Here is a 115,343-nt window from a genome sequence, read left to right on the forward strand (position 1 = left end):
AAGGTGGAAGGTTCGTGATTGATAAACAAGAGATTCTTAAGCAGGCTAAGCAATGGTTTCGAGATACTATTGCTGCAAACCATATAAAAAATACAGAGAAGCTGGTTTCTCCTAATGAGTTTAATATAAACCCATTCTTGGCGGTCTATTTAGCTAACTTTCTTACGGGTAACTCTTCCCCAGAGAGTATTGCTAGAGTTTTGTTGCTGCCAAGAGTTTTAGGTACGTCAATAACGACATCGTTTGGACAGAATATTCAGTCTTTTACCAATATATTGCTGGATGCTTTTGGTAGTACTACAAGCGGTATAGATATTGAGTTTATAGACCAGTTAGATGGCTATAAAAAGTATTGTCAGCTAAAACTTGGGCCAAATACCATCAATAAAGATGATGTTGAAACTATTGCAGGGCACTTTCAGGGAGTCATTAATCTGGCTAGAACAAATAACCTTAGGGTTGCCCATGATGACATGATCGTAGGTGTTATTTATGGAACTCAGTCTGATCTTAACTCCCATTACAAACGGATAGCGCGACAGTATCATTATCCCGTCTTTACTGGTAAAGATTTTTGGCATCGGTTGACAGGTGATATAGATTTTTATTCTGACCTATTGGAAGCTATTGGGTCTGTGGCTATCGAAGCAGACTTTAGTAGTGAATTCGAGAAGGTGGTTATGGAGCTTGCCTCTACGGAGGAGGTCAAAAGTATAAAATAATCTTACTAAGGATAATTATTAAAGGACATGGTTATAATTCCTTTAACTATAACCATGCCTAATGTTTGACTTAAAGACTGATGATATATACAGTTGTAACCATAACCAATGTTGCGAGTGTATATAGTGATACCAGACTATTATTCTATAGCCCAGGTAGCGGATATCTTGGGTGTTTCTAAAGAAACTCTTAGGCGTTGGGATAGCAATGGTACTCTTGTTCCCAAACGGTGCAAAGATAATAATTACCGCCAATACCACCGAGACCAGCTTGACAAGTTTGAGCAGGCCCAGTTGCTTTTTAATAGCAACTGGGAAGAAGAGCTTAATACTATTCCAAAAAGGAATTATGGGTTGGTGGAGTTGTTTGCAGGTGCTGGAGGTTTGGCGATTGGCCTAGAAAAGGCTGGCTTTAAGTCGGTTCTCCATAACGAAATTGATAAGCATGCCTGTAATACTTTAAGGAAAAATCGCCCTGATTGGAAAGTGATAGAAGGTGATATTACTAATTTGGATTTTAAACCCTATCGCTGCCAGATAGATATTGTTTCTGGGGGGTTCCCATGCCAGGCATTTTCTTATGCTGGGAAAAAGCTTGGGTTTGAAGATATCCGGGGAACTATGTTCTTCGAGTTTGCTCGAGCCGTGAAAGAAACGAATCCGAAGGTATTTGTGGCTGAAAATGTGCGGGGTCTCCTGAATCATGAGGGTGGGAAGACTCTACAATCCATTAAAGATATTATTGATGAATTAGGTTATAAGCTGGTTGAGCCGCGTGTCCTGAAAGCTATCTTCTACCAGGTGCCCCAAAAGCGAGAGCGGTTGATTCTTGTGGGTATACGGAAAGACCTGGCTGATCAGGTTGAGTTTCATTGGCCATCGCCTTACAAGCGCATCATGACTATGCGTGATGCACTTAAGAAAGGTGACCTATACGCAGTAGACGTCCCTGAGTCTGATGGGCAACAGTACCCTCCACGGAAAGCTGAAATCCTGTCCCTTGTTCCAGAAGGGGGATATTGGCGAGACTTGCCGGATGAACTTCAACGAGAATATATGAAGAAAAGTTATTTTTTAGGGGGGGGGAAAACAGGGATGGCTCGCCGTCTTGCTTGGGATGAGCCGAGTTTGACGTTGACCTGCTCTCCTGCACAGAAGCAAACGGAACGATGCCACCCAGATATCAACCAGACTCGTCCTCTCACTGTAAGGGAGTATGCACGGATTCAGACTTTTCCTGACGACTGGGAATTCACAGGCCCCCTGACTGCACAATATAAACAAATAGGAAACGCTGTGCCTGTGAATCTTGCTTATGCCATAGGCAGGGCATTGATTCGGTTGTTGAATGATATCGACGAAGTAATTAATAAAAAAACGGTTGTTGCCCGTAAGTTGACTAAAACTAAACAAATAGAAATGGCTGAAATCTGGGGTGCCCAATAGTTATGGATACCCTTCTTACCTTTTAGTAGTGCCCAGGCTACTAAAGGCTCAATTAAATAAGGCCCCCTTGGCAATAAAGAAAGGGCGCTTGAGACGTGTTCCCGTCAAACGGTTATATGCTAATTTCCGGGTGATGAGGACACTGCAAATTGGTTGGAGGTAATCATTGCTCGAAACTTCTCCGCAGGGATGTGGTCATAAACAAGCCTTAATGCCCCAACAATAAGGTCTGGCTTTAATGGTGACTTTCGTGATTTTAATCCGTTTGCCTGTTGCTCCCTTTCCATGAGCTTCCACAGTTCTCCTCCTACTGTGCCGTCAAAGGCAAAGGGGATAGAGCTGAAGGCGGGAGAAATATGCTTTGCCACTAACTCTTCCTTAAAATGCCCAAAGGCTTTATTAATGGCATAGCTGACACAATAGTCACCTTCTTTGAGGGGATGTTGTGGCGGAGTATTTCCAGAGTCCTCCGTTTGCAGGGACGTGGGTGTATTAACATCCGTGGCCTTTGGGGTTGGCTGTTGCTGGCGATAGTAATCAATAATATCTTTGGCCCGGCTGGCATAGGTGTCATTTTTTCCAGAGGTTAAGAGCTGTGAGCGATAGGCGAAAAAATTATCCGGGTCGCCGCCATGGTTCTTTATCCATTTTTCCATCAAAGGCAAGGGTTCAGAGTAATGCCAGTGTCCGTCACTCAGTGAGCTTATGGACTCGGAGCAGCGGTCATAGTCAAAAACCAGCGAGGTGGCACTGGGGTAGTCTGATATAGGCCCCCCATGACCTCCGCTTTGGTACTTATGCCCATCTTTTGTTGTCGCCAGGGTAACTCCTCCGGTACCAACAACCATAATCAGTCCTTCATTATCAAAGACGCTCAACCATGCTGTCTCTGCATCCGAGGTTAAAATGGCGTGGGTTATATTGGTGTTTTCCACAAGGCCGTTGAGAAACAAACCCCTGCCGCCGGCAAATTCAGTGCCAGCCATCCCCATAACGATGGTGATTGGTTCGTTGGGATACATTTTTGCAGTGCTGTTTATAAAGTTTCTGACGATGGCCAGTGCCTGTTCCGGGGCGTGATTCAGGCTGCTTCCCATATTTTTTTCTCGAAACAGCTCTGTAAACCTGGAGGTGGTTGGGTCATATTGAAATAAAGCGCCTGTTGTATTCGTTGATCCTCCTTGAACGGAGAGAATCAACGTGGGAGGTGACTTTGGGTCATATTGGTTTGACGTGTACTCCCATCTTGGCTTTATTTTCCCAAAATGCTCTTTTATTTCCCCTTTCGGCATAACAAAACTTGATGCTCCCAAATAGATAATCGGAAGCAGAGAAAACACTAAAAGATAGTACTTTAGTCTATTGGAAACCATTATAAAATCCTGTTTGGTTAGGGATCGTTAATGTTTTCGTTTGATAAAGAAAAACCGACGGTGCTAAATGATTGCAGTTGGCTGAAGTGAGCGAGACGTTTAAAGTATATGAAAATTGTGGTGAGGAATTAAAAAAGCAGTATTATATTTTTTGATAAAAAACTATCTAATATGAGGTTTTTTGTTTTGCAAAGTGTTGTTTTCTTTTCTGATACCCAGCTCATCCCGCAGGGGCGAGTGAACTTTGACCTGGATCCTGCGGTGAGACTCAGGGCATGTATTGATTCAATCAATAAAGAATGTCCTGAGAGTTCATTTTGTTTGATAGCCGGGGATCTTTCCCATTGGGGGGAGGCGTTAGCCTATGAGGTTTTGAAGAGAGAGCTGTCTCATTTGCAAATGCCCTGTTATCTATTAATGGGTAACCATGACCGGCGAGATAACTTCCTGAACGTGTTTCCCGAGCATCCTGTTCACCCGTCAGGATTTATCCAATATGCCCTGGATTTGGGGGATACCAGGATTATCTGCCTGGATACTCTGGAACCCGGCCACCGTGGTGGTTTTTTATGTCAGAACAGGCTTGAATGGCTGGAGTCCCAGCTTGCCAATAGTGAAAAAATCCTGTTATTTATGCACCACCCACCTTTTAAAGTGGGGTTGCCCAGTATGGATGAGGACTGTCTCGCCAATGGTGAGGAGTTATCTGATCTCCTTATTCCTTATAAGAAGAACATACAGCATCTTTTTTTTGGTCATATACATCGCTCTATTAGCGGAGTGTGGAAGGAGATTGGTTTTTCCTGCCCTTTATCACTTGTACATCAAACGCCTTTTGATTTTGCAGATCCCAAGCCAAATTATATTTCTATGGAAGCGCCTCAGTATTGTAAGGTCATGGTTTATGAAGACCGGGTAATTGTCCATCACCGGGAGTTCTTGCAAGAGAGCGGTATAGCTATGCCAAACAGGGGTAGAAAACGCTATCCTAATCCGAACCCTTAAATTGTATGTTGGTGCTATGAAGTACAGTGACCCTGAGCTGTTGCAGTATTGGGAGGCGCAATTTATTCAATTCCTGAGCCATCAGGAAAACGATGATGCATCCCATGATTTCTCCCATTTCCAGAGGGTTTGGAAAACAGCCCGGCAAATCATGGAGCGTGAATGCCAATCTGTTAATCCTCTGGTTGTATTGGCTGCCTGCTATTTTCATGACATCGTGGTGCTACCCAAAAACCACCCCGATCGTGCCCGGGCCTCTACCCTTGCCGCAGAAGAGGCGGGTAGATGTTTATCCATGCTGGATTTTCCAGAGAGTTTAAGGTCACAGGTTTGCCATGCCATTATGGCACATAGCTACTCTGCCGGTATTAATCCGGAAACCATTGAAGCTAAAGTTGTCCAGGATGCGGATCGTATGGAAGCGCTGGGTGCCATTGGTTTGGCCAGAGTGTTTTATACGGCAGGTATATTAAAGCAAAAGCTGTTTGATCCTGTTGATCCGCTGGCAGAAAACCGCTGCCCTGATGACCGTCTGTTTGCGCTGGATCATTTCCAGCTTAAACTGTTGAAAATTGCAGAGACCATGCAAACCGCAGAAGGGCGGCGACTGGCTCAAAGTAATACGGGTTATCTAACCGATTTTATTGATAAGCTCTGTAAAGAACTTAGGGGGGATTACTCTCCCACAGACTAAAATCAGCTACGGTTTCGTGATGGCTGCTATAGTCTGGTGGGTATGGCTCCTTTATTTGGACATTAATAAAGATGGATACCAGGCCAGTATTTTATGGTGCCAGTGTCACCAGCAGATCGGAAGCACAGGCGCTTGCTATTGTTGACAGAGCACGGGTGATATCAAAAATCCTGGAACGGCAGGGTTATCAATGCCAGCCTGAAGTGGTGTGTGATGCCCGTTTGCATTGCCAGTCGGATGCCAGGGTTAACAATATACCGACGCGTTTTCAGCGACAGGTTTCACCCGGTGATATCAATAGATTTCGCCCCTATCGCTTGCAGGGGAAAGACCCGTTGGAAAATGAGGTGGCCTGTCACCTTTGGGGGCTTGAAGCCATTCGCAACGCCTGTTTCTGTATCTGGGATCTGACCTGCCCTTCTTCCGGTTCAGGTTTTGAAATCGCCACGGCTTTATCCATGCAAAAAAAATGCTTTTGCTTTTCTGAAGGAGAGGCCGTTTCATCCACCCTCAATGGTTGTCCTTCGTCATTGTTGCATATTGTTACTTATGATCAGGCTATTGAGCGGCATTTATTAGACTTTCTTGCTAAGTGATAATTGAGAGCACCCCCTAATTGTATTGGCGGGGCTTCTGGGTATAAGTTTGGCACCGTGATTGAAAACATGCTTTGGGGCAGTGACAGTGGAAAATTTGCTTAAGCTTTTATCTGATAGAGAATTCCACTCTGGCGAAGAGATGGGAGAGGTTCTTGGAGTGAGCCGGGCTGCCATTTGGAAAAAAATCAAGGGGCTTGAGGGAAAGGGATTACTGCTTGAGTCTGTCAGGGGAAAAGGTTACAGGCTGGCAGAAGGCATTGAGTTGCTCAATGAACAGGCTATTTATCAGGCACTGGAAAAGGATATCCAGAAGAATATTGCCTTGCATTGCTGTCTGGAAACAAACTCCACCAATGACCTGGTAAGGGCTTTTGCAAAAGCCGCCCCGGGCAAAAAACTGCATTTTTGTGCGGCAGAGCATCAGACTGCCGGACGGGGCAGAAGGGGCCGGAAGTGGTCTACGCCCTTCGGCGGCAGTATCTGCCTTTCCCTTTTATGGCAGGTGGGTGATGGTATGGCATCGCTTGAAGGGCTTAGTCTTGCCGTTGGCCTGGCTGTGGTTAAGGCACTTGAGTCCTGTGGTGCTAAAGGGCTGGGACTGAAGTGGCCGAATGATGTGCTATGGCAGAGGAAAAAACTGTGTGGCATCTTGCTTGAGGTGCACGGTGATCCTACGGGTGACTGTGAAGTCACTATTGGCATTGGCGTTAACGTCAAGCTCAATGAGCAGCAACTGGCTTGCATTAGCCAGCCTGCCATAGACCTTAATACTATTTGTAAAGGTCATGTCAGTCGTAATCATGTGATGGCTCAGTTAATCAACACCCTTGGCCATATGCTTAAAGCCTATCAGGAAGGCGGCTTTTCCTTATTCCATGAGCAGTGGAATCATTACGACGTATTTATGGGGCAGCGGGTTACACTGGATGCCGCAGGGCGTCGTGTTGATGGGTGTTCGCTGGGGGTTAATGAGCAAGGAGGGCTGTTGCTGGACACCGATGCTGGTGTTGTTGTCTTTCATGGTGGCGAAGTTTCCCTGAGACCGGCGAGAGGTCGTGTCTGACTGCCATGAAATCCAGTAGAGAGCAAAAAACTAATGAAAGCATATTAGAACTTGATGCCGGTAATACCCGTCTGAAATGGCGCGTTTTGAGAGATGGCCGGGTGGCTGATGCCGGGTATTTGATCAATAGCGATTCCTGGCGTGTTCAGCTGCCGGTGTTGCTGGAGCGATTGGGTACAATAGACTTTGCCAGGGCGTCGGTGGTTTCCGGTTCGCGTCGAAAAGAGTTGCTGGCGTCAATTATATCCGAAGGATTGGGTGTTGATATAAAGTTTGCCAGTCCTGTTAAACGCTGGAAAACCTTGGAGGTTTCTTACCAGGAACCTGGAAAACTTGGGGTGGATCGCTGGTTAGCCATGTTGGCGGCTCATCATGAGGGAGGCGCCAGGGTCAAGCTTGTGGTGGACTGTGGTACAGCATTAACACTGGATGTTGTTGATGCCCGAGGGAGGCATTTAGGAGGCTACATTGTTCCCGGTTTGGATATGATGAAAAAATCCTTACAGCTGAATACTGCGCATTTAATGCTTTATGAGGACCCTGTTGCCACCATTGCGCCCGGGCGAGCAACCAGGGACTGTATTAATCAGGGCATACTATCCATGGCGGTATCATTGATTAATACTCAGGCGAAAATGTATCCGGGAGCATTGGTATTTCTTGCTGGTGGTGATGCAGGCCAGGTTGAGTCCTATATAGAAAGTGAGAAAATATTCTGCCCGGATCTGGTGATGGATGGATTAAAGCTGGCTTTTGATTAGCGCTGTTTATGCTGCACCCTGAATAGGGAATAGGGAATAGGGAATAGGGAATAGGGAATAGGGAATAGGGAATAGGGAATAGGGAGGTAGTTGGTGGTGCGATGGATCGTTATAGCATTGGTGGTGGTGAATATCGCTTATTTTGCCTGGGGAACATTTTCGCAATCTCGCCAGGGGTATCTTTCGCAAATCCCTGCTGACCATCCCGGGCATTATGGTAAACGGCTTCAGCTACTGTCAGAAAATGGCTTGGAATATAAAAAGCCTGATAGCTGGCAGGAGAATCCTGAGGGGGAGAAGGTCTGTCTCTTTATAGGTCCCTTTCACTCATCAGGGAGTGCTGATCAGATTCAACAACAGCTATTTTCTCTTGGTGTTCCCAGCAAAGAACGGTTTGCCCAGGGGCAAGATGCGGATTTCTGGGTTTATATTCCGCCTCTTTCCAGTCGTAATGAAGCCGTTCATTTACTACGGGCGCTTCAGGCTGAATCCATTGATAGCTCTATTATTATCCGGGGTGAGTTTATCAATGGGATTTCTGTTGGTGTATATGATGGGCGGGATCGGGCTGAAGAAGTCAGTCGGCGTTTAATTGTGTCTGGTTACAAGCCGGAGATAAAAAGAATGGAGCAGGAACCGGATACCTGGTGGCTTGAACTCAGAGGTGAGGATGCCGATGTTTTAGGTGAAAACTATTGGGATGAAGTCACTCGTCGTTTTAATGGTATTAAAAAAATAGAAAAACACTGTAAAGGCATTGCATCAGGCGGTACTTTTCTCTAATATACGCCTCGCGCTTCGGGAGCAAGCAGTCAAAACCTTCAGTGTCAACGAGATTGACGACCTTAAGTAAGGGGTTGACATTTTAACGCTCTCAAATACAATAGCGCAGCGTTCGGTGGGGTTCCCGAGCGGCCAAAGGGATCAGACTGTAAATCTGACGCGAAAGCTTCGCTGGTTCGAATCCAGCCCCCACCACCATATTCTTCTCCTTGTATGCGAGATTGCTTATTGAGTCTTTGGTTGGCTTGATAGCTGGTTTTGCGGGTATAGTTCAACGGTAGAACCTCAGCCTTCCAAGCTGATGATGCGGGTTCGATTCCCGCTACCCGCTCCATATCGAAATATTTGGCTCATATAGCTCAGTTGGTAGAGCGCATCCTTGGTAAGGATGAGGTCACCGGTTCAAATCCGGTTATGAGCTCCAGAATAAAAGGGGTGGTCGTAAGTCTGCCCCTAATTTTTAGCACTTTTCTAAGTGTTTTGAATAATAAGATTTTCAGATTGCCGTTGGTTGGTTATAATTGATCAACCTGGGTGTCAGGTAGAGTCAATAGATACAGGCCAGTAGTTCAATTGGTAGAGCACCGGTCTCCAAAACCGGGGGTTGGGGGTTCGATTCCCTCCTGGCCTGCCACTTCCTGTATCAGTCTTTTGTTTAGACAGAGATAGTCAAGCTGATGAGCGGAAAATCAGAAGTAGTGGCTGCGAGCCGTCTGGATGGTCTCAAGTGGGCCGTGGTAGCGGTTGTCGTAGCCGTTGGCGTATGTGGCAATTATTATTTTTCAGCCGAACCCCTGCTCTATCGAGTGGTGGGGTTGTTAGTGCTGGCTCTGGGGGCGGGTTTCCTGGCATTGCAGACCGCTAAGGGTGGCGCATTCTGGGGGCTTGTTAAAGAGGCTAAAGTAGAGATTCGCAAGGTGGTATGGCCGACCCGTCGGGAAACGGTGCAAACCACCCTGGTTGTCGTTGCGGTTGTTCTGATTATGGGGTTCATTTTATGGGCGCTCGATTCTCTGCTAGGCTGGATGATCAGCAGTCTTATAGGATAGGGACAGGACATGGCGAAGCGTTGGTATGTAGTTCATGCCTACTCCGGCTACGAAAAGCAGGTAATGCGATCACTTAAGGATCGTGTAACGCTGCATGGCATGGAAGAGCTTTTTGGCGAGATTCTTGTGCCCACCGAAGAGGTGGTTGAGATCAGGAACGGTCAAAAGCGTAAAAGTGAGCGTAAGTTCTTTCCTGGCTACGTGTTAGTTCAGATGGAAATGAACGACGATAGCTGGCATCTTATTAAAGATACGCCGAGGGTAATGGGCTTTATTGGTGGTACGGCAGATAAGCCGGCACCCATTACCGAGAAAGAGGCGGACGCTATTTTGCAGCGTGTTCATGAAGGGGTTGATAAGCCTCGTCCGAAGACGCTGTTTGAGCCAGGTGAAATGGTTCGTGTTATTGAAGGCCCCTTCGCTGACTTTAATGGAGTCGTTGAGGTGGTTAACTACGAAAAGAGCCGTTTGCATGTGGCTGTTATGATCTTTGGACGTTCTACTCCCGTTGAGCTGGACTTCAGCCAGGTTGAGAAGGCGTAAGGTCTAACGCATTTATGAAGCCCTGGGTTGCGAGAGCGACTCAGGGTTTTTATCTGAGAACGGGGAGCTGAAACAGCCTTGCTGTGACAGCGCTGACCCGACAGAGGTTTAAAATGGCTAAGAAAGTCGAAGCTTATATCAAGCTGCAAGTGCCTGCTGGCAAGGCAAACCCATCCCCACCTGTTGGTCCTGCACTGGGTCAGCACGGTGTGAACATCATGGAATTCTGTAAAGCGTTCAATGCCAAGACTCAGAGCATGGACGCAGGTATGCCGATTCCTGTTGTTATTACTGTATACAGTGATCGTAGTTTCACTTTCGAAACTAAGACACCACCTGCATCTGTTCTGCTGAAGAAAACTCTGAAGCTGAAAAAAGGTTCCGGCCGTCCTAACACTGAAAAGGTAGGCACCGTAACTCGCGAACAGCTGCTGGAAGTTGCCAAGGTCAAGGAACCTGACCTGACTGCCGCTGACGAAGATGCTGCTATTCGCACCATCGCCGGTTCTGCCCGGTCCATGGGTCTGAACGTGGAGGGTGTGTAAGATGGCTAAACTGTCCAAGCGCGCTAAGAAAATTGCTGAGAAAGTAGAAGCTAACAAGTCTTATGCTTTCGAAGACGCTGCTAACCTTCTGAAAGAAGTGTCCAGCGTTAAGTTCAAGGAATCTGTAGAAGTTTCCGTGAACCTGGGTGTGGATCCTCGTAAATCCGATCAGGTTGTTCGTGGCTCTACTGTGCTGCCTAACGGTACTGGTAAAGACGTTCGTGTTGCTGTGTTCACACAGGGTGCAAACGCTGAAGCCGCTAAAGAAGCTGGCGCTGACATTATTGGTATGGATGATCTGGCTGCCCAGGTTAAAGGTGGCGAGCTGAACTTTGACGTGGTTATCGCATCTCCAGATGCTATGCGCGTTGTTGGTCAGCTGGGTCAGATTCTGGGCCCACGTGGTCTGATGCCTAACCCTAAGGTTGGTACTGTAACCCCTAACGTTGCTGAAGCGGTTAAGAATGCCAAGGCTGGTCAGGTACGTTTCCGTACTGACAAGAACGGCATTATCCACGCTGGTGTTGGCAAGATCGACTTCGAAGCTGCTTCCCTGAAGCAGAATGTTGAAGCGCTGCTGGCTGACCTGAAGAAGCTGAAGCCTTCTTCCAGCAAGGGTGTTTACATGAAGAAAGTGACCCTGTCCTCCACTATGGGACCAGGTATCGCTATCGATATGTCCTCCCTGGACATCTAAAAGAATACAAACAGTATGCTGTATTGCAGCATACTGTTTTAAAGAACTTTGGGGTCCCTGTTATTTCAGGGGCCGTCAAAGATCGCAGGTGCTGACTGTGCATTTTGCCAGAAGGCTTAATTTCCTGCGTAGACGGTGAGCTGGTGTACTGTGAAATTTATTTCCGGGCGCTGACCCTTCACCGTATTGTGAGTGTTCAATACCTTGGTTCACCCTTGGTATTGAATGTAACTTCAGATATTTGGAGTAAAGCCAATGGCGTTAGGACTCGAAGACAAGAAGGCGATTGTCGCCGAGGTCAACGAGGCTGCCCAAAGCGCTCTGTCGGCTGTTATCGCGGATTACCGTGGTCTCTCTGTTGGTCAAATGACCGCACTGCGTAAGCAGGCTCGTGAAGGTGGCGTATACCTGAAGGTTGTACGTAACACACTGGCCAGGCGTGCAGTGGATGGCACTGATTTTGAGTGCCTGCAGGATTCCCTGGTAGGTCCTACTGTTCTTGCTTTCTCTCAGGAAGATCCAGGTGCCGCAGCGCGTCTGATGAAAGACTTCTCCAAAGAGAACAAGGAACTGGAAGTGAAGGCTCTGTCCATTAGTGGACAGATTCTGGCTGCTGAACAAATTGATGTTCTGGCCAAGATGCCAACACTGGACCAGGCTCGCGCAATGCTGATGAGCGTCATGATTGCACCGGTGACCAAGCTGGCAAGAACTCTGAACGAGTTCCCTGCTTCTATCACCCGCGTTATGGCAGCTGTTGCCGAAGAGAAGAAGAACGCAGCCTGATCGCTGTACTTCTCTTTATTAAAAGATTTTTGGTAAACCCAAACACGAATTTTCGGAGACTTAAAAATGGCTCTGTCTAAAGAAGATATCCTGAATGCAATCGCTGAAATGAGCGTCATGGACGTGGTTGAGCTGGTTGAAGCAATGGAAGAGAAGTTCGGCGTTTCCGCTGCTGCTGCCGTTGCTGCTGCTCCTGCTGCTGCCGGTGAAGCTGCTGCCGTTGAAGAGAAGACTGAATTCGACGTAATTCTGACTTCCGCTGGCGACAAGAAAGTAAACGTAATCAAGGTTGTACGTGCTGCTACTGGCCTGGGTCTGAAAGAAGCCAAGGCTGTTGTAGACGGCGCACCTGCTCCTCTGAAAGAAGCTGTGAGCAAGGACGAAGCTGAAGAGCTGAAGAAGCAACTGGAAGAAGCTGGCGCTTCCGTAGAAATTAAGTAATTTCTTCGAAGACGTTGCATATTCCCGAGCCTATTGCATAATAGACTCAGGTGGCTGGTGCCTGAAGGGTACCGGCCTTTTTCCGTTGTATGAGCTATAACGCTTTTTGATGTGATTTCAGGGCTATTACCTGTATACATTCAACAGGCGCTACAAATTTATGCTGTTGTTTAGGCGCTAAAGCCCATACAGCGGTATATGCTGTGTAGCCCGGGTCCTTTTTTAAGGGCTGTTTGGAAAGTAGTGACTGCTGCATGGCAGTCTGTTTTTAAATGGCCTTCGGGACTTGGGCGACAACTGCAATCTGATATGCGATGTACGGATTGCTTTCTGGCCTGAATTATTTTCAGGGCAGGAGGGTATCGCTGATACCGCATAGTCTGGCAGAGAACTGTTGTCTCTGCCAGGGAAAGCTCCCGAGGGATCTATCCGGGAATGGCGTCCGAATAGGAACGGCAGAAAATTGAGAATAAAAACCGGTTTGCGAGACGAATAGCGAGCTATTTACTGGGAAACAAGCGGTTTTTTAAGTCAGTTTACTGTCACCACAGCAGGATCGTCTATTTCTGGATGGATTCCAGAGGGAGCCTTTGAAGCATCGAAATATTTGGTTATTGATAGGGGGCCACCCGCCCTCAATACTTGATGGCCAGACCAGGGGGTCTGTTGCTCAATCAGGTGACCAAGCTGGGGAACGCTGATGGCATACTCGTATACAGAGAAAAAACGTATCAGGAAGGACTTCGGCAAACTGCCGCATGTCATGAACGTGCCGTACCTTCTCGCTATTCAGCTTGATTCGTACCACAAGCTGTTGCAATCAGGCAAAGAGCCCGCTGCACGGGAAGATATCGGGCTGCACGCCGCATTCAAGTCCGTATTTCCAATTGTCAGCTATTCTGGCAATGCTGCCCTGGAGTACGTAAGTTACAGGCTGGGCACTCCTGCCTTTGATGTCAAGGAATGTCAGCTTCGGGGCGTGACTTACGCAGTACCACTGCGGGTCAAAGTACGCCTCATTATCTACGACAAAGACTCCGCAAACAAGGCAATTAAGGATATTAAGGAACAGGAAGTTTACATGGGCGAAATTCCGCTCATGACTGAGAATGGTACTTTTGTAATCAATGGTACCGAGCGTGTCATCGTATCTCAGTTACACCGCTCTCCAGGTGTGTTCTTTGATAATGACCGAGGCAAGACACACTCCTCTGGTAAGCTGCTCTATTCTGCCCGGGTTATTCCTTACCGTGGCTCCTGGCTGGATTTCGAGTTCGATCCTAAAGACCTGCTTTACGTTCGTATTGACCGTCGTCGCAAGCTGCCGGCCACCATTTTGCTGCGTGCAATCGGGATGAGTAACGAAGAGATTCTGGATAATTTCTTCGATACCGTAGGCTTTGAGCTGGGTATCGAGAATGTTAGTACTGAACTGGTTCCAGAGCGCCTACGTGGTGAGGCGGCCAGCTTTGATATCAAGGATGGCGAAGGCAATATCATTGTTGAGCAAGGTCGTCGTGTTACCGCACGCCATATTCGCCAGCTGCAAAAAGCCAATATTGAACGGCTGGAAGCACCTGTTGAATATGTTTATGGCCGTGTTCTGGCAAAAACTGTTGTCCACAAGTCAACGGGCGAAATCGTCGCTGAGTGTAATACTGAAATTACGCCGGAACTGTACGAAAAGCTGCTGGCTTCCAGTATCAAGTCTGTTGAGACGCTCTACGTTAATGAGCTGGATTGCGGATCTTATATTTCTGACACCCTGCGTTCAGATACTACTACCAACAGGCTTGAAGCCCTGGTGGAAATCTACCGCATGATGCGTCCTGGTGAGCCACCTACCCAGGAAGCTGCAGAGACCCTGTTCCAGAACCTGTTCTTCTCCACTGAGCGCTATGACTTGTCTGGAGTGGGACGGATGAAGTTTAACCGTCGCCTGGGTCGTGAAGAAGATACCGGCTCCGGTGTACTGGATAATGCGGATATCGTTGATGTTCTGAGGACACTGGTTAGCATCCGTAACGGCATCGGTGTCTGTGATGATATCGACCACCTGGGTAACCGTCGTGTACGTTCTGTGGGCGAAATGGCTGAAAACCAGTTCCGGGTTGGTCTGGTACGTGTAGAGCGTGCGGTCAAAGAGCGTCTGAACCTGGCTGAATCCGAAGGCCTGATGCCTCAGGATCTGATCAATGCCAAGCCAGTGGCTGCGGCCATTAAAGAATTCTTTGGCTCCAGTCAGCTGTCCCAGTTCATGGATCAGAACAACCCATTGTCCGAGATTACACACAAGCGTCGTGTGTCTGCGCTTGGACCGGGTGGTTTGACCCGTGAACGTGCCGGCTTCGAAGTGCGAGACGTACACCCAACCCATTACGGTCGAGTGTGTCCAATCGAGACCCCTGAAGGTCCGAACATCGGTCTGATCAACTCCCTGGCGGCTTATGCCCGCACTAACGATTACGGCTTCCTTGAGTCCCCGTACCGTAAGGTGGTTGATGGCAAGGTAACAGATGAAATCAGCTATCTGTCTGCCATTGAGGAAGGTGAGTTTGTTATCGCCCAGGCCTCTGCTGCCATTGATAAAGATAACAACCTGACCGATGAGCTGGTTAACGTTCGTCACCGTAACGAATTTACCCTGATGGCTCCGGATAAAGTCCAGTACATGGACGTATCCACCAAGCAGGTTGTGTCTGTAGCGGCCTCCCTGATTCCATTCCTGGAGCACGATGATGCGAACCGGGCCTTGATGGGATCTAACATGCAGCGTCAGGCTGTGCCAACTCTCCGTGCGGAAAAACCTCTGGTGGGTACCGGTATGGAGCGTAATGTGGCATCGGACTCCGGTGTCTGTGTGGTGGCACGCCGTGGTGGTCTGGTGGATGCCGTAGACGCCAGCCGTGTGGTTATCCGTGTTAATGATGCGGAAGTTCAGCCAGGCGAAGCCGGTGTTGATATTTATAACCTGACCAAGTACACCCGCTCTAACCAAAACACCTGTATTAACCAGCGCTCCCTGGTGAAGCCGGGTGATATCGTTTCCAGTGGTGATATTCTGGCGGATGGTCCTTCTGTGGATCTGGGTGAACTGGCACTTGGCCAGAACATGCGTATAGCCTTCATGCCCTGGAATGGCTATAACTTTGAGGACTCCATGCTGGTTTCCGAGCGTGTGGTTCAGGAAGACCGCTTTACCTCCATCCATATTCAGGAACTGACCTGTGTTGCCCGTGATACCAAACTGGGGCCAGAGGAAATCAGTGGTGACATCCCCAATGTGGGTGAATCTGCCCTGAACAAGCTGGATGGTGCCGGTATCGTTTATGTGGGTGCGGAAGTGGTAGCCGGTGATATTCTGGTGGGCAAGGTGACACCTAAGGGTGAAACCCAGCTGACGCCGGAAGAAAAACTGCTGCGTGCCATCTTCGGTGAAAAAGCCTCTGACGTTAAGGACACCTCCCTGCGCGTGCCTACTGGTGTTAAGGGTACGGTTATTGATGTACAGGTCTTTACCCGCGATGGCGTTGAAAAAGACACCCGTGCCCAGTCCATTGAAAAGGCACAGCTGGATGAGTACCGCAAGGATCTGAACGAAGAGTTCCGTATCGTTGAGGGAGACACCTTTGCCCGTCTGCGCGGAGCGCTGCGTGGCCAGCCTGTGGATCGTGGTCCGGGCCTGAAGAAAGGGGACGTGATTTCTGACGAGTTCCTGGATGGCCTGGAGCATGAACAGTGGTTCAGGCTGGCTATGTCCGATGAATCACTGAACGAAATGCTGGACCTGTCCCGCGAGCAGCTGAAAGAACGCCGTGCCCAGTTGGATGAGCGCTTCGAAGACAAGAAGAAGAAGCTGCAGACTGGCGATGACATGGCACCTGGTGTCCTGAAAATTGTCAAGGTTTACCTGGCCATCAAGCGTCGTATCCAGCCTGGTGACAAGATGGCGGGTCGTCATGGTAACAAGGGTGTTATCTCCCGCATTATGCCGGTTGAAGATATGCCTCATGATGAATATGGCCGTCCGGTGGATATCGTACTGAACCCTCTGGGTGTACCGTCCCGGATGAACGTTGGACAGATTCTTGAGACTCACCTGGGTGCTGCGGCCAAGGGGCTGGGTATCAAGATTAATGCCATGCTGGAAGCCCAGAAAGGAATTACCGAAATGCGTAAGTTCCTTGATGAGGTTTACAACGGCATTCCGGGACACCGGCCTGTTGAGCTTGAGCGCTTCTCTGATGAGGAGGTGATGGAGCTTGTGGGCAACCTCAAGGGTGGTGTGCCTATGGCAACATCCGTCTTTGATGGTGCCAAGGAAGCTGAAATCAAGCGTCTGCTAAGACTGGCAGATCTGAGTGATAGCGGACAGGTTAACCTCTATGATGGCCGTACAGGTGATAAGTTTGATCGTCCGGTAACTGTTGGCTACATGTACATGCTGAAGTTGAACCACCTGGTTGACGACAAGATGCATGCCCGTTCCACCGGTTCTTACTCTCTGGTTACCCAGCAGCCTCTGGGTGGTAAGGCTCAATTCGGTGGTCAGCGTTTCGGTGAGATGGAGGTCTGGGCTCTGGAAGCTTATGGCGCTGCCTACACCCTGCAGGAAATGCTGACAGTGAAGTCCGATGATGTGGCAGGTCGTACCAAAATGTATAAAAACATTGTGGATGGCGATCACCGCATGGAAGCCGGGATGCCGGAATCCTTCAACGTACTGCTGAAGGAAATCCGTTCCCTGGGTATTGATATCGAACTGGACACCGAATAACGAAAGCGTGTAGCGGAGGCAGTCTCTAATATAGATTTTGGGGACTGCCTTGCACCGTGAGGAGATACGATCTTGAAAGACTTATTGAATCTGCTCAAGACACAGGGCCAGACGGACGATTTCGACGCTATTCGGATCGGTCTGGCGTCACCGGAAATGGTTCGTTCCTGGTCCTTTGGTGAAGTTAAAAAGCCAGAAACCATTAACTACCGTACCTTTAAGCCTGAGCGTGATGGCCTGTTCTGTGCCAAAATCTTCGGGCCGGTAAAAGACTATGAGTGCCTGTGCGGTAAGTACAAGCGCCTGAAGCATCGCGGTGTTATCTGCGAAAAATGTGGTGTTGAAGTGGCCCTGGCAAAAGTTCGCCGTGACCGTATGGGTCACATTGAACTGGCCAGCCCGGTTGCCCACATCTGGTTCCTGAAGTCCCTGCCTAGCCGTATTGGTCTGCTGCTGGACATGACCCTGCGCGACATTGAACGTGTACTCTATTTTGAGTCCTATGTGGTTATCGATCCGGGTATGACTACTCTGGATAAAGGTCAGCTGCTGTCTGATGAGCAGTACTACGAAGCTCTGGAAGAGTTTGGTGATGACTTTGATGCCCGTATGGGTGCGGAAGCGGTTAAGGCACTGCTGGCTGATATTGACCTGGAAGATGAGGTCAATCTGCTGCGGGAAGAGATTCCCCAGACCAACTCTGAAACCAAGCTGAAGAAACTGGCCAAGCGCCTGAAGCTGGTTGAGGCATTCTATAACTCAGGTAACAAGCCTGAGTGGATGGTCATGACCGTTCTGCCGGTTCTGCCACCGGATCTGCGTCCTCTGGTTCCCCTGGATGGTGGCCGTTTTGCTACCTCCGACCTGAACGACCTGTACCGCCGGGTTATTAACCGTAATAACCGTCTGAAGCGACTGCTGGATCTGAATGCGCCGGATATCATTGTCCGTAACGAAAAGCGGATGCTGCAGGAATCTGTGGATGCCCTGCTGGACAATGGTCGTCGTGGCCGTGCCATTACCGGTTCCAACAAGCGTCCCCTGAAGTCCCTGGCTGACATGATCAAGGGTAAGCAGGGTCGTTTCCGTCAGAACCTGCTGGGTAAGCGTGTAGACTACTCTGGTCGTTCTGTTATTACCGTAGGCCCTACCCTTCGTCTGCACCAGTGTGGTCTGCCGAAGAAGATGGCGCTGGAACTGTTTAAGCCGTTCATTTTCGGTAAGCTGGAAGCCAAAGGTCTGGCAACCACCATTAAAGCAGCCAAGAAGATGGTTGAGCGCGAAACACCGGAAGTGTGGGACGTTCTGGCGGATGTTATCCGTGAACATCCGGTTATGCTTAACCGTGCGCCAACCCTGCACCGTCTGGGTATCCAGGCCTTTGAGCCGGTTCTGATCGAAGGTAAGGCCATTCAGTTGCACCCACTGGTCTGTGCGGCTTATAACGCGGACTTTGACGGTGACCAGATGGCGGTTCACGTACCGTTGACCCTGGAAGCCCAGCTGGAAGCCCGTGCCCTGATGATGTCCACCAACAACATCCTAGCACCTGCTAACGGTGAACCTATTATCGTACCTTCCCAGGACGTGGTACTGGGTCTTTACTACATCACCCGTGACAAGATCAATGGCAAGGGTGAGGGTATGGTGTTTGCGGACATCAATGAAGCTATGCGCGCATACCGCACCAACACCGTTGAGCTGCATGCCCGGGTGAAAGTGCGTGTTGCCGAATCCTATACGGATGATAATGGTGAAAAGCACAGCCGCACCTTCCTGGCAGATACCACCGTTGGTCGTGTGATCCTGTGGGATATCGTGCCAAGCGGCCTGCCTTTTGACCTGGTTAACCAGGCCATGAAGAAGAAGGCGATTTCCCGACTGCTTAATGCCTGCTACCGGAATGTGGGTCTGAAGGAAACCGTTATCTTTGCTGACCAGATGATGTATCTGGGCTTCAATTATGCCACGCTTTCCGGTGCCTCCATCGGTGTTAATGACTTTGTTATCCCGGATGACAAGCCACGCATTATCGAAGATGCCAATGCCGAGGTTCGTGAAATCGAGAACCAGTATGCTTCTGGTCTGGTAACCCAGGGCGAGAAATACAACAAGGTTATCGATATCTGGTCCCGTGCCAACGAAATGCTGGCCAAGCGGATGATGGACAATCTGAAGACCGATACGGTTATTGACCGTGAAGGTAAAGAGGTTGAGCAGGAATCCTTCAACAGCGTTTACATCATGGCGGACTCCGGTGCGCGGGGTAGTGCTGCCCAGATTCGTCAGCTGGCCGGTATGCGTGGTCTGATGGCCAAGCCAGACGGCTCCATCATTGAAACACCTATTACCGCGAACTTCCGTGAAGGTCTGAACGTACTGCAGTACTTCATCTCCACCCACGGTGCTCGTAAGGGTCTGGCGGATACAGCGCTGAAAACCGCGAACTCCGGTTACCTGACCCGTCGTCTGGTGGATGTTGCCCAGGATCTGGTGGTTACAGAAGATGACTGTGGTACCAGTCGTGGCCTGATGATGGCACCACACATTGAAGGTGGTGACGTGGTTGAGCCTCTGGGTGAGCGTATTCTGGGTCGTGTGGTGGCAGAAGATGTCATTAAGCCCGGAACAACCGATGAGATCGCTGTTTCAGCCGGAACACTGATTGATGAGCACTGGGTCAAGCGACTGGAAACCATGAACGTTGATGAAATGCGCGTTCGTTCTCCAATCAGCTGTGAAACCCGCTATGGTATTTGTGCCAAGTGCTATGGCCGTGACCTGGGTCGTGGACACCTGGTGAACAAGGGTGAAGCGGTAGGGGTTATTGCTGCCCAGTCCATCGGTGAGCCGGGTACCCAGCTGACCATGCGTACCTTCCACATCGGTGGTGCGGCCTCCAGAGCCTCTGCTCAGGACAGCATCAGTGTTAAGAACAAAGGTGTGGTGAAGCTGCTGAACCTGAAGTTCGTTGAGCGTAATGATGGTAACCTGGTTGCTGTCAGTCGTTCCGGTCAGTTGGCTCTTGCTGATGAATTTGGCCGTGAGCGTGAGCGCTACAAGCTGCCTTATGGTGCAGTGCTGTCTGTTAAGGATGGTGATGAGACCCAGGCTGGCCAGATTGTTGCCAAGTGGGATCCACACACTCACCCAATCGTTACTGAAATGGCGGGTACTGCCAAGTTCATTGGCCTGGAAGAAGGCATTACTGTCAAAACCCAGACTGATGAGCTCACCGGCCTGTCCAACATTGAGGTAATGGATCCGAAGGATCGTCCATCCGCGGGTAAGGATGTTCGTCCAACCATTCAGCTGTTTGATGCCGCCGGTAAAGAACTGAAACTGCCTGGTACTGATGTATCTGCTCAGTACTTCCTGCCAGCCAACGCCATTGTTACGCTGACTGATGGCAAGGATGTAGAGGTGGGTGATGTTATCGCCCGTATTCCTCAGCAGTCCGGTGGTAACCGAGACATTACCGGTGGTCTGCCAAGGGTTGCTGACCTGTTCGAGGCCCGTAAGCCTAAGGATCACTCTATCCTGGCTGAGATTACCGGAACCATTGGTTTTGGTAAGGAAACCAAGGGTAAGAAACGTCTGGTGATTACACCGAATGACGGTGGCGATCCTTATGAGGAGCTGATTCCCAAGTGGCGTCACCTGAACGTGTTCGAGGGTGAACAGGTTACCAAGGGTGAAGTTATCTCTGACGGCCCAACCAACTCTCATGACATTCTGCGTCTGCTGGGTGTGGGTGAGCTGGCCCGTTACGTGGTGAACGAAATCCAGGACGTATACCGTCTGCAGGGCGTAAAAATCAATGATAAGCACATCGAGACCATTCTGCGTCAGATGCTGCGTAAGATTGAAATTACCGATACCGGTGACTCCACCTTCATTAAGGGTGAGCAGCTGGAGCTGAACAGGGTTCAGGAAGAAAATGATCGTCTGGTTGCAGATGACCGTATTCCTGCCAAGTTTGAGCGTGTGCTGCTGGGTATCACCAAAGCGTCCCTGGCCACTGAGTCCTTCATCTCTGCCGCGTCCTTCCAGGAAACTACCCGGGTTCTGACAGAAGCTGCGGTAACCGGTAAGCGTGATTACCTGCGTGGCCTGAAGGAAAACGTTGTGGTGGGTCGTCTGATTCCTGCGGGAACCGGTTTGACTTACCATAACGAGCGCCGCAAAGGCCGTGATGAGGTTGAGTTTGAGACTCCCACCAAGGTTTCTGCCTCTGAAGTGGAACAGGCTCTGTCCGAAGCGCTAAACTTTGGCGAAGTCTAAGAGATCTTTGCTGAAAAGCTGTTAACCTGAAAAGGCTGCCTTGGGCAGCCTTTTTTTGTTGTTGAGGAATAATGATGAAGTCAATGGTATCTCCCGCTCAGGGAGAAGTGATGGCGTTAATAATGGAAAGCTTACAGGATGAAGTGTGGCTTTCCACAGGCAGGCCAGCAGAATGCTGGAAAGTGCTCAATGACTTTGACACGCTGGATGCCTTGTTAAGTATAGTGCTGGTGTCTGGTTTACCCGATGAGCCAGAATTGGTGGAGCTGTTAGGGGATATGGTTGACTTTGGGTTCAATGGTCTAATGGTCAGGGTTCGCCAGAATGATGAAGATGCCATCGAGTATTTGAAAGACCTTGAGCAAAACATTATGGCTGCCGCTGATGCGGGAGCATTGCAGCCTGAAGGTCTGGCAATGATACAGAAGCGGCTGGGCGAATATCGTCGCCTGCTGTCTGAGGAATTTATTCACTGTATTCAGAGCTTGGAAACCGAGCAAGCTGCCAGAGACAGGGAGGACGAGGAAGAAATTATTTCCAGCCCAGAGCAAATGCAGGAATTCTTATCCGAGATGGTTGTGGGTTGTCCCAGTGAGTTTGAGTTTCAGGATGCCTTGCAATCTCAATTAGGGCTGATACCTGCTGAAGGACTGGGCGTGGTAGCGCAGATGCTTCTTACCTCCGATGAAGTCATGCTAAAAGACGTTGTTCCCCTGATGTTGCTCAACCAGGATGTGGTTTCAGCAAATCAGGTGGCTCGGGTACTGGCAGAATATCCACAAAGTGTCACAGGCAAGTCTCTCAGCAGAATGATTCGTATCAGAAACTGGTTGTCACCGGAAACCAGAACGTGGGTAGATCGAGCTATACAAAAGGCCAAAAAGAAGGGCGTTGTAATGGAGCAAGCTTCTCCCTGCCAGCTAATCAAACTGTTAGCCTGCCCACTGGACGGCTCTGGTGCCCAAGGGGTGATGGCATTATTTAAAAATGGCAGGGATTTCCACCTTGGCGGTTTTGTATTGAAAGAAAATGTAGGCATTGTCGATGCCTTCTGTTCCCCTCCTGCATCCAGGAAAGATCTTGAGGGTAATATGAAAATGGCGGCTGAGCAGGTGTTTTCAAAAACTGTTGATGCGCAATGGCTGGAACAACAGTTACCTCATTTTCTGGCGTTAAGTATGGAGTCTGGCCACTTGGCGGAACCTGCGGTTATCCAGGTGATGGAATGGCTGGGCATTGAGCAATGGAACCCTGAAAAGCTCTGTTTCAGGCAAGCCCTATTGCCGCTATTGACCATGGACACAGCCGATCAGGCGGTGATCAACAAGACCCTGAAAAACAGTGCCCGATTAGCTGACCGGAATTTTATGGGTTCATGGTTTGAATATGGCAGTGAGTTCAATAAGGCACTTGAAAATCTGCCATTAGAATCTCCCCGAAAAGCCCAGAGGCTGTTATGCCAACAGTATTTTGAACAGTATCGGGAACGCTGGTTTGAACGGATGGTAAGGCTGGCCCTGTGGGCAACCTATACGGGCAAACAAAATACCGTATTGGCTCATGATTGTGCGGTGATTGCCCATTTAATCAATACCGGTTCTGCCCTGGAAGATATTCCGTTGCTATTCAAACTGGCGGGCTATTCCATTGATCAATGTTTTGAGCCGCTTTAACTCCAATGCATGTGATAGCCGATGATCGGGAACGTGGCTCAGGTATCTCCACTTATTTGCAAGAAGCGGGTATTGAGGTCACTGAAAAACGCCTGTCTGTGGGGGACTATCTGGTCAATGACAGCTTGCTGGTTGAGAGGAAAACCCTGACGGATCTTGCAGCGTCTATCATCGACAGTCGGCTATTTTGCCAGTGCTCCCGTTTGGGAAAGTCTCGCTATAAACCGGCTTTGCTGCTGGAAGGCCGGAGTGGTGATTTTAAAAGACAGGGAGTCAGCAGGCGCTCGATACAAGGCGCACTGGTGACGGTAAGCCTGTTTATGAACATTCCCATAATCCGGTCTGCCAGCCCCCTGGAGTCGGCATTTTTGTTGAAAACCATAGCGGGGCAGCATGCCCAGTTGTTGCAGTTTGGCGGATCGATCAAGCACCATTATCCGGCTCGGCGACCCAAGGGAAAATACCGTACCCAGTTACAGTTGCTGCAAAGTTTGCCGGGTATTGGCGTTGAACGGGCACAGGCCCTGCTAAAACAGTTTGGCAATGTGGAGAAAGCATTGCTGGCGAACGAAGAAGAGCTGTCCGGTATTCATGGTATTGGTCGGAAAACGGCTAAAAAAATACGATGGGTACTTGAGGAGAGTAAAGGTAAATACCGTTTGTAATATGGAAAGAATTGATCGTTTACTGGTGGAGCAAGGACTGGTTCCCTCCAGGGCCCGAGCCCAGAAGTTAATTACTGAGGGCCGGGTAAAAGTTAAGGTGAAGGGTGAGTGGGAGGCGCCTAAAAAGACAGGGCAAAAATACCCCTATGCTGTTGATATTCATATTGAGTTCAATGATGACGACCGCTTTGCCTCGCGGGGTGGTGTAAAGCTCGCTGGTGCCTTGGCGTTTGCCGGGATAGATGTAAGCGGACTGAATGTACTGGATGTTGGTCAATCCACAGGAGGGTTTACTGATTGCGTACTGCAAGCGGGAGCAGGCAAAGTGGTTGGCGTTGAAGTGGGTCATGACCAGCTGGTGCCGTCTTTAAGGGAAGATAAGCGGGTGGTTTGTCTGGAGGGAATCAATGCCCGGGATTTGCCCCATGACCTGCTGTTGCAGCATATCGATGGTTATGGCTTTGACCTGGCAGTAATGGATGTGTCGTTTATCTCCCAGACCAAGATACTTCCCTCTCTGGCACCGGTTTTAAGAGAAGGCGGCCATCTGTTGAGCCTGGTGAAGCCCCAGTTTGAGGTGGGTCCTTCAGGACTTGGCAAAGGCGGCATTGTCAGAAATGAAAAGCTCTATCCAAAGGTTCAGAAGGATATTAGCGCGCTGTGCGAAAGCCTTGGCTTGAAGGTAAAGGCCTGGTTTGATAGCCCCATTAAAGGGGGGGATGGAAATAGGGAATTCTTTATCTGGGCTGTTAAAGCGTGAATGGTCGCGTCTGTTTATGGGGCGCCGAAGGCGTCCCAGGATGTTTTTTCGCCCAGCTAATCACCCTTATAATGCGCTTGGAAAGTGCGATTGGTATAAGTAGGTCATAGTTTGGTTTCAAATAAACTGGATGTTCGGCCAGTACGAGAAATCTACTTCTTGATCTAACGATCAGATAGCTATTGAATGATACATTTACTCTATTATAAAGAGAGTACTGGTCTTTAAATCCCTCTCCCTATGAAGTACGTCACTACAATCACTGATGAAGCTGTTTTATTAACTTTGAAATTCGCCAAACACTACGGACCTCTGAGATGTATAAGGGAAAGAGCCCATAGCCTTTTATTGAGCAATCGTGGCTTTACCCTTGAGCAAATTGCCGAAATACTTGAAATTAGATATCAAACTGCTTCTCAGTGGATTGATGATTGGGAAGAATATGGTATTCGTGCCTTGTACAAGGGGCATGGTGGCGGTAGGCCGTGCATATATGACGAATCCGAAGTGCAACGCATAAAAGAATTAGTGGCTGAAGAGCCTCGTCGCTTATCGTATGTCAAATCCAAGATCGAGGATGAAACCGGTAAATCTTCATCAAAAATTACTCTGGCAAACATTGTAAAAAAGCAGGGCTGGTTTACAAAAGACTCCGTAAATCATGCAAACATAAACGGGACGAAGAGCAATTCCATGACTGTAAAACTGCTCTGAAAGATGCCCAGGAAGCCGAGAGCAAAGGGTTAATCAATTTATTTTATTTTGATGAGTCCGGCTTTACCCAGGAACCTTGTGTGCCATACGGTTGGCAGGAAAAAGGAAAGCAGCTCAGAATACCATCAGTCAAAAGTAAACGCATCAACGTACTGGGGTTTATGAACCGAAGCTGTGAGCTATTTCATTATCCTGTTGTGGGTTCAGTGAATAGCGATACGGTGATTGCGGCCTTTGATGACTTTGCAGAGAAAATGGCAGATGAAAAATACAGCTCAAATGATCGTTACACGGTAGTTATGGTGGATAATGCCAGCATTCACACCAGCAAAAAGTTTTGTGCCAGAATTGATGACTGGATGATTGAAAAGAAATTGCTGGTCTGCTTTCTGCCAACATATTCACCTGAGCTCAACCTGATTGAAATCCTGTGGAGGAAAATAAAGTATGAATGGCTCAACCTCTTGTCAATCAAGAGCTTTGCGGAATTTGAAAAAGAAGTTGAACGGGTGCTTTTTTCATTTGGAGAGGAGTATATGATCTCATTTTCTAATACTGTCCGACTGGATGGTTAAATTATTCGAAAGCAATCTATACACTACTTAAAAAGGTTTGTCCCTTGAATTCTCTGCTATGGTTTATTGACTAATAATAATCCGGAGATTCATTATGTCGCTCGAGGCAAGGGTAGAGATACTGGAAGGTGGCGTGGAAGACCTGAAAAGTATTCAGGCTGGCTTAAAGGGAGCAATGGAGTTATTCATTAATAAGGTGGACAGGCTGGAGCTTGAGTTAAAAAAAGAAATGGCAGAGTTCAAGCTTGAGATACATGAGCGACTGGACAGAATGAATAGCCATCAGAACAAACGGCTGGATAAACTGGAAGTGTTACTGACGACTATTCTGACACAGACCAAGCCTTCCTGAGCGGAAGGCTTATTTTGTAGTGATCTCTGTCCGTATGCTTTGCCTCGTGGAATAAGGGTGCTGCGCAGCCCCCGGAGTGTGGGAATTAGGTAGACTTGTTTATTTAAGGCCCAAGCTTCCACAGGGTAATAGGTAGCTGATAATGGTCTTTCAGTTTTTGTATGCGATGCCAGTAAGTATGGTCGGAGTCACGCTGAAGGATTAACACAACGCCCGCTTTTTTGCCGGTAAGCATACTGTAGTCAAGTGACTGGCCAATGGCCTCAGACCACTTTCGTGCAAATTCCACTTCGATGGCATGTTCAGCAGTCAGGCAATCAACCCGACGACCGTCATTCAGTTTGAATTCTACCTGGCCGCCTTTGCCCTTGCACCAGACATCCTGATACCAGTGTTCTTTGGGTTTTGGGTAATAACTATTGGCAAGCAGGCAGGTTGAAAATAGACTGCTAAACATCGCAGTTATTACAGGAATGATCTGACCTGGAATGGTATGCATCCTTGCATGACTCCTGACCATAGGTATAAAGGGGCGTAATGGTCAGGCTATCCCTGATAGAAAGGCTTGGCAATTATTTAATACCGCGGGCCTTCAGGATGGCTGCCTTAAAATCAACTTCCACATCCTTGGCGATGCCGGGAATCATGGCATCCTTCTCTTCGCCCTTCATTTTCAGATGGTAAATCAGCATATCATCTGTGATCTTTGCCAGATCCCCGGTGTGGCCTGCTTCTTCAGCCAGCTGGCTGATGATTTCCATCAGGTTCAGGTGACCCTGCTTTTTCCATTCAGGGGTCAGCAGTTCTATCAGTTCATCAATTCGGTGGCAGCTCATAATGATCAATACCTAATATTAAGCCCACTATAGTCAGATAATCTGGCTTGTTTATGGAGTGAAGCGACTATCTAAAGTGCGCCTTTGTCACTTTTTTTAGCTAACGGCTTTCTCTCCGGGTGCAGTTTAGTTAAAGAATAATCTGCTTTATTTCATTATCCTTGCGATCCAGATAATGGCTGGACTGGATGCGGCGGATAGTGCGGGACTTACCGCGGATAACCAGGGTTTCGGTATGGGCGATATTGCCCTCCCGGCGAATGCCGCTGAGCAGGTCGCCCTTGGTGATTCCGGTGGCGGAGAAAACCACATTGTCAGAACTCACCAGGTCGTCAAGCTTTAGCAGTCGACCTGGTTCTATGCCCATTTCCTGGCAGCGCTCGGTTTCCCGTTTTCCGGCAGCCAGGTTTTCCGGGGTATCACCTTTTGCCCGATCCCGGGTGAGTAGCCGACCTTGCATATCGCCACCCAGTGCCCGAATCACGGCGGCAGAGATAACCCCTTCAGGGGCTCCACCCACGCAGTACATCATGTCCACTTCGCTATCAGGCATACAGGTAAGAATGGAGGCGGCAACATCACCATCCGGGATGGCAAAGACCTTGGCACCCATTTTTTGCATCATGGTAATTGCTGTGTCATGGCGAGGTTTTGCCAGAGTGATCACGGTGAGATTCTCGATGGGCTTATGAAGTGCCCTGGCCACATTTTGCAGATTCTCGGCCAGTCCCAGATGCAGATCAATGACGCCTTTTGCCCCGGGACCGCACACCAGTTTTTCCATATACATATCAGGTGCTTTGAGGAATGAACCTTTTTCTCCGGCAGCCAGCACGGCAATGGCATTATTTTGTCCCATGGCGGTCATGCGGGTTCCCTCAATGGGGTCTACCGCAATCTCAACAGGGTCACCCTGGCCATTACCTACTTTTTCACCAATATACAGCATCGGGGCTTCATCAATTTCGCCTTCACCGATGACGATTTCGCCCTGGATCTCAACCTTGTTCAGCATGGTGCGCATGGCTTCCACTGCCGCACCATCTGCGGTGTTTTTGTCACCTCGGCCAAGCCATTTGTAGCCTGCCAGGGCGGCAGCTTCGGTAACCCGTGAAAATTCAATAGCCAGTTCGCGTTTCATAAGCAGTGATCAGAGTTTGGATAAAAAGGAAGCTATTGTAACAGGGTTTGGGGGCAGGGCGACTGGCAGTTGTTTTTAGTAGGTCATTTCAATTCTTTCCGGGTGCGTGATTTCAATGGTATGGCTATCCCGGGAATCTGTTATTTTGATGTTGGGAAATATCTCTTGAAAAGGTGGGCCATCATAACCTGGAAAAATATCAGTTGAGTAGGCTATATCCTCCAAAGTTAAGCTTGCTATGGAGGTAAGAACTTTTCCATAGAAGCAATAGCGGCTGCTTCATCCGGAGTAATGATAAAACCAGTAAGCCTTTCGTAGGCGCAGGTAATGAGTTGCAAGGTAACTTGGACGTTGTTTTAAAGGTGTTAAAAGAACTTTTTGGGGATGGAGAAATGTAAACCTTTGTAGTCATCATGAAGTTTGCTCTATGAGAAATGAACGATAGTTTTGCTCTTCCCATAAAAAAGGCCAGCATATGATGCGGTTACCGACGGTTTTTATGTCGAGAGTGGAATGAAGCTTTACGGGTAGCCATAATGTACATGCAGTAATAATACACGCTAACCTATTGAGATAATGGGACATTTTGTATTCGTAATAAACTAAAGACAAAGCTTGGTCAGATATCAGTTTAGACGTACAGAAGTAAGTGCCAGCTGGGGCGTTGCAGCGTTTTTTCTGACTTATTTATTGACATCTTCGTAGCAGTGCGTCTTGACGCAAGACGGCGACATCCGTAAAATTTGGCCGCTTTATATTACCCTCGGTCTATCCCTTCCGCAGGGTGGCAGTGCTGGTATTTTAACCAGTGCATGCTTATTTGCGTGAAAATACGATTTTCATCATTCGGATCAATGCTGACATTTGAATAGCAAATGGGAGCGGGTATTTCCGATGGAAATCGTATTTTCAGGCGTTAGCCTGATTAGGTTCAGTGGCGCAAATCCTCTGACGCTAATGAGCCTGGCTATGCGGTATCAGGATTGTGCCGTCGGTGGCAATAAGCCCTAAGGGCTTGGTAATCCGGGTATCTCACCCCCAGTTACCGCTGCTGGAATAAGGAACAGGATCGTTCTGTTTTAGCTTATTATTTGGAAACGATTGGAGTTCGCTGAATGGCAACTATTAACCAGCTGGTGCGCAAGCCCCGCAAGCGCAAGGTCGCAAAAAGCGACGTACCCGCTCTGCAGGCTTGTCCTCAGCGTCGCGGTGTTTGCACCCGTGTTTACACCACTACCCCTAAGAAGCCTAACTCTGCGCTGCGTAAAGTTTGCCGTGTGCGTCTGACTAACGGTTTCGAAGTGACTTCCTACATCGGTGGTGAAGGTCACAACCTGCAAGAGCACAGTGTTGTTCTGATCCGTGGCGGTCGTGTAAAGGACTTGCCAGGTGTTCGTTACCACACTGTACGCGGTAGCCTGGACACCCAGGGTGTTAACGACCGTAAGCAGGGCCGTTCCAAGTACGGTACCAAGCGTCCTAAGAAGTAAAAAAGCCGGTTTTTGCCAACGCTTTTACGCTTTTTGTGTGAATAAACCGTTTTTATCACCGCTTATGGTGAGAACGGCTGGATTTTTAACAGCCTTGAGCAAGATGTTGTTTTTGTTCCGGGTTGTATTGCGAAAACGGTTGATAAGAGTAAGGCCGAGTCAATGTGATCTCGGACTGCCTGAAGACCGCAATCGAGGACTTATCAATGCCTAGAAGAAGAGTTGTCGCCAAGCGCGAAGTGCTGCCAGATCCTAAGTTTGGCAACAAAACCCTCACCAAGTTCATTAACCACGTGATGGTTAGCGGCAAGAAATCTGTCGCAGAAAAGATTGTTTACGGCGCACTGGACAAGGTTCAGGAGCGTTCCGGCAAGGACCCTCTGGAGCAGTTCGAAAAAGCTCTGGAATCCATTGCCCCCATGGTTGAGGTTAAGTCCCGTCGTGTTGGTGGTGCTACTTATCAGGTGCCCGTAGAGGTTCGCCCTTCCCGTCGTACAGCCCTGGCTATGCGCTGGCTGGTAGACGCTGCGCGTAAGCGTGGCGAAAAATCCATGCAGCTGCGCCTGGCGGGTGAGCTGATGGATGCTTCTGAAAATAAGGGTGCTGCTGTTAAGAAGCGTGAAGACGTGCATCGTATGGCTGAAGCCAACAAGGCGTTCTCTCACTACCGTTTCTAAGTATCAGAGGATTTGAGTCGTGGCCCGTAAAACCCCGATCAAACGCTACCGCAACATAGGGATCTGTGCCCATGTTGATGCGGGTAAGACAACCACAACAGAGCGTGTCCTGTTTTACACCGGTCTGAGCCACAAGATTGGTGAAGTTCATGATGGTGCTGCCACCATGGACTGGATGGAACAGGAGCAGGAGCGTGGTATTACTATCACCTCCGCGGCCACCACCTGTTTTTGGCGTGGTATGGATGCACAGTTTGATGAGCACCGTATCAACATCATCGACACTCCCGGACACGTTGACTTCACTATCGAAGTAGAGCGTTCCCTGCGTGTTCTGGATGGTGCCGTTGTTGTACTGTGTGGCTCCTCCGGTGTACAGCCTCAGACCGAGACTGTATGGCGTCAGGCTAACAAGTACGAAGTACCTCGTATGGTGTTCGTCAACAAGATGGACCGTACTGGTGCTGACTACCAGATGGTAATCGACCAGCTGCGTGAGCGCCTGGGTGCAAACGCTGTACCCATGCAGATGACCATTGGCTCCGAAGACGAGTTCAAGGGTGTTGTGGATCTGGTCAAGATGAAGGCTATCATCTGGAACGAAGCTGACCAGGGTATGACCTTTACTTACGAAGATATCCCGGCTGATCTGGAAGATCGCTGCCAGGAAATGCGTGAGTACATGGTTGAAGCTGCCGCTGAAGCCACTGAAGAGTTGATGGAAAAGTACCTTGAAGAAGGTGACCTGACCGAGGAAGAGATCAAGGCCGGTATCCGTATGCGTACCCTGGCTAATGAAATCATTCCTGTCTTCGGTGGTTCTGCATTCAAGAACAAGGGTGTTCAGGCAGTACTGGATGCGGTTATCGAACTGATGCCAAGTCCTATCGAAGTTAAGGCCATCGAAGGCGTTCTGGACGATGCTGACGAGACTGTTGCTACCCGTGAAGCGGATGATAGTGCACCATTTGCTGCACTGGCATTCAAGATTGCGACAGATCCATTCGTAGGAACGTTGACGTTCGTTCGGAACTACTCCGGCGTACTGAAATCCGGTGACTCTGTATACAACCCGGTTAAGCACAAGAAAGAACGTGTTGGCCGTATGGTACAGATGCACGCTAACAACCGTGAAGAACTGAAAGAGTGTCTGGCGGGTGATATCGTGGCCCTGATTGGTCTGAAGGATGTTAGTACTGGTGACACCCTGTGTGACCTGAACAACGTCATCACTCTGGAGCGTATGGAGTTCCCTGATCCGGTTATCTCCGTAGCGGTTGAGCCTAAGACCAAGGCAGACCAGGAAAAGATGGGTATCGCTCTGGGCAAACTGGCTCAGGAAGATCCTTCTTTCCGCGTTCACACCGATGAAGAGACTGGCCAGACCATTATCTCCGGTATGGGTGAGCTGCACCTGGACATCATCGTTGATCGTATGAAGCGTGAGTTCAAGGTTGAAGCTAACATTGGTAAGCCTCAGGTTGCTTACCGTGAGAAGCTCAGAAGCAGCGTTGAAGCAAACCACAAGTTTGCCCGCCAGTCCGGTGGTCGTGGTCAGTACGGTCATGTTGTTATCGAATTCTCCCCGGCCGAAGAAGAAGGTCTGGAATTCGTTAACGAGATTGTGGGTGGTGTTATTCCTAAGGAATACATTCCTGCAGTTGAAAAAGGTATCACTGAACAGATGCAGAACGGTGTTATCGCCGGTTATCCTCTGCTGGGTCTGAAAGCCCGTCTGTTCGATGGTTCCTATCATGATGTTGACTCCAGTGAAATGGCGTTTAAAATCGCTGCTTCACAGGCTCTGAAAAAATACGCGCCTCAGGCTAACCCAGCACTGATGGAGCCTATGATGAAAGTTGAGGTGGTAACACCTGAAGACTACATGGGCGACGTTATGGGTGACCTGAACCGTCGTCGCGGAATTGTTCAGGGCATGGAAGATAGCACTTCCGGCAAGATCATCCGTGCTCAGGTGCCGCTGGGTGAAATGTTCGGCTATGCCACTGACCTGCGTTCAGCAACTCAGGGACGTGCGACATACTCCATGGAATTCGACGAGTATGCCGAAGCACCTAACAGTGTTGCTGAAGCAGTGATCAAGAACCAGGGTTAATCACCCCCGATCCATTGATATCAAGGGTTAAGAGAAATGGCTAAGGAAAAATTTGAGCGTAGTAAGCCGCACGTAAACGTCGGCACCATTGGTCACGTTGACCACGGTAAAACAACTCTGACTGCTGCACTGACTCGCGTTTGTGCAGAAGTATGGGGTGGTGACGTTAAGGCATTCGATCAAATCGATAACGCCCCTGAAGAGCGTGAGCGTGGTATCACCATCTCTACTGCTCACGTAGAGTACGACTCCCCAAGCCGTCACTACGCTCACGTAGACTGCCCAGGACACGCTGACTACGTTAAGAACATGATCACTGGTGCTGCCCAGATGGACGGCGCTATCCTGGTATGTTCCGCTGCTGACGGCCCCATGCCTCAGACTCGTGAGCACATCCTGCTGTCCCGTCAGGTTGGCGTACCATACATCGTGGTATTCCTGAACAAAGCTGACATGGTAGACGACGAAGAGCTGCTGGAACTGGTTGAAATGGAAGTTCGTGAGCTGCTGGACACTTACGAGTTCCCAGGTGACGACACTCCAATCATCATCGGTTCCGCTCTGATGGCGCTGGAAGGTAAAGACGACAACGAAATGGGTACTACCGCTGTTCGTAAGCTGGTTGAAACCCTGGACGAGTACATCCCTGAGCCAGAGCGTGCTGTTGATCAGCCATTCCTGATGCCTATCGAGGACGTATTCTCCATCGCTGGCCGTGGTACTGTTGTAACTGGTCGTGTTGAGCGTGGTATCGTTAAAGTCGGCGAAGAAATCGAAATCGTTGGTATCAAAGACACCACCAAGACTACCGTTACTGGCGTAGAAATGTTCCGCAAGCTGCTGGACGAAGGCCGTGCTGGTGAAAACGTTGGCTGTCTGCTGCGTGGTACCAAGCGTGAAGACGTTGAGCGTGGTCAGGTTCTGGTTAAGCCAGGCACTGTGACTCCTCACACCAAGTTCGAAGCAGAAGTATACGTTCTGTCCAAGGACGAAGGTGGTCGTCACACTCCATTCTTCAAGGGCTACCGTCCTCAGTTCTACTTCCGTACCACTGACGTGACCGGTGCTGTAGAACTGCCAGAAGGCGTTGAAATGGTAATGCCTGGCGACAACATCAACATCAATGCTACTCTGATCGCTCCTATCGCGATGGAAGAAGGCCTGCGTTTCGCTATCCGTGAGGGTGGCCGTACTGTAGGTGCTGGCGTTGTTGCTAAAATCATCGAGTGATAGTTTTTCAGGCATTACTGTCTGACTAAATTAAAACTGATGTAAAAAGCCCGACCTTTATTGGTCGGGCTTTTTTTTGAGGGGAAGTTTGTGGTGTCCAACTAAAAAAATTTAGCTGCTTTGATTAAATTGATGACTGTCCTGCCTTTTTCCATGTTGACTCAAGTAAAATTTGGTGACTGTCCTAAGCTTTCCTTAAGATCAATAACCGATATTCGGTAAAAAGCCCCTCTGGTTGGGGGCTTAATTGTAAGGAAAATATTAGTTATCTTTATTAAATACTTTTTGCTCTAATAGCTTATATGCTGCATGCTTTAACTTGAATTCTTCCTCTGCTTCTGCTTTTTTACTTGGATCAACTTTATCGGGGTGGCATGAAAGAAATACTTTTTTTGCCTTTGATTTTGTTTTGTCTTCAGCATTGGTTATGCCAAGGTCTTTCCAGGCTTTTGATATATCATAGGTATAAGGGGACTCGCCGGCTTCATACTGAATGCCATCCTTCCATGATGGAAACATCCAGGGGTTTTTTAATTGTTGGACTGTGGTTTCTGGTCTTACATAAAAATCTCCCATCATTTCAACAACATATTTTACATCCATAAGAATAAAGCGTTCATCTGCCCGTTTTATAACCACTTTTTTTACATCACCTTGAGGATTTGTAAAGGTAACGCAGCGATCAGAAATTTGTTGGAATGATTCATCTGAATCTGCATTTGCCCTTAACCATCCGTTTATTTCATCAGGAAATTTTACATTGTAGTGTGGTTGATTAGTGGATTTAGGTGCTTTGGGGACTGACCCTTCAAATGAAGAATAAGAATACCCAGGGCAAGGCTCTTCTGTGGCCCTTCTGGATCTATAAGATTCATTACGTGGACCTTGAAAATCCCAGGGATTCGAGCGGTTATTATGATTTCTTTTTGGGGGGGTATCTGAAAATCTGGATCGATATTGGAACCCAAAAGGTCTTCTTCTTTGGTAACTACTGCTTCTGTCGCTGGCGTACGTATATCGATGAGAACTTCTTTTGCTTGATTTTTGAGAGGTTTCTTTTGCTGGATTTGATGGCTTAAAGATTGTTTGCCTTTCGTCCGGAGATAATGTTTCTCTAAAACTATTATATATGGTGTATTGTTGATCTATAACTTTTACATTATTAAAATATTTTGATCTTGTTCTTAACGCTTCTCGTTCTTCGATTTTGGTTTTGAATCGTTTTAAACTATCGCAAAGGCCGTTTTTTTCTAATATTTGTAGTACAGCTTTATTGAAGTCTTCAAGAGATAAATTTTCTTGTGTGACAATGACTCTGAGTTTTTCTTTTGGTTCAGTAAAGCTGGATGTGTCAATTTTCAAATGGGCAGATACTTCATCGATGAATAGTTCTGGGGTTAATGGTTGGTTTTTACTTTGTTGGTGCTTTTGCTCAACAGAAGCTGCTTCTTCGGTATCAGGGGATAGATTATCCAGGGCGTCCTCAAAAACAATGCCATTATAAGAAGCTATGGAGTCAGAGGCATCGTAATACGTTTCTGTTTCTTCGTTTTTTCTGGAATCTTGTTTTGTATTACCAAGATTTTGGTGAACTGGACTTGATACGGTTATATGAAAATCATCCTTTGTTTTTTTTGGTAAGTCTGATTCTGTGGCAGCTATTCCCGTGACATCAATTAAATCACTGCAACAGCAAGGCTTACAGTAAATTCCAAATGGAGTGATTTCGCACAAAATAACGTCTACTTTTGATAGGGATACTTTATCAATGGCTGTCTCTCATGGCTTATCCATTCCAAAAAAGTCGTAAGCATCTTTGTGCAAACAGTTTAATTACTACGATTTCTGAAAGTTATGAGCAAATTCCAGATGTCCGACCAAACAAGGATTCCAGAAAAATAACAATACATGATGCCTCCATGTCCGCTTTTGCCATGATGCATCTCAAGTACCCATCGCTCCTCTCGTTTGAGCGTGATAAAACAGAGCAAGAAGTAAGGCATAACCTTGAGCACCTGTATCAGATAAAAAAACGTGCTCCCTGTGATACCAGTATGCGGGAAATCCTGGATCCAATAGATCCCGTAGAGTTCAAAAAGCCTTTTAAGACATTGCTGTCTAACGTCCAAAGGGGCGGATTACTGAAGGCATTCGAATTTCACTGCGGGAACTTGAAAAATCACTACTTGCTCCCGATCGATGGAACTGGGCTATTTTACTCCTGCAATAATAAAAAACCTTGTCAGGAGTGCTGTACTAAAAATAAGGGAAAGGCCAACGAAGCTCACTACCACCAGTTAATGGCAGCATGCATTGCTCACCCGGATCAAAAAACAGTCTTGCCATTGGCACCGGAAGCCATAGTTTGCCAGGACGGTTCGACCAAAAATGACTGTGAAAAAAATGCCATTAAACGGTTGTTTGCCACCATACGAGAGCATCACCCACGTCTAAAGTTCGTTATTCTTCTGGACAGTCTTTATGCTGACAACCCCACTGTCCAACTGATTAAGAGTTATGGCTGGCATTACATCATTGTCGCGAAAGATGGCAACCATGCCTCGCTGGTTGAAGCGATGGATGAGCTGGATAAAGAAGGAAAAGTTCACCGTGCTGAAAAAGTTAATGAAGAGACTGGAATTAAGTGGTGGTTTCGCTATGCCAATGACGTCAGGCTGAACAAGGCAAAATATGCAGAACAGGTTAATGTGCTTGATTTTGTCGAAACCGATAAAAAAGGTAAACAGCATATCTGGTGCTGGGTGACTGATATTCCGCTTAACGAAGAAACCATAGAACCCGTCATGAAAGGAGGGCGCTGCCGATGGCATATTGAGAACCAGACGTTTAACACCCTGAAAAATCAAGGCTACGATCTCGAACATAACTACGGTCACGGTGAGAAGCACTTAGCCACAAATCTGGCCTATCTGACGATGCTTGCTTTTCTCGTAGATCAAATACAGGAACTGTGCTGTCCCCAGTTTCAGGAAGCTTTAAGAACCCGCTCAAAAGGAGTCCGTATAGCATTATGGAAATGGATACAGGGCTATTTTTTGCATTGGCTGATAAAAACGTGGGAGGGGCTTTTTTACACAGTAACTCATGGTATTGAAGAGAAAAGGGTGATTCCATTCGATACATCATAACCGGCCATATCGTAGCTACGTTCAGGGGTGACATTTTTTCTTTAAAGCTCCGCTTTGTTAATTGGCGGCTCAGTTTTGATCGGCTTCATTATTTTTGCTGCCTTATTGTCAATACCAACGATCATCGACGTTCATCATGCGGGAATAGCTGATTCTGTGGATGGTTTGAAAAAGCTTGTGCCATGAGTAGTTCTGGCAGTACCTTTAACAAGGTTTAATAGTTTTTTTGTATAAAATGCTGCTGGTGAAATCATTGAATTAATTGCGTTATACATAATTTACTCCATTTTTTGTATTTTTATACATAATAAAAAGTTGTATCGGTTAATTAATATGACTGATAGATTAACGATTTTGCTGATTTAATATATGGCTAAAGTGTTAGGGTGACTAACAAAAATGGTTTTTTTTGCCTATGAGAGTGTTAGGTTTTTAATTATGATGATTCTTGGCTTTTCAGCTTAAGATAAAGGGTTGCTTCTTTTTATGTTGGTTGGGTGTTTTGGGTTGTTTGTCAGGTGGGCTGTTATCATTTGGAGAAAGCATACTGGAATGAATATGGTAATTATTACTTTTTAGAATAAAAAAATTTATTTTAAAAATTAATAGTTACTTTTATGGTGGTGGGTTTTGTATTTGGGATGATGCTGTTTGGTGAAATAGCCTAAGAAAAAGGATATTCTCTTGGGTATTATTGCTCAACTGGATAATCTTATCTGTCCTGTGTAGACCTAAATATAAAATAGATAATAACAAAATACCTCTTGCCTGTAGACAGGTCAGGTTTTCGCTCATGCTAAGCTTGTATTAGCAATAAAAGAATTAAATGCATGGATTGATTTACTTGTTTTTTTAATATGGAGGTTGTATTGTGAAAGGTTATCTTTTGGTTAAGCAGAATTTAAACTTGGGTATTTATAAAGAAAATGAGACGGCGCGTGTTCTGGAGGATGAGAAGAGGCGGCCTATTTTTTTTAATGATAGAAGTATTAAGGTTTATCCAAGTGTTTTTTCTAAGCTAAGTTGCAAGCAAAAAATGCAGGCGCAAAAAAGTCTTAAGGAATATAAAGTTCGTAACAGTTGTGAAAATTTGATAAATAGAATAAAAGAAGTTGATGCAGAAAAAGGCGAGCGTTTGAATAAAAAATTTAATAGCATGAAAAGTTTAGAAAAACTGGAAGAGTTTGAAGGTGCTTTAAAATATACACTCTCGGAATTAGCAGGGGAACGCTTGACAAAAAATAATCCAGATATAACAGACTTATCTGACTCTGACAGGCCGATGAAACTGGGTGAAAGATTTTCAGAACTTTATGATAATGAGTGGACAGATGCATTTGAAGCTTTAGATCGTTCTGGCAAGGCTGAAAAGAGCATTATAAATAAACTAAGGGACTGTGTTTTTGAGGCGGAAAAAATTTCAGCTCAAATAGAAGACAAACCTGAAGTTATTGAAAAAGAGGGTATAAAACTAGTTTGTAGATTATTTGGTAAAAGTCATTCGAATGATGAAAAACTATGTGCCTATGCTAAAAAATCACTGTCTATACTCGTTAAAGCTAAAAATCAAAGCCCCCCTATTGTACTTATGCCAGTGGCAAAACCGGGCTCGCAGATGGATGCAGGATATTATAGGGACTATACACAGTCCGGAAAAATCACTGACTATGTTGTTTGGCCTGCAATGCAGCTTTATAAAGATGGACCTCTTCTATGCAAAGGTGTAGCCCAGCCTCTTAAACAAAAAGTACGTTCTAAACGCTCTTTGCTCCCTGAAAAACAATCAGCTAAAACTACTAATCCCGCTCAGTTGGTGAAAAATCAAAACCCTGAAATCTATCATGAGTTTGAAATAAACTTAAAACGATTGAAAAACCTGGATCCTCATTCTGTTGATTCCTTCAAGTCTATCGCTGATTTTGAACAGGAACTCTCAAATGTTAATAATAAAAATCAGTTGGTTTTTTTGTTGAATAGTTTAAAGGCGGCTTTAAAAGAAATCGATGTGAAAAGACAGCATGAAGTTACGTCTGGATTTAGTGAGCTGTATGATGATTTATGGACAGATACCCATGAAATGTTAGTTGGCTCTGGAAAAACTGAGAGAGAAGCTATTGCCTTATTAAGGGATCTGATGTTTTGTGCAGAAGAAAATATAGAGAATAATGCTGGAGTAACCTCGATTGAGGTTTTGAATGATTTTGCTAAAAAACAAAAGGATACTGTAGATAAGCAAATGTTATTACCTTATCTCAATAAAGCGATGCCGATTTTGAAAAAGGCAAAGACACTTACTCCTGTCATTAAACTTACACAGCTTCCTGAATCAAAATCTGAAATGGATAAGAGCATGTATAAGGGGTATACTCGCTCAGGAAATATAATTGATTTTGTAGTATGGCCATCGTTACATCGAGAAGATGAAATTATATCCAAAGGAGTGGCTGAAGCAGTGGCCGTTGATAATAAAAAGAAAGAAGTAAAAGTGACTGGTCTATATAAAGAATGTAAGGAAACTATTGATAGAATAATTGTTTTAGACCCTAAAAGAAAAGATGGGTTAAATGAGAGGTTGATAAAATCTAATGGTAAAGGCTATCTTGGCAACTTTAAAAAAGAGTTGTTAAATGAACTTTCCCAGCTGATGGGTGAACGGCTGAGAAAAGGTAATCCAAATATAACCGATTTGTCTGATCCTGATAGGCCGATGAAGCTGGGTGAAAGATTTTCAGAGCTTTATAATAATGAATGGTCAGATGCATTTGAAGCTTTAGAGCGTTCTGGCAAGGATGAAAAGAGTATTATAAATAAACTAAGGGACTTTGTTTTTGAGGCGGAAAAAATTTCAGGTCGAATAGAAGATAAGCCTGAAATTATTGGAAAAGAGGCCGTAAAACTAGCCCATACATTATTTGGTAAAAGTCATGCAGATGATGAAGATCTACGCACCTATATTAGGGAAGCTTTATCTATATTAGTCAAAGCTAAAAATCATAGTCCACCTGTTGTTCTCAAGCCCATGGCAAAGCCGGGTTCACAGATGGATCTAAACAGTTACAAGCCTTATACTCAAACTGGGACAACCGTTGAATATGATGTCTGGCCTGCTATGTTGCTTTATAAAGATGGGCCTCTTCTGTGTAAAGGTGTAGCTCAGCCAGTAAAAGCAGGAGTCGAAGAAGACATAAAAGAAAAGCTAAACTTATTTGTCAATAATAAACTTGATATTAGTGCTGCCTATCAATGGCTAAAGAATCAGGATTTGCTTGTATTGCGACTGATACAGAAAAATTTTGACCAATATACCCGTAACTCTGAAATAGACAATGCACCTGCGCTTAAACGGGCTGTAGATGAGGTGGTTGCACAAATGAATCGAGCCAAACCATTTGTTCACAGCACCCAGCGTAATCGAGTTGATCCTACATGGCTTTAAGGCCTGGTATCCAGTCATGATGTTGGCTTTACTGTTTTATGGTTGTATTACCGAAGCCTTTTCCAGCCTGATCCACCGCTTCCAGATACTGCTGCTAATGTGCCGGAATGAATGCGCTGGCGTTTGTTGTTGCCGTAGGGGGTAATATATAGCAGCAGAAAATGCACAATGGAATTAGTAGATCATTTCAATGCAATTGTTGGGTGGTCAGGGCTGATGTTTGGTTATGGAGGTGAATCCATTGGCGCTGTGCTTGAGCCTGACTGCTCTATATCAATAAACCATGCAGTCATGGATGATAAAGTCACCAAACAATAGATATAAGACAAATTGTTGTTTTTCCAGACTTAAGGCTCGTTGAATCAACGGCCTTTTGCAGGATTGGTAGTAAGACCAGTCACTTAACAGCATTCATTCAATAGCAATTATAACAACTGGCCCCGGTTCTCTTTTTGAAAATAACAAAGGGGCAGGAGGAAGTAATGGGACGAATGTTTTATCGTGTAGGAGAGTGGTTGTCAGGCGGTAGTCTTGTAATGAGAATACTGATAGCCATTATTGCCGGTATCTTGCTGGCTGGTCTGATGCCCTCGGCAGCTGTTCCTGTTGGGTTTCTTGGTATGTTATTTGTGAATGCCCTGAAGGCCGTTGCACCTGTTTTAGTGCTGGTTCTGGTGGCATCATCCATTGCAAATCAAAAAAGCAGTTCTCAAACCAGTATGAAACCTATTGTTGTTTTGTATCTGGTGGGTACGTTTCTGGCTGCATTAATTGCAGTCATTATGAGTTTTCTTTTCCCCACTACCCTGACATTAATGACTGCGAACCACAGTACGGTACCCCCTTCCGGTATTGTTGAAGTCTTTAATGTCCTCCTGTTAAAGATGGTGGATAATCCGATAAGTGCGCTGATGAATGCTAATTTTATCGGTATTTTGGTATGGGGTGTGGCCTTGGGTTTCTTTTTGCGTCATGCATCAGAAAGTACCAAAACCATGCTGTCTGACTTGGCTCACGGCATTTCATCCATTGTCCGCTTTGTGATTCAGCTGGCACCTTTTGGTATTTTTGGCTTGGTATCCAGCACTATTGCCAAAACAGGATTTGGTGCCTTGATTGGTTATTCCCAGTTATTGGTAGTGCTTATTGGCACAATGCTGATCCTGGCGTTGATCATCAATCCGCTGATTGTTTATCTGAAAATCAAAAAAAATCCATACCCGCTGGTATTCCGTTGTCTCCGTGAAAGTGGCGTAACGGCTTTCTTCACCCGTAGCTCAGCAGCTAATATTCCCGTGAATATGCAACTGTGCAAAAATCTGAATTTGCATGAAGATACCTATTCTGTGTCTATTCCCCTGGGGGCAACCATTAATATGGGCGGTGCTGCCATCACCATTACTGTACTGACCCTGGCGGCAGTGCATACATTGGGGATTCAGGTGGATATAGCAACAGCGCTGTTGTTAAGCCTTATTGCCGCTATTTCAGCTTGTGGTGCCTCTGGCGTCGCCGGTGGTTCCTTATTACTCATTCCATTGGCCTGTAGCCTGTTTGGTATTGACAGTGATATTGCCATGCAGGTGGTTGCTGTCGGCTTTATTATCGGTGTGTTACAGGATTCCTGTGAGACCGGTCTGAACAGTTCTACCGATGCCCTGTTCACAGCGGCAGCCTGCATGGCTGATGAGGCAAAGCAGGAACAAACTGAAGGTAAGGTAGTGCACAATCACTAGTTCGTTATGACAGAGGGGAATACAGCCTTATGCCTATTCCCCTCTAACCTCTAACCATTCTGCCTGCTTTCCCAGGCATCCATCCTCTTTTTTATCGCATTGTAACGCTCCAGGGGCATTCCATTTTTTGCCAGTTCGCGCTCTTTTACCAGAGAATTGTCTTTAGTGACAATAGTGAGTTTGTAGCCGTTATCCGTAGGTATAACTTCGCCTACTTTAAGATTGGGGTTACCCTTGCGGAGCAGGCGGGCTTCCGCCAGAGTCCTGGTTTCATCGGCGGTATAGCTGCGGTTCATCTGTTCTTTCATTCCTGGGCCTCTCGTACCATGTCTGCCATGATGCCCTTTCTGCCCCTGATGCATTTGATGGCCTCCATAACAGCCACCACCGGATTTGCCATCATTATTATCGTTGTCCCCCCACCAGGCAAAGGCTGATGAAGTGGATAGTGCTGTTGCTAAAGCGGCTGCCATCATGATTGTTTTTTTCATAAGTGGGTCTCCATTTGAATGATAACTTCTATGGAAACCATTAAAGCCTCCAGATGTCGCAGAAATGTCCCTGAAGGTCGATTAATTGTCGCAAATTGTATCAATTGCCAGAATAGCTATCCAAAGGTGCAGTATCCGGCCTTTATAATTCCAATGAACAGGGTATGCAGTGCTGAGGTTGGCAGATGAATAAGCATATTTTAATAGTGGATGATCATTGTGAAATTCGAGATCTACTGGGGCAGTATCTGGCCAAGCATGGCTATCAGGTGAGCCTGGCGGATGGTGGTCAAGCCATGCGAGCTGTATTGGCAGCAGAAAAAATAGATCTGGTGGTGCTGGATATTATGATGCCGGGGGAAGATGGTTTATCCCTTTGTCGTTATTTGCAGGACAATAATGATCCTCCGGTGATCATGTTAACAGCTATGAGTGAAGAGGCAGATACTATCGTAGGTCTGGAAATGGGAGCGGACGACTATGTCACCAAACCCTTTAGTCCAAGGGAATTATTGGCACGGATTAAAGCAGTACTGAGAAGATCAGAGCATACAATGATTCAAGAACCCGCTAAAGCAGATTGTCGCGAAGTGCTGTTTGAAGGTTGGCGATTTGATATTAATCAACACCAGTTGATAAGGGATGATGGACTACTGGTGCCGCTCAGTGCTGCGGAGTACCGACTGTTAAATGCCTTTCTGGAACATGCTCATCAAGTATTGAGCCGCGATCAGCTAATGGATTTGACTAAAGGTCGTGAAGCCTTACCTTTTGACCGCAGTATTGATAACCAGATTAGTCGGCTGCGAAAAAAAATAGAAAAAGACCCTCGTCATCCAACCTTAATTAAAACCGTTTGGGGCGGTGGGTATATGTTCACAGAAAAAGCACGGTCTGCATGAAAAAAATTCTGCCCTCAAGCCTGGTGGCGCAAATGGTTTTGGCGGTATTGCTGGCGTTGATACTGGCACAGGTTATAAGTCTGGCTATTTTAGGGAGTGCTTATAAAACAGTATTGTTTGACATTAACCAGAAGTCACAGTTGAGGCAGGTAGAGTCCCTGGTCTGGCTGCTGGAAGAGAGTTCCTTGAATGAATATGGCGCTATTCTTGCCGCGTCAAGATCGCGAACAGTGTGGTTCACTGTGGATGATGCCACCCCCATTAAATCAACAATAATGACTGCCAGAGAGCAACGGTTAGAGCAACGCCTGTTGGATCGATTAGGTCTGTATTATCAGGGACGTATTCTCGTCAATATTAATGACAGGTCAGGAGAGCGAAGAAGGCAAAAAGAAAACATGGCCAGTGTTGAAGGGTTAAGGGGAGGGGCTTGCCGGAAGCCTGACAGTTGTGATCACCCATGGCATCACCATCGTCGTATGATGGATGGGGTGAGAGGGGAGTATGCAGGTAATAAACCACCCAGGCTCACCAGTCTTAAACTGTCAGTGCAATTGCAAAATGGGTTATGGCTGAACTTAAGGGCTTCATCACCGGTAGCGCCTCCTCTGGCGGCGGGACAGACCATTATTTTTCTCGGGCTGTCCATCGTGTTTGTCCTGGTGGCGCTGGCTTTTATGCTTCGGAGGATTACCAAGCCTTTGCGGATGCTGACCAGGGCATCCAACCGCCTGGGGGTTGGCGAGCAGGTTGGGCCGCTGCCTGAGTCCGGGCCGGGTGACTTGAAGGAAACGGTGCGAGCCTTTAATCAGATGAATGATCGTTTACAGCGGTTTGTTTCTGATCGTACCCGCATGTTAGCGGCCTTATCCCACGACCTGCGCACGCCTATTACCTCTATGCGTTTACGTGTTGAGTTGATGCCTGATAGCAAAGACCGGGACCGGTTGCTGTCAACTCTGGATGAAATGCAGCAGATGTCTGAGGCCACCCTGGCATTTATGCGGCAGGCGGCTGATAACGAGCAAACCCGACAGGTTGAGCTGAATGCTATGCTGGGAAGCTTGTGTGATGATTTGGCTGAGTTGGGTGCTAATGTTCAGTTTCATGAGGGGGAACAGGCGGTTATTTGTTGTCGTCCGGTCAGTATGAAGCGTGCCTGTCGAAATCTGATTGAAAATGCTGTCAAATATGGTGAGAAAGCAGAGGTGTGTTTTTTCCGTGACCAGGACAAGACATTGACTATTGTCATTCAGGATGCAGGTCCTGGTATTCCTGAAGATAAGATAAAAAAAGTGTTTGAACCCTTCTTTCGTCTGGAAGGGTCTAGAAACCGTGATACAGGGGGTATAGGATTAGGGCTGGCAATTGCCAGAAATATTGTTCGTAATCATGGTGGTGATATAGAGCTGGCCAACAGTGCCCAGGGATTCCAGGTTAAGGTAATCTTGCCCGGTATTTTGGGGTAAGGGTGAAAGTGAAGCGATGGGTGATGTACCGCACACTTGTGCTAACCCGCAGGAAAATTGCCTGTATTCCTTATCTTCTTGCACGTGATTGGCCGTTATTATAGAACGCTGGATCAAGAGGCGTTTACGTTGCTAAAACAGGGCGAGCAGCCTGGAAAATCGTCGATACCAAGAAATGACTTGTGTTGACACGCTGTTTTGTGCTTTGTAAAATGTCGCGTCTTTTGTCTAGGTGACATGGATCACCGGACCAAGTTCTTTATTACCATGGTTAGAACAAGATGAGTCAAGCTCAGCAAATTCGTATTCGCCTGAAGGCATTTGACCATCGCCTGATCGATCAGTCCACGCAGGAAATCGTTGATACTGCGAAACGTACTGGTGCTCAGGTGCGTGGTCCTATCCCACTGCCAACGCGAAAAGAACGCTTCACCGTTCTGATTTCTCCGCACGTCAACAAAGACGCTCGGGATCAGTATGAAATCAGAACCCACAAGCGTCTTCTCGATATTATCGAGCCCACCGAAAAAACCGTAGATGCACTGATGAAGCTGGATCTGGCAGCTGGCGTTGAAGTGCAGATCAGTCTCGGTTAATTACGGTCACGGGCGCTATTCAGTGTGCGCAGATCATTCGTGAAAAACACCGTTTGGAACGAGTGATATCCAGTCAGGATTCTCTATTGGCGAAAGCCTTGAAAGTATGTTGGCTGTTTGTGTAACGCTCTGAAATGAGCGGCCATAGTGGGTAATAGCCCCGTACACGAGAGAGGTTGAAATGACTATTGGATTAGTCGGCAAGAAGTGCGGTATGACCCGCATTTTTACCGAAGACGGCGCTTCTGTGCCGGTCACTGTTATTGAGGTTGATCCTAACCGCATTGCTCAGGTTAAAACCCTGGACGCTGACGGATACAACGCGATTCAGGTGACTACTGGAGCCAAGAAGGGTAGCCGTGTAAGCAAGCCCGAAGCGGGCCATTTTGCCAAGGCTGGCGTTGAAGCTGGTCGCGGTCTTTGGGAATTCCGTACAGACGCTGATGCTGAATACAAGCAAGGCGATCTGATCGGAGTTGATCTGTTTGAACAGGGTCAGAAAGTAGACGTTACTGGACGTTCCAAGGGTAAGGGTTTCCAGGGCGCTATCAAGCGTTGGAACTTCCGTACTCAGGATGCTACTCACGGTAACTCTCTGTCTCACCGTGCACCTGGCTCCATCGGTCAGTGTCAAACCCCAGGCCGTGTCTTCAAAGGCAAGAAAATGGCTGGGCACATGGGTGACGTGAAAACTACTGTTCAGTCCCTGGAAATCGTTCGCGTTGACGCTGAGCGTAACCTGCTGTTGATCAAAGGTGCGGTACCTGGTGCTACCGGTGCTGACGTGATCGTTAAGCCTGCAGTAAAAGTTAGCGCCTGAGGGGATAGACGATGGAACTGAATGTAACAGGTGCAGGCGCTGTTCAGGTCTCAGATCTGACTTTCGGTGCTGAATTTAATGAATCCCTGGTTCATCAGGCGGTTGTTGCTTTCATGGCAGGCGGTCGTCAGGGCACTCGTGCCCAGAAGAACCGTAGCGATGTAAGTGGCGGTGGCCGTAAGCCATGGCGTCAAAAAGGTACTGGTCGTGCACGTGCCGGTACTATCCGTAGCCCACTGTGGCGCGGGGGCGGCAAGACCTTTGCTGCCAAGCCTCAGGATCATGCCCAGAAGCTGAACAAAAAGATGTACCGTGGTGCTCTGCGTTCTATTCTGTCTGAGCTGATTCGTCAGGAGCGTCTGGTTGTTGTTGACCAGTTTGCTGTTGAGGCTCCAAAGACCAAAGAGATGGTAGCCAAGCTGAAAGAACTGAGCGTTGATAATGCTCTGGTTGTTGCCGACGAAGTTGAGCAAAATCTGTATCTGGCTGCCCGCAACATCCCGCACGTAGACGTTCGTGATGTACAAGGCGTTGATCCGGTCAGCCTGATTGCTCATGAAAAGGTTGTCATGACAACAGCTGCCGTCAAGAAATTCGAGGAGATGCTGGGATGAACCAGGAGCGTATCTATCAGGTTCTGCTTGGTCCGCACATTTCTGAGAAGGCCACTGTTGTAGCTGATGAACACGGCCAGTACGTCTTCAAGGTAGCCAAGACAGCCACCAAGCTTGAAATCAAAAAAGCAGTTGAACAGTTGTTTGAAGTGGGCGTTCAGTCCGTTCGCACTGTTGTGGTTAAGGGTAAGACCAAGCGTACTCGTCACGGTATGGGCAAGCGCTCAGACTGGAAGAAGGCGTACGTCAGCCTGGAGCAAGGTCAGGAAATTGACTTTGCCGATGCGGAATAAGGGGTTAAGTAATGGCCGTAGTTAAATGTAAGCCGACTTCTCCGGGTCGCCGCTTCGTTGTCAAGGTTGTTAATTCTGATCTGCATAAGGGGCGTCCTTACGCACCTCTGCTGGAGAAGAAGAGCAAGTCTGGCGGACGCAACAACGCTGGTCGTATTACCACTCGTCATCGTGGTGGTGGTCACAAGCAGCATTACCGTATCGTAGACTTCCGTCGTAACAAGGATGGCATTCCAGCTATCGTTGAGCGTCTGGAATACGATCCAAACCGTACTGCGCACATCGCTCTGCTGAAGTACATGGACGGTGAGCGTCGTTACATTATTGCACCTAAGGGTGTAAAAGCCGGTGCTGAGCTGGTTTCCGGTGTTGACGCACCTATCAAGGCGGGTAACACATTGCCTCTGCGCAATATCCCCCTGGGTTCCGTCATTCACTGCGTAGAACTCAAGCCAGGCAAAGGTGCGCAGATGATGCGCAGTGCTGGATCTTCTGCTCAGCTGGTAGCCCGTGAGGGTGCATACGCTACTCTGCGTCTGCGTTCCGGTGAGATGAGAAAAGTTCTGGCTGACTGTCGTGCCACTCTGGGTGAAGCCTCCAACAGCGAGCACAGCCTGCGCTCTCTGGGTAAGGCGGGTGCCAAACGCTGGCGCGGTGTTCGTCCGACTGTTCGTGGTGTTGCCATGAACCCGGTTGATCACCCGCACGGTGGTGGTGAAGGTCGTACATCCGGTGGTCGCCATCCGGTGACTCCATGGGGTGTTCCGACTAAGGGGCGCAAGACTCGCTCCAACAAGCGTACGGACAAAATGATCGTACGTCGTCGCAGCGCGAAGTAAGCCTAGAGAGAGGATACGATAGTGCCACGTTCTTTGAAAAAAGGCCCTTTCATCGATCTTCACCTGTTGAAGAAAGTCGAAGATGCGGCTGACAGCGGCAACAAGCGTCCGATCAAGACCTGGTCTCGCCGCTCCATGATTATCCCCACTATGGTGGGCCTGACGATTGCTGTACACAATGGTCGTCAGCACGTACCTGTTTTCGTTACTGAAGACATGGTTGGCCACAAGCTGGGTGAGTTTGCTGCTACCCGCACCTATCGTGGGCATGCGGCAGACAAGAAAGCCAAGAAGCGCTAAGAGGTAAGAGATGAAAGAAGTAGCTGCTGTACACAAAGGCGCTAGCATTTCTGCCCAGAAGGCGCGTCTGGTTGCTGATCAGGTTCGCGGCAAACCGGTAGCCCAGGCTATCGAGCTGCTGGCCTTCAGCCCCAAAAAGGCTGCCGTCCTGGTTAAGAAAGTGCTGGAGTCTGCTGTTGCAAACGCCGAGCACAACGAAGGCATGGATATTGATGAGCTGAAGGTGTCTTCTATCTTTGTAGATGAAGGCATGACTATGAAGCGCATTCGTCCCCGTGCCAAGGGCCGAGCTGATCGCATTCTGAAGCGGTCTTGCCATATCACGGTTAAGGTTGCAGAGGTCTAAGGAGCGATCAGATGGGTCAGAAAGTACATCCTAATGGAATCCGTCTGGGCATTGTTAAGCCGCACAGGTCTGTCTGGTATGCAGATGGCCGTGACTATGCTGACAAGCTCAATGCCGACATGGCGGTTCGTAGCTTCATTGAGAAGAAGCTGAAAAATGCGTCTGTAAGCCGCATTGACATTCAGCGTCCTGCGCAAAGCGCTCGCATTACTATTCACACTGCCCGTCCTGGCATCGTGATTGGTAAGAAGGGTGAGGACGTTGAAAAGCTGCGCAAGGAAGTCACCAAGATGGTTGGCGTTCCTGTGCACATCAACATCGAAGAAGTTCGCAAGCCTGAGCTGGATGCTATGCTGGTAGCTCAGAGCATTGCTGGTCAGCTGGAGCGTCGTGTGATGTTCCGTCGCGCTATGAAGCGTGCGGTACAGAACGCCATGCGTCTGGGTGCCAAAGGTATCAAGGTTCAGATCAGCGGCCGTCTGGGCGGTGCAGAAATTGCCCGTACCGAATGGTACCGTGAAGGTCGTGTGCCTCTGCATACCCTGCGTGCGGACATCGATTATGCTTCCTACGAAGGCCTGACCACCTACGGTATCCTGGGTGTTAAAGTCTGGATCTTCAAGGGTGAAGTGATTGGCGGACAGGTTGAGCAGCCTAAAGAGCCTGCGAAGCGCGCCAAGAAGCGACCAGCTAAAAAGTAAGGAGTGCGGTAATGTTACAGCCCAAGCGTACGAAATTTCGTAAGCAGCAAAAGGGCCGCAACCGTGGCCTGGCACACCGCGGCTCCAAGGTTAGCTTCGGTGAATACGCATTGAAAGCAACCGGTCGTGGACGTATAACGGCTCGCCAGATTGAGGCAGCTCGTCGTGCCATGACTCGTCACATCAAGCGTGGTGGTAAGATCTGGATTCGCATCTTCCCCGACAAGCCTATCACTGAGAAGCCTCTTGAGGTTCGTCAGGGTAAGGGTAAAGGTAACGTAGAGTACTGGGTGTGCCAGATTCAGCCTGGTCGCGTTCTCTATGAGATGGAAGGTGTGTCCGAAGAGCTGGCTCGTGAAGCCTTCGCTCTGGCTGCTGCCAAGCTGCCCGTGGAAACTGCCTTCGTTAAGCGGAGCGTAATGTGATGAAAGCTGCACAACTGCGTGAAAAAACTGTAGAGGAGCTCAACGAAGAGCTACTCTCTCTGCTGCGGGATCAGTTTAACTACCGCATGCAGAAAGCTACTGGCCAGCTGAGTCAGAGCCATCTGCTGAAGCAGGTCAAGCGCGATATCGCGCGTATCAAGACAGTGCTGATTGATAAGGCAGGTAAGTAAGATGGCTGAAGACAAGAAGGTCCGTACTCTGACCGGTAAGGTCGTGAGTGACAAGATGGACAAGACCATCACTGTCCTCATCGAGCGCCGGGTAACTCATCCGCTGTACGGCAAAATCGTTAAGCGGTCCACCAAGTTGCACGCTCATGATGAAAACAACGACTGCCGTATGGGCGACGTTGTGACCATCAAGGAGACTCGTCCTCTGTCAAAGAGCAAGACGTTTGAACTTGTTTCTATTGACGAGCGTGCTACTCAAATCTAAGGCTACGGTGCTTAGGGCCTGAGTGGCGCATCCGCTCTGGTGGAATGTTCGAGACAGCCGGCCTCCGGGTCGGTTACGCTACATTTTGGCTAGCGAGTACCCGTCTGCAGTTTGGGCTTGGAGAATAAGCAATGATCCAGACAGAAACTCAACTCGAAGTCGCTGATAACAGCGGCGCCCGTCGAGTTCAATGTATTAAGGTGTTGGGTGGGTCCCATCGCCGTTACGCCGGCATCGGCGACATCATCAAAGTAACCGTCAAGGAAGCGATTCCTCGCGGTAAGGTCAAGAAAGGCCAGGTGATGAATGCTGTTGTTGTGCGTACCCGCAAGGGTGTTCGTCGCCCAGACGGTTCCCTGATCCGTTTCGATGGCAATGCTGCGGTTCTGCTGAATGCCAGCAATCAGCCCATCGGTACCCGCATCTTTGGGCCTGTGACTCGTGAGCTGCGCGGTGAGCAGTTTATGAAGATCATCTCACTTGCGCCTGAAGTGCTGTAACGGAGAGGCAAGAATGAAAAAGATCCGTCGTGATGACGAAGTCATCGTAATTGCTGGCAAGGACAAAGGTAAGCGCGGTAAGGTTGTTACCGTACGTGCTGATGGCCGCCTGGTTGTTTCCGGAATCAATATGATCAAGAAACACCAGAAGCCTAACCCTATGCTGGGCACCCCTGGTGGCATCGTGGAAAAGGAAGCGCCTATCCAGGCTTCCAATGTTGCGATTCTGAACCCGGAAACCAACAAGGCTGACCGTGTTGGCTTCGCTTTCGAAGAAGGCAAGAAGCAGCGCGTCTTCAAATCTACCGGCAAGCCGGTTGATGCGTAAGGGGGGAACGATGGCGACTCTGAAAAAGACATACCGTGAAGAGATTTTGCCCAAGCTGAAAGAAGAGCTGGGTCTGAACAACGTTCACGAAGTTCCTCGTATCACCAAAATCACCCTGAACATGGGTGTGGGTGAAGCGATCGGTGACAAGAAGGTCATCGAAAATGCCGTAGCTGACCTGGAAAAAATTGCCGGTCAAAAAGCGGTTGTTACCAAGGCGCGTAAATCCGTTGCAGGCTTCAAAGTACGTGAAGGCTGGCCGATTGGTGTCAAGGTAACCCTGCGCAAAGAGCGCATGTACGAATTCCTGGAGCGTCTGGTTGACATCGCTCTGCCTCGTGTCCGTGACTTCCGTGGCTTGAGCTCTAAGTCTTTCGACGGCCGTGGCAACTACAGCATGGGTGTTAAAGAGCAGATTATCTTCCCGGAAATCGATTACGACAAGATCGACACTCTGCGTGGTCTGGACATTACCCTGACTACCACTGCGAAGAGTGATGAGGAAGGCCGTGCTCTGCTGAAGGCCTTCAACTTCCCTTTCCGTAACTGAACGATAGGTACGAGCTCTTATGGCAAAAGTATCCATGAAGCAGCGGGAGTTGAAGCGTCAGCAAACCGTTGCCAAATATGCTGAAAAGCGCGCGCAGCTGAAAGCTATCATCAATAATCCTAACAGCACTGAAGATGAGCGTTGGGATGCCCAGGTTGCCCTGCAAAAGCAGCCTCGTGACGCCAGCAAGGCCCGTCAGCGTAACCGTTGTCGTGTAACTGGTCGTCCTCACGGTTACTTCCGCAAGTTCGGCCTGAGCCGGATCAAACTGCGTGAAGCCGCCATGCGTGGTGATATTCCAGGTCTGGTTAAGGCCAGCTGGTAAGCGCGCGACACATCTTCGGGAGATATTAAAGAATGAGTATGCAGGACCCGTTAGCAGATATGCTAACTCGTATCCGTAATGCCCAAATGGCAGAGCACGCCTCTGTCAGCATGCCTACATCCAAGATCAAGGTTGCTGTAGCCAAGGTTCTGAAGGATGAAGGTTTTATCGCTGACTACCGTGTAGAAGGTGAAGCCAAGGTTGATCTGATCGTTGATCTGAAATACTTTGAAGGCAAGCCTGTTATTGAAAGCCTGAAGCGCGAAAGCCGTCCAGGCCTGCGTAACTACGCTGGTAAGGAAGCGCTGCCTAAGGTAAACGGCGGTCTCGGTATCGCTATTGTATCCACCAACAAGGGTGTTATGACTGACCGTGCTGCCCGCGCAGCCGGTGTTGGTGGTGAAGTTCTGTGCACCGTATTCTAAGGGAGGGGTAAAATGTCTCGAGTAGCCAAAAGCCCTGTTGCCATCCCTGGCGGTGTAGAGGTTAAGCTGAGCGGCCAGGATATCGCTGTTAAAGGCGCTAAAGGTCAGCTGGAACTGACAGTTCATCAGAACGTTGAAGTAAGCCAGGAAGATAATATCCTGACTTTCGCTCCACGTGACGGTGCCAAGCACTCCCGTGCACTGGCTGGTACCACCCGCGCCCTGATCAATAACATGGTTCTCGGCGTGACCAAGGGCTTCGAAAAGAAGCTGCAGCTGGTTGGTGTCGGTTATCGTGCCCAGGCCAAGGGCAAGACCCTGAACCTGACTCTTGGTTTCTCACACCCGGTCAACTATGAGCTGCCTGAAGGTGTGACTGCGGAAACTCCTAGTCAGACTGAGATCCTGATCAAAGGGGTCGATAAGCAGCTGGTAGGCCAGGTTGCTGCGGAAATTCGCGAATTCCGTCGCCCAGAGCCTTATAAGGGCAAGGGTGTTCGCTATGCTGACGAACATGTTCGTCGCAAAGAAGCCAAGAAGAAGTAAGGTAGGGTGAGATCATGATGGATAAGAAATCTGCTCGCCTGCGCCGTGCCCGCCGTGCACGGATGAAGATGCGTGAATTGGGTGCTAATCGTTTGAGCATCCACCGTACGCCTCGTCACATCTACGCGCAGGTTATTGCCCCTGAGGGTGATAAAGTGCTGGCTGCTGCCTCCACTGTAGAGAAAGAACTGCGCGGTGATGCTACCGGCAATGTAGACGCTGCTGTGAAAGTGGGTGCTCTGATTGCTGAGCGCGCCAAGGCTGCAGGTATTGCCAAAGTGGCATTTGACCGCTCTGGTTACAAATATCACGGTCGTGTTAAGGCGCTCGCCGACGCAGCCCGTGAAGCCGGTCTGGAATTCTGAGGGTAGGCGTCATGGCGAAAGAAGAGCGTAAGAACGACGAAGGCTTGATTGAGAAGCTGGTTCAGGTTAACCGTGTGGCCAAAGTGGTCAAGGGTGGCCGGATCTTTGGCTTCACTGCACTGACTGTAGTGGGTGACGGCAAGGGCAAGGTTGGCTTTGGTCGCGGTAAGGCCCGTGAAGTGCCAATCGCTATCCAGAAAGCAATGGAATCCGCTCGTCGTAACATGATCAATGTTGATCTGAACGGCGACACTCTGCAGTACCCTGTAAAAGCTCGTCATGGAGCTTCCAAGGTATACATGCAGCCTGCATCCGAAGGTACTGGTGTTATCGCCGGTGGTGCGATGCGTGCGGTACTGGAAGTGGCTGGTGTGCACAACGTGTTGGCCAAGTGCTACGGTTCCACCAACCCGGTGAACGTGGTTCAGGCTACTTTCAAGGGATTGCGCGACATGCGTTCTCCTGAAGACATTGCTGCCAAGCGTGGCAAGTCCGTTGAAGATATCCTGGGGTAAGTCATGGCTGAGAAGATGATCAAAGTGACGCTCGTAAAGAGCACCAACGGTCGCCTCGAAAGCCACAAGGCTTGCGTCCGTGGCCTGGGTCTGCGCCGCATTAATCACACTGTTGAAGTGGAAGACACTCCATCAGTTCGCGGTATGATCAACAAGGTATCTTACCTGGTGCGGGTCGAAGGAGAATAACATGCGTCTGAATACTCTGAGTCCGGCTGAAGGTAGCCGTAAAGAGCGCAAGCGCGTTGGTCGTGGCATTGGTTCCGGCCTGGGTAAGACTGGTGGTCGCGGCCACAAGGGTCAGAAGTCCCGCTCCGGCGGCGGCGTGAAGCCAGGTTTCGAAGGCGGTCAGCAGCCACTGCAGCGTCGTCTGCCAAAATATGGCTTTACTTCCCGTAAAGCCAGCCAGACTGCAGAAATTCGTCTGCACGAACTGGCCAAGGTTGAAGCGGATGTGATTGATCTGGCTGCGCTGAAAGCGGCAGACCTGATCAATGGTGGCATCCTGCGTGCTAAAGTGGTACTGTCCGGCGAATTGACCAAGGCCGTGACCGTTAAAGGTCTGGCTGTCACCAAAGGCGCTCGTACTGCGATCGAAGCTGCCGGTGGTAAGATCGAGGACTAAATGGCTAAGACACTACCTGTTGGGAATCAAGGCGGACTGAGCGAGCTGTGGTCTCGCGTCAGATTCGTGTTTCTGGCGATCCTGGTATACAGGATTGGCGCGCATATACCTGTGCCGGGCATCAATCCTGATGCCCTGGCCCGGATGTTTCAGCAAAATGAAGGGACCATTCTAGGGTTGTTCAACATGTTTTCCGGTGGTGCACTGGAACGCATGTCGGTACTGGCCCTGGGTATCATGCCCTACATTTCGGCATCCATTATCATCCAGTTGATGACAGTGGTTAGCCCCCAGCTGGAGCAACTCAAGAAAGAGGGTGAATCCGGGCGCCGTAAAATAAGCCAGTACACCCGCTACCTGACTGTAGCTCTCGCGTTTGTCCAGGGACTTGGCATGACCGTTGGTCTTGCCAACCAGGGCGTAGCATTTACTACTGACATTAGCTTCTACGTAGTGGCTGTTGTAACGTTTGTCACAGGCGCTGTCTTTATGATGTGGCTGGGCGAACAGGTAACTGAGCGAGGCATCGGTAACGGGATTTCGATTCTTATCTTTTCAGGTATTGTCGCCGGTCTTCCGAATGCGATAGGGCGGTCCTTTGAGTCCGCCCGCCAAGGGGATATCAATATCCTGGCGCTGCTGGCTGTTGCTTTGCTGGCCGTTGCGGTTATCGCATTTGTGGTCTTTATCGAACGGGGTCAGCGTCGTATCACCGTTAACTACGCCAAGCGTCAGCAAGGTCGTAAGGTGTTTGCGGCGCAGAGTAGCCATCTGCCCCTGAAAGTGAATATGGCGGGTGTTATTCCGGCTATATTTGCTTCCAGCCTTCTGCTGTTCCCGGCATCTATTGCCCAGTGGTTCGGTCAGGGGGAAGGGTTGGAATGGTTACAGGATATCGCTATGGCGATGGGTCCTGGTCAGCCATTGAACATCATTCTGTTCTCGGCGGGTATCATCTTTTTCTGCTTCTTCTATACTGCACTGGTTTTCAACCCGAAAGACGTTGCAGACAATCTGAAGAAGTCCGGTGCATTTATTCCTGGCATTCGCCCAGGGGAACAATCTGCACGGTATATTGATGGTGTCCTGACTCGACTGACCATGTTCGGTGCCATTTATATGACGGCAGTCTGTCTGTTGCCTCAGTTCCTGGTGGTTTCGGCCAATGTGCCATTCTACCTTGGTGGTACCAGTTTGCTGATCGTGGTGGTTGTAGTGATGGATACCATGGCCCAGGTTCAGTCGCACCTGATGTCCCATCAGTACGAGTCGCTGCTGAAGAAATCCAATCTTAAGGGCTATGGCTCAGGCGGCCTGATCCGCTAGGCCGGTTCTGCAACGGTTGTGGAGTGAATAATGAAAGTACGTGCATCGGTTAAGAAAATCTGCCGTAACTGCAAGATTATCAAGCGCAATGGCACTGTTCGTGTAATTTGCGTTGAGCCTCGTCACAAGCAGCGTCAGGGCTAATTCTGCCGGTTGCCTTCGGGTTTCCGCATAAAGAATACGCTCTGTCTAAAGTGACTTTAGGCAAACACAACCGCTCATGAGTATCATGAGCGGTTGTGTTTTATCGAATAGGGGATTAAAATTTCCGCCTTTCGACCTGTTTATCTGTCTAGTGTCTTTATGGTTTCTTAACCTGAAGGCTAGCAGGCGAAGAAAAACAGCCATGAGGAAGTTGACTCGGGCTGGTAAAATAGCCCTGCATTCATCATGGTGCCGTGTATCAGTTCCTTTTATCAGCAATGATAAAACTGCTTTGACACGGTAAATGTAATAACGGAGACGATTGAATGGCCCGTATTGCTGGCGTCAACATTCCGGATAACAAACACGCCGTTATCTCGTTGACCTACATTTTTGGCATCGGCAAGACTACAGCGGCTCAGCTGTGTGCTACCACTGGAGTTAACCCGGCTGCCAAAGTATCTGATCTTTCCGAAGAGCAGTTAGAGTCCCTGCGTGGTGAAGTTGCAAAGCTTGACACCGAAGGTGATCTGCGTCGTGAGATCAGCATGAATATCAAGCGCCTGATGGATCTGGGTTGCTACCGTGGTATCCGCCACCGTCGCAGTCTGCCAGTTCGTGGTCAGCGCTCTAAAACAAATGCGCGTACTCGTAAGGGTCCTCGCAAACCAATTCGTAAGTAAGAATGAGTACATCCATTGATCCCCACAAGGGTTCCTCAATGGGTCGCTTCATTCTCTTGATACAGGATTTGTTCTAATATGGCAAAGCCAGGTACTCGTTCACGTAAAAAGGTGAAAAAGACAGTTGTGGATGGCATCGCCCATATCCACGCTTCTTTTAACAATACTATCGTGACCATTACCGACCGCCAGGGTAATGCACTGTCTTGGGCTACAGCCGGTGGTTCCGGTTTCCGTGGTTCCCGTAAAAGCACTCCCTTTGCTGCCCAGGTTGCAGCCGAGCGTGCTGGACGTGCTGCCGCTGAATACGGTCTGAAGAATCTGGACGTCTGCGTTAAAGGACCTGGGCCAGGCCGTGAATCCGCTGTACGCGCTCTGAACGCCTGTGGGTACAAGATCACTAACATCAACGATGTTACCCCGATCCCCCACAATGGTTGTCGTCCGCCCAAGAAGCGTCGTGTATAAGCAGGAGACGGTAATAAATGGCTAGATATATCGGTCCAAAGTGCAAGCTGTCTCGTCGAGAAGGCACTGATCTCTTTCTGAAGAGTGGTGTTCGTCCCCTCGAGTCCAAGTGCAAGGCAGAAATTGCTCCTGGCCAGCATGGCCAGCGTCGTGGTCGTCTTTCTGACTATGGCGTACAGCTTCGTGAAAAGCAGAAGGTTCGTCGCATCTACGGCGTACTGGAAAAGCAGTTCCGTAACTATTACAAGGCAGCTGATCGCAAAAAAGGGGCTACAGGTTCAAACCTGTTGCAACTTCTTGAGTCTCGCCTTGATAATGTAATTTATCGCATGGGGTTCGGCTCTACCCGTGCTGAAGCACGTCAGCTGGTCAGCCACAAAGCTGTCCTGGTGAATGGTAAGGTCGTAAACATCCCGTCTTATCAGGTTGCCCCTGGTGACGTAGTTGCCATTCGTGAGAAGGCAAAAAACCAGCTGCGTATCAATGCAGCCCTTGAAATTGCAGCTCAGCGTGGATTCTCCACCTGGGTTGAAGTAGACGCTACCAAAAAGGAAGGTGTCTTCAAGGCGCTGCCCGAGCGGAGTGACCTGGCAGCAGACATCAACGAGAACTTGATTGTCGAGCTGTACTCCAAGTAAGGGAAACAGTTAGGTGGGGTGTAACATCCATGCAGAATTCGGTAACTGAATTTTTAACTCCCAGGCATATCGATGTCGAGGAAATCAGCCTGACACGAGCGAAGGTGACCCTGGAGCCACTGGAGCGTGGCTTTGGGCATACCTTGGGTAACGCCCTGCGTCGTATCCTCTTGTCCTCTATGGCCGGTTGTGCCGTTATTGAGGCAGAGATCGACGGTGTGCAGCATGAATACAGTGCCATTGAAGGTGTTCAGGAAGATGTCATCGATATCCTCCTGAACCTGAAGGGTCTGGCTATCCAGATGGCTGGCCGTGACCAGACAACCCTGACCCTGACCAAGAAGGGTCCGGGTGTTGTAACAGCTGCAGATATTCAGCTGGATCACGATGTTGAAATCGTGAACCCTGATCATGTCATTGCTCACCTGAATGATAAGGGCGAGCTGAACATGAAGCTGAAGGTTGCTCGTGGCCGTGGTTATGAGGCTGCCGGCAGTCGTCGTCAGGATGAAGAAGAGACTCGTGCTATTGGCCGTCTTCAGCTGGATGCCACCTATAGCCCTGTGTACCGTGTCTCCTATGTCGTCGAAAGTGCTCGTGTCGAACAGCGCACAGACCTCGACAAGCTGGTTATTGATCTGGAAACCAATGGTACTCTGGATCCTGATGAGGCTATCCGTCGTGCTGCAACTATCCTGCAGCAACAGCTGGCGGTCTTTGTTGACCTTGAAGGTGAAGTTGAACCTGAGCCTGTCAAGGAAGAGGACGAAGTCGATCCGATCCTGCTGCGCCCGGTTGATGACCTCGAACTCACTGTTCGTAGTGCAAACTGCCTGAAGGCAGAAAACATTTACTACATCGGTGATTTAATCCAGCGTACTGAGGTTGAACTGCTGAAGACTCCAAACCTGGGTAAGAAGTCCCTGACTGAGATCAAGGACGTTCTGGCATCTCGTGGTTTGAGTCTGGGTATGCGTTTGGATAACTGGCCACCTGCCAGTTTGAAGAGCGACGATAAGGTTTCTGCTTAAATTGCTTGAATCTCCGCCCGACTTCGGGTGGGGGTTCTGGTCGAATATAGGAAGTTTGTGCCATGCGTCATCGTAAGAGTGGCCGCAAGCTCAACCGGAACAGTTCTCATCGCAAGGCGATGTTCAAGAACATGACTGCTTCCCTGGTTGAGCATGAACTGATCAAGACAACACTGCCGAAGGCAAAAGAACTTCGCCGTGTTGCTGAACCTCTGATCACCCTGGCGAAGGAAGACAGCGTTGCCAACCGCAGGCTGGCATTTGATCGTCTCCGTAACAAGGCTACCGTAGGTAAGCTGTTCTCTGAGCTGGGACCACGTTTCAAAGATCGCCCTGGTGGTTATATCCGCATTCTGAAGTGTGGCTACCGTCAAGGCGACAATGCTCCAATGGCTTATGTGGAGCTGGTTGATCGTGCTGTAGAAGCTACAGAAGTTGAAGAGACTGCATAAGCTATCTCTTCTAAAAAAACCGGGCTTATTGGCCCGGTTTTTTTTATTTTAAATATACTTCATTAGGGGCTGTTGACGTTTGCTCGTGCGCTCAGCCAAAACCAGCGGTTTCGTGGCTAAACGCAGTAGCGCAGGAATAACCTAAAGGTCACGCGTACTCGCGTCTTTCAAGCTACTGCAACGACGGCACGGAATCGCTGGTTTTGGCCCTTCGGGTGGTTCGTAAAGCGGCTTTCCGACTGCGTTGGACTGGCTTGACATAGAACAACTATGCCTGCACCAGTCCTCCCTGCGGAAAACCGCTTTACGAGCCACTGAGTTCACGATCAAACGTCAACAGCCCCTAAAGCTTTGGTTATACTGGATAGATATAAAATAGTAATAAAAATTCTCATGGAGCCAGTATGTCAAAAGTTAGGCCTTCCTCAAATAAGGCTGAAATGCCTAATCTGGAGTCCTTGAAAGAAACGAAGGAAAGTAAGGCCTCTGCAAGCTACGGTAATCGTCGTGTCACGCGTTATGATGATATTAAACGGCTTACTGGTTCATTTTTTAATAAAGCTTCCGTAAAAAAGATGCTTGCAAAGTATTTTATGAAGGGGGTGGATCAAGCAAAGAGCTTTTTTCAGGTAGAAAAAAATACTGTGACCACTAAGTGGGAAAAAGAGTTGATAACCCAGCTTGGGCTTGAGCAGAAACAGGTTGATGCCCCTGAGTTTCCTGTTTTTGCACAAAGGGTTAAAGATATAAAGGACTTAAAAAAGAGACAAACTGTGCTTTATGAGAAGTTATCTTCCCTTCCAGAGTCGAAAAAAAGTGAACAACAAAGAAGGAAACTCGGCTTTCAGCTGCAGGGTGTAGAATCTTCTTTGAAAGCAGATTTGCAAGCAATAGATTTATTTGTGGCTCCGTTTAAAAAACAATGTGGTCAAGAGACCCAAGAACAGATTGATTTATTGGTGAAAGAGTTGCAAGGCGCTGAGTCAATGGATGCTATGGAAGAGCCGGGCAGTAAAAAGCGTTTTCTCCAGCCGGAAAAAAAAGTTGTGACTACTGAATGGGAAAAAGAGTTGATGACGCAGCTGGGACTTGATCAGAAAGAAGTTGTTGATACTTCTGCATTTCATCTCTTTGCACAAAATGTTAAGGATATTCAGAATCAGAAAAGGGAGAGAGGTGTTCTTTATGAGAAGTTATCTTCCCTCCTAGAGTCGAAAAAGCATGAACAGCAACTGAAAAAACTCAATGATCGGCTGCTGCTGTTAGAGTCTTCTCTGGAGGCAAATGTGAGAGGGATAGATAGCTCTGTGGCTTTTTTAAAAGAGGAGTGTGACCCAGAAACTAAAGAACAGATTGACGTGTTTCTGCAAGGGTTAAAGGGTTCTGAGTCAACAGAGTTATGAGAACCTGCCTGGAAGGAATTCATTGACCAGTAAGGATAGAAAGATGATGCTCCCGCCAAGGGCTAACCGCTGAAGGTCTGTATCACGGTTCCAAATCAGAATATTCACAAGCAGCCCAGCCGGAATCAGGGCGTTATTCATGATAGCAAGCACGCCGGGATTAACCTTGCAGGCGCCAAGGTTCCAGAGGAAGTAGCCTAGTCCAGAGGCAATCATGCCCAACCATATTAAAATGCTCCACTGAACAGAAGTGGTGGGCAGATGGTTGAGGTCAGCCATTAGCAGGCAGGCAATGGCAGCAACTATCAGGGCTCCAAGATAAAACCAGCCAAAAATATGGTGCTGGGGCAGTTTGAGTTGTTCTTTTTCCATGACCACTTTATAACCCACCTGTCCAAGAGCCATGCAGATGTTTGCTCCCTGAACAATCAAGAACCCTTTAAAGAAGCCTTCGTTAACCCCACTAAACTGGATAACTATTGCTCCAAGTACTGCCAATGCTGCGCTTAGCAAATACCAGGGAGAAAAATTATGATTCAGGAGGTCATAGATCAGGGTAATGTAAATGGGAGTAAATACAGTGAATAACAGGACTTCGGGAACACTCAAAAATAAAAATGACTGGTAATAAAATAAATACATCAGACCCAGCTGTGTAGCACCGATAGCCATCAGTTTTATGGCCAGTTTGGGGGTGATGCCCTTTAAGCGAATAAAGGGTAAAAAAATCAGGGATGCCAGGGCTATCCGACTAAAAACAGATATATAGGGGTCAACCTGTCCTGATAAGTAAACGCCGATAAGGCTAAAGGAAAAAGACCAAAGTAAGGTTACACCGATAAGATATATCAAGGGCTTCACCAGTTAATAGGTTGAGTTTTAAAAAAAGGGCATCATTTTGAAAGTACTGGAAAGATTTTGGCAAGGGCTGAAGGCAATTAAATTTTTCAGGTATGTCTCATCGCCGGGAAAACTGTCACAAAGTGGCTGGCGTGGAGAGGGAAAAGGCGAGATTGATACAGAACCATCGGGCTTAAATCATTTTTATATGACAGAAAAAGGCATTTTCATTTTGGCAGATGGAAAAAAACTGGATATGTGTAATGAGTGGTTATGGTGTCGCAATGAGGAATCCATAACACTCTACCATACCCGCAGAGGCAGAGATAATCCTGTTCAGCTATTTGAATTGATTGAAGCCCCTGAGTTTCCTGGGGTGATAGTATCCCGACCTCATTTTTGTGGAGATGATATCTATAATGCTACTGTTGTCGTCCGGGAGGATGGGGTTGATATAAGCTGGTCTATTAAAGGCCCCAGGAAAGATGAACATCTGTCCTATGCCTATACAAAATAGATAATAGGGCGGTTATGTCAATCGCACTTTCTAAAGCCCACCTATTGTGCTGGCTATCTGAGCGGGGTCAGAAAGTTTGTTGGCCTGAGTTCGATTGAAGTATGAAGCTGTAATACCTGTGCGTGGAAGACTTACCTCAGCCTGTTTCATCTCCCTTCATTTTATTTTTAAAGAAAATTGCTATGGAAACACAAAGGCACGGAGCAAAGAAAAACATTTTTCCTCTGTGCCATCGTGTTTCTGGTCAAAACTTTTATGCCTGAGAGTTAATGATAACCTCTTCACCAAACTGGCCATTTTTAGGCAGTGGGTAGTAAGAGGAGTTCACTGCTCTCATAATACGGATCGCCCGGGCACCAACAGCCTGTGCTGAGGTGATATCGCCATCGGCATCACCATAGAAGACTTTGATATTACGCTTTTTCAGATTGTCCGTTTTGTTAAAGTTGTTGGCTTTGTCCGCAAAAACAACCGGCTGCATGTTTTTAATATCAAATGCTTTCTGGATGATTTCAGTCACCTTTTCACCCTTGGTATAAGGGCGTGCAGTGACGAAGTAAATGGTATCTCCCCGTTCCTGATGCATTTTAATCAGTTCTTTAGCGACGCGCTTGGGGATACTGAACTCATCCCAGCCGGTATTCATTTTTGCCCAGAATTCAGTATTTTCCAGGTAGTCGTTGTTGTCAGGAGAAAACTCGGTCTTGCCTCTGACAAACCCTGGGGATGAATAAAGAACGGTGTCATCAATGTCAAAGCCTACAGCCATTGGCGGTACGTCTTTAAGACTTTCACGAATGCTGTCCACAGAAACCCAATGAACCGCTGCCCTTTGCATAACTTCAGCAGAAGTAACACCAGTCTGGGTGGAGGAGGCTTGGGTGCTGGCAATGGTGAATGGGCTAACCAGAGCAAAAGAAAGGGCTAAAGAGCTTATCAGTGCTTTTTTCATAATAAACACATCATTGGAATGAGTTTGAAGTGCGGGGGATGATAGCGTTGTGAAAAAGTGTTGCTATAAGTAATAAACGATTAATTTATGGGAGAATAATAACGTACTATTACTTATTGGTTGAAAAGGGTTATTGACGATACTGCTGCCTTTAAAGTTATGAGAATGATGCCAATGACCCAGTTGTTTTTTATTTCCCTTACCACAGGGATACTCTCTGGTGTATGGGCCTGGATGGCAGATAGTTTGCAGTTGCTGACCTGGGCAGGATTTTTAGGTTGCACCGGTTATTTTGCTACCCAGGGTGATATAAAAGCATTACTGGGAAATATGGTGACTAACTTAACAGGGGTTGGTTGGGCCATGGTTATGATAAGTGGCTCTGCGTTACTGGATAGCTCTCTGGCAGGTTATCTGATTGTGGCCTTAGTATCTTTCCTGATGTGCATACAGGCAAAACAACGTTGGTTAGCTTATATTCCCGGTACTTTTGTAGGTGCCTGTGCAACCTTTGCTGCCAATGGAGACTGGAAGACGGTTTCTCTGTCTTTACTGGTAGGAGCCACAATGGGCTTTGCTATGAAACAGTCTGGTCTATGGGTTTATAACAGATACTCGGCAGCGCTATAGATCAAGTCCACTTTTCATCGGCAGGTTTACAATCAGCAGCGCGCCCCCTTCGCTGCTATTCTCAACGCCTATGGTGCCACCGTGGGCTTCGATGATTTCTTTACAGATTGCCAGTCCCATTCCGGTACTGACATCATCATTAACAGCCTTTGATTGCTGTACGTACTGGTTAAAAACACTATCCAGCTCGGTTTCCGGAATACCGGGACCCTGATCATGAAATGTACAGCTAATCCATTCGTCATCCCTGTCATCATAGTAACGCCGAAACCCTATCTTTATTTCTCCCCTTTCCGGTGAAAAACGGATGGCATTGTCCATGATGTTAATAAACACCCGGCGAATTTTATCCCTGTCGCAGGTGACTATGAGCTGCCTGGTCATAAATTCTTTGGTGATTTTCAGGGATTTTTCAGAAAGCGCCTGCTGCAAAGGCCGCTCAACCTCCCGAATCAATCCGCCGAGGTCTGTCTCTTCTGGACTATAGTTAGCGATTCCCGCTTTCAGTCGGGATAAATCCATCAGGTCATTCAATATTTCAAGGAGATGATGACCATTACCGCGGATAGCCTGGAAGGACTCTGTATTCCCAATATCAACGCCAGGCGCCACTGTTTTCATAAATTCATCCATTGCTACCTTCATTTTTTGGGCAACATCGGCTAAAAAGCGGGTCTTGAGCTGATTGGACTTTTCCAGTGTATGCTTTTCAGCCACTTGCATTTCAAGGACTAAATTAGTGGCTCTTAGCTGTTTTTTCTTCTCCTGTAGCAATTCACTGGATTGTTGATAAGCGTTTAAAAGCCCATCAACATGATCAATTATTTGTTTCAGTCCGCCACTGCCTTTGGAGCTTGGGCTATCATGATCAGATGAAGCTAGCTTGGACTGGAGTTGCCGCAAAGGCTTAATGATTCGGTTTTTCAAAAACAGCATAATAGCCGTGGTTATCAGAAGAGATATGGCTAAGGCAATGCCAAAGACGGGGATAAGATTTCGCAGGGCCTGGTCATGCAATCCCTTTTTTTCCAAAAGGGCAACCACATGGTAGGCGCCTCCCAAATCCCTGCGTTCCCAGTAAATCCAATGTAAATTATCATCTTTTGGTTGAATGAGAATACCGTCCCATCTTTCAGGAAAGGTCTGTTCCTCTCCCAAAACCCCCGCCTGATCGCCATCCTTGTTATAGAATGCCAGCCCATGAATAGGTTCAGGAAGTTCTGAGATATGTTCGGGCACACTAAAGTTGCCGGACTGGAGAGTTATCATTCCCTGAACCACTTTCAGCCCATCTCTTTCCACATGCTGAAGCTGGCTTTTCTTATACTGGTGATAGACCGGGAGCAGGATCACCGCCTCAATAGCGAAAACCATTGAAAAAACACTAACCATCAGGCGGGTGTAAAGCCCTCCTTTCCAAAAAGGCAGGTTTGGTTTTGGCGGCAAAGTCCTATTTTCACTGCTACTCTGTGAGATCTTAAGCTCATCCATGAGCATCACTAATTCCGTCAATTTTTTGTTGAATTGGGTAGACTGCTTCTACATAAAGATGACCTGACTGTGAAATAACAGGCTGTCATCAGGAAAGGCTTCTCCATAATGAAAAAGTATAGAATGTTATTTCAACACTCAGGAAATTACCTTCCCCACTATTTTTCGTCGGGGTCTGTCTAATGTCACGGTTAGCTACGGTTAATACCCTGGCGCAGTCCGGTTTGAGTGCCCCTGATGTCTCTGTGGAAGTCCATTTATCGGCCGGGTTGCCTGCCCTTAATATTGTGGGACTGCCAGAAGCGGCTGTCAGGGAAAGCAAGGATCGGGTAAGAAGTGCATTGATAAACAGCGGATTTGATTTTCCAACCAGCAGAATCACCGTTAATCTGGCTCCAGCAGATTTGCCAAAAGAAGGAGGACGCTTTGACCTGCCCATTGCCCTGGGGATTCTGGCAGCCTCTGGTCAGCTCGCTTCAGAGGCATTAACCCATAGAGCTTTTGTGGGGGAGCTGGCATTATCCGGGAAATTGCGAGCTATTAAAGCGGTGCTTCCAGTTGCCATCGCCTGTGGTCAACAGAAAATGGAGCTGATAATCCCTGAAGAGAGCGCGAAAATAGCTGCTCTGGCCAGCCAGACCCGCATTATAGCGGCTAATGATTTACAGGGTGTCTGTGCCTATTTGAGCGGTAACCAGATCCTCTCTCCCCTGGAAGGAACGCACCACTGTAAAACGCCCCATAACTACCCGGATCTCTCTGACGTCAAAGGGCAGTCCCAGGCTAAACGGGCTTTAATTACAGCGGCGGCAGGAGGGCACCACATTCTGCTTTTTGGTCCGCCTGGCACCGGTAAAACCATGCTGGCCTCCAGGCTACCTGGCATCCTTCCCTTACTGGAAGAACGTGAAGCCCTTGAGGTTGCCTCCATTCACTCACTGGTATCAAGCAATAATTCCCTAAACTGGGGCCAAAGGCCCTTTCGTACCCCTCACCATTCTTCATCTCCGGTATCCCTGGTGGGCGGTGGCAGTAACCCCAAGCCGGGTGAGGTCTCTTTTGCGCACAACGGTGTTCTTTTTCTTGATGAAATGCCTGAGTTCCAAAGGCAGGCCCTGGAAATGCTGAGGGAGCCTCTGGAAAATGGAGAGGTTGTAATAACCCGGGCCAAATCCCAGCAACGTTATCCCGCATCCTTTCAGCTGGTTGCAGCCATGAACCCGTGTCCCTGTGGTTACCTTGGTGATGGTCGCCGGGCCTGCCGCTGTACTCCGGACCAAATCAGTCGTTATCGCAACAAACTATCCGGCCCTTTTCTGGATCGGATTGACCTGCAAGTGGAAGTTGCCTCACAGAAAACCAGTCAGCTCCTGGATGACATCCCCCACCAACCGGAAGAAACCTCTGCCCATATCCAAAAGACAGTTTCCCTGGCCAGAAACCATCAGCTCAAACGGCAAGGGAAACCCAATGCCTGGCTAACGGGGCAGGAGCTTCATAAACATTGCCAGCTGGGTCAGCCTGAACGGCAGTTTATTCAGGATATATCGGATAAGTTTGCTTATTCCGGGCGCGCTATTCACCGGATTCTCAGGGTTTCCAGAACCCTGGCAGACCTTGACCCGTCACCCCGGGTTCAAAAAAAACATCTGGCGGAAGCGGTTCATTACCGGCGGTTTGATCGGTGACTGGCAACCGTTCCCTATGATTATCCTCCAGCGCTCTTTACCTGCTTCCTGACTCCTTCATGGGTGGGCTTCATTCCTTTTTCTCCGGGCTGCCAGCCTTCCGGTGTTACCAGTTCGCGGTTTTCTTCAACAAATTTCAATGCCGCAGCCTTCCTTAGTAACTCATCAATATCTCGCCCAATATTGATTGATTGCACATCGGCCACATAAATTTTGCCATCAAGACCGATCAGAAATGTTGCCCTTAAGGCAAGCTGATTGTTACCTTCGATTCCATAAGCCCTGATAATATTCCTCTGGGGGTCTGCCACCATGGTGAAGCCCACATTACCCAACCCCATGGGCGTGCCTGCCTTGCCTTTATCCGGTTTGGCAGGCATTAATCGCCAGGCCTGGTGAGAATGTTCCCGGTCTTTTTCCAGGGCGGCTTCATCCGCAGATAAAACCAGAACTTCATAGTTCAGTTTTTCAAATTCTCCCAGTTTCTTATTCAACTGGATCAATTCTGTGGGGCAGATAAAGGTGCAGTTTTTGGGATATGTCATCAGCATAACCCGCTTTTTGCCAATAATACGGGATAGTTTAAACCCTTTAATGACCTTCCCTGCTGGATGCGCTTTATCTGGCACCACCACATCCGCCTCAAAGTCTGGAGCCAATGTCCCAGGCAAAGGAATACCCGGTTGTTTTACCGGGACTTCACTGTTTGCAACGCTTGCTGCCAGAGATAGGAACCAGCCAAGCAGGCCATAAGAAAAAGACCAGACTTTCATAACCACTCCTTCATTAAACCCGATTCAGTAGACAAACATAGCGTATGATTGAAAGGGTGATTCTATTGACCCGGACATTTCCTAAAAATCCTTCGCAAGGGCATTTACTTAACTCCTAACTGTCTGGAAAATAAGCACACTTTTTCTGATGTAAGGTCAGGTGACTGCTTGTGGAAAAGCTTATTAAAGAGTTTATGATGTTGTGGTCCACCATTGATCCCGTGGGGACACTGGCACTATTCACCGGCCTGACTGCACGCCTGTCCAGGACTCAACGCCGTAAAACGGCACTTAAGGCGACTCTGTATGCTTTTTTAATTCTTCTTGCTGCCCTGATTCTTGGGCAGATGATTCTTAAGGCAATGTCTATCCAGCTGATCTCACTGCAACTGGCTGGCGGAGTCATTTTGTTTCTGTTCGGGCTTCAGATGATTTTTACCAACCCTGAGGAAGGCAGTGGTGAGCGGGAACCGGGGCATGATCTTGCGGTATTTCCCCTGGCGATTCCCTCTATTGCCAGCCCCGGTGCCATTATGGCGGTTATTGTACTCTCAGATAACCGCATCTATACCCTGCCAGAACAAACCATGACGGCTGCCGCCCTGATGCTGGTGCTGCTGATTACCTGTGGCTTTATGCTTATGGCTGACCGAATATTCCGGGTGATTGGTCATAATGGCTCAGCTATTATTATCCGGGTTATGGGAATGATCCTGGCGGCCCTGTCGGTGGAGCTGGTAATGACAGCTATTGGTGTTCAACGCTGGATGGGGTGATAATCTCCATTTACCAAATAGATAAAGATCCCGGTGCATAAACTCAATGACCGACAGGCCAAGGCCGTCAAATATATTGATACCCCACTGCTGGTGCTGGCAGGAGCAGGCAGTGGCAAAACCAGCGTTATTACCACAAAAATCGCTTATCTTATCCAGAAATGCGGGATCAAGGCCCGTAATATTGTTGCCGTGACCTTCACCAACAAGGCTGCCCGGGAAATGAAAGAACGGGTGGGTCGACTGGTAAAAGGGCGTGCCAGCCACGGGTTGACTGTTTCCACCTTCCATAACCTGGGCCTTAATATTATTCGCCGGGAATATCAGGCTTTGGGCTATAAGCCTGGCTTTTCCATCTTTGACGCCCAGGATGCCCAGGCCCTGATCAGTGAGCTGATGATGCGAGAGATGGGAGCTGAAGATGAAACCGTCGATCAGGTTCAGCATACCATTTCCAACTGGAAAAATGACCTGGTGTCGCCGAAGGAAGCACTGGAACGCGCCAGACAGCCCTGGGAAGTTACCGCTGCCAGAGTCTTTGAGCACTATAACCGGACATTAAAAGCCTATAATGCCGTGGATTTTGATGACCTGATTCTCCAGCCGGTGATGCTGTTCAAAAATCATCCGGCTATTCTGGAAAAATGGCAGAATAAAGTACACTACCTTTTGGTGGACGAATACCAGGATACTAACGGTGCCCAATATGATTTGGTCCGAATGCTGGTGGGTAGCCGTGGTAAAATTACGGTGGTGGGGGATGATGACCAGTCAATCTATGCCTGGCGGGGAGCCAAGCCAGAAAACCTGGCTCTGCTAAAAGAAGACTACCCCAGCCTTAAGGTTATCAAGCTGGAACAAAACTACCGCTCAACCAGCCGTATACTGAAGTCAGCCAATACACTGATTGCCAACAACCCCCATGTTTTTGACAAGTCGCTCTGGAGTGATCTCGGCATGGGGGATGAAATCCGGGTGATTCGTTGCCGTAATGATGAAATGGAATGCGAGCGTATTGCTACGGAAATTCTCACCCATAAGCTACGACTTGGCTCTAGCTACAAAGATTATGCCGTGCTTTATCGGGGCAACTTCCAGTCCCGGCTGCTGGAACTTAAGTTGCAGCATCATCAGATTCCCTACCATATCAATGGCGGTACCTCATTCTTTGCCCGGACAGAGGTTAAGGATATTATGGCCTACCTGCGATTGCTGGTTAACCCGGATGATGATAACGCCTTCCTGCGGATTGTTAATGTCCCCCGCCGGGAAATAGGCCCTTCAACACTGGAAAAGCTGGGCAATTATGCCAATCAGCGCCATATCAGTCTCTATCAGGCCTGTAATGAAATGGGTCTGGAAGAATCCCTGTCCCCACAGTATGTGGAAAAACTCCGACGGTTTACCCGTTGGATGGACCGGGTTTCCCGACTGGTTCAGACTGAAGATAACCCTATCCGTATTATTCGTGAAATGGTGGATGATAGTGGTTATGAAAACTGGCTTATGCAAAACAGCAGTACCCCGGTAGCGGCGGAAAAGCGTATGGCCAATGTCTGGTTCCTGGTTGATTCACTGCAGCAAACCATAGAGCGGGCCATGGAACCGGGTGAAGATCCCATGACCATTGAGGATGCCGTAGGACGACTGATTCTCAGGGATATGCTGGAGCGCCAGGAAGAGGAAGACGACGCTGATCGTGTGCAACTACTCACCCTGCATGCTTCCAAGGGACTGGAGTATCCCCACGTATTTATGATGGGTATGGAAGAAGATCTGTTGCCCCATCGAACCAGCATTGAAGAAGACAACATAGAAGAAGAGCGTCGGCTAACCTATGTGGGAATTACCCGCGCCAGAAAAACCCTGACATTAACGCTTGCCGGACAGCGAAAACAATTTGGTGAAGTGATTGATACCACCCCCAGCCGTTTCCTGGATGAGCTGCCCCAGGAAGATCTGGCCTATACCGGATTTGACGGAAACACCACCGTTGAGCAGAAAAAAATGGCGGGTAAAGTAGGGCTGGATGCACTTTATAAGTCTTTGGGTAGCTAAACCGCGCCCAGTTAGAGAGCCGCAATTTGATAGAGTTGTGATAGGCGCGTTTTAGTAATCGCTTCGCTTAATGAAAAAGTCAGGAATATCCGGTTTTCAAACGAGTTTTGGCTGAGCACACGAGCAAACGTCAACAGCCCCTAGTCGATTTGATGCCATTTTTCCCAGGCAGAGACGGCAGCTACAATCTCGCAGTTTCTGCCTGCTTCACTGCAGGGGGCTATTGACCATTGCCATTGTTGATCCGGGGCAGGCAACTGAAGGCCGTTCATCATATCTATCTGCTTATGGCACTTTCCTGAGCGATCCAGATAATGATGCTCTGTGTCTGTGATAAGACAGACATTACCAGTTAGCTGATTTAACTGCTCTAGATGGGCATTGATGATTTGTGAGCACCAGTCATCTATCAGCTGACCATCAATGCCTTTTTTTATTAGCCATTCACAGGGAATAAGCGGTAGCTGGGATAATAGGTTAACACTGGCGACAAAGTCAGCCTTTGCCAAAATCTCTGGTAGCCTGTTGCTTGGCTTGGGTAGTGGCTTTCCTGTTTCAATGTCTGCCAGCGCTTCTGCTGTTCCGGTTATATCGTGTTCCAGGCAAATGACATTGGGATATCGCTTTTTAACAGTCCTTAAATGTTTCGATAAGACAATGTCAACAATCACGACTTCGCTAAATCGTTTTGTCAGCGTTTCCAGAGGTATGTCAAATAGCAACCCTCCACCAAGAATGACTGCTTGATCACACCGTGGGCACTGATCGAGAGCTTGTAAAATAACCTTCCTGCTTTTTTCCTGATGGCTTTTCCAGTAAGGAGCTATTCGCCTGGCTCTGGCCTCGATGGCAATTAACTCCTTAAGATAGCCCAATTTACGGGCTGCGGGGCTACAAGGTGTCGTCCAATAGTGATAAAGCTCCTTAATCAAATCTTCACTCCATCCATGGATATTTTATAAATTAACTTTGATAATACCGGGTATCAGTGGCTATACCTGCCATGGGAATATCCCAGCTTTCTACAGGAATTCGAGTTACTTTTTGACATTCGTGTGCCAAACCGATCAGTGCGGGTTTGCTCAAGCCTTTTTCTTTTATAAACGCAAATGCCCGATCATAATAGCCTCCTCCCATGCCCAGGCGGCCACCCATTTCATCAAATCCCGTCAGCGGCATAAGCACCAGGTCAAGGTTTTCAGGCATACAGATATCAGCCTTGTTCAGGGCGGGTTCATAAATCCCATAGCGGTTCTGGACTAACGGTGTCTCAGGCCCATATTTTACAAAAAACATGTTGGTTGTATCTTGAGTGTCCAGCACGGGTAGGTAACAACACTTTCCCAAGGACCAGGCCTCCTGAACGACATCCGCCGGATCAATTTCGCCATCATTGGCAAGATAGGCGGCAATATGCCGGCTTTGTTGAAATTCAGGTAGTGCGTAAATTATTGTTGCCAGAGCGCTCTTTGCTGTTTGCTGTTCTATTGGCTCAAGAGATTGGCGCTTCTTTCTCAGTGCTGCTCTGAGTTCATTTCGGTTCATCTACTACTCCTATAGGCTTTAAATTATCTCTGGCAAAGCTATCAACATACCAAAACGCACCTGTTGTGATAATGCTCTTCCCTTCCCTCTGGTTATATTTCTAAACATTGCTAGGGGCTGTTGATGTTTTATCGCGTGCTCAGCCAAAGCCAGCGTTTTCGTGGCTAGGCGTAGCAGCGCAGGAATGCTCATGCCTTTCAAGCTGCTGCAACGACGGCACGGAAGCGCTGGCTTTGTGGCCCTCCGGGTGGTTCGTAAAGCGGCCTTCCGACTGCGTTAAACTGGCTTGACGTAGAATAACTACGCGCTGCACCAGTTCGCCTTGCGTAAGGCCGCTTTACGAACCACTGAGCTCGCGATCAAACATCAACAGCCCCTAGGGGCTGTTGACGTTTGATCGTTCAGCGCCTGAATTAACTTCGTTTTAATTGCCTTTCCCACACAAAAAAACCCCTTTATAAAAGGGGTTTATGTTATTTCTTTACCAAGTAGGTCTTAGGTGGACTCTAGAACGGAATATCATCATCAAAGTCATCAAAGCCTGCCGCCTGGGTCTGTGGCTGGGATTGCTGCTGAGGTTGTTGAGGGGCAGCAGCTGGTGCCTGTTGCTGACGCTGCATAGGCGCGGGAGCTGCCTGCTGCTGAGGGGCTGCCGCATACTGTTGACCAGGTTGCTGCTGATAGCCACCCATACCTCCTTCCTGGCGACCGTCCAGCATTTGCATCTGACCACTGAAGCTATCAACAACAATTTCTGTTGTGTAACGATCCTGGCCTTGCTGGTCCTGCCACTTACGGGTTTGCAGCTTGCCCTCCAGATAGACTTTGGAACCCTTGCGCAGGAACTGTTGGGCAATTTCCGCCAGCTTGCCAAAAATTACCACCCGGTGCCATTCCGTTTTTTCCTGGGTCTGTCCGGTATTACGGTCTTTCCAGGATTCGCTGGTTGCCACACTTAGATTAGCTACGGCACTGCCGTTCGGGGTGTAGCGCACATCCGGGTCATTACCCAGGTTACCAATCAGAATGACTTTATTTACACCACGAGCCATAGAATCTCTCCAATCAGACCGCCATCGTCAACGTTATCCATTTGACCATAGCCATAATAAATTTATCCATATTCCCCGGAATATGGCGTCAGAGTATCAAGCAGTTAACACTCACCAAAACGGCTTAAGGCAACCGTGTCCAGACACCGCTTGTCTACTTTCAGGTAGGCCGTTTTTCCCCCGGGCAGTACGGTAACTTCTTCAACACCGGGAATTACTGCCAGTAAATTCCCCAGGGTGTGGACATCATGGCTGCTGGCAGGATCCAGCACCAATACCATACTGCTAACATAGGGCGGATGCTTCATGGTAACAGACAATAGCAACCAGATGGCAGTCGGGATTGTACAAGTAAGCAGCAGTCCACTGATGCCCCAGTGCTCAAGGGTCCACCCTCCCAAGGTGCCGCCCAGTGCCGCTCCCAGGAACTGGCTGGTAGAGAACATGCCCATTGCAGTGCCACGGGTACCCACTGTTGACAGTTTGCTAACCAGTGAAGGTAGACAGGCTTCCAAAAAGTTAAATGCCACAAAAAACAGCAACAACCCCAATAGTAAGTTCCTGGCGGATGCCTGGCCGGCCATCAGAGCAATAACAGCTGCAATAATGATAGCGACAGCAAGCACATAACACTGTTTCAGGAGCCGCAACCGTTCACTGATCACGATAAAGGGAATAATAGTTATAAATGACAGGCCCATAATGGCTAGATAGATCCAGCCATGGTTTGATCGGGCATATCCTGCAACATCCTCCAGGGCAGGCGGGATAAAAACAAACAGTGCCATCAGGACAAAATGAAGGGCAAAGACACCTAAAAAGTGCCTCACCAGCTGAGGATTAGTAACAACAGCCCTGATATCACTTCGCTTAACGGAACTATGCAAGTCTTTGCTGGAAACCAGAGGGGAAGGCACTATCAACAGAACCACCAGAATTGCCGCCAGAGCCATTAATGCATTGCTAATAAAGAGTCCGGAAAGTCCCCACCAACTGCCTATAACAGGCCCAATGACCATGGCCAGACAAAATGAAAGGCCAATGCCCATACCCACCATAGCCATGGCTCGGGTACGATACTGATCCCTTGTTAAATCCGCTATCAAGGCAATAATAGCCCCCGCAATGGCACCACACCCCTGAAGAACCCGCCCAAAGATAACCCCCTGAATAGTGTCTGCATTAGCAGCAACAAGGCTACCAATAAGAAATATCACTAATCCCCCAACGATCACCGGTTTTCTGCCAATCCGGTCAGATAGCCAGCCAAAAGGCACCTGTAACAGCGCCTGTGTAAAACCATAGGCGCCAATGGCCAGCCCGGCCAAAGCGGGCGTCACTCCTTGCAGGTCTTCCGCATAAAGCACCAGCACTGGCAATACCATAAACAGCCCCAGCATGCGGAATATAAACACCCCTGTCAGAGAGGCTACTGCTTTTAATTCAAGTACAGACATCCTGATTACTTATTACTGTCTTATTTCGAAAAAACTAGTGTATCAGGGTTTTTATGACGAGTGACGGGTAGTTGGCAGTAATTGTAGAAATTGGGTGGCCGTGCTGCCGACCTCCCATCAACAGTCCCTAGCTATTAAGCCAATATACGGGAGCAGCAATGTATTCTTCTAACCTTGGTAAGGCCTCTGCGGCATAAGCAAAGGTCTTTTCAGGATAACCGGGTGTGAACATCAACTCCTGATAGTTCATTAGCTCGCGGTCAATTACCAGTGACACCGAATCGGGCAACCCGAAAGGACAGACAGCCCCTGGAACACAACCCAGCACTTCTATCATTTCCTCATCACTGCACACTGAGGGCCGGCTTCCAAGAAGCGTCTTGACCTTTTTGCTATCCATGCGCTGGTCCCTGTGAGTCATAAAAATAGCGTGCCGGCCATCACGCAATCGAAGGAACAGGCTTTTAGTGGGTGCAGCCGTCCAGTTCAGTGTTTTAGCCACCCTTGCATCGGCCTCAAAATCCAGAATCGGCTCATGATCCCACGACTGATAATTCACCTGAGCCTGATTAAATAGCTGGATAACATTTTGAAAAATCGTTTTGATTCCGGATTGATCCATTATGTCCTCTCTGTATTCATTTCTGGCTGCTAGATGAATTGCTTCACCAGAGAAATGGCTATTGCCCACATAATAAATGCCACTATAAAATCAATGCTTCTCTGAATTCCGGGTTTTGATAGCCAGGGGGCAAATTTTGCCGCAGCAGAAGAAAGAGAAAAAAACCAGATAAAAGAGGCTGAAAACGTCCCCAGGGCAAAGGCCAGCCTGAGTTCTTGCTCCATTTGATTACCAACGCTGCCTAAAATGACCATGGTATCCAAATACGCATGGGGGTTGAGTAAAGTCACCGCTAAAGCACCAAGCAATACTCCCCGCTTGCCTCTGAATATGGCCGTATTGCTACCTTCTACAGATGTGGTGACACCCTTTAAAGCCTTTTTAAAAGAAGACGTGCCATAAACACTCAAAAAAATAATACCGGCGACAGTCATTATCTGTAATGCCAGAGGATTTCTTGACAGGAATTCACCGGCACCAAAAATACCCAGACCAATGAGCATTACGTCACAGATAAGACACACCGTCGCTGCCAGTAAATGAAAGTTACGGCGAATCCCCTGATTGATCAGATAGGCATTCTGGGCGCCAATGGGCACAATCATTCCCAGGCCTAACCCAAGGCCCTGGATAAATGGAAACAGATACATGGCTACAACTCACAAGCCAAAAAGTTATTTATTAATGCCTGTTCGCTAGGGGCTGTTGACGTTTGCTCGTGTGCTCAGCCAAAACCAGCGGTTTCGTGGCTAGACGCAGTAGCGTAGGAAGACTCACGTCTTTCAAGCTACTGCAACGACGGCACGGAGTCGCTGGTTTTGGCCCTTCGGGTGGCTCGTAAAGTGGCTTTCCGACTGCGTTGGACTGGCTTGACGTAGAACAACTATGCCTGCACCAGTCCTCCTTGCGGAAAACCGCTTTACGAGCCACTGAGCTCACGATCAAACGTCAACAGCCCCTACAGTAGGAAAAAACATTTTTTATAACCGTTTTCAGCTTTCTGTAGGAATATGAACAGGTATACGCATAAAGCCCCGGAGAATACCTTTGGGCGTGGTGGAAGTTTATAAGGGGATCTATAATTCAGTAAAACTAATATTTTTTATATTCTATTAATTTTTCTAATGAAACCACTGGATTATAAACTGGTAGCGGCTCTGGCTGCGGTAATCAGGGAAGGTAGTTTTGAACGGGCAGCTGACAAACTCTGCATTACGCAGTCTGCCGTTTCACAACGCATCAAACAGCTGGAACAAATCATGGCTCAGCCACTTCTGGTTCGCAGCCAGCCACCGGGTATTACAGATGCAGGTCAGCAACTTCTTGGACTTTATCAGCGCGTGACGATGCTGGAGCAGGATGTACTGGATAGTATTTGCCATCAGGATGACAGGCAAGCTGTACCCGTGACCCTTGCGGTGAATGCAGATTCGGTTGCCACCTGGTTGATTCCGGCGCTATCTCCTTTGCTCAGGGAAGAGAAAATTGAGCTAAACCTGCGAGTTGACGATGAGGCTCGCTCACTGGAAATTATGCGTCGGGGAGAGGCGGCGGCAGCAATCAGCCTTGATTCTCACGCTCTTCCGGGATGTCAGTCTGAGTATCTGGGAGAGGTTCATTATCTTTGTGTTTGCAGCCCTGACTTTGCTAAAAGGCATTTTCCCCAGGGTGTAACCAGGGAAGCCCTGTCCAGTGCTCCCGCCATCGCCTTTGATCACCGGGATGATATGCACCAGAATTTCCTGAAGGAACATTTTGACCTGCCTCATAATGAGGCACCCTGTCATGTGGTGCCATCATCTGAAGCCTTTGTCACTATGGCAAAAGCGGGGATTGCCTACTGCATGATTTCGGAATTCCAGATCCAACAGGAATTGGAAAAGGGGGAATTAATAAATATTCTGCCTGAGTTACAGGACAGCCGGTCACTTTACTGGCATCACTGGGTATTGGAGACAGGGAGAATCAATGCCCTGACTCGTCAGGTTACCAAATATGCCCGGCAAATACTGCATGAAGGCCATATTTGAAATGGGTGGCACTGAAAATAGAGCAGTTATCGAAAAATAAAACCCCATACTATTTCCTGATTATTAAGTTGGTTTTTCCGGGGACTGTTTTTTTTGGGGTTCACTCCAGAATCACGTTATTATCTTATTAAACAAAAATGACTATATACCTGTTTTAAGAATCCCAGGGGAGGGGATTACCTTGATTAAATCATGGATTAAAAAAAGTTCGCTGAAACAGAAAGTTATGGCGGCTTTTCTGATTATAGGCCTGCTACCCACTGCGCTGGTCGCCACTGTGGGGTTTAAGGTCTCTGAAGATATTTTGCTGGAAAGTCTCTTCTCTCACCTTATTGATGTCAAAGAAGTAAAAAAACAACAGGTAGAAGATTATTTTAATTCCAAAAGCCATACACTTCAGGGGCTTGCCAATACCCTGATGGTACAGGAAGCCTTGTTGGCCTTTCGAGAGGGTATCAGCAGCATTAAACTAAAGTCCGGGCAGCAAGAAGCCGTAAAACAGGATTACCTTAATGGGTTTGCCAGAATATATAAAGAGCAAAATCCCGAGTCCTCATTAAACCTTGACAGGCTTTTATCGAAAAAAGACCATATCGCCACATCACTCCAATCCATTTACCTGGCTAATAGCCCTTATAAAGCAGGTGAGCGGCATTTGTACAATGGCCCTGAAGCATCAGGCTATCATCAAGTCCATGCCCGTTATCACAGTTCATTTAAAGTGCTTCTTGAAGAGTTGAATCTATACGATATTTTCATTGTGGATAATGAAAGCAGTCGTATTGTTTACAGTGTTTTTAAAGAAGTGGATTTTGGAACCCGCCTTAATAACGGCCCCTTTGCTGATTCGGGTATTGCCGAAGCATTCAGGCTTACTAAAAAGAAAGGTGCGAACAACGGTTCTCCATATACTGTCATGACAGATTATCGCTTATATCAGCCCTCCTATGACGCGCCAGCTTCTTTTATGGCGTCTCCCATCATTATTAATGACAGGGTTGAAGGTTATTTTATTATCCAGTTACCACTGGATAAACTTAGCAAGATCATGGCGGTATCTGAAGGGTTGGGAAAGACGGGTGAAAGCTATCTGGTGGGTGAAGACCACTTGCTACGTACGGATACCCGGCGTCATGTTGATGTTTTTAATGTTAAGGAAAGCTTCCAGCAGCCTGATACCCACCATGTGAGTAGTCCATCAGTTGAGGATGCCCTTGAAGGAAAAACCGGAGCCAGAATAGGATCGAACTATCAGCAAGAAGAGGTTATCAGTGCCTACTCTCCTCTTGATATCGGTGGACATAGGTGGGCCATGGTGGTTGAAGAAAGTCTGGAAGAAGCCCTGAAACCGGAAAGGCAGCTACAGCTTATTTTTACCCTGATGTTGTTGGGTACTATTCCTCTAGTCATTCTTGCGGCCTGGTGGCTGACAGGTAATCAGCTAAAGCCCATTCTTGCCATGACGCAGCTAATGGATGAAGTGAAAAGCCGCTGGGATTTCTCACTGCGTTCTGAAAATAACCACCGGGACGAAATTGGTCAGGCCAGTCAAACCTTCAATGGTATGGTGGAATCCCTGCAACAGGCTATCAGTACCATTAATAAGTCACTGGGACATTTTGCCGATGGCCGGTTTAATGTCAGAATTGACAGCGATATGCAAGGAGACCTGGGTACACTGAAGCAGGCGGCGAACGCCACCTCCGAAGAGCTGGAAGAAGTGATCAGCAGCATCATTGATGTCATGACCAGCATTCAGGAGGGAGACTTTAATCAGCGTATTGATCGCAACACCTCTGGCCAGCTTGCAGAACTTACCGAAAAAATTAACCGAACCTCTGAAAAACTTGAGTTCTTAACCTCATCTCTACTGGCAATGGCGGATGCCATTAATAATGGTGAACTGGACTACCGCCTTGATCTTTCCAGGGAAATGACAGTCCAGGGTGCCTATGAGGGCCTGGAAAGCAAATTAAACGGAGGACTAGGCCAGTTGGAAGAGGTTGTCAATACTGTTCAGCATGTCTCCAGTGAGGTGGGTTCACAAATAGCCGAGATCAATGCCATGTCGGCCAGCATGCTTCACCAAAGCAGTGAGCAGGCCAGTTCCAGTAAAACTATTATTGGTAACCTTCACGAGTGGCGAGACGATGTTGTGCAACTGGTTAAAGATGCCAAGCAGGGCGGTGGCATTGTTTCAGGGGCCCGTAATAATGCTGAACGTGTAAGCCACGTTATTGACGGGGCTGAAGCCGCCATTTTAGATATTAGGGAGGTGAGTACCCGGATAGGCAATGTCGCCAAAGGTATCACCGAAGTTGCCACTCAAACAACCATGCTTGCCCTTAATGCGGCTATTGAAGCCACAAAAGCCGGCGTTGAGGGAAAAGGGTTTACGGTTGTTGCTGATGAAGTCAGGGTGCTGGCTGATCAGTCAACAAAAGCGGCCAAGGAAATCAATAAACTGGTTGAAGAAACTTACAGCCGGGTGGACAAGGGGGTGAGTTCTGTAGGCGATGTCTCTGATTCTTTTGACCAGTTAAATGAGGTTTTGGCCGAGGTGGGCAATAATATGGCACAAATGGAGCAGGCCATTACCAAGCAGGAAAGTTATAGCCAAAGCATTCTGAATAATATTCAAAGTATTGATGATAGTAGCCAGGCCAGTAAGACAGCGGTGGAAACCGTTCAGATAGCCTGTAGCGATATGCAGGAAAAATTCACAGAGCTTGAGCAACGCTTGAGCCGGTTAAAAACCAAGCGTACAGGGTAATACAACTTCTGTATTGAACAATCTTGTCGGTGCTATTGTTACTATAACGATGTAGTAACGATAGCCATACCTGTCAATACACCAACAGAAAACGTTATCAGGCAAGCAAAAGCCCACATCAGGCTGACTCTTTCTGCCCATTTTCTATGGCTGCTCAACTCGCGTCTCATGGGAATGCTCCTAACGCTAACGGCGTTTATTATTCTAGGACAAAAGTACGCAATTCAGGATTCGTACTACCCGTAGTCATTAACGTATGGAAATATCCGGGCTAACGCCTTTTTAACCTGAACAACCGGACAATTTTCCTTTAATCATGTACTGGCAGTTACAGTACTTTATAATTCCAGGTTTGCTCAGGGAGTCATTGAGGTTTCATTATATGGCTAACAGCTTTATCGACCATATAATGAGACATCAACAGCCCCCAAGGGACGGAGTCACAAAGCGTGGATAACATTACGGTTCAGGGTGCCCGCACCCATAACCTCAAAAATATTGACCTGGATATGCCCCGTGACAGCCTGATTGTAATCACAGGGTTATCGGGTTCAGGAAAGTCCTCACTGGCATTTGATACCCTTTATGCTGAAGGACAGCGGCGTTACGTAGAGTCATTGTCTGCCTATGCACGACAGTTTCTATCTATGATGGAAAAACCTGATGTGGATCATATCGAAGGGTTATCTCCGGCTATATCCATTGAGCAAAAATCCACCAGTCATAACCCCCGATCCACCGTTGGCACTATCACTGAAATTTATGACTACCTGCGGTTACTATTCGCCCGCACGGGTATTCCAAGGTGTCCTACCCACGCTCTGCCGCTGGAGGCCCAAACCATCAGCCAGATGGTGGATCAGGTGTTGGCCCTTCCTGAAGGTTCCAGGCTCATGTTGCTGGCACCTGTGGTTCGGGGGCGGAAAGGGGAACACCTTCATATATTCAGTGACCTGAAAAGCCAGGGATTTATCCGGGCCCGGATTAATGGCATTGTCACCGACCTTGATAACCCTCCAGCGCTGGACAAAAAGAAAAAGCACACCATTGAGGTGGTTGTTGATCGTTTTAAAGTCAGAGAAGACTTACAGTTGCGTTTATCAGAATCTTTCGAGACGGCACTGGAACTCACTGGCGGGCTGGCAGCCATCAGCTTTATGGACGGTGGACAGGAGGACATGATTTTTTCTGCCCGGTTTGCCTGCCCTGAATGTGGTTATAGCCTTGATGAACTGGAACCCCGCCTGTTTTCTTTTAATAACCCTGCCGGTGCCTGCCCAAGCTGCGATGGACTTGGGGTCAAACAATACTTTGACCAGGACCGCATTGTTCAGCATCCTGAGTTAACCCTGGCCGAGGGTGCCATTCGAGGCTGGGATCGAAGAAGCGTTTACTATTTCCACCTTTTAAAGTCCCTGGCTTCCCATTACGGATTTGATCTGGATACTCCCTTTGATGACCTGACTGCAAAGCAGCAGAGTATTATTCTTCATGGCTCCGGAGATCAGGAAATTGACTTCAGTTATGTGAATGACCGCGGCGATGTCTATCGCAAGCGCCATTGCTTTGAAGGCATCATTCCCAACTTTGAGCGGCGCTATAAAGACACTGAATCCCAGTCTGTTCGGGAAGAGTTATCAAAATACCTCAGTACCCAGCCCTGTCCGGGGTGTAAGGGAACCCGGCTCAGGAAAGAAGCCCGCAATGTGTTTATCCAGGAGGAAAATTTACCGGAACTGGCTTGCCTGCCTGTTGAAAAAGCCCTGGCCTATTTTGAACAATTGAAGTTACCGGGCCAGCGAGGAGAAATTGCCGCAAAGATTCTTAAAGAAATCTGTGACCGTCTCAGTTTTCTGGTCAATGTTGGTCTCAATTACCTGACCCTGGATCGCAGCGCTGATACCCTCTCCGGGGGCGAAGCCCAGCGCATCCGGTTGGCCAGCCAGATTGGTGCGGGGCTGGTGGGGGTTATGTATATTCTGGATGAACCCAGTATCGGCCTGCATCAAAGGGATAACGAACGGCTGCTTAATACATTGACCCGGCTTCGTGACCTTGGCAATACAGTGATTGTGGTTGAACACGATGAAGATGCCATTCGTACTGCAGACCATGTCATTGATATCGGTCCCGGAGCTGGCGTTCATGGCGGCAGTATTGTTGCCCAGGGTACACCGGCGCAGGTCATGGATACGGAAGCGTCTTTAACCGGACAGTACCTGTCGGGTATTAAAAAAATCGCTGTTCCGGAAAACCGTACTCCGTTTGATAAGAAACGGATTCTGAAGCTGACCGGTTGTTCCGGAAATAATCTTAAAAATGTTTCCCTGGAAATTCCTGTGGGGTTGATGACCTGTGTCACCGGTGTCTCAGGCTCCGGTAAATCAACCCTGATTAACAACACCCTCTATCCGGTGGCCGCCCATAAACTCAATAAGGCCACCACACTAACGGCGTCATCCTATAAAAAGATCAGTGGCCTGACCCATCTGGATAAATGCATTGATATAGACCAAAGCCCCATTGGTCGAACACCTCGCTCTAATCCGGCCACCTACACTGGTATTTTTACCGCAATTCGTGAACTTTTTGCGGGCACCCAGGAAGCTCGTTCCCGCGGCTATAAACCGGGGCGGTTCAGTTTTAATGTTAAAGGGGGGCGCTGTGAAGCTTGTCAGGGCGACGGTGTGATTAAGGTGGAAATGCACTTTCTACCAGACATCTATGTTCCCTGTGATGTTTGCAAAGGCAAGCGCTATAACCGGGAAACCCTTGATGTTAAATATAAGGGTAAAAGCATCCATGAGGTGCTATCCATGACTGTGGAAGATGCCCTTGCATTCTTTGATCCTATCCCCGCCGTCAGGCGCAAGCTTCAGACCCTGATGGATGTGGGGCTGTCCTATATTCAACTGGGACAGAACGCAACAACGCTATCTGGTGGAGAAGCCCAGCGGGTTAAGCTGGCAAAAGAACTGTCTAAACGGGATACCGGGAAAACGCTTTATATCCTGGATGAGCCAACCACCGGTTTGCATTTTCACGATATACAACAACTACTCACTGTTTTGCATCGGCTGCGGGATCATGGCAACACCGTAGTGGTTATTGAACATAACCTGGATGTCATCAAAACAGCCGACTGGATTGTTGACCTTGGGCCGGAAGGCGGTGATGGTGGTGGGCAAATCATTGCTTCAGGCACACCTGAAGAGGTATCCAAAAGGGAAGTATCCCATACAGGACGTTTTCTAAAGCAGAGTTTAAATTAGTTCTCTGAATCCCGGGTCTGTTCAGTATCGCCTTTATTTAATTCAGCCACCTGTTTTTCAAGGGTTTCCAAGCGTTCCCGGGTATGCTGCAATACGGCAACCTGGGTGTCAAACTCATCCCTGTTCACCAGATCAAGGCGAGACAGGGCGCTGGTTACCAGGGCCTTGATATTACGTTCAATATCTTCCCTGGTCTGGCTTTTCTCGCCTCCCAGTAACTGACCTGCTTTTTCGGCGATATTATTGATCAGTGCAGCTTTATCAATCATTCGTCAGGTTCCAGTACGTCTTGATTTATGGTGCATCATATAACAAGGAGGGCGATTTGCCGATGTTCTTGAAGGCTGCCAAGCTGCGCTTGGTTCGCTGGCTCAGTAAGTACTACCAGTCAAAGAGCTGGAAGTATCGGGGAATATAAAAGCTGGATGAGAGAACAGGGCGCTGTTTGAACCTTTTGTGCAGTGATTCAGAAAGGTGTAGCGGAAGGCTCAGAAGCTTGTAGTTAGCATGTGATTTTTTTAACAGTTTTAACAAGGTGTTTGTGTAGGCACCTTGTCGGCTCCAGTTTAACCTGCTGAAGTAGCGGGTTTCCCTGCGCTCAGGGTTTTGCAGAAGGGCATCGGCAGAGGTTTGGCTATCCCGACAGCCAGAGATCATGACCACATTGGCGGCTATGTAGGAATACTTGCTGTTTTTGTCCCTTTTTAACCTGAATTCAGCCGTATCTGCGTTCCACTCCGAGCGGCATATATATTGAAGATCCAGCATTGTTGCAGAGTGACAGGTATCAAAGGAAAAGAATACGTTACATTTTCTGTCAAACAGCTTTAACAGCTCATGCAGCTTATTGTCAGATATACAGCCGTCACCACAGACCAGGAGTTCATCCCGCTTATCTTTTTCCTGAGAGGTTTTCCTTTCTTTTGAACTGGAGCCATGACCGCTAAAAGCAATAATTACGGTATTCCAGTCCATCCAGTGCCGGGTTGTTTTATTGGCTATCTGTTCTATTTCATCAATGACTTGCTCGGTGGTTATATTTTGTTTTTCATCGGTTATCAGTCTTATATTTTTTTCCGGATACCCCATTTTTTTCAGAAAATATCTTAAATTAATGGCATCGTTTATACACCCTTTAAGATTCGTGTATTTACTATGTGTATAGTTTTGAGCTACCAGTAGTATTAATGTTTTGTGCCTGTTTTGATATTTTAAGAGGGCGGTTGAACATAGCCAGGCTTCAAGGTATGAGGGAGGTGTGATACGGGCAATATAAGCTGGAACAGCTTTGAACCATGGCTGGGTTGGCCATGCATCCAGAGCGAAAAAGCACAGCCACCAGATAGAAAAAAGTTTGAGAGAGATAGAGTCATAATATTTCATGCCAGTATCTTCCACATGTACAACAATGGTTTCGAGCCTTTACGTATCTCGGTCAGCTTCCTAAACAGCCCATAGAAAACATGTGCTTTCTATATTGGCGCAGTTTAGCTTTACCTCCTAATTTTGGCTGAGGGTTTTCTGGATTTTCAAATAAATCTGAATGCTTGGACTGGGCTAAGGGTTAGTTTTCTTATAAGCGCCTGTTCGTGCAAACAGGCACTTCATTGACGCACTTTATGAGTGCATAAATGTCAGTAAAGCTCCCTGTTATCTATATTCGGTGCATTAATTGATGCATTTTCTTATATTTCACCCACTTTATGCATCATGGTTATGTTGGCATACTTTCTGCTTATTTAATAAGCAGTTTATTGGATGTCGTAACCAGTAGGCGTAGACTGGCAGCTTGATTTGGATAAGCGCCGGACTACCCCTCCCGGATCGTAACTTTCAGGAGAATATATTTATGAAGTTGGTTTCTGCCATTATCAAGCCGTTTAAACTGGATGATGTTCGCGAGGCGCTTTCAGACATCAGCGTGCAAGGAATTACAGTAACTGAGGTAAAAGGGTTTGGACGACAGAAGGGGCATACCGAGCTATACCGTGGTGCAGAGTATGTGGTTGATTTCCTGCCCAAGGTGAAGATTGAAGTGGCCATTCCTGATGAATTGTTGGAGCAGGTTATTGAATCGATCTCCAAGGCTGCTAATACGGGGAAAATCGGTGATGGCAAAATTTTTGTAACTAATCTGGAGCAGGCGATACGCATCAGAACCGGCGAAACTGGAGAGGATGCCATTTAGTCTAGGAGCCTGCCGGGCTTAGTTCTGTCAATAAACCCTAATAATAAGAAAAAACATTTCTAAACCTGGGAGGGGTCCCGTGGATAATATTATTCAAGTGTCGTATGCGCTCGACACCTTTTATTTCCTGGTATGTGGTGCTTTGGTGATGTGGATGGCGGCAGGCTTTGCCATGCTTGAAGCCGGTTTGGTCCGTTCAAAAAATACAGTGGAAATTTTGACAAAAAATATTGCCCTGTTTGCCATTGCCTGCACCATGTACCTGTTGTGTGGCTATCAGATCATGTATCCCGGTGCCAATGAAGGTGGAATTGTGCCGGTATTTGGCACATTACTGGGCACAGAAAATACAGTTGAAGCGGTGATGGCGGGAGGGGATGATGCTCCGTACTATGCCCAGCGTTCAGACTTTTTCTTCCAGGTTGTATTTGTTGCTACAGCCATGTCTATTGTTTCCGGTGCGGTAGCAGAGCGGATGAAGCTTTGGTCTTTCCTGCTATTTGCCGTATTTATGACAGGGTTTATATATCCGGTTCAGGGTTTCTGGAAGTGGGGAGCCGGATTTCTTGATGCCCATGGATTCCTGGATTTTGCAGGTTCCGGAGTCGTCCATCTTGCGGGTGCATCTGCTGCGCTTGCTGGTGTTCTGTTATTGGGGGCTCGCGAAGGTAAGTATGGTAAGAGCGGCGGAATCAATGCTATTCCGGGTTCCAATCTGCCTTTAGCAACTCTGGGGACATTTATTCTATGGTTGGGCTGGTTCGGTTTTAATGGTGGATCACAATTAAAAATCGCCGATGTGGAAAATGCCAATGCAGTGGCGCAGATATTCGTTAATACCAATGCTGCTGCAACAGGTGGTGTGATCACGGCCTTGATTACAGCCCGTCTGTTATTTGGCAAGGCTGACCTGACTATGGCTCTTAATGGCGCACTGGCTGGTCTGGTTGCAATTACTGCGGAACCCTTAACCCCATCAGCATTGAGCTCCACATTGATCGGTGCTGCTGGAGGTGTATTAGTCGTTCTTTCAATTATAACACTGGATAGATTGCATATTGATGACCCGGTAGGTGCCATTTCTGTTCATGGCGTTGTGGGTATCTGGGGACTGCTGGCGGTACCTCTGAGTAATGCTGATGCCACTCTTGGAGCTCAACTGTTAGGCATAGCATCTATTTTTACCTGGGTATTTATTTCCTCATTGATTGTTTGGGGCGGGATTAAATTCATTGTTGGCTTGCGAATCAGCAAGGAACAGGAATATGTCGGTGCAGATGTTGCTGAATGTGGAGTAGAAGCCTATCCCGAGTTTAAGGCGAAGTAGAGGGAAAGAGGGCTGAGTTTAATCTCGATAATACTTCTGTGGTCGGTTGGAGCAAAAGAGGCATCAACCGATCACACTGTTTTTTTAAGTTCAAGGGAAAAGACCTGAGTCTTCCCCGTTATTGGCTTCTGGTCAGTATAGCGCCTGAACAATAAGTATTACTTTTGTATTCGTATTCCTGACTGTCTTGCAGGATTTATGGTTTTTTTTGCTTTAAGTGGGAGAGAAAAGACCTGAATCCGTGATTTCTTGATTTGCCCGGCAGTTTTGAAAATGTGCTGATTAATTTTTTCCTTTGAAAATAACTCGGGTTATTGATTGAAGTGTTTTTATGTCGTTTTTAAGCATAAATGCTGATCAAAATATCATCAAACTTGAAGACAGGTTGAAAGAAGCCCTACCGTTATCAATACAGTACTTTCTCATTTATGGCATTTTTTTCTATCTCGCTATTCAATCAACAAAGTGCATGCTGGCTTATTAATTGATGGAAAGACCTGAAACCAGGACAGTAACGACCAAAGCGTAGCCGGTATTGATGTCCTTTTTTCAGAAGACGGGCAGCCAGGTAGATGAGTTCCTGTATCACGGTTTTTAACCGGCGTCGTTTGGCTTTATGACGTACCGGCGCATCTGGCCCGAGCAAGCAACTCTGCCCCATGTAGCGCAGAATGTTATAGACCAGTGCACCCAAACACATCACCAGGTCGTTGGTGTCAAACTTGCCTGAAGGCAGGCGCTCTAAATCCATATCAGTCTTCAACTCACTGTGAAACTGCTCGCTGGTCGCATGATCCTCATAAAGATTAATGATCTGATCATCGCTGTAGTCAGCTTCGCTGAGTGTTGTCCACCATCCTTCCAGCTCATAATCGGGTGTCAGAAATCTCTGCCCTACAGTATCAGTGGTACGCTTGATAATGCGAATAATCAGACGCTGGTTACCATAGTTGGTTTCATAGACGGTTGAGAGTGTCGCATAACTCTTTCCTGGACGCGACTCCTCCCATTTGACTTGCTTTTCTTCAAAAATGGGGAGCCAGTGTTCCTTGGTGTGATACTTTCTTGGGTTGAGCTTGATAATGTGATTCACACCTTTGAACCCGGCGATTTCCCGGCGCGATTCCTCAGCATCGTGGCCACTATCAAGGCGAACCAGAATAGGCGCTCGGGTCAAACGTCGGCTGCGGTGCAGCACTGCTTGTAAAAAGCCAATAAAATCATTCTGGGAGTGCTGAGAGCCTGGGCGTAATTCACATCCCAGGCACCAGCCTTCGCAGCCAAAGTAAGCGGCAATAGGGGCATAACCAAAGAATTTTTTATACGTGTACTCGACCCCCTCCTTTTTGGTATTGCTGTTATCCATAGGGAATACGTCGATATCCAGTGGTATGTGCTGCTTCTTATCGAGTTTTTTCGGAAGGGGTGTGACGGGCACCTGAAGATTAACCAGGACATCGGTAAGGCTGTCCTCGATGAAAGGAATCAGTTGGGCGGCATCTTCATTGAAACGCTGTCTTAAGCGGCTGGCTGAAGGCATTTGTTTAATGCCCATTGCCAACCGGAACCAGTCGTTATCCCGGTTATTATCAACATTATCAAAATCACTTTTACCCTGAGCCAGTTGGCCGCAGTAAGCTCTGATCAGGTCGATATGAGTGATACGGTGCCTTTTTTTTATTTTGCGCAGGGATTTGCTTAACGCTGTCTTTTTGTTGAGTGCATGACCAACGAAATAAAGCCCTGCGACCGGTGTATAAAATTCCGTCTGTGATTGTTCAATTTTCAGTTTCACAAAAATGCACCCAGGTGGTGAAAATTAGAGTGGGTGCATTTTAACTTGGAACTTACGTTTTGTGGTTGATCCAGAGGAGTTGGGCTACAGTGAACTCACGGATTCAGGAAAAGATTTCTATTTATTATACTGCATAGCAGTTTTTAAGTTTATATTTATATGGTTTTTGACGCTTTGAGGTATGCAAGGGGGTATGAGAATTTTAGCAATATTCTTGATTGTTAAATTTGCATGTTGCCTTTTTTGTTGTTTTTCGTATGCGGCTTTACCAGAGGGTGATGTTGTGAAGTCTCTAAAAGTATACGTAGGGCGGCAGGGGAATAGTGATTCTGTTGATGGAATTTCAGTTACAGCTGGTTCTGGACGTCAAAAGAATGAGTGGGTTTTGTCATTGGCAAGTCATTCAGGGTTTAATAGTGGTATTGGTTTTTACCCGTTTGAATGGCATCAGGCTTTGCTAAGAAAAATAATAGAACATGGTTTAAAGCTTGAATTTTTATTGAGAGTTGATGATCAAGCAGGAAAGATTAATCTAGCAAAGGTTAATGTTGAACAAGTTGAAAGTGGGAATAATGTTACTTTTGTATGTAATAAAGATTTTGCTTATATCAGTTCCATGGCTTTTGATTTAGCAGAGGTTGAGCATGACTTATGTTACATCGTAGAATATTTTTATTATTGGTATGGAGGAGGCGATCAATGTCCGTCTTTTGGTTTTTCAGGGGGGTTCAATAATGAACCCAACTGGAAAGATAAAAATGACAAACAGTTTATTTTGGAAATTCCAGAACTTGTTTGTGAAAGTGAGGAGTTTGAACGAGGAGGTTCTTTTGTTAAGCTTCAAGAGAGAAATGTTATATTTGATGTTGCTATGTCTAAATCTGGTTTTGGCAGAAATCTTAAAGAGGTCAGAAAATACTGTGGAGGAAGTAAGATAAAAGTTAAGGCAGAGAAAAAAAATAAAAAAAGAAATAAAGAGGATTTTGCAAAAAGAAAATTTCAAAACAATGAAAGTACTCAAAGTGAAGTGATAAAGTTATTAGGTGATTTGGATGAAATCAATAGTCACCCTAAAGTAAGGCATGTTAGTTATGATATGACAGACCCTTTTTTAAACAAGGTTGGGATGCCTCTTGCTATTCATAACTGCTTTAAGGATTTATATTATGTTGCTATTGAAAAGGCTAAATTATGTTATAATGCTTATGGTTTTAGAAATAGAAGAGGTTTTGCTAAAAGAAAAGCCAGGCATTATGATGTTAATGAAGGTGTTTTTACCTTTAAAGTAAAGGTTGAAAAGCTAAAAGATTATTTAAACAAAGGAGACTGTCTGAGATTTTCATATGTTAGGCATATGATTAATATGGCGTGGAAAGGGGTTAGTCTTGGATGTTATTCTACTTGTGAACAAATAAAAATAATCGAAGCTATTTGGAGGAAGTCTTATTGGTATCGACAAAATATACCTGTATCAGTTAATATTGATGGTTTTATAAATCAAGATTGTAGTTTGCCAGAAGACTTTATCGATTGTGTTACATTAGAATCAGGGTGTGATAGCCAAGAAGAAAATATTCATTTAAAAAAACTATTAGATAAATATAAAGAAGTACGTATAAATGATAATTACTGGCTGTTGGAAAATGGAGTTGATGGTTTTCCTAGTCTTCTTCTATGGTCTAATATAGTTGACTTGTATAACCTTGATCTATCTAAAGTGGATGGAAGTACGAAGGTTCGACGCCGTGATTTTATTGAGGCCTGTTGTTATAAAGGTAACATAAATAAAGGTTGTTTGGTTTTTGAAGATCCTGTTCTTTTTATATATGATATGGAGACTGTTTATAGGTTGGCTTTTTCTAAAAATAGTTCTGTTGATAAAGTATGGCAGGTGGCTACTTTAAGGTTAATAAATACAATTCTAGGTGACAAAGGGGTGACTTTGCATCAAGATGACGGTGAGGTTATTAGTTTTTTAGAATTTATTGCTGGTATTGGGGATGAGGCAAAGAGGAATTATGGTGGCGAATTTACAGAGTGCTCTGTTTTAGAGGAAGTAAAGCAAGAATCTGAAAAAATTAATAGCTGTAGCGCTTTTAGTGAAAAAAAAATAGCTGCATGTGGTGAAGAAGGTGATTCTGTTTTGGCTATTGAGAGGCGGCTTGAGGCTGTAAATTCAGCATTGAATGCTGAAAAAGATGATGATAAAAATTTACAGGATTCGCTTAAAGTTTTATCTGAAAAACTGCGTTTGGAAAATAACAAAGTTAATAGGTTTTCAAAAAAAATGAGAGATGAGAGGTTTAAGAGATTAACCGCTGAGGTGGCACTGGATGAGCTAAAAGATAAATTTAAAGTTCTTAATGATAAGTATTCTAATTTAGCTCGTATTAATTCTAGAGTTGCCAACGGTTATTTTTCAAGATCAAAAATTACAAAAGCCCGGTTTTTAAAAGCCAGCTCAGAGCTAAATAAAGAAGTGATAGAGGTGAGAAAGAGTCAGTCTGAGCTGGAGGCGCAATTGAAAGAGTCCAAGATGAGTGAGGCCTCTTTAGGAGAGGAAAAGATAATGTTGGAGTGTCAAATAAAAACTTTTTTAGATGCGGTATCTCCTGAAGAGAAAAAAAATGTTGTTAAGCATTTCTTTAGTGAGAAAAATAAAGAGATAAGCGATCTTAAAAAGAAAGTGCAAGAACTGGAGTCAAAGTTAGATGGGAAGGTAGGGGAAACAAGTTTAGATAAGAACCCTATTATCTATTTTCGATCTGAAAAATTATTGACAGGCTCAAATTAAATACATTTAGCTTCTGTGCCTACCATGCTATCAATAACAAGAACAAATACCGAGTAACCATTTGACATCATTATAACAATAGGTGCTCTGGCGGTTACTTCACACTTTGGTGTTGTCCCGGTTATCCAGTTGAAACCTGTTGGTGGGCAATATCCTTCAGCCCTGCCAACATTAACCTTATGGACATAGTTAGAATGACTGTTTCCAATAGTCAATATCAAATCTCTTAGCTGGCAGTCCACTAACTCATTTTTCCTTAACCATCTTCTATCTTCACTTAAAGTAAATCTGCTTAGTAAGTCAATTACAGGTTCCATAACCCCCCGTCGTAGAGTAAACCCACGCTGATAAATAGGTACAGTGTTGTTTGGTAAAAACACAATAGATTGTTGACTTATTTCATGATTAATTTTTAATAGATTATAGCTATCGTGAATACTGCGCTGACGTATATGTAAACTCCCTCCACGGAGGTTAAGTCGTTCTCTCAGTTTTCTTTTGAAATGATTAAAACTCTCTCTTGACACCTTTCCTTTCTTATTAGCTTTCTTAAAAAGTTTAGAAACAGCTTTACTTACACCAGGTAAAACCTCTGTTGTTCCAGTATAATAACTTTTCATCCATGGCGTAAGTAGTGTATAGATTGCTTTCGAATAATTTAACCATCCAGTCGGACAGTATTAGAAAATGAGATCATATACTCCTCTCCAAATGAAAAAAGCACCCGTTCAACTTCTTTTTCAAATTCCGCAAAGCTCTTGATTGACAAGAGGTTGAGCCATTCATACTTTATTTTCCTCCACAGGATTTCAATCAGGTTGAGCTCAGGTGAATATGTTGGCAGAAAGCAGACCAGCAATTTCTTTTCAATCATCCAGTCATCAATTCTGGCACAAAACTTTTTGCTGGTGTGAATGCTGGCATTATCCACCATAACTACCGTGTAACGATCATTTGAGCTGTATTTTTCATCTGCCATTTTCTCTGCAAAGTCATCAAAGGCCGCAATCACCGTATCGCTATTCACTGAACCCACAACAGGATAATGAAATAGCTCACAGCTTCGGTTCATAAACCCCAGTACGTTGATGCGTTTACTTTTGACTGATGGTATTCTGAGCTGCTTTCCTTTTTCCTGCCAACCGTATGGCACACAAGGTTCCTGGGTAAAGCCGGACTCATCAAAATAAAATAAATTGATTAACCCTTTGCTCTCGGCTTCCTGGGCATCTTTCAGAGCAGTTTTACAGTCATGGAATTGCTCTTCGTCCCGTTTATGTTTGCATGATTTACGGAGTCTTTTGTAAACCAGCCCTGCTTTTTTACAATGTTTGCCAGAGTAATTTTTGATGAAGATTTACCGGTTTCATCCTCGATCTTGGATTTGACATACGATAAGCGACGAGGCTCTTCAGCCACTAATTCTTTTATGCGTTGCACTTCGGATTCGTCATATATGCACGGCCTACCGCCACCATGCCCCTTGTACAAGGCACGAATACCATATTCTTCCCAATCATCAATCCACTGAGAAGCAGTTTGATATCTAATTTCAAGTATTTCGGCAATTTGCTCAAGGGTAAAGCCACGATTGCTCAATAAAAGGCTATGGGCTCTTTCCCTTATACATCTCAGAGGTCCGTAGTGTTTGGCGAATTTCAAAGTTGATAAAACAGCTTCATCAGTGATTGTAGTGACGTACTTCATAGGGAGAGGGATTTAAAGACCAGTACTCTCTTTATAATAGAGTAAATGTATCATTCAATAGCTATCTGATCGTTAGATCAAGAAGTAGATTTCTCGTACTGGCCGAACATCCAGTTTATTTGAAACCAAACTATGACCTACTTAGTGCTTTTAAAGAAAAAACAGTAAGGTTGACAAAGAAAATAATGAATAAAAAAGCAATGTCTTTTAAAAAAAATACGCACATATTCTTTTCTCGAAATGTAGGTTGACGATAAAGAAATATAGTTCAGTGTCGTAAGTCTGTAGTTTAATTTTGATAAATAGTTTTTATTAAAAGAATTTTAAGGTAAGGAGGGAGTTAATATTAACGATTACTCCCTCTCAAAATCTCCAAAGTATCAACTTTACGGCATCCAGGAAATCTCGGGGGCTTGCCCCGAGTTAGATAGCCGATAATGGCTGATGCCATTATCGTTGAACGTGAGGGAATTTATTTTGACGGCATAAGAAAACACAGATATTTCAGGTTTTGCTCAGCCTGTCTTACTTATTGATTTTGTAACCCTAATGCCCCTTCCCATACAACCTTTCGGTAATGTTCCGGATTGGTATTTCCTTCTGTATTGAAAATCATGACAACAGAGTCCTTATTTAAGCCAATGGACTCAGCTGCTGCTTGGGCTTCTGGAAGGGTAGCCAGCAGATATAACAGACCAACATTTATGGCACCTGATTCGCCACCGGTTACAGCGGGGTCACCTTTCAGGGGGTTGCCCAGTATTCTCATGCCCGTTGCGGATACATTATCGGATACGGAAGCAAATGAATGACTGCAATTACGCAAGATAGGCCAGGTAACCGGATTGGGTTCACCACACGCCAGTCCAGCCATAATTGAGTTTAAGTCTCCACCGACGCATGTCATGGAGCCATTAGAACTGGTACCCGAACGATAAATACAATCGGCTGCCTCAGGTTCGGAGATAATAGCCTTGAATGTATCTGCGCCAAGCTTATCGGCCATATAACCCAATACGCCGCCAGCCATAGCGCCCACTCCTGCCTGAAGCATAATATGTGTTGGCATACCTTCAGGCAGTGCAGCTGCCTGCTCGATGGCTTCATCTGCCATGGTCATATAACCTTGAGAAATCCATGTGGGGATTTCTTCATAGCCATTCCATGCGGTGTCCTGTACCAGCATCCAGCCATTTTCATCGGCGGTCTTGTTGGCAAAGCGTACAGTATCATCGTAATTAACATCGGTAACAATACACTCAGCCCCTAAACCACGAATTCGGTCAACACTGGCCTGAGGTGATCCCTTTGGCATATAGACAACTGCCTTCTGTCCCATTTCACGGGCTGCCCAGGCAACACCTGTGCCGTGATTGCCTGCTGTAGCGGTGGTGAAAACGACAGGGCTTTCTAATTTTTCTGATACTGTCTTTAAATCAATTGCTGAAATGTCGATGTTCAAGTGAGCTGCGAGAACCTGGCCCAAAGCATAGGATCCACCTAACACTTTAAATGCATTCAAGCCAAAGCGATGGGACTCGTCTTTGACCAGAATAGATTTCACTCCCAACTTTTCTGCAAGCCTGGGCAATGAAACCAGTGGTGTTGGCGCATAGGCATCAATTTGACGATGAAAACTGCGAGCTTGCTCAGCATTTTTTACAGTGAATAGAGCGCTTGTTTCAGCTGTATAGAACTGATTTCGGGCAAATTTCAGCATATTGGGCTCTTGAATAAGGATGGAAGCAAATAAAGCGATACCTGTGCCGGGAAGTGGCAAAGGTATCGTTCAATCAGAATTACTGATTAATAAAGGCAACCGCTTCAACTTCTACCAAAGCGTCTTTAGGAAGGCGGGCAGCTTCAACGCATGAGCGGGCAGGAGCTGCTTCTGTACCAAAAATTTCAGTATACACTTCGTTAAATGCAGCAAAGTTTTCCATATCAGACAGGAAGCAGGTTGTTTTAATAACAGAGTTCAGTGAAGCACCCGCCTGCTCCAGAACTGCCTTCAGGTTCATAAGGGACTGAAGCGCCTGCTCTTTGATGCCACCCTCAACAAAAGCCATGGTCTCAGGATCTAAAGGCAGTTGACCTGAAGTAAATACCAGCTCTTTAAAGGCAGCGCCCTGGGAGTAAGGACCAATGGCAGCAGGGGCGTGATCTGTGTGAATGATTTTTTTCATGGGGTAATCCATCAACTTTTGTGGTTAATTTTTAAACTCACGGATGTACTTGTACACCGCATGTCGAGTGATGCCGAGGCCTTCAGAGACTATTGCCGTTGCCTCTTTAAATTCAAAAATACCGTTATCAAATAACAGCCGGGTGATTGTTTTTTTCTTGCTCTTATTGCTGACTGTCGGGTCGCTTTCAACATCAGTAACAGCCTGCGTTAAGGCTTGCTCAATAACATGGGTTGAGCAATGACTGAAGTTCTCGCTAACGGTTTCACTGGCATGGCCTGTACTGGGCATTAATGTCTTAATTATTTCTGGAAACGGATGCGACAAATTCATATTAATGCAGAACAAACCAATAGGATTGTCATGTTCACCCGCCAGAATACAGGTAGTTGATTTCAACAGTGAGCCGTCTTTGGTCTCAGTGAAATAACTTTTGGGTGTCACCTCTCCTGTTTGTTCAAAATGCCTTAGCATTTTTAACCCTAAATCAGTAATGGGTGAGCCTAAGGTTCGACCGGTATGATGTCCGTTGACAATCTTCACGATTGATTTTTCGACACTTTCTAATGAGTGGATAACAACTTCGCAGTGTGGTCCGATCAGGTCTGCAATGGTATCCGCCAGTCGAAAGTACCCGGCTAACAGGGTTCTGTCACTTTCAGTAAACTGTGTGCCACATGCCAAGTATTTTTTGCCATCCATTTTAGATCAGTATTGTTAATAATAGGTGGCGCTATTTTGATGGTTATTGGAAAGAAATACAAGGGTATAATTAACTTTATGTAACTATTTGATGGGGAGTTGTTCTAAAAACAAGCTAAAAATAGCAATTTTTGATTTAAATCAATGGTTGCAAGTAATAAAGTCTTAAAAAGTTAACTAATGATATAGGTCAATTTTTTTAACTCAGCTATCGGTAAGATTTGAGCCTTAAAGTAACGAAAAGTTAACTATGCTGCGTGAAAGGTTTGTTTTTCCTCACACATACCAGATCACTCAGTAACCCATCTGGATTAGAGGTTGAGATGACAAATTATCTTCAGCGCGGTTTTGAACAATCAGAATTTGAGAATCGTACTGCACGGGCACAGAAAGTCATGCATGACATGAATCTGGACGCCATGCTGTTTACCACTGAACCGAATGTTCGTTACTTTACTGGTTTTCACACCCAGTTTTGGCATAGTCCAACACGACCATGGTTCGTTATAGTTCCGGCAGAAGGAAAGCCCATTGCCATTATTCCTGAAATTGGTGCAAGTGGCATGGCGGAAACCTGGGTTGATAATATTATCACCTGGCCATCCCCACGCCCTGAAGATGATGGTATTAGCCTGGTAGCCAGTGCCCTTAACTCCTTACCTTGCCGTTATGGACGTGTTGGTGCCACATTGGGTATAGAGTCACATCTGCGTATGCCAGTAAATAATTACCTTCAGCTGGCGGGTATGGTGAAGAAGGACTTTGTTGATATTTCACTGGCAACCCACGAACTGCGTCAAATCAAGTCACAGGCTGAAATAGAAAAAACCCGCGAAATTTGCCGTATTACCAATATTGGCTTTGATAAAATACCGTCTTACGCAAGGGCGGGTATGACTGAGCGGGAAATCTGCAAACAGTTCCGCATTGATATGCTTTCTGCTGGCGCTGATGAATGTCCGTACATCATTGCCGGGTCAGGTCCAGATGGTTATGACAGCATTATCATGGGGCCAACAGACCGTGTTATCGAACAGGGTGATGTTCTGATTATTGATACAGGTGCTGTTCGCGACGCCTATTTCTCTGATTTTGACCGCAACTGGGCATTTGGTCATGCCAGTGAAGAAACAAAAGCGGCCTATCGTGCAACTTACGAAGCCACCACTAAAGGCTTTGAAGCTGCTCGTCCTGGTGCAACCACTACCGATATTTACAATGCCATGTGGAAAGTGCTTGAAGCCAATGGTGCTCTTGGAAACGACGTTGGGCGTTTAGGGCATGGATTGGGAATGGAATTAACTGAAAGGCCTTCCAATACAGCGACTGATAACACGCTGCTCAAGCCTGGCATGGTGATGACTCTTGAGCCTGGTATGGTCTATGCCCCTGGTAAATCAATGGTTCATGAAGAAAATATCGTGATTACTGAAGACGGGGCTGAATGGTTAACCAAGCGTGCCGAGCCAGAGTTAATCATTATTTAATCTGCTTTTGACCATGACTGCTCCAAGGGGAGCAGTTCATTGTCGCCGGCTTTACGGTTATTGTTTTTTATATTTTCTTACCCTCGCCACTGTTATTTTTTAATGATTTGTTTGTGATACTTCGCTCGTCGAATTTAAGGCAGTACGTAAAAAGCCAGCAAATAAGCAATTCATTATGAATATCGGAGTAGTGAGGTTTTTTGATTTTGGGAACTGTGATAAGTGGATACACCTAAAAGTGGTATTATTTCAGGCTGGGTTGCAGCGATAGCTGTTGCCTGTATATGGGGAGTGACTGGCGTTGTTGCGAAGCCATTATCAATGGCGATTGACCCTATTACATTGGTTTTTTTCACTTACCTTACTTCCGTTATTGGCCTTTCTGTTGTTTTTGCATTTACTTCCCGCAGTAAAAGCCTTAGCAAAGAACTCGGATCATCCTTAAGAATTGAGAAAAAAGATATTTTAAGGATTGCTTTTTGTGGTGTTGTCGGCCAAGGTGCATTCGCTTTATTTAATATTCCCTGAATCCGTGAGTTCACTGTAGCCCAACTCCTCTGGATCAACCACAAAACGTAAGTTCCAAGTTAAAATGCACCCACTCTAATTTTCACCACCTGGGTGCATTTTTGTGAAACTGAAAATTGAACAATCACAGACGGAATTTTATACACCGGTCGCAGGGCTTTATTTCGTTGGTCATGCACTCAACAAAAAGACAGCGTTAAGCAAATCCCTGCGCAAAATAAAAAAAAGGCACCGTATCACTCATATCGACCTGATCAGAGCTTACTGCGGCCAACTGGCTCAGGGTAAAAGTGATTTTGATAATGTTGATAATAACCGGGATAACGACTGGTTCCGGTTGGCAATGGGCATTAAACAAATGCCTTCAGCCAGCCGCTTAAGACAGCGTTTCAATGAAGATGCCGCCCAACTGATTCCTTTCATCGAGGACAGCCTTACCGATGTCCTGGTTAATCTTCAGGTGCCCGTCACACCCCTTCCGAAAAAACTCGATAAGAAGCAGCACATACCACTGGATATCGACGTATTCCCTATGGATAACAGCAATACCAAAAAGGAGGGGGTCGAGTACACGTATAAAAAATTCTTTGGTTATGCCCCTATTGCCGCTTACTTTGGCTGCGAAGGCTGGTGCCTGGGATGTGAATTACGCCCAGGCTCTCAGCACTCCCAGAATGATTTTATTGGCTTTTTACAAGCAGTGCTGCACCGCAGCCGACGTTTGACCCGAGCGCCTATTCTGGTTCGCCTTGATAGTGGCCACGATGCTGAGGAATCGCGCCGGGAAATCGCCGGGTTCAAAGGTGTGAATCACATTATCAAGCTCAACCCAAGAAAGTATCACACCAAGGAACACTGGCTCCCCATTTTTGAAGAAAAGCAAGTCAAATGGGAGGAGTCGCGTCCAGGAAAGAGTTATGCGACACTCTCAACCGTCTATGAAACCAACTATGGTAACCAGCGTCTGATTATTCGCATTATCAAGCGTACCACTGATACTGTAGGGCAGAGATTTCTGACACCCGATTATGAGCTGGAAGGATGGTGGACAACACTCAGCGAAGCTGACTACAGCGATGATCAGATCATTAATCTTTATGAGGATCATGCGACCAGCGAGCAGTTTCACAGTGAGTTGAAGACTGATATGGATTTAGAGCGCCTGCCTTCAGGCAAGTTTGACACCAACGACCTGGTGATGTGTTTGGGTGCACTGGTCTATAACATTCTGCGCTACATGGGGCAGAGTTGCTTGCTCGGGCCAGATGCGCCGGTACGTCATAAAGCCAAACGACGCCGGTTAAAAACCGTGATACAGGAACTCATCTACCTGGCTGCCCGTCTTCTGAAAAAAGGACATCAATACCGGCTACGCTTTGGTCGTTACTGTCCTGGTTTCAGGTCTTTCCATCAATTAATAAGCCAGCATGCACTTTGTTGATTGAATAGCGAGATAGAAAAAAATGCCATAAATGAGAAAGTACTGTATTGATAACGGTAGGGCTTCTTTCAACCTGTCTTCAAGTTTGATGATATTTTGATCAGCATTTATGCTTAAAAACGACATAAAAACACTTCAATCAATAACCCGAGTTATTTTCAAAGGAAAAAATTAATCAGCACATTTTCAAAACTGCCGGGCAAATCAAGAAATCACGGATTCAGGTATTCTTTCTCTTTCCCATATTGGCGTCACAGAAAACGCAGTTGTTCAAGGCATGCAGCCCTTTGCAACCGTATTTTTTGGCATGATGTTCATGGGTTTCAAAATGAATAAAATTCAGTGGGGAGCATTTGTTGCCTCAGCTCTTTGCATTATTGCCATGAGTCTTGGACCAACAAACAAGGTAGAGGGTGGCATACCCATGCTGGGATTTGCCCTGGTGACAGCCTCCATGCTTTCTTTGGCCTGGACCTCACACCTGCGTTGCAGTTTGGCAGAAAAATACGGTTCCGTAGTCGCTATGTTTTACCAGTACCTGTCTGTTTCCATTGCTGGTGTGATTGCGGCATTTACACTAAATCTCGACTTGTCCCAAATTCAAATTATTTTCTCTAATCCAAAGCTCACGGGCTTGCTGATTTTCCTGGGAATGGGAATCGCCGGTGGAAGTTATTTAGTACAGCTTTATTCATTCTCAAAAATTGGAGTTGAAAAAGCATCCATGACTCTAAACCTGATGCCTTTAGTTGGTTATATCGTTGCGGTTCTGGCATTGGGTGAGCAAATGGCATTGGGTAAAACCATTGTTGTTACCTTAATTGTGGTAGCGCTATATATTTTCAATAAATACGAGTCAAAAGAAGCAGACAAAGTAGAATCCACTCAGTTGTTGAATCCTCAATAAGTCTGATAGCTATTTATTAAGCCACCCCACATATTGAGGTGGCTACACACTATCTCGAAACAAACCAATATCTGTTACTCAGCGAAAAGCATGATGGTTTTCGCGAGAGAAATTCTGGAGCCTGAACCATGACCATTGAACAACAAGTGATCGCCTGGCGTCGTCATATCCACAAACACCCCGAGTTTGGTTTTGAAGAGCAGCTTACCTCGGAAATGGTGGCTCGGTGTCTTGAGGAAATGGGCATAGAGGTTCATAGAAATATTGGCAAAACAGGTGTGGTAGGGATACTTAAGTGTGGAAGCAGTGAACGGTCCATAGGGCTTCGTGCTGATATGGATGCCCTTCATATTAAAGAGCAAAATTGTTTTGCCCATGCATCGGTTCATGAGGGAGTTATGCATGCCTGTGGTCATGATGGTCATACGGCAATGTTGTTAGGTGCTGCACACGAGCTGGCAAGAACCCATAATTTTGACGGCACTGTTTACTTTATTTTTCAGCCTTGCGAAGAACATGGTCTGGGTGCCAAAGCAATGATCGCCGATGGGCTTTTTACCCGGTGGAACATTGATGCAGTCTATGCCATACATAATTTGCCCGGTATCGCTGAAGGTCATATCGTAACCCGCCCAGGCTCATTGATGGCCAGTGAAAGTAGTTTTGAAATTGATGTTATTGCCACAGGTGGACACGCTGCATTACCTCATATGGGAACAGATCCGATTGTGGTTGGTGCGCAAATTGTCACAGCGATGCAAACCATTGTTTCTCGTAACCTGAGTGCTATCGATGAAACGGCCGTTATATCCATTACGGAATTCACCACCAATGGTACAGTGAACGTCATTCCATCCCAGGTTAAAATAAAGGGCGATACCCGAAGCTTTACCGATGAAGCACTGCACAAAATAGAAGCAGCTATTGAGCGTGTTGTTAAGGGGCAGTGTCTGTCTGCGGGTGTTGAATACAAGTACACATTCAACAATAGTTTTTTATCCACTATCAATAGCGATAAAGAGACACAGCATGCAATCAGTGCTGCTCAAAAAGTGGTAGGTGAAGATCAGGTGAACGGTAACTGCCAGCCTTTTACCATTAGTGAAGATTTTTCATTTATGCTTCGCGAAGTACCTGGCTGTTACATCCTCATGGGGAACGGCATTGGTGAGTGTGGCGGTACTGCGCTTCATAACCCCAATTATGACTTCAATGACAAGATTCTGATGAATGGAGTGAAGTATTGGCAGGTGCTGGTTGAGGAACAACTGGCGAAGTAATACTCACCCTCTACGTCCCTATGGAGTGCTTAGCAGGAAAGGTTGATGGAGAATACGCTTTTATTCTCCATCAGCCCTCAACCCTCCCGTTATTAATGTGCCTTCGCCAAACAGTCAATAATAGGACACTCTGGCAGCTCATCTCCGTGACAACACTCCGTCATCAATTGGAGGCTATCCCTGATGGATTGTAGCTGGGTAATTTTTTTCTCAATATCTTCAATCTTCTTCATTGTCAGGGCCTTCACATCGGAACTTTTTCTGCCTTTGTCCTTGTATAGGTTCATAAGTTCGGCACACTCCTTTAGCGTAAACCCCAGTTTTCTGGCCTGATTAATAAATGCCAGCTCTTTCAGGTTATCCCTGCTGTATTCACGGTAGCCATTCTGTTGTCGGCAAGCGGGCGTAATTAACTGAATGCTTTCATAATAGCGAATGGTCTTTGGTGTTAGTCCTGTGGCCTCGGCTGCTTTTGAGATATTCATCAGAATGTTTCCCGGAGAGATGATTTAAAAAGTTTCAATCGGTTGGCATTGGATACTACGGTGACGGAAGATAGTGCCATTGCTGCCCCTGCTATGACCGGATTGAGGAGCATTCCTGTCAATGGGTATAACACACCCGCAGCCACCGGAATACCTAATGAGTTGTAGATAAAAGCGCCCAGTAGGTTTTGTTTGATATTTCGAAGTGTGGCCCGGGAAAGCTCCACAGCATTTGCCAGTCCATGGAGTGATGGACGAATAAGCGTGATATCAGCGGATTCAATGGCTATATCGGTTCCTGTACCAATGGCAAAGCCTACATCGGCTCTCGCTAATGCAGGGGCATCATTGATGCCATCACCGGTCATTCCGACTTTTTCACCCTGTTGTTGTAGCTGACTAATATGGCGATCCTTATCTTCAGGTAACACTTCGGCGTACACCTGATCTATACCGATTTCATTTGCCACTGTCTCTGCCGTCAGCCAGTTGTCTCCGGTTAGCATTACCAGCTTAATACCTAACCGGTGTAATCTCTGTATGGCAGCCACTGAATCCTTGCGTATGGGGTCAGCCACAGCGATTAATCCAGCCAGCTGGTTATCTACTGCCAGGTACATGGGAGTCTTTCCACGGGCTGCAAGTGTTTGGGCCTGTGAGGTCAGAATATCGGTATTTATTCCGTTCCCGGTCATTAGCTTGTTATTACCCAGTAAAAGACTCTGGTCTTGCACTTGCCCCTTAACACCCTGTCCGGTAATGGACGAAAAGTTAGCTGCGGGTAATAAAGTAAGGTTTTTATCTTTTGCCGAGCTGATGATGGCTTCGGCCAGAGGGTGCTCTGAACTGGCTTCCAGGCTGGCGGCCAGAGTCATCAGTAAATCTTCAGAAATAGTATGAACAGGCAAAATGTCCGTGACTTGAGGTTTTCCCTCTGTAATCGTGCCTGTTTTGTCAAGAACCAGTGATGTTATATTACTGGCCTGTTGTAAGGCATCACCGTTGCGCACCAGCATCCCCATTTCTGCTGCCTTGCCTACCCCCACCATGACGGACATGGGTGTAGCAAGACCCAAAGCGCAGGGGCAGGCTATGATCAGAACCGTGGTAAAGACAACCAGGGTATGAGCCGCTTTGGGGTCAGGACCAAAATAAAACCATATTGCTGCGGCCACCAGGGCTATCAGGATCACAGCGGGGACAAATACAGCGGCTATTTTATCAGCTAACCGGGCTATGGGCATTTTGGAACCTTGCGCTTTTTTCACTAAAGCAATGATGTGGGCAAGGGCTGTTTCATTACCAACTTTATCAGCTTTAACCAGTAAACTGCCGTTTTTATTCAGGGTTCCCGCAGTCACCGGATCACTCTTTTGTTTACTAACAGGCACTGGTTCTCCGGTCAGCATGGATTCATCTATCAGACTGGCGCCGTCAATAACGATCCCGTCCACCGGTATTTTCTCACCGGGACGAATACGCAGGATATCACCCTTTATAACCTGATTAATGGGTATAGCCATTTCCTGATTATTGCGAATAACCTGTGCTGTTTTTACCTGTAACCCAAGCAGCTTTTTTATGGCTTCGCTGGTTTTGCCCCTGGCTCTTAGTTCGAGGGCATGGCCCAGGTTAATCAGGCCAATAATCATGGCGGAGGCTTCAAAATAGACATGGCGGGCACTGGCGGGCAGTGACTCAGGGAATAAAACCACTAGCATGGAATAAAGCCATGCCGCGCCGGTTCCCGTGGCAATAAGGGTGTCCATATTGGCGTTGCGGTATTTCAGTGATTGCCACATCCCGGCAAAATAGTGTTTTCCCGAGAAAAAAAGTACCAGGAAGGTTAGCACTCCAACTCCTCCCCAGGCCAGTTGCTGACTGGAGTTATTAATGCTCATCTCGCCAGTAATAACTCCCCAGGCCATAAGGGGAATACCCAGTCCAAGGGCAATGGTGGTGTGTTTGAGCAGATAGCGGTATTGCGCCTTATCTTCCTGTTCCTGTTGTAAACGACGTTCTTCTTCCTGGTCTATCAAATACCCCGGAAAGCCGATTTTTTCCAGTGCTTCCAAGATGGTAGCCAGTATTACTGAGCCTTCTATGGTCAGGGTTTTGTCTGAGAGATTGACAGTGGCTTTTTTAATCCCGGACAGCTGATTTATGGCGGTTTCAATTTTATTGACACAGGATGTACAACGGATGGAGGGAATGGAAATAAGAAGTACTTTGTCATTAACGGGCTTTATGACCGATGCATCAAAACCGGCAGTTTTGATCGCATTTATCAATGCTTTCGAATCAGTATTTCCCGAGATTGTTGCCGTTCTGTCTGCAAAATTGACGGAAGCCCGGGAAACGCCGGGTACGGCGAGCAAGGCTTTCTCTATCTTGCCAACACAGCCCGCACAGCTGACTCCTGAGAGCTTTAGCTGAGTCTGTAGTCCTGCCATTGTTGAAAATCCCATAATAATCTTGATATTACAGGTAGGATAACCTTTACCCTAACTGGAAGGTAAAGGTGGGAAGGAATGCTTTTAATTAAAAGTCTTATATTTGATGTGAACTTTTTAATATGAATTTTGTCTTTTGAATGGAATACATCCCCATGTATATAAATATATTGACTAATAATATTAAGGTGGTAATAAATGTTGGGAAAAGAAATAAATAGAGCCTGTTATTTTAGCAGGGTTTTAAGTGTTTTTTTTATTGTAGTTCTATCTAATGTACTAACTGCTCCGGCGAATGCGCAATCGGGTGATGATGAGGAAGATATTTTTAAATATCTTTTTGAAAAAGCTGCTCAAAAAGCCGGGCATAAAGTCAATATGAATGATAACGAGGATTTTTTTTATAAGGGCAATGACTTTATAATAGCTAATTCAGAAAAGGGATCAATCTATATCAATACAGGACAACTGTATATGGGGGCTGACAGTGGATTTAGATTTGGCGCAGCTGTCCCTGAAAAAACAAAAAACAAACCTGAAACAAAGACTGCTGATGCCTCTCCTCACGCCAAAGAAAGAAGGTGTAACTATCTGAATTCAGAGCCTGTTGTTAGTTATGATCAGCTTCGCAGAGATTTTCAGATCTATCAAAGTGATATAAAGAAAATGAGTAGCGATGACCTATGTATTGGGCTAGATGAAATTTATGAAGTGGCGTCCAGATTAAAAATGAAAGCAGGATTACCACCTGGTGAATCAAAAAATAAAGCAATGAAAGTCTTTGAATTGGTCAAAGAAATATATGTCCCTCCATATGGGCCTCTTTATATTACAGGTGTCGATGTTGTCCGCCTGGCGGAAGCCTCTATGGCTGTTGATGTTGCCAAGTTGGAAATGGGAAATAGACCCGTAATTAAGAGTTGTTTTCCTAAAGATGGAACGGAATGTGTGACATATAGAGAGCCTTTATGCCGTGATGCAGGAAAAAGTGGCGATTGTCATTCGGTAGGTGCATCAATAAATCTTGATGTGGCCAATTTATTTCGACTTTTAGAAATAATCCGGGCGGCAGGTGTTCAGGAGCAGTCGGTTTATGGGGACTCAATATGTCAGGGATGTCCAAGGCACCGGCTAACATTGGATTTGGCTGCTTTATCTAACAGCTTTTTTTATGCTAAAGATAGACGAATTGAGGAGTTGGTAAATCTGGCATTTTCTCCTGAAAATAACGGTTTTTCTATAGCTAATATGGCTAAGCTATTGCCTCTTCTATCCAATGGAGGGCGGGGAATGAATGCAGCTGCTGATACGCTATTAAGAATAGCTGACAGTACAGACAAACCGAGTTTTGATGATGTGTATGATGCAGCTATTGAAAGAAAGGCTGAAGCGGTTAATCCCGGAAAATCAGATATTGGATTCCTGAAGCATGAAGTGGATAGAGGCATTTATTATATGGATAAGCCCATTGACCTTAAGGATCTGGAGCAGGCTTTTAAATGATATGCCATAGTCTATGGACAATAGTAATTATTATTGTCCATAGAGTGGTTTCTAAACTAGTGCCATAGCAATCAGCGTCACCGGATGAAGTACCTTATGGTCAGTATTCATCTCCACCTGCATTTTGCATGACTCACAGTCTGTGATGATATAGTCAGCTTCCGTTGTCTTTATTTGCTCCAGCATCTTATTGGCAATTTTTTGGGAAGTATCATAGTTCTCTTTCTTAAAGCCATAAGTACCGGACAAGCCACAGCAATTCTGGTCAAGCAGGGTCAGTTCCAGTCCCGGGATTTCCCGCATCAGCTCAACGGTATGAACCACTCCCCCCATACGAATCAAGTGACAGGGGCTATGGTAGGCTACCTTCAGGTTAAGGGGCTTCATTTCCGGCTTATTTCCGGATGCAAATTCCTTGATCAGGAACCGGGAGACAAACTGGATCTGATCTTTAAAGGCAGAGTTATCCACATCCAGCATATCCGGATACTCATCCCGTAACGTCATGGCGCAGCTTGAAGAGGATGAGATAACGGCTTCTGAACCGGCATCCAGGCTTTTGGCAAACTGAGTCATATTCAGGTCAGCATTTTTACGGGCCTTTTTCAGGAAGCCGTTGGCAATGAGAGGGACGCCACAACATTTTTCTTTTGCCGTTAATCGCACACCAATATTAATGGCATTTAAAACAGCCACCAGGTCTTTACCCACTGCGGGTACGTTGTAATTGGTGTAGCAACCGTGGAAATAGGTGATCTTGCGGTCAAAACGTTCCTGGTTTCCGGCATGTTTGCCAAACCATTTACGGAATGTCTGGAAGGTGTATTTCGGCAGTGTCCGTCGTTCATCAACCCCCAGGGTTTTGTCCAGTAGTTTTTTCACAGGCTTCATGGCCGTTACTACATTGACAATAGGTGCGGTGGTTGAAGACAGGGTACCCATCAAGTCAGTATGGCTCAGCATAAACTCCCGGGGACCCTGCTTGAACCCGTCATGGCGAGCCTTGGCCTTCTGAATAATTGTGCCGATATGGACATTGGACGGGCAGGCCACCTCACAGCGTTTACAGTTGGTGCAATACTTCAGGGCATCGTCGTACAGGCCGGGGCTTTTGATGCGAAATCGTTCGCCATCAGGGCCAGCCTGCTTGGGGCCGGGATAATCAGGGCGTGCTTCAGCAACCGGGCAGCGGGTGGTGCAAACGGTGCATTTGATACAGTTATCAAAGGTGGTGTCTGTGAGAGATAGCATCTTAATTACCGGCGCAGGCTTGATATGCAGCAATAATTTGTTCGGCAGCATGGAAGCCTGTGGCAATGGATACACCACCGGCTGAACCTTCTGCTACCGGGTTAAAACCGGCCAGCACAGAGCCAACACAGTACATATTTTCAATGGGCAGACCCTGGCGCGTTGGTTGCAACTGCTGGTTGCAGCTGACACCGTATTCAATAAAATGATGAGCCTTGCTGTCCAGGAATTTTCCTGATGCCCATAGTGACCGGTCTGAAGGGGCTTCCACATCAAGGTCAAAGGTTGGCTCAATGATGCGATTTTGCTTGCTTAGGAGTCCTTTGCTGAAGAAACTGCCGGAAGCCAGAACAAAGTGATTGGCATACAGGGGCAGATCCTTGTTGTAATGGGTCTCAATACTCACCAGGCGACCATTATCAAAGTTGCCTTTTTCCACCAGATCTCCTTCAATAAGCATCCCGCCCAGCTTGTTGAACTGCCTTTTCAGGGCGTTAGCAATGCGCAGGCCTGGTAGTGAGGGAGGCAGGCTTGCCACTTCCATAATCTGACAGCCAATTTTTTGTGATAATTCAGGAATACGGCTTCTGCCCAGTGAGTCCTCCAAAACGGCAGGTATGATAAGCAAATCCGAAGAACCTGCTGCGCCTCCAAGGGCGTTTGTCAGTCGCTGAAAGTTATCGGCATGATTTAACGCCCGTGCTAATTCGATAGAGCGAAGCTCAAACGGATTTCGGGTTTCCAGACCCAGCTCCCTGGCAGTAATGGTTTTACTGGTAATCCTGGCTTGTTGAAATGCCGGGTGCTGCTTTAGACCTGCAACTGCAAGAGAAGGCTGAAAATCCCTGAATCCGGCGATATTAACAATAGCAATGCGCTGAATTCCCTTTGCGGGCTGTTTTATAGGCAGTGGCATCATACCGGGTTGGTAAAGCCAGGCTGGACGAAGGCTGCCCAATGCCGTTGTTCGCCAGTGATTATCTTCACTCTGGCTGGCCATGGGAACTCCGGCAACGTCAAGGTGGTGGCAAAAGCGGTGCAGACCTTGTTTAAGTGTGTCTACCCCAACCTTGCTATAAGGGTGGTTGGGGTTACTTTCTGCAAGCTTGGCCACGGCGGGAAAAGGTGATTGCACGACACTGCCATCGCTATGATAACCAAGGATGTCAATAGCGCCAGAGGCAAAAGTCAGGGAACTTTCCCCGAAACTGATTACTGCCGTTTTCAAGCCTGCTTCGGCGCAGCGGATGGCAGAGGTCAGTCCAGCCAGCCCGCCGCCAATAATTATGCTGTCATATCTCATGCTGCTGGCTTCTCTTTTACTGGGCTTTGTGTAATGGCAGGTTGTGCCAAATTGATATCAAGGGGTTCTGTTGCTTTTTGCAGGCTGCTATAGCCTAGCAATGATTCATAAATCCAGTGACTGAACTCAGCTTCCCGCAAGGCATCGCCCCATAGGACTGGCTGATTGCCTTTCCAGCGCTCTTCCAGGAATTCACCAATGCTATTCAGGGGCTGCTGTGGTTCTGTGGGGATTAGATCCTGGATAATGCCTGCCGCACGACAGGCACAGAGTTCGCCCTGACAAGGCCCCATACCCAGCCGTGTCCGACGACGAAGATCCACTAAGTCCGGGGCATTGAGTTTTTCAACGGCGTATTCGATTTCCCCCCGGGTTACCATTTCACATTCACAAACAATGGCATTCTTTTCTTCATTTTCGGAAAGGAACATTGCTGCCCGCTCACCATGGCGATATTTTGCGGAAACAGACACCGGAGCTGACAGGGTTGGCGTTTGAATATCTGCCTGTTCACCACAGGCTCCCGGTAAAGGAACTTCGGCAGTACAGCAGGGAGTGCTATTGCCCAGGTGTTTGGCAACGGCATCTGTGGCTTTTTCTGCCATCAGGCGATAAGTCATCAGCTTGCCACCGGTAATAGTTACCAGTCCAGGTAAACCGTCATTGTCTGCATGGTCCATTAACACAATTCCGCGGCTGATATTCCGGCCTGTACTGTCTCCCAGGGCAACCAAAGGGCGTACTCCCGCATAGGCCCGAAGAATTCGGGAGCGTGACATGACAGGAGCCAGCTTTTCTCCTTCGCGGATCAGAATATCCACCTCTTCAGGATCAATTTTCAGATTATCAATTTCACCGTAGGGGATTTTTTGGGATGTAGTGCCAATCAGGGAAATGGTGTCGCCAGGAACCAGAATGTCAGCGTCAGCCGGTTTACGACAGCGGTTAAGCACCATGCTGTTAATCCGATAATCCATGATGAGCAGAGAACCCTTTGAAGGGATCATATGGATAGAAAGGTCGGCATATTCTGCAATTTGTTGTCCCCATATCCCGGCAGCATTCACCACTTGTTGAGCGCGAACAGCAATGCGTTCCCCGGTTTTAATGTGGGTGGCATGAATGCCGCAGACACGGCCATTTTCAACAATCAGTCCCTGAACCCGGGTGTAATTGAGCAGCTGGCCGCCATGTTCTTCGGCGTCAAGAATGTTGGATGCTGTCAGGCGAAAGGGATCAATGGTTCCATCAGGAACCTTTACAGCGCCCAGTAATCGTGGGTTGACGTTTGGCTCTAGTTTCAATGCCTGCTGTGAAGAGAGTAGCTCTGTTTCAATGCCTGACGTATTACAGGCTTCGATAAATGTCTTTTGAAAAGACACGTCATCCTCGGGCAGGGTGATAAATAATCCGCCGGTTTCTTCTATGCAGTGACGGGCGACTTTCTTAAGGATTTTGTTTTCCTGGATGCACTCTTTGGCAGAGTGGGCGTCAGTGACAGCATAACGGCCTCCGGAATGAAGCAAGCCGTGGTTGCGGCCGGTAGCTCCAGTGGCAATATCATCTTTCTCGATCAGAATTGCACGAATGCCCCGCAGTGAGCAGTCACGAAGGACACCGGCTCCTGTAGCGCCACCGCCGATGATGACAACGTCTGTTTCAAGGGTTTTCATTAGAGGCCTGGTTAGGTTAGATACGCGTCTTTACAAACATTATGTAGGGGGATTTTAATGTTCGAAATGATTTATATCAACATTCGACTGTGTTCGTATTGGTTCGATAGTAGGTTTGGTTGTGATTTTTTGGTGATTTGTGGCGTGTGGTGTGCTTGCGTCTATTTGTTGATGTTCTATGGGGGTTGGAGAAGGGGGGGGATCTTTCATCTATTATAATTACTTATCGCTAGTTGATGTACTAGGGTCAAGCTTATGAAGAAAGTAAGGATAAGATATAGTTTACTTATATCAGGATTGTTGTTTTTTGTTGAGCTGCGTGCATTTGATGTTTTTTTTGAGGAGGTCGCTGACATTCAGTTAACAAGCGCCGTAGGTCAGATCGATTTTTATGATAATTCATTGCTGGTCGTGCATGGGAAATGTATTTATTTATATCCTTTGGGGATAAACCGTGGTGATCGAATACTATGTTTTGGTGACGATTCTGGAGAAGTGAGTGTTAGGGAAGAAGTGAATTTTGCACAGAGTGATGATAACAAATATGTAGCAGTCAGTGATAAGAGAAAAGTTTATCTTGCAAAGTGGGGGGAGAGCTTAGCTTTAGATGTCATGGATGAGTTCAGTGTAGAAAACAAAGGAATTTGCCAGTTTGACAGGCATTCCAGGCATCTTTTAACAAAGATAGATTCTAGGCCCCCCGGACTTCAGATAAGAAAAATACAAGATGATGGTAAAATGGATGACTGCCTATGGCTAACAAAGCAAGAGAATAAATTTGAATTTTCAAAAGCGAAACGGCATCTTCCAGACCTTCTAAGTGGTACAGTTTTTAAAAATGAGGAAGTAGTGGATGATGTCTTTGTAAGTCTAGATGCCTGCGCTTATGCTGTTGTAGTTAAACCTAAAGCAGAGTTGAATAGGAAACAATGTATTTATGTACTTTATCAGAGTGAAATTAGAGAAGGAGTTTTAACTCAGGTAGGGGATACTATTCAAGTTTCAGGAAAGCACTCAATAGTTTTTGACGTCCTGTTTAGTAGATACTTTGGGTTAATAGTTTCTAGATATTTTGAGGATTATAGGTTGAGGGGGCTTGACGTAGAGAATGGTCATTGGAAAACAATAGATTATGGTGGATATGATGGTACTGTTGATTTTAGCCCCGACAGTCAGTATTTGCTTATATATAAACAGACACAAAGGTATATTTGTACTAAAGGCCCTAGAAGGGTATATGCTGAGCAAGCAATATTAAAAAAAATCAATCCTAATGATTTTTGTATTGATAATGAAGATATCTTTGAGCATGAAGAGCATTTAATCAGTCACGTTTTTAGCTCTAATAGCCAGTGCTTAGTTATTGGGTTTAAGGACGGTCATATAAAATATCTAAAAAAACAGGGGGGGAGGTGGGTCGAGTTAACCTTTGATCGGAGTAAAGTCCAATGCTGGGATGAGCGCAAGCAACGTTTTGCAGGTCCTTACTCCCTGATTCTTAGTCGTGATTGTCAATACTTGGCAGTCATGTATAGCTTTCATACGGTAAAAGTTTTTAGGATTGTAGAGTAGAAGGGGGAATGATATTTTCTGTGATTTTGAAATATCCTTTTTCCTTCCTGTCCTTTTTTATTTTAAGGCAGGTGTCAGTTAAAAGATTAAGTCAAGACTATTTGGGTGTAAAAGGTCATCAGGTGATAGGTCTATTTATAGGCTATATTGGAATTGATATTTTACTCCATTAGCCTGGATATTATGAAACGACTATTTTTTCTTGTATGCTTGATTTTAAACATATTAATTATCTGGAATGGTTGCTATGCGGGATATGAAATAAAAATAACCCCTGAAATAAAGCTTGCAGTGGAAGAAGAAAATCTTTATTTGGTTAGGGAGAAATCTGAAAAAGTAGATTCCAGTAAAGAAATTATATATAAAAATATGCGTTATCGATGGGTAACGCCATTTGTAGCTATGGGGCATCGGGTGGATCTTTATAGTAATATCATGCTAAAAAGTGATTTGTTTTTTGGGTATGATTTATTTGGAAACTATGAAGTTGATGACGAATCGCTTTTAGGTGTGGGTTCTCCTGTAGCGGGTGGCTTATTTGGTAGTGCATCAGGCTGTGTGCAGAAAGGGAAGAGAGAGGAAGTATATAAAGAATACGTAGAAATGGTTAGGGATCGAATAAAAAAAATGGTTAGTCCATTAGAGCAATTGCCAGAGGAGTTTAAGTGGCAAATAACTGAAGGCTCTGGGGTTGACCTTCAGAAGGCTAAAGCCGACGCTGTTTTCAGCCATACTATCAAAATTAATTCTGAAAAGGATACTGGCTATAATGTTAAAATTATTGTTGATAGAAAGGAGTGTAATGGTGCTTATTTAACACCAGATGGTTTTATGAGGTTTCTATCTCAAATGGATCATTTGAGTGAAGAAGAGCAGTATAAAAAATGGTTGGAGTGCCCCTTTACACTTGCTAATATATTTACCTTTCCTGTGCTTTTAGAAATTTCAAAAATTATAACAGGATACTCTGTTACCAAGAAAGCTATCCCGCTTCCAGATAGTGCATTCCAAAAGCCTATTTTTTGCCAGCACGGTGGGAATGAAGTTGAGGTTACGCCTAATGAAGGTGCTGGTATGTTCAGGGGGTGCTATTGGTATAGACTAGTCCCTGGAAAATCGGTTGCCTGTATTGAGCAGATCCTATTTAATTTTTCTGGAAGGCCAGAAAAAATAATGCCCGTCGAAGAAGTCGAATCAATGCCTAATATTTATGCTGGTGTAATAGATGGTAAGGAGTGTGCTGTTTGTACTTTTATTGAGCAGTACCCTGGTACATGTACAGATTATTATGCGGATAATCCACCGGTTGCCAGGTTGTATCGTGCAGAACCGCTTTTATGTCCACTTCCTTAAAAATATGGATTGACTTGTTTTTTCAATATGGTGTGGGAGACAATTCATGGATAGGAGCGCTGAAAAAGGGGGAGGTTTTTTTGTTTTGAGCTTAGCAGATTAACGCTATTAGGGCTCAAGGCCTGACAGCATTCGTGCTACCAGAAAGTTAGTTATTCTTACATAAATGTTATGCCTTTAAAAAAAAGACTCATTATTATTAGTGAGGACGTTTACATGGAGGTAACATTATGAAAATTGATAACAGTACCTGTAGTATTTGCAGAAGTGATTATACTGATGGCAGCATAAAAACAGACCTTGATTGCAAGCATGCTTTCCATAAAACCTGTGTTTTCGCCTGGGTTAAACCAGTTCTCAATAACGATGCAAAAGAATCAGAATATCCGTGTCCTCTATGTCGGAAGCCATTGACCTCAAATGACATGGATAAGCTGGTGCCGTTAGCTGAGCGTAAAACAAAGGCGTTGGTAAATACCGGTAAATATCTGGTTTCCGGGCTTCTTTGCGCTGCCGCTGCCGGGGTGTGTTTAGCGGAGGCAGGCAGAATGCTTTTGTCTCCCAATGATGGGGAAGAAAAAAATGGGCAAGCTTTGCAAGCTGATGGACAGGTCTTGCAGGGTATGGGGGCGATTATCGCAGGTAGTGTTGCGGGCACTGGCTATAGCCTGAAAAAAGCCTATGATTCATGCCATGAGTGGGTTCGTTTACAACAGAAGACAAGCAGTTAAAGGCTCTTTGGAATCATGAAGGATATGAAGCATTGAAAGAGAAACTTTGTCTTCATATCCTTCGTGGTTTTTGCATTCATTCATACAGCTTCTTCCCCAATATTTTCCCATGAATTAATTTATCGATGGTGAGAGTAAAGTTTCACCGTTTTCTGTTTGTTTATTGATAGGTGTCAAGCCTCTAGCATTGCTTAGATGTGTTTCTTTTTGTGAAAATCCGTTAGCCTTTTGTTTCCTTTTGCTGTGATGGACGATTTTTATGCGACAGTCACTATTGGGCCAATGTATTGCGGAATTTATAGGAACGGGTCTGCTGATTTTTTTCGGTGCGGGCTGTGTTGCTGCTTTAGTACTTGCTGGCGCCGACTTTGGTCAGTGGGAAATTTCCATTGTCTGGGGCATGGGGGTTGCCATTGCCATTTATGTCTCTGGAGGCGTTTCCGGTGCTCACCTGAATCCGGCAGTCACTTTGGCTCTCACGGTATTTAAAGGCTTTGAAAAACATAAAGTACTGCCTTATATCGCAGCACAAATCCTGGGTGCTTTCAGTGCCGCGGCATTGGTTTACTTCCTGTATCAGGGACTGTTCATTGAGTTTGAAAGCGACCATGCCATTGTTCGTGGTGAAGCGTCCAGTTTGGCGACGGCAGGGGTTTTCTCCACTTATCCGAATGCGGTTCTTACTAACGTTCAGGCATTTTTTGTTGAGTTTTTCATCACGGCGGTTTTGATGGGAGCCATTCTGGCTATTGGTGATGACAATAACGGTGTGTCAAATGGAGCCTTGTCTGCGTTGTTAATTGGAATAGTGATTGCTGTGATTGGTGCTTCTTTTGGACCTTTGACAGGGTTTGCCATGAATCCGGCCAGGGATTTTGGTCCAAAGCTATTTGCCTATTTTGCTGGCTGGGGTGACGTTGCCCTGACCGGAGCTCGTTCCAACCCTTATTTCTGGGTGCCTATTGTTGGCCCGATTTGTGGAGCAATGGCCGGAGCCTGGGTTTATGTGAAATTGATTGCCAGCCAGTTGGAACCCACTGAATGTGCCACAGCCGGTTGTGAAATACGCTCTGCGGACGTTTAAAAACAATCGAATTAAAAGAAGGAATATCTTTTGAATACTGATGCTCAATATATTGTTGCTTTAGACCAGGGTACAACCAGCTCTCGTGCCATTATTTTCAATAAGCAGGGCTATATTGTTGGTGTTTCCCAGCGTGAGTTTACCCAGATTTATCCACGGGCTGGCTGGGTAGAGCATAATGCCATGGAGATCTGGGCAACCCAGAGTTCTGTATTAACAGAGGTACTGGCTAAAACAGGTATTCGCAGCGATCAGGTAGCAGGTATTGGTATTACTAACCAGCGTGAAACCACTGTGGTCTGGGATAAGCATACGGGGCAGCCTGTTCATAACGCGATTGTTTGGCAGTGCCGTCGTACTACAGATATTTGCGAGCAGCTCAAACGAGAAGGGCTTGAAGAGTATATTAAAGAAACCACTGGA

114 protein-coding genes and 4 tRNA genes (1 of these 118 cut by a window edge) are annotated in these 115,343 nt (G+C 46.7%); 87 read left to right on the forward strand and 31 right to left on the reverse strand.

The window, feature by feature from the left end; all coding sequences use genetic code 11:
* Positions 1-14: 14 nt before the first annotated feature.
* Both MJ595_RS06900 and dcm read left to right on the forward strand, forming a co-directional pair.
* On the forward strand, positions 15-722 hold the full coding sequence (locus tag MJ595_RS06900; protein ID WP_263081703.1) for a PmeII family type II restriction endonuclease: 708 nt from the start codon (positions 15-17) through the stop codon (positions 720-722).
* 108 nt (positions 723-830) lie between these two features.
* Positions 831-2,168: a DNA (cytosine-5-)-methyltransferase gene (gene dcm, locus MJ595_RS06905; RefSeq protein ID WP_263081704.1), complete on the forward strand. Its 1,338-nt coding sequence runs from the start codon at positions 831-833 to the stop codon at positions 2,166-2,168.
* 119 nt (positions 2,169-2,287) lie between these two features.
* On the opposite strand, the gene MJ595_RS06910 is transcribed toward dcm, so the two are convergent.
* A complete protein-coding gene (locus MJ595_RS06910; RefSeq protein ID WP_263081706.1) occupies positions 2,288-3,541 on the reverse strand; it encodes a hypothetical protein in 1,254 nt (417 codons plus the stop codon).
* Between the two features lie 171 nt (positions 3,542-3,712).
* On the opposite strand from MJ595_RS06910, the gene MJ595_RS06915 reads away from it, so the two are divergent.
* The 24 genes from MJ595_RS06915 (at position 3,713) to MJ595_RS07030 (ending at position 26,307) form a co-directional block, all read left to right on the forward strand.
* Positions 3,713-4,546: a phosphodiesterase gene (locus tag MJ595_RS06915; protein WP_263081707.1), complete on the forward strand. Its 834-nt coding sequence runs from the start codon at positions 3,713-3,715 to the stop codon at positions 4,544-4,546.
* A gap of 16 nt (positions 4,547-4,562) precedes the next feature.
* Positions 4,563-5,240, forward strand: a complete 678-nt coding sequence (locus MJ595_RS06920) for a phosphohydrolase (protein ID WP_263081708.1) — start codon at positions 4,563-4,565, stop codon at positions 5,238-5,240.
* A gap of 71 nt (positions 5,241-5,311) precedes the next feature.
* The gene (locus MJ595_RS06925) at positions 5,312-5,836 is read left to right on the forward strand and encodes a hypothetical protein (protein ID WP_263081709.1); all 525 of its coding nucleotides are present in this window, start codon (positions 5,312-5,314) and stop codon (positions 5,834-5,836) included.
* Positions 5,837-5,924: 88 nt separating this feature from the next.
* Positions 5,925-6,902 (forward strand): bifunctional biotin--[acetyl-CoA-carboxylase] ligase/biotin operon repressor BirA, encoded by a 978-nt coding sequence (gene birA, locus MJ595_RS06930; protein ID WP_263081710.1) that lies wholly within the window; start codon positions 5,925-5,927, stop codon positions 6,900-6,902.
* A gap of 5 nt (positions 6,903-6,907) precedes the next feature.
* Positions 6,908-7,663: a type III pantothenate kinase gene (locus tag MJ595_RS06935; protein WP_263081711.1), complete on the forward strand. Its 756-nt coding sequence runs from the start codon at positions 6,908-6,910 to the stop codon at positions 7,661-7,663.
* Between the two features lie 93 nt (positions 7,664-7,756).
* Positions 7,757-8,446, forward strand: a complete 690-nt coding sequence (locus MJ595_RS06940; RefSeq protein ID WP_263081712.1) for an SPOR domain-containing protein — start codon at positions 7,757-7,759, stop codon at positions 8,444-8,446.
* Positions 8,447-8,560: 114 nt separating this feature from the next.
* Positions 8,561-8,644 (forward strand) — tRNA-Tyr (locus MJ595_RS06945).
* 62 nt (positions 8,645-8,706) lie between these two features.
* Positions 8,707-8,780, forward strand: a tRNA-Gly gene (locus MJ595_RS06950).
* 14 nt (positions 8,781-8,794) lie between these two features.
* Positions 8,795-8,870 (forward strand) — tRNA-Thr (locus tag MJ595_RS06955).
* 134 nt (positions 8,871-9,004) lie between these two features.
* Positions 9,005-9,080, forward strand: a tRNA-Trp gene (locus tag MJ595_RS06960).
* 43 nt (positions 9,081-9,123) lie between these two features.
* Positions 9,124-9,495 carry a preprotein translocase subunit SecE gene (secE, locus tag MJ595_RS06965; RefSeq protein WP_263081713.1) on the forward strand — a complete coding sequence of 124 codons (372 nt, stop codon included), beginning with the start codon at positions 9,124-9,126 and terminating at the stop codon, positions 9,493-9,495.
* 9 nt (positions 9,496-9,504) lie between these two features.
* Positions 9,505-10,038 (forward strand): transcription termination/antitermination protein NusG, encoded by a 534-nt coding sequence (nusG, locus tag MJ595_RS06970; protein WP_263081714.1) that lies wholly within the window; start codon positions 9,505-9,507, stop codon positions 10,036-10,038.
* A gap of 113 nt (positions 10,039-10,151) precedes the next feature.
* Entirely contained in the window at positions 10,152-10,583 is a 432-nt protein-coding gene (rplK, locus tag MJ595_RS06975; protein WP_263081715.1) for a 50S ribosomal protein L11, read from the forward strand.
* 1 nt (position 10,584) lies between these two features.
* On the forward strand, positions 10,585-11,280 hold the full coding sequence (gene rplA / locus MJ595_RS06980; protein WP_263081716.1) for a 50S ribosomal protein L1: 696 nt from the start codon (positions 10,585-10,587) through the stop codon (positions 11,278-11,280).
* A 255-nt stretch (positions 11,281-11,535) separates the two neighbouring features.
* Positions 11,536-12,066: a 50S ribosomal protein L10 gene (gene rplJ, locus MJ595_RS06985; protein ID WP_263081717.1), complete on the forward strand. Its 531-nt coding sequence runs from the start codon at positions 11,536-11,538 to the stop codon at positions 12,064-12,066.
* A 66-nt stretch (positions 12,067-12,132) separates the two neighbouring features.
* The gene (gene rplL / locus MJ595_RS06990; protein ID WP_263081718.1) at positions 12,133-12,507 is read left to right on the forward strand and encodes a 50S ribosomal protein L7/L12; all 375 of its coding nucleotides are present in this window, start codon (positions 12,133-12,135) and stop codon (positions 12,505-12,507) included.
* A gap of 700 nt (positions 12,508-13,207) precedes the next feature.
* Entirely contained in the window at positions 13,208-17,284 is a 4,077-nt protein-coding gene (gene rpoB / locus MJ595_RS06995; RefSeq protein WP_263081719.1) for a DNA-directed RNA polymerase subunit beta, read from the forward strand.
* Between the two features lie 72 nt (positions 17,285-17,356).
* Positions 17,357-21,568: a DNA-directed RNA polymerase subunit beta' gene (gene rpoC, locus MJ595_RS07000; RefSeq protein WP_263081720.1), complete on the forward strand. Its 4,212-nt coding sequence runs from the start codon at positions 17,357-17,359 to the stop codon at positions 21,566-21,568.
* Between the two features lie 71 nt (positions 21,569-21,639).
* Positions 21,640-23,241, forward strand: coding sequence for a hypothetical protein (locus MJ595_RS07005; RefSeq protein ID WP_263081721.1), 1,602 nt, complete (start codon positions 21,640-21,642; stop codon positions 23,239-23,241).
* Between the two features lie 5 nt (positions 23,242-23,246).
* Positions 23,247-23,906: a helix-hairpin-helix domain-containing protein gene (locus tag MJ595_RS07010; protein WP_263081722.1), complete on the forward strand. Its 660-nt coding sequence runs from the start codon at positions 23,247-23,249 to the stop codon at positions 23,904-23,906.
* 1 nt (position 23,907) lies between these two features.
* Positions 23,908-24,666 carry a TlyA family RNA methyltransferase gene (locus MJ595_RS07015; protein ID WP_263081723.1) on the forward strand — a complete coding sequence of 253 codons (759 nt, stop codon included), beginning with the start codon at positions 23,908-23,910 and terminating at the stop codon, positions 24,664-24,666.
* A 240-nt stretch (positions 24,667-24,906) separates the two neighbouring features.
* Positions 24,907-25,380, forward strand: a complete 474-nt coding sequence (locus MJ595_RS07020; RefSeq protein WP_263078037.1) for a helix-turn-helix domain-containing protein — start codon at positions 24,907-24,909, stop codon at positions 25,378-25,380.
* Positions 25,302-25,955, forward strand: coding sequence for an IS630 family transposase (locus tag MJ595_RS07025; RefSeq protein WP_263322427.1), 654 nt, complete (start codon positions 25,302-25,304; stop codon positions 25,953-25,955). Before MJ595_RS07020 ends, MJ595_RS07025 begins: the two co-directional genes overlap by 79 nt.
* A gap of 94 nt (positions 25,956-26,049) precedes the next feature.
* Entirely contained in the window at positions 26,050-26,307 is a 258-nt protein-coding gene (locus tag MJ595_RS07030) for a hypothetical protein (protein WP_263081724.1), read from the forward strand.
* Positions 26,308-26,410: 103 nt separating this feature from the next.
* Here MJ595_RS07030 and MJ595_RS07035 read toward each other — a convergent pair whose 3' ends face one another.
* From MJ595_RS07035 to glpX, 3 genes are all read right to left on the reverse strand, one after another.
* Positions 26,411-26,806 (reverse strand): hypothetical protein, encoded by a 396-nt coding sequence (locus tag MJ595_RS07035; RefSeq protein ID WP_263081725.1) that lies wholly within the window; start codon positions 26,804-26,806, stop codon positions 26,411-26,413.
* A gap of 73 nt (positions 26,807-26,879) precedes the next feature.
* Positions 26,880-27,143, reverse strand: a complete 264-nt coding sequence (locus MJ595_RS07040; RefSeq protein WP_263081726.1) for a YihD family protein — start codon at positions 27,141-27,143, stop codon at positions 26,880-26,882.
* A 130-nt stretch (positions 27,144-27,273) separates the two neighbouring features.
* Positions 27,274-28,284 carry a class II fructose-bisphosphatase gene (glpX, locus tag MJ595_RS07045; RefSeq protein ID WP_263081728.1) on the reverse strand — a complete coding sequence of 337 codons (1,011 nt, stop codon included), beginning with the start codon at positions 28,282-28,284 and terminating at the stop codon, positions 27,274-27,276.
* Positions 28,285-29,399: 1,115 nt separating this feature from the next.
* Here glpX and rpsL point away from each other — a divergent pair.
* The 4 genes from rpsL (at position 29,400) to tuf (ending at position 33,797) form a co-directional block, all read left to right on the forward strand.
* The gene (rpsL, locus tag MJ595_RS07050; RefSeq protein ID WP_263081729.1) at positions 29,400-29,774 is read left to right on the forward strand and encodes a 30S ribosomal protein S12; all 375 of its coding nucleotides are present in this window, start codon (positions 29,400-29,402) and stop codon (positions 29,772-29,774) included.
* Between the two features lie 206 nt (positions 29,775-29,980).
* A complete protein-coding gene (gene rpsG, locus MJ595_RS07055) occupies positions 29,981-30,451 on the forward strand; it encodes a 30S ribosomal protein S7 (protein ID WP_263081730.1) in 471 nt (156 codons plus the stop codon).
* A 19-nt stretch (positions 30,452-30,470) separates the two neighbouring features.
* Positions 30,471-32,567 carry an elongation factor G gene (gene fusA / locus MJ595_RS07060; RefSeq protein ID WP_263081731.1) on the forward strand — a complete coding sequence of 699 codons (2,097 nt, stop codon included), beginning with the start codon at positions 30,471-30,473 and terminating at the stop codon, positions 32,565-32,567.
* Positions 32,568-32,603: 36 nt separating this feature from the next.
* On the forward strand, positions 32,604-33,797 hold the full coding sequence (gene tuf / locus MJ595_RS07065; protein WP_263081732.1) for an elongation factor Tu: 1,194 nt from the start codon (positions 32,604-32,606) through the stop codon (positions 33,795-33,797).
* Positions 33,798-34,058: 261 nt separating this feature from the next.
* Here tuf and MJ595_RS07070 read toward each other — a convergent pair whose 3' ends face one another.
* Positions 34,059-35,531 (reverse strand): J domain-containing protein, encoded by a 1,473-nt coding sequence (locus MJ595_RS07070; protein WP_263081733.1) that lies wholly within the window; start codon positions 35,529-35,531, stop codon positions 34,059-34,061.
* Between the two features lie 47 nt (positions 35,532-35,578).
* Between MJ595_RS07070 and MJ595_RS07075 the strand changes: the two genes are divergently transcribed.
* The gene (locus MJ595_RS07075) at positions 35,579-36,946 is read left to right on the forward strand and encodes a transposase (protein WP_263078002.1); all 1,368 of its coding nucleotides are present in this window, start codon (positions 35,579-35,581) and stop codon (positions 36,944-36,946) included.
* A 134-nt stretch (positions 36,947-37,080) separates the two neighbouring features.
* Here the strand turns inward: MJ595_RS07075 and MJ595_RS07080 are convergent, their stop codons facing one another.
* Positions 37,081-37,221: a hypothetical protein gene (locus tag MJ595_RS07080; protein ID WP_263081734.1), complete on the reverse strand. Its 141-nt coding sequence runs from the start codon at positions 37,219-37,221 to the stop codon at positions 37,081-37,083.
* A 596-nt stretch (positions 37,222-37,817) separates the two neighbouring features.
* On the opposite strand from MJ595_RS07080, the gene MJ595_RS07085 reads away from it, so the two are divergent.
* The 3 genes from MJ595_RS07085 (at position 37,818) to sstT (ending at position 42,118) form a co-directional block, all read left to right on the forward strand.
* Entirely contained in the window at positions 37,818-40,382 is a 2,565-nt protein-coding gene (locus tag MJ595_RS07085) for a hypothetical protein (RefSeq protein WP_263081735.1), read from the forward strand.
* 168 nt (positions 40,383-40,550) lie between these two features.
* Positions 40,551-40,700: a hypothetical protein gene (locus MJ595_RS07090; protein WP_263081737.1), complete on the forward strand. Its 150-nt coding sequence runs from the start codon at positions 40,551-40,553 to the stop codon at positions 40,698-40,700.
* Positions 40,701-40,864: 164 nt separating this feature from the next.
* Complete coding sequence (gene sstT / locus MJ595_RS07095; RefSeq protein WP_263081738.1) at positions 40,865-42,118, forward strand: serine/threonine transporter SstT; 1,254 nt, start codon at positions 40,865-40,867, stop codon at positions 42,116-42,118.
* A 50-nt stretch (positions 42,119-42,168) separates the two neighbouring features.
* Here sstT and MJ595_RS07100 read toward each other — a convergent pair whose 3' ends face one another.
* Positions 42,169-42,609, reverse strand: coding sequence for a hypothetical protein (locus tag MJ595_RS07100; RefSeq protein WP_263081740.1), 441 nt, complete (start codon positions 42,607-42,609; stop codon positions 42,169-42,171).
* A gap of 185 nt (positions 42,610-42,794) precedes the next feature.
* On the opposite strand from MJ595_RS07100, the gene MJ595_RS07105 reads away from it, so the two are divergent.
* From MJ595_RS07105 to MJ595_RS07255, 31 genes are all read left to right on the forward strand, one after another.
* On the forward strand, positions 42,795-43,511 hold the full coding sequence (locus MJ595_RS07105; RefSeq protein ID WP_263081741.1) for a response regulator: 717 nt from the start codon (positions 42,795-42,797) through the stop codon (positions 43,509-43,511).
* Positions 43,508-44,980, forward strand: coding sequence for an ATP-binding protein (locus MJ595_RS07110; RefSeq protein WP_263081743.1), 1,473 nt, complete (start codon positions 43,508-43,510; stop codon positions 44,978-44,980). Before MJ595_RS07105 ends, MJ595_RS07110 begins: the two co-directional genes overlap by 4 nt.
* 281 nt (positions 44,981-45,261) lie before the next feature.
* Positions 45,262-45,576 carry a 30S ribosomal protein S10 gene (gene rpsJ, locus MJ595_RS07115; RefSeq protein ID WP_034841731.1) on the forward strand — a complete coding sequence of 105 codons (315 nt, stop codon included), beginning with the start codon at positions 45,262-45,264 and terminating at the stop codon, positions 45,574-45,576.
* 181 nt (positions 45,577-45,757) lie between these two features.
* Entirely contained in the window at positions 45,758-46,396 is a 639-nt protein-coding gene (rplC, locus tag MJ595_RS07120; RefSeq protein WP_263081744.1) for a 50S ribosomal protein L3, read from the forward strand.
* Positions 46,397-46,407: 11 nt separating this feature from the next.
* Complete coding sequence (gene rplD, locus MJ595_RS07125; RefSeq protein ID WP_263081745.1) at positions 46,408-47,010, forward strand: 50S ribosomal protein L4; 603 nt, start codon at positions 46,408-46,410, stop codon at positions 47,008-47,010.
* A complete protein-coding gene (rplW, locus tag MJ595_RS07130) occupies positions 47,007-47,303 on the forward strand; it encodes a 50S ribosomal protein L23 (protein ID WP_263081746.1) in 297 nt (98 codons plus the stop codon). The genes rplD and rplW overlap by 4 nt, the downstream gene beginning before the upstream one ends.
* A gap of 11 nt (positions 47,304-47,314) precedes the next feature.
* Positions 47,315-48,142 carry a 50S ribosomal protein L2 gene (gene rplB, locus MJ595_RS07135; RefSeq protein WP_263081747.1) on the forward strand — a complete coding sequence of 276 codons (828 nt, stop codon included), beginning with the start codon at positions 47,315-47,317 and terminating at the stop codon, positions 48,140-48,142.
* A gap of 21 nt (positions 48,143-48,163) precedes the next feature.
* Positions 48,164-48,442: a 30S ribosomal protein S19 gene (rpsS, locus tag MJ595_RS07140; protein WP_263081748.1), complete on the forward strand. Its 279-nt coding sequence runs from the start codon at positions 48,164-48,166 to the stop codon at positions 48,440-48,442.
* A 10-nt stretch (positions 48,443-48,452) separates the two neighbouring features.
* The gene (gene rplV / locus MJ595_RS07145) at positions 48,453-48,788 is read left to right on the forward strand and encodes a 50S ribosomal protein L22 (protein ID WP_263081749.1); all 336 of its coding nucleotides are present in this window, start codon (positions 48,453-48,455) and stop codon (positions 48,786-48,788) included.
* A gap of 11 nt (positions 48,789-48,799) precedes the next feature.
* Positions 48,800-49,489 carry a 30S ribosomal protein S3 gene (rpsC, locus tag MJ595_RS07150; protein WP_263081750.1) on the forward strand — a complete coding sequence of 230 codons (690 nt, stop codon included), beginning with the start codon at positions 48,800-48,802 and terminating at the stop codon, positions 49,487-49,489.
* An 11-nt stretch (positions 49,490-49,500) separates the two neighbouring features.
* Positions 49,501-49,914 carry a 50S ribosomal protein L16 gene (gene rplP / locus MJ595_RS07155; RefSeq protein WP_263081751.1) on the forward strand — a complete coding sequence of 138 codons (414 nt, stop codon included), beginning with the start codon at positions 49,501-49,503 and terminating at the stop codon, positions 49,912-49,914.
* Positions 49,914-50,105: a 50S ribosomal protein L29 gene (gene rpmC / locus MJ595_RS07160; protein ID WP_263322471.1), complete on the forward strand. Its 192-nt coding sequence runs from the start codon at positions 49,914-49,916 to the stop codon at positions 50,103-50,105. Before rplP ends, rpmC begins: the two co-directional genes overlap by 1 nt.
* A 1-nt stretch (position 50,106) precedes the next feature.
* Positions 50,107-50,370, forward strand: a complete 264-nt coding sequence (gene rpsQ / locus MJ595_RS07165; RefSeq protein ID WP_263081752.1) for a 30S ribosomal protein S17 — start codon at positions 50,107-50,109, stop codon at positions 50,368-50,370.
* 131 nt (positions 50,371-50,501) lie between these two features.
* A complete protein-coding gene (gene rplN / locus MJ595_RS07170; RefSeq protein WP_263081753.1) occupies positions 50,502-50,870 on the forward strand; it encodes a 50S ribosomal protein L14 in 369 nt (122 codons plus the stop codon).
* A 13-nt stretch (positions 50,871-50,883) separates the two neighbouring features.
* Positions 50,884-51,198: a 50S ribosomal protein L24 gene (gene rplX / locus MJ595_RS07175; RefSeq protein ID WP_263081754.1), complete on the forward strand. Its 315-nt coding sequence runs from the start codon at positions 50,884-50,886 to the stop codon at positions 51,196-51,198.
* Positions 51,199-51,208: 10 nt separating this feature from the next.
* Positions 51,209-51,748, forward strand: a complete 540-nt coding sequence (gene rplE / locus MJ595_RS07180; protein WP_263081755.1) for a 50S ribosomal protein L5 — start codon at positions 51,209-51,211, stop codon at positions 51,746-51,748.
* Positions 51,749-51,767: 19 nt separating this feature from the next.
* On the forward strand, positions 51,768-52,073 hold the full coding sequence (gene rpsN / locus MJ595_RS07185; protein ID WP_263081757.1) for a 30S ribosomal protein S14: 306 nt from the start codon (positions 51,768-51,770) through the stop codon (positions 52,071-52,073).
* 32 nt (positions 52,074-52,105) lie between these two features.
* Positions 52,106-52,498, forward strand: a complete 393-nt coding sequence (rpsH, locus tag MJ595_RS07190; RefSeq protein WP_263081758.1) for a 30S ribosomal protein S8 — start codon at positions 52,106-52,108, stop codon at positions 52,496-52,498.
* A 12-nt stretch (positions 52,499-52,510) separates the two neighbouring features.
* Positions 52,511-53,044 (forward strand): 50S ribosomal protein L6, encoded by a 534-nt coding sequence (gene rplF, locus MJ595_RS07195; protein ID WP_263081759.1) that lies wholly within the window; start codon positions 52,511-52,513, stop codon positions 53,042-53,044.
* A 14-nt stretch (positions 53,045-53,058) separates the two neighbouring features.
* Complete coding sequence (gene rplR, locus MJ595_RS07200; protein WP_263081760.1) at positions 53,059-53,409, forward strand: 50S ribosomal protein L18; 351 nt, start codon at positions 53,059-53,061, stop codon at positions 53,407-53,409.
* Between the two features lie 11 nt (positions 53,410-53,420).
* Positions 53,421-53,924, forward strand: a complete 504-nt coding sequence (gene rpsE, locus MJ595_RS07205; protein WP_263081761.1) for a 30S ribosomal protein S5 — start codon at positions 53,421-53,423, stop codon at positions 53,922-53,924.
* A 3-nt stretch (positions 53,925-53,927) separates the two neighbouring features.
* The gene (gene rpmD, locus MJ595_RS07210) at positions 53,928-54,113 is read left to right on the forward strand and encodes a 50S ribosomal protein L30 (RefSeq protein WP_209276238.1); all 186 of its coding nucleotides are present in this window, start codon (positions 53,928-53,930) and stop codon (positions 54,111-54,113) included.
* Position 54,114: 1 nt separating this feature from the next.
* Positions 54,115-54,549, forward strand: a complete 435-nt coding sequence (gene rplO / locus MJ595_RS07215; protein WP_263081763.1) for a 50S ribosomal protein L15 — start codon at positions 54,115-54,117, stop codon at positions 54,547-54,549.
* Positions 54,550-55,875, forward strand: a complete 1,326-nt coding sequence (secY, locus tag MJ595_RS07220; RefSeq protein ID WP_263081765.1) for a preprotein translocase subunit SecY — start codon at positions 54,550-54,552, stop codon at positions 55,873-55,875.
* 30 nt (positions 55,876-55,905) lie between these two features.
* Positions 55,906-56,019, forward strand: a complete 114-nt coding sequence (gene rpmJ, locus MJ595_RS07225; protein ID WP_263081766.1) for a 50S ribosomal protein L36 — start codon at positions 55,906-55,908, stop codon at positions 56,017-56,019.
* A gap of 326 nt (positions 56,020-56,345) precedes the next feature.
* On the forward strand, positions 56,346-56,702 hold the full coding sequence (rpsM, locus tag MJ595_RS07230; RefSeq protein ID WP_263081767.1) for a 30S ribosomal protein S13: 357 nt from the start codon (positions 56,346-56,348) through the stop codon (positions 56,700-56,702).
* A gap of 78 nt (positions 56,703-56,780) precedes the next feature.
* A complete protein-coding gene (gene rpsK / locus MJ595_RS07235; protein ID WP_263081768.1) occupies positions 56,781-57,170 on the forward strand; it encodes a 30S ribosomal protein S11 in 390 nt (129 codons plus the stop codon).
* Between the two features lie 17 nt (positions 57,171-57,187).
* On the forward strand, positions 57,188-57,808 hold the full coding sequence (gene rpsD, locus MJ595_RS07240) for a 30S ribosomal protein S4 (protein ID WP_263081769.1): 621 nt from the start codon (positions 57,188-57,190) through the stop codon (positions 57,806-57,808).
* Between the two features lie 29 nt (positions 57,809-57,837).
* Entirely contained in the window at positions 57,838-58,839 is a 1,002-nt protein-coding gene (rpoA, locus tag MJ595_RS07245; RefSeq protein ID WP_263081770.1) for a DNA-directed RNA polymerase subunit alpha, read from the forward strand.
* 62 nt (positions 58,840-58,901) lie between these two features.
* Positions 58,902-59,291 (forward strand): 50S ribosomal protein L17, encoded by a 390-nt coding sequence (gene rplQ, locus MJ595_RS07250; protein WP_263081771.1) that lies wholly within the window; start codon positions 58,902-58,904, stop codon positions 59,289-59,291.
* 404 nt (positions 59,292-59,695) lie between these two features.
* Positions 59,696-60,694 carry a hypothetical protein gene (locus tag MJ595_RS07255; protein ID WP_263081772.1) on the forward strand — a complete coding sequence of 333 codons (999 nt, stop codon included), beginning with the start codon at positions 59,696-59,698 and terminating at the stop codon, positions 60,692-60,694.
* Here MJ595_RS07255 and MJ595_RS07260 read toward each other — a convergent pair.
* Positions 60,689-61,546 carry a carboxylate/amino acid/amine transporter gene (locus tag MJ595_RS07260; protein WP_263081773.1) on the reverse strand — a complete coding sequence of 286 codons (858 nt, stop codon included), beginning with the start codon at positions 61,544-61,546 and terminating at the stop codon, positions 60,689-60,691. The two genes, MJ595_RS07255 and MJ595_RS07260, sit on opposite strands and share 6 nt — an antisense overlap.
* Positions 61,547-61,592: 46 nt before the next feature.
* Between MJ595_RS07260 and MJ595_RS07265 the strand changes: the two genes are divergently transcribed.
* A complete protein-coding gene (locus tag MJ595_RS07265) occupies positions 61,593-62,051 on the forward strand; it encodes a DUF6314 family protein (RefSeq protein ID WP_263081774.1) in 459 nt (152 codons plus the stop codon).
* Between the two features lie 253 nt (positions 62,052-62,304).
* Here the strand turns inward: MJ595_RS07265 and aphA are convergent, their stop codons facing one another.
* Positions 62,305-63,003 (reverse strand): acid phosphatase AphA, encoded by a 699-nt coding sequence (gene aphA, locus MJ595_RS07270; protein ID WP_263081775.1) that lies wholly within the window; start codon positions 63,001-63,003, stop codon positions 62,305-62,307.
* Between the two features lie 165 nt (positions 63,004-63,168).
* Here aphA and MJ595_RS07275 point away from each other — a divergent pair, with 165 nt between their 5' ends.
* Positions 63,169-63,633, forward strand: coding sequence for a DUF1097 domain-containing protein (locus MJ595_RS07275; RefSeq protein WP_263081776.1), 465 nt, complete (start codon positions 63,169-63,171; stop codon positions 63,631-63,633).
* Here the strand turns inward: MJ595_RS07275 and MJ595_RS07280 are convergent.
* Complete coding sequence (locus tag MJ595_RS07280) at positions 63,628-65,124, reverse strand: HAMP domain-containing histidine kinase (RefSeq protein WP_263081777.1); 1,497 nt, start codon at positions 65,122-65,124, stop codon at positions 63,628-63,630. The two genes, MJ595_RS07275 and MJ595_RS07280, sit on opposite strands and share 6 nt — an antisense overlap.
* Before the next feature lie 182 nt (positions 65,125-65,306).
* Here MJ595_RS07280 and MJ595_RS07285 point away from each other — a divergent pair, with 182 nt between their 5' ends.
* Complete coding sequence (locus tag MJ595_RS07285; RefSeq protein WP_263081779.1) at positions 65,307-66,812, forward strand: YifB family Mg chelatase-like AAA ATPase; 1,506 nt, start codon at positions 65,307-65,309, stop codon at positions 66,810-66,812.
* A gap of 20 nt (positions 66,813-66,832) precedes the next feature.
* Here the strand turns inward: MJ595_RS07285 and MJ595_RS07290 are convergent, their stop codons facing one another.
* Positions 66,833-67,585 carry a redoxin domain-containing protein gene (locus MJ595_RS07290; protein WP_263081780.1) on the reverse strand — a complete coding sequence of 251 codons (753 nt, stop codon included), beginning with the start codon at positions 67,583-67,585 and terminating at the stop codon, positions 66,833-66,835.
* Between the two features lie 170 nt (positions 67,586-67,755).
* Here MJ595_RS07290 and MJ595_RS07295 point away from each other — a divergent pair, with 170 nt between their 5' ends.
* Both MJ595_RS07295 and rep read left to right on the forward strand, forming a co-directional pair.
* On the forward strand, positions 67,756-68,361 hold the full coding sequence (locus MJ595_RS07295) for a MarC family protein (RefSeq protein WP_263081781.1): 606 nt from the start codon (positions 67,756-67,758) through the stop codon (positions 68,359-68,361).
* Between the two features lie 33 nt (positions 68,362-68,394).
* Positions 68,395-70,419, forward strand: coding sequence for a DNA helicase Rep (gene rep, locus MJ595_RS07300; protein WP_263081782.1), 2,025 nt, complete (start codon positions 68,395-68,397; stop codon positions 70,417-70,419).
* Positions 70,420-70,559: 140 nt separating this feature from the next.
* Here rep and MJ595_RS07305 read toward each other — a convergent pair whose 3' ends face one another.
* The 6 genes from MJ595_RS07305 to MJ595_RS07330 form a co-directional block, all read right to left on the reverse strand.
* Complete coding sequence (locus MJ595_RS07305) at positions 70,560-71,351, reverse strand: hypothetical protein (protein ID WP_263081783.1); 792 nt, start codon at positions 71,349-71,351, stop codon at positions 70,560-70,562.
* A 31-nt stretch (positions 71,352-71,382) separates the two neighbouring features.
* Entirely contained in the window at positions 71,383-71,964 is a 582-nt protein-coding gene (locus MJ595_RS07310) for a 5-formyltetrahydrofolate cyclo-ligase (protein WP_263081784.1), read from the reverse strand.
* Positions 71,965-72,470: 506 nt separating this feature from the next.
* Positions 72,471-73,016 carry a single-stranded DNA-binding protein gene (gene ssb / locus MJ595_RS07315; protein WP_263081785.1) on the reverse strand — a complete coding sequence of 182 codons (546 nt, stop codon included), beginning with the start codon at positions 73,014-73,016 and terminating at the stop codon, positions 72,471-72,473.
* Positions 73,017-73,120: 104 nt separating this feature from the next.
* Positions 73,121-74,473, reverse strand: coding sequence for an MFS transporter (locus MJ595_RS07320; protein ID WP_263081786.1), 1,353 nt, complete (start codon positions 74,471-74,473; stop codon positions 73,121-73,123).
* Between the two features lie 127 nt (positions 74,474-74,600).
* Positions 74,601-75,095, reverse strand: coding sequence for a YbaK/EbsC family protein (locus tag MJ595_RS07325; protein WP_263081787.1), 495 nt, complete (start codon positions 75,093-75,095; stop codon positions 74,601-74,603).
* A 29-nt stretch (positions 75,096-75,124) separates the two neighbouring features.
* The gene (locus tag MJ595_RS07330) at positions 75,125-75,745 is read right to left on the reverse strand and encodes a LysE/ArgO family amino acid transporter (RefSeq protein ID WP_263081788.1); all 621 of its coding nucleotides are present in this window, start codon (positions 75,743-75,745) and stop codon (positions 75,125-75,127) included.
* A 474-nt stretch (positions 75,746-76,219) separates the two neighbouring features.
* Between MJ595_RS07330 and MJ595_RS07335 the strand changes: the two genes are divergently transcribed.
* From MJ595_RS07335 to uvrA, 3 genes are all read left to right on the forward strand, one after another.
* On the forward strand, positions 76,220-77,125 hold the full coding sequence (locus MJ595_RS07335; protein ID WP_263081789.1) for a LysR family transcriptional regulator ArgP: 906 nt from the start codon (positions 76,220-76,222) through the stop codon (positions 77,123-77,125).
* A gap of 181 nt (positions 77,126-77,306) precedes the next feature.
* Positions 77,307-79,898 (forward strand): methyl-accepting chemotaxis protein, encoded by a 2,592-nt coding sequence (locus MJ595_RS07340; RefSeq protein WP_263081791.1) that lies wholly within the window; start codon positions 77,307-77,309, stop codon positions 79,896-79,898.
* A gap of 449 nt (positions 79,899-80,347) precedes the next feature.
* Positions 80,348-83,170 (forward strand): excinuclease ABC subunit UvrA, encoded by a 2,823-nt coding sequence (gene uvrA, locus MJ595_RS07345; protein ID WP_263081793.1) that lies wholly within the window; start codon positions 80,348-80,350, stop codon positions 83,168-83,170.
* Here uvrA and MJ595_RS07350 read toward each other — a convergent pair.
* Positions 83,167-83,439, reverse strand: coding sequence for an accessory factor UbiK family protein (locus tag MJ595_RS07350; RefSeq protein WP_263081795.1), 273 nt, complete (start codon positions 83,437-83,439; stop codon positions 83,167-83,169). The genes uvrA and MJ595_RS07350 overlap by 4 nt on opposite strands.
* Positions 83,440-83,551: 112 nt before the next feature.
* Positions 83,552-84,553, reverse strand: a complete 1,002-nt coding sequence (locus MJ595_RS07355) for a caspase family protein (RefSeq protein ID WP_263081796.1) — start codon at positions 84,551-84,553, stop codon at positions 83,552-83,554.
* 466 nt (positions 84,554-85,019) lie between these two features.
* On the opposite strand from MJ595_RS07355, the gene glnK reads away from it, so the two are divergent.
* Positions 85,020-85,358 (forward strand): P-II family nitrogen regulator, encoded by a 339-nt coding sequence (gene glnK, locus MJ595_RS07360; protein WP_263081797.1) that lies wholly within the window; start codon positions 85,020-85,022, stop codon positions 85,356-85,358.
* A gap of 79 nt (positions 85,359-85,437) precedes the next feature.
* Entirely contained in the window at positions 85,438-86,685 is a 1,248-nt protein-coding gene (locus MJ595_RS07365; protein ID WP_263081798.1) for an ammonium transporter, read from the forward strand.
* A 457-nt stretch (positions 86,686-87,142) separates the two neighbouring features.
* On the opposite strand, the gene MJ595_RS07370 is transcribed toward MJ595_RS07365, so the two are convergent.
* Positions 87,143-88,480: an IS1380 family transposase gene (locus MJ595_RS07370; RefSeq protein WP_263078015.1), complete on the reverse strand. Its 1,338-nt coding sequence runs from the start codon at positions 88,478-88,480 to the stop codon at positions 87,143-87,145.
* 193 nt (positions 88,481-88,673) lie between these two features.
* Between MJ595_RS07370 and MJ595_RS07375 the strand changes: the two genes are divergently transcribed.
* Entirely contained in the window at positions 88,674-91,274 is a 2,601-nt protein-coding gene (locus MJ595_RS07375; RefSeq protein ID WP_263081799.1) for a hypothetical protein, read from the forward strand.
* Here MJ595_RS07375 and MJ595_RS07380 read toward each other — a convergent pair.
* From MJ595_RS07380 to MJ595_RS07405, 6 genes are all read right to left on the reverse strand, one after another.
* The gene (locus tag MJ595_RS07380; protein ID WP_263081800.1) at positions 91,271-91,894 is read right to left on the reverse strand and encodes a hypothetical protein; all 624 of its coding nucleotides are present in this window, start codon (positions 91,892-91,894) and stop codon (positions 91,271-91,273) included. The genes MJ595_RS07375 and MJ595_RS07380 overlap by 4 nt on opposite strands.
* 38 nt (positions 91,895-91,932) lie before the next feature.
* Complete coding sequence (locus MJ595_RS07385; protein ID WP_263322427.1) at positions 91,933-92,586, reverse strand: IS630 family transposase; 654 nt, start codon at positions 92,584-92,586, stop codon at positions 91,933-91,935.
* The gene (locus MJ595_RS07390) at positions 92,508-92,981 is read right to left on the reverse strand and encodes a helix-turn-helix domain-containing protein (protein ID WP_263078043.1); all 474 of its coding nucleotides are present in this window, start codon (positions 92,979-92,981) and stop codon (positions 92,508-92,510) included. The genes MJ595_RS07385 and MJ595_RS07390 overlap by 79 nt, the downstream gene beginning before the upstream one ends.
* Positions 92,982-93,510: 529 nt before the next feature.
* Entirely contained in the window at positions 93,511-94,701 is a 1,191-nt protein-coding gene (gene dpaL / locus MJ595_RS07395) for a diaminopropionate ammonia-lyase (protein WP_263081801.1), read from the reverse strand.
* A gap of 79 nt (positions 94,702-94,780) precedes the next feature.
* Positions 94,781-95,167, reverse strand: coding sequence for a RidA family protein (locus tag MJ595_RS07400; protein ID WP_263081803.1), 387 nt, complete (start codon positions 95,165-95,167; stop codon positions 94,781-94,783).
* A 24-nt stretch (positions 95,168-95,191) separates the two neighbouring features.
* Positions 95,192-95,869, reverse strand: coding sequence for a PAS domain-containing protein (locus MJ595_RS07405; RefSeq protein WP_263081804.1), 678 nt, complete (start codon positions 95,867-95,869; stop codon positions 95,192-95,194).
* A 323-nt stretch (positions 95,870-96,192) separates the two neighbouring features.
* Between MJ595_RS07405 and MJ595_RS07410 the strand changes: the two genes are divergently transcribed.
* From MJ595_RS07410 to MJ595_RS07430, 5 genes are all read left to right on the forward strand, one after another.
* A complete protein-coding gene (locus MJ595_RS07410) occupies positions 96,193-97,356 on the forward strand; it encodes a Xaa-Pro peptidase family protein (RefSeq protein ID WP_263081805.1) in 1,164 nt (387 codons plus the stop codon).
* A 222-nt stretch (positions 97,357-97,578) separates the two neighbouring features.
* Positions 97,579-97,884: a DMT family transporter gene (locus MJ595_RS07415; RefSeq protein ID WP_263081806.1), complete on the forward strand. Its 306-nt coding sequence runs from the start codon at positions 97,579-97,581 to the stop codon at positions 97,882-97,884.
* A gap of 103 nt (positions 97,885-97,987) precedes the next feature.
* Positions 97,988-99,325: an IS1380 family transposase gene (locus tag MJ595_RS07420; RefSeq protein ID WP_263078015.1), complete on the forward strand. Its 1,338-nt coding sequence runs from the start codon at positions 97,988-97,990 to the stop codon at positions 99,323-99,325.
* Positions 99,326-99,653: 328 nt separating this feature from the next.
* Positions 99,654-100,232: an EamA family transporter gene (locus tag MJ595_RS07425; RefSeq protein ID WP_263081807.1), complete on the forward strand. Its 579-nt coding sequence runs from the start codon at positions 99,654-99,656 to the stop codon at positions 100,230-100,232.
* Positions 100,233-100,360: 128 nt separating this feature from the next.
* Positions 100,361-101,512: a M20 family metallopeptidase gene (locus MJ595_RS07430; protein WP_263081808.1), complete on the forward strand. Its 1,152-nt coding sequence runs from the start codon at positions 100,361-100,363 to the stop codon at positions 101,510-101,512.
* 92 nt (positions 101,513-101,604) lie between these two features.
* Here MJ595_RS07430 and cueR read toward each other — a convergent pair whose 3' ends face one another.
* Both cueR and MJ595_RS07440 read right to left on the reverse strand, forming a co-directional pair.
* Entirely contained in the window at positions 101,605-101,997 is a 393-nt protein-coding gene (gene cueR, locus MJ595_RS07435) for a Cu(I)-responsive transcriptional regulator (protein ID WP_263081809.1), read from the reverse strand.
* A complete protein-coding gene (locus MJ595_RS07440; RefSeq protein WP_263081810.1) occupies positions 101,997-104,465 on the reverse strand; it encodes a heavy metal translocating P-type ATPase in 2,469 nt (822 codons plus the stop codon). The genes cueR and MJ595_RS07440 overlap by 1 nt, the downstream gene beginning before the upstream one ends.
* 183 nt (positions 104,466-104,648) lie before the next feature.
* On the opposite strand from MJ595_RS07440, the gene MJ595_RS07445 reads away from it, so the two are divergent.
* On the forward strand, positions 104,649-105,953 hold the full coding sequence (locus MJ595_RS07445) for a hypothetical protein (RefSeq protein WP_263081811.1): 1,305 nt from the start codon (positions 104,649-104,651) through the stop codon (positions 105,951-105,953).
* 51 nt (positions 105,954-106,004) lie between these two features.
* Here the strand turns inward: MJ595_RS07445 and glpC are convergent, their stop codons facing one another.
* From glpC to glpA, 3 genes are read right to left on the reverse strand one after another with little or no spacing between them, the layout of a single operon-like run.
* Positions 106,005-107,255 carry an anaerobic glycerol-3-phosphate dehydrogenase subunit GlpC gene (gene glpC / locus MJ595_RS07450; protein WP_263081813.1) on the reverse strand — a complete coding sequence of 417 codons (1,251 nt, stop codon included), beginning with the start codon at positions 107,253-107,255 and terminating at the stop codon, positions 106,005-106,007.
* Complete coding sequence (glpB, locus tag MJ595_RS07455; RefSeq protein WP_263081814.1) at positions 107,206-108,507, reverse strand: glycerol-3-phosphate dehydrogenase subunit GlpB; 1,302 nt, start codon at positions 108,505-108,507, stop codon at positions 107,206-107,208. Before glpB ends, glpC begins: the two co-directional genes overlap by 50 nt.
* The gene (gene glpA, locus MJ595_RS07460; protein WP_263081815.1) at positions 108,504-110,180 is read right to left on the reverse strand and encodes an anaerobic glycerol-3-phosphate dehydrogenase subunit A; all 1,677 of its coding nucleotides are present in this window, start codon (positions 110,178-110,180) and stop codon (positions 108,504-108,506) included. The genes glpB and glpA overlap by 4 nt, the downstream gene beginning before the upstream one ends.
* A 255-nt stretch (positions 110,181-110,435) precedes the next feature.
* Here glpA and MJ595_RS07465 point away from each other — a divergent pair, with 255 nt between their 5' ends.
* The 5 genes from MJ595_RS07465 to glpK all read left to right on the forward strand — a co-directional run.
* Positions 110,436-111,752 carry a hypothetical protein gene (locus tag MJ595_RS07465; RefSeq protein ID WP_263081817.1) on the forward strand — a complete coding sequence of 439 codons (1,317 nt, stop codon included), beginning with the start codon at positions 110,436-110,438 and terminating at the stop codon, positions 111,750-111,752.
* 183 nt (positions 111,753-111,935) lie between these two features.
* Positions 111,936-113,105 carry a hypothetical protein gene (locus MJ595_RS07470; protein ID WP_263081819.1) on the forward strand — a complete coding sequence of 390 codons (1,170 nt, stop codon included), beginning with the start codon at positions 111,936-111,938 and terminating at the stop codon, positions 113,103-113,105.
* Between the two features lie 230 nt (positions 113,106-113,335).
* Complete coding sequence (locus MJ595_RS07475; protein WP_263081820.1) at positions 113,336-113,836, forward strand: hypothetical protein; 501 nt, start codon at positions 113,336-113,338, stop codon at positions 113,834-113,836.
* Positions 113,837-114,095: 259 nt separating this feature from the next.
* Entirely contained in the window at positions 114,096-114,920 is an 825-nt protein-coding gene (locus MJ595_RS07480; protein WP_263081821.1) for an aquaporin family protein, read from the forward strand.
* Between the two features lie 30 nt (positions 114,921-114,950).
* Positions 114,951-115,343, forward strand: the beginning of a protein-coding gene (glpK, locus tag MJ595_RS07485) for a glycerol kinase GlpK (RefSeq protein ID WP_263081822.1). The gene runs 1,110 nt beyond the window's last position; the window shows 393 of its 1,503 coding nt (coding positions 1-393); the start codon lies at positions 114,951-114,953; its stop codon lies off the right edge, out of view.

It is taken from the genome of Endozoicomonas sp. Mp262, assembly GCF_025643335.1.
In the GTDB taxonomy this organism is placed as follows: domain Bacteria; phylum Pseudomonadota; class Gammaproteobacteria; order Pseudomonadales; family Endozoicomonadaceae; genus Endonucleibacter.

Excerpts from the sequence above, each read along its gene's own strand:
- dcm (WP_263081704.1), top strand. The coding sequence starts at position 831 with ATGTTGCGAGTGTATATAGTGATACCAGACTATTATTCTATAGCCCAG.
- MJ595_RS06910 (WP_263081706.1), bottom strand. The coding sequence starts at position 3,541 with ATGGTTTCCAATAGACTAAAGTACTATCTTTTAGTGTTTTCTCTGCTT.
- MJ595_RS06915 (WP_263081707.1), top strand. The coding sequence starts at position 3,713 with ATGAGGTTTTTTGTTTTGCAAAGTGTTGTTTTCTTTTCTGATACCCAG.
- MJ595_RS06920 (WP_263081708.1), top strand. The coding sequence starts at position 4,563 with ATGAAGTACAGTGACCCTGAGCTGTTGCAGTATTGGGAGGCGCAATTT.
- MJ595_RS06925 (WP_263081709.1), top strand. The coding sequence starts at position 5,312 with ATGGATACCAGGCCAGTATTTTATGGTGCCAGTGTCACCAGCAGATCG.
- MJ595_RS06935 (WP_263081711.1), top strand. The coding sequence starts at position 6,908 with ATGAAATCCAGTAGAGAGCAAAAAACTAATGAAAGCATATTAGAACTT.
- secE (WP_263081713.1), top strand. The coding sequence starts at position 9,124 with ATGAGCGGAAAATCAGAAGTAGTGGCTGCGAGCCGTCTGGATGGTCTC.
- nusG (WP_263081714.1), top strand. The coding sequence starts at position 9,505 with ATGGCGAAGCGTTGGTATGTAGTTCATGCCTACTCCGGCTACGAAAAG.
- rplK (WP_263081715.1), top strand. The coding sequence starts at position 10,152 with ATGGCTAAGAAAGTCGAAGCTTATATCAAGCTGCAAGTGCCTGCTGGC.
- rplA (WP_263081716.1), top strand. The coding sequence starts at position 10,585 with ATGGCTAAACTGTCCAAGCGCGCTAAGAAAATTGCTGAGAAAGTAGAA.
- rplJ (WP_263081717.1), top strand. The coding sequence starts at position 11,536 with ATGGCGTTAGGACTCGAAGACAAGAAGGCGATTGTCGCCGAGGTCAAC.
- rplL (WP_263081718.1), top strand. The coding sequence starts at position 12,133 with ATGGCTCTGTCTAAAGAAGATATCCTGAATGCAATCGCTGAAATGAGC.
- rpoB (WP_263081719.1), top strand. The coding sequence starts at position 13,208 with ATGGCATACTCGTATACAGAGAAAAAACGTATCAGGAAGGACTTCGGC.
- MJ595_RS07005 (WP_263081721.1), top strand. The coding sequence starts at position 21,640 with ATGATGAAGTCAATGGTATCTCCCGCTCAGGGAGAAGTGATGGCGTTA.
- MJ595_RS07010 (WP_263081722.1), top strand. The coding sequence starts at position 23,247 with ATGCATGTGATAGCCGATGATCGGGAACGTGGCTCAGGTATCTCCACT.
- MJ595_RS07015 (WP_263081723.1), top strand. The coding sequence starts at position 23,908 with ATGGAAAGAATTGATCGTTTACTGGTGGAGCAAGGACTGGTTCCCTCC.
- MJ595_RS07020 (WP_263078037.1), top strand. The coding sequence starts at position 24,907 with ATGAAGTACGTCACTACAATCACTGATGAAGCTGTTTTATTAACTTTG.
- MJ595_RS07030 (WP_263081724.1), top strand. The coding sequence starts at position 26,050 with ATGTCGCTCGAGGCAAGGGTAGAGATACTGGAAGGTGGCGTGGAAGAC.
- MJ595_RS07035 (WP_263081725.1), bottom strand. The coding sequence starts at position 26,806 with ATGCATACCATTCCAGGTCAGATCATTCCTGTAATAACTGCGATGTTT.
- MJ595_RS07040 (WP_263081726.1), bottom strand. The coding sequence starts at position 27,143 with ATGAGCTGCCACCGAATTGATGAACTGATAGAACTGCTGACCCCTGAA.
- glpX (WP_263081728.1), bottom strand. The coding sequence starts at position 28,284 with ATGAAACGCGAACTGGCTATTGAATTTTCACGGGTTACCGAAGCTGCC.
- rpsL (WP_263081729.1), top strand. The coding sequence starts at position 29,400 with ATGGCAACTATTAACCAGCTGGTGCGCAAGCCCCGCAAGCGCAAGGTC.
- rpsG (WP_263081730.1), top strand. The coding sequence starts at position 29,981 with ATGCCTAGAAGAAGAGTTGTCGCCAAGCGCGAAGTGCTGCCAGATCCT.
- tuf (WP_263081732.1), top strand. The coding sequence starts at position 32,604 with ATGGCTAAGGAAAAATTTGAGCGTAGTAAGCCGCACGTAAACGTCGGC.
- MJ595_RS07075 (WP_263078002.1), top strand. The coding sequence starts at position 35,579 with ATGGCTTATCCATTCCAAAAAAGTCGTAAGCATCTTTGTGCAAACAGT.
- MJ595_RS07080 (WP_263081734.1), bottom strand. The coding sequence starts at position 37,221 with ATGTATAACGCAATTAATTCAATGATTTCACCAGCAGCATTTTATACA.
- MJ595_RS07090 (WP_263081737.1), top strand. The coding sequence starts at position 40,551 with ATGGAATTAGTAGATCATTTCAATGCAATTGTTGGGTGGTCAGGGCTG.
- sstT (WP_263081738.1), top strand. The coding sequence starts at position 40,865 with ATGGGACGAATGTTTTATCGTGTAGGAGAGTGGTTGTCAGGCGGTAGT.
- MJ595_RS07100 (WP_263081740.1), bottom strand. The coding sequence starts at position 42,609 with ATGAAAAAAACAATCATGATGGCAGCCGCTTTAGCAACAGCACTATCC.
- MJ595_RS07105 (WP_263081741.1), top strand. The coding sequence starts at position 42,795 with ATGAATAAGCATATTTTAATAGTGGATGATCATTGTGAAATTCGAGAT.
- MJ595_RS07110 (WP_263081743.1), top strand. The coding sequence starts at position 43,508 with ATGAAAAAAATTCTGCCCTCAAGCCTGGTGGCGCAAATGGTTTTGGCG.
- rpsJ (WP_034841731.1), top strand. The coding sequence starts at position 45,262 with ATGAGTCAAGCTCAGCAAATTCGTATTCGCCTGAAGGCATTTGACCAT.
- rplC (WP_263081744.1), top strand. The coding sequence starts at position 45,758 with ATGACTATTGGATTAGTCGGCAAGAAGTGCGGTATGACCCGCATTTTT.
- rplD (WP_263081745.1), top strand. The coding sequence starts at position 46,408 with ATGGAACTGAATGTAACAGGTGCAGGCGCTGTTCAGGTCTCAGATCTG.
- rplW (WP_263081746.1), top strand. The coding sequence starts at position 47,007 with ATGAACCAGGAGCGTATCTATCAGGTTCTGCTTGGTCCGCACATTTCT.
- rplB (WP_263081747.1), top strand. The coding sequence starts at position 47,315 with ATGGCCGTAGTTAAATGTAAGCCGACTTCTCCGGGTCGCCGCTTCGTT.
- rplV (WP_263081749.1), top strand. The coding sequence starts at position 48,453 with ATGAAAGAAGTAGCTGCTGTACACAAAGGCGCTAGCATTTCTGCCCAG.
- rpsC (WP_263081750.1), top strand. The coding sequence starts at position 48,800 with ATGGGTCAGAAAGTACATCCTAATGGAATCCGTCTGGGCATTGTTAAG.
- rplP (WP_263081751.1), top strand. The coding sequence starts at position 49,501 with ATGTTACAGCCCAAGCGTACGAAATTTCGTAAGCAGCAAAAGGGCCGC.
- rpmC (WP_263322471.1), top strand. The coding sequence starts at position 49,914 with ATGAAAGCTGCACAACTGCGTGAAAAAACTGTAGAGGAGCTCAACGAA.
- rpsQ (WP_263081752.1), top strand. The coding sequence starts at position 50,107 with ATGGCTGAAGACAAGAAGGTCCGTACTCTGACCGGTAAGGTCGTGAGT.
- rplN (WP_263081753.1), top strand. The coding sequence starts at position 50,502 with ATGATCCAGACAGAAACTCAACTCGAAGTCGCTGATAACAGCGGCGCC.
- rplX (WP_263081754.1), top strand. The coding sequence starts at position 50,884 with ATGAAAAAGATCCGTCGTGATGACGAAGTCATCGTAATTGCTGGCAAG.
- rplE (WP_263081755.1), top strand. The coding sequence starts at position 51,209 with ATGGCGACTCTGAAAAAGACATACCGTGAAGAGATTTTGCCCAAGCTG.
- rpsN (WP_263081757.1), top strand. The coding sequence starts at position 51,768 with ATGGCAAAAGTATCCATGAAGCAGCGGGAGTTGAAGCGTCAGCAAACC.
- rpsH (WP_263081758.1), top strand. The coding sequence starts at position 52,106 with ATGAGTATGCAGGACCCGTTAGCAGATATGCTAACTCGTATCCGTAAT.
- rplF (WP_263081759.1), top strand. The coding sequence starts at position 52,511 with ATGTCTCGAGTAGCCAAAAGCCCTGTTGCCATCCCTGGCGGTGTAGAG.
- rplR (WP_263081760.1), top strand. The coding sequence starts at position 53,059 with ATGATGGATAAGAAATCTGCTCGCCTGCGCCGTGCCCGCCGTGCACGG.
- rpsE (WP_263081761.1), top strand. The coding sequence starts at position 53,421 with ATGGCGAAAGAAGAGCGTAAGAACGACGAAGGCTTGATTGAGAAGCTG.
- rpmD (WP_209276238.1), top strand. The coding sequence starts at position 53,928 with ATGGCTGAGAAGATGATCAAAGTGACGCTCGTAAAGAGCACCAACGGT.
- rplO (WP_263081763.1), top strand. The coding sequence starts at position 54,115 with ATGCGTCTGAATACTCTGAGTCCGGCTGAAGGTAGCCGTAAAGAGCGC.
- secY (WP_263081765.1), top strand. The coding sequence starts at position 54,550 with ATGGCTAAGACACTACCTGTTGGGAATCAAGGCGGACTGAGCGAGCTG.
- rpmJ (WP_263081766.1), top strand. The coding sequence starts at position 55,906 with ATGAAAGTACGTGCATCGGTTAAGAAAATCTGCCGTAACTGCAAGATT.
- rpsM (WP_263081767.1), top strand. The coding sequence starts at position 56,346 with ATGGCCCGTATTGCTGGCGTCAACATTCCGGATAACAAACACGCCGTT.
- rpsK (WP_263081768.1), top strand. The coding sequence starts at position 56,781 with ATGGCAAAGCCAGGTACTCGTTCACGTAAAAAGGTGAAAAAGACAGTT.
- rpsD (WP_263081769.1), top strand. The coding sequence starts at position 57,188 with ATGGCTAGATATATCGGTCCAAAGTGCAAGCTGTCTCGTCGAGAAGGC.
- rpoA (WP_263081770.1), top strand. The coding sequence starts at position 57,838 with ATGCAGAATTCGGTAACTGAATTTTTAACTCCCAGGCATATCGATGTC.
- rplQ (WP_263081771.1), top strand. The coding sequence starts at position 58,902 with ATGCGTCATCGTAAGAGTGGCCGCAAGCTCAACCGGAACAGTTCTCAT.
- MJ595_RS07255 (WP_263081772.1), top strand. The coding sequence starts at position 59,696 with ATGTCAAAAGTTAGGCCTTCCTCAAATAAGGCTGAAATGCCTAATCTG.
- aphA (WP_263081775.1), bottom strand. The coding sequence starts at position 63,003 with ATGAAAAAAGCACTGATAAGCTCTTTAGCCCTTTCTTTTGCTCTGGTT.
- MJ595_RS07275 (WP_263081776.1), top strand. The coding sequence starts at position 63,169 with ATGATGCCAATGACCCAGTTGTTTTTTATTTCCCTTACCACAGGGATA.
- MJ595_RS07280 (WP_263081777.1), bottom strand. The coding sequence starts at position 65,124 with ATGGATGAGCTTAAGATCTCACAGAGTAGCAGTGAAAATAGGACTTTG.
- MJ595_RS07285 (WP_263081779.1), top strand. The coding sequence starts at position 65,307 with ATGTCACGGTTAGCTACGGTTAATACCCTGGCGCAGTCCGGTTTGAGT.
- MJ595_RS07290 (WP_263081780.1), bottom strand. The coding sequence starts at position 67,585 with ATGAAAGTCTGGTCTTTTTCTTATGGCCTGCTTGGCTGGTTCCTATCT.
- MJ595_RS07310 (WP_263081784.1), bottom strand. The coding sequence starts at position 71,964 with ATGAACCGAAATGAACTCAGAGCAGCACTGAGAAAGAAGCGCCAATCT.
- ssb (WP_263081785.1), bottom strand. The coding sequence starts at position 73,016 with ATGGCTCGTGGTGTAAATAAAGTCATTCTGATTGGTAACCTGGGTAAT.
- MJ595_RS07320 (WP_263081786.1), bottom strand. The coding sequence starts at position 74,473 with ATGTCTGTACTTGAATTAAAAGCAGTAGCCTCTCTGACAGGGGTGTTT.
- MJ595_RS07325 (WP_263081787.1), bottom strand. The coding sequence starts at position 75,095 with ATGGATCAATCCGGAATCAAAACGATTTTTCAAAATGTTATCCAGCTA.
- MJ595_RS07330 (WP_263081788.1), bottom strand. The coding sequence starts at position 75,745 with ATGTATCTGTTTCCATTTATCCAGGGCCTTGGGTTAGGCCTGGGAATG.
- MJ595_RS07335 (WP_263081789.1), top strand. The coding sequence starts at position 76,220 with ATGAAACCACTGGATTATAAACTGGTAGCGGCTCTGGCTGCGGTAATC.
- MJ595_RS07350 (WP_263081795.1), bottom strand. The coding sequence starts at position 83,439 with ATGATTGATAAAGCTGCACTGATCAATAATATCGCCGAAAAAGCAGGT.
- MJ595_RS07355 (WP_263081796.1), bottom strand. The coding sequence starts at position 84,553 with ATGAAATATTATGACTCTATCTCTCTCAAACTTTTTTCTATCTGGTGG.
- glnK (WP_263081797.1), top strand. The coding sequence starts at position 85,020 with ATGAAGTTGGTTTCTGCCATTATCAAGCCGTTTAAACTGGATGATGTT.
- MJ595_RS07375 (WP_263081799.1), top strand. The coding sequence starts at position 88,674 with ATGAGAATTTTAGCAATATTCTTGATTGTTAAATTTGCATGTTGCCTT.
- MJ595_RS07380 (WP_263081800.1), bottom strand. The coding sequence starts at position 91,894 with ATGAAAAGTTATTATACTGGAACAACAGAGGTTTTACCTGGTGTAAGT.
- MJ595_RS07390 (WP_263078043.1), bottom strand. The coding sequence starts at position 92,981 with ATGAAGTACGTCACTACAATCACTGATGAAGCTGTTTTATCAACTTTG.
- dpaL (WP_263081801.1), bottom strand. The coding sequence starts at position 94,701 with ATGCTGAAATTTGCCCGAAATCAGTTCTATACAGCTGAAACAAGCGCT.
- MJ595_RS07400 (WP_263081803.1), bottom strand. The coding sequence starts at position 95,167 with ATGAAAAAAATCATTCACACAGATCACGCCCCTGCTGCCATTGGTCCT.
- MJ595_RS07405 (WP_263081804.1), bottom strand. The coding sequence starts at position 95,869 with ATGGATGGCAAAAAATACTTGGCATGTGGCACACAGTTTACTGAAAGT.
- MJ595_RS07410 (WP_263081805.1), top strand. The coding sequence starts at position 96,193 with ATGACAAATTATCTTCAGCGCGGTTTTGAACAATCAGAATTTGAGAAT.
- MJ595_RS07425 (WP_263081807.1), top strand. The coding sequence starts at position 99,654 with ATGAATAAAATTCAGTGGGGAGCATTTGTTGCCTCAGCTCTTTGCATT.
- MJ595_RS07430 (WP_263081808.1), top strand. The coding sequence starts at position 100,361 with ATGACCATTGAACAACAAGTGATCGCCTGGCGTCGTCATATCCACAAA.
- cueR (WP_263081809.1), bottom strand. The coding sequence starts at position 101,997 with ATGAATATCTCAAAAGCAGCCGAGGCCACAGGACTAACACCAAAGACC.
- MJ595_RS07440 (WP_263081810.1), bottom strand. The coding sequence starts at position 104,465 with ATGGGATTTTCAACAATGGCAGGACTACAGACTCAGCTAAAGCTCTCA.
- MJ595_RS07445 (WP_263081811.1), top strand. The coding sequence starts at position 104,649 with ATGTTGGGAAAAGAAATAAATAGAGCCTGTTATTTTAGCAGGGTTTTA.
- glpC (WP_263081813.1), bottom strand. The coding sequence starts at position 107,255 with ATGCTGCCGAACAAATTATTGCTGCATATCAAGCCTGCGCCGGTAATT.
- glpB (WP_263081814.1), bottom strand. The coding sequence starts at position 108,507 with ATGAGATATGACAGCATAATTATTGGCGGCGGGCTGGCTGGACTGACC.
- glpA (WP_263081815.1), bottom strand. The coding sequence starts at position 110,180 with ATGAAAACCCTTGAAACAGACGTTGTCATCATCGGCGGTGGCGCTACA.
- MJ595_RS07465 (WP_263081817.1), top strand. The coding sequence starts at position 110,436 with ATGAAGAAAGTAAGGATAAGATATAGTTTACTTATATCAGGATTGTTG.
- MJ595_RS07470 (WP_263081819.1), top strand. The coding sequence starts at position 111,936 with ATGAAACGACTATTTTTTCTTGTATGCTTGATTTTAAACATATTAATT.
- MJ595_RS07475 (WP_263081820.1), top strand. The coding sequence starts at position 113,336 with ATGAAAATTGATAACAGTACCTGTAGTATTTGCAGAAGTGATTATACT.
- MJ595_RS07480 (WP_263081821.1), top strand. The coding sequence starts at position 114,096 with ATGCGACAGTCACTATTGGGCCAATGTATTGCGGAATTTATAGGAACG.